Source organism: Salmonella sp. FC25216, from assembly GCF_057751355.1.
In genome coordinates, this window is the sequence record NZ_JBDGON010000002.1 from 456,321 (window position 1) to 571,663 (window position 115,343).

General features: G+C 49.1%; 101 protein-coding genes and 9 pseudogenes (2 of these 110 cut by a window edge). 55 read left to right on the plus strand and 55 right to left on the minus strand.

What is annotated here, in order from left to right:
• The 4 genes from AC3G3F_RS05585 to AC3G3F_RS05600 all read left to right on the plus strand — a co-directional run.
• Positions 1-1,036, plus strand: partial view of a YdbH family protein gene (locus AC3G3F_RS05585; RefSeq protein WP_488394607.1) — the final stretch only. Its footprint begins 1,601 nt before the window's first position; only the last 1,036 of its 2,637 coding nucleotides appear in the window; its start codon lies beyond the left edge, outside the window; the stop codon is at positions 1,034-1,036.
• Entirely contained in the window at positions 1,036-1,227 is a 192-nt protein-coding gene (locus AC3G3F_RS05590; RefSeq protein ID WP_000784063.1) for a YnbE family lipoprotein, read from the plus strand. The genes AC3G3F_RS05585 and AC3G3F_RS05590 overlap by 1 nt, the downstream gene beginning before the upstream one ends.
• 7 nt (positions 1,228-1,234) lie before the next feature.
• Positions 1,235-1,558, plus strand: coding sequence for a YdbL family probable chaperone protein (locus AC3G3F_RS05595; protein ID WP_079796369.1), 324 nt, complete (start codon positions 1,235-1,237; stop codon positions 1,556-1,558).
• Between the two features lie 263 nt (positions 1,559-1,821).
• Complete coding sequence (locus AC3G3F_RS05600; protein WP_088733942.1) at positions 1,822-2,271, plus strand: GFA family protein; 450 nt, start codon at positions 1,822-1,824, stop codon at positions 2,269-2,271.
• On the opposite strand, the gene azoR is transcribed toward AC3G3F_RS05600, so the two are convergent.
• Positions 2,268-2,873, minus strand: a complete 606-nt coding sequence (gene azoR / locus AC3G3F_RS05605; RefSeq protein WP_000048918.1) for an FMN-dependent NADH-azoreductase — start codon at positions 2,871-2,873, stop codon at positions 2,268-2,270. The two genes, AC3G3F_RS05600 and azoR, sit on opposite strands and share 4 nt — an antisense overlap.
• Positions 2,874-3,073: 200 nt before the next feature.
• Between azoR and hrpA the strand changes: the two genes are divergently transcribed.
• From hrpA to cybB, 3 genes are all read left to right on the plus strand, one after another.
• Positions 3,074-6,976 carry an ATP-dependent RNA helicase HrpA gene (hrpA, locus tag AC3G3F_RS05610; RefSeq protein ID WP_488394610.1) on the plus strand — a complete coding sequence of 1,301 codons (3,903 nt, stop codon included), beginning with the start codon at positions 3,074-3,076 and terminating at the stop codon, positions 6,974-6,976.
• Positions 6,977-7,051: 75 nt separating this feature from the next.
• Complete coding sequence (locus AC3G3F_RS05615) at positions 7,052-7,852, plus strand: YdcF family protein (RefSeq protein ID WP_023249455.1); 801 nt, start codon at positions 7,052-7,054, stop codon at positions 7,850-7,852.
• 118 nt (positions 7,853-7,970) lie between these two features.
• Positions 7,971-8,501: a cytochrome b561 gene (gene cybB / locus AC3G3F_RS05620; protein ID WP_023249454.1), complete on the plus strand. Its 531-nt coding sequence runs from the start codon at positions 7,971-7,973 to the stop codon at positions 8,499-8,501.
• Positions 8,502-8,787: 286 nt separating this feature from the next.
• Here cybB and AC3G3F_RS05625 read toward each other — a convergent pair whose 3' ends face one another.
• The 6 genes from AC3G3F_RS05625 to AC3G3F_RS05650 form a co-directional block, all read right to left on the minus strand.
• Positions 8,788-9,450 carry a class I SAM-dependent methyltransferase gene (locus AC3G3F_RS05625; RefSeq protein WP_053509767.1) on the minus strand — a complete coding sequence of 221 codons (663 nt, stop codon included), beginning with the start codon at positions 9,448-9,450 and terminating at the stop codon, positions 8,788-8,790.
• A gap of 496 nt (positions 9,451-9,946) precedes the next feature.
• Complete coding sequence (locus AC3G3F_RS05630) at positions 9,947-11,488, minus strand: glycosyltransferase family 39 protein (RefSeq protein WP_053509765.1); 1,542 nt, start codon at positions 11,486-11,488, stop codon at positions 9,947-9,949.
• Between the two features lie 138 nt (positions 11,489-11,626).
• Positions 11,627-12,307: an amino acid ABC transporter permease gene (locus AC3G3F_RS05635; protein ID WP_085347881.1), complete on the minus strand. Its 681-nt coding sequence runs from the start codon at positions 12,305-12,307 to the stop codon at positions 11,627-11,629.
• Positions 12,304-13,035, minus strand: a complete 732-nt coding sequence (locus AC3G3F_RS05640) for an amino acid ABC transporter ATP-binding protein (RefSeq protein ID WP_023249449.1) — start codon at positions 13,033-13,035, stop codon at positions 12,304-12,306. Before AC3G3F_RS05640 ends, AC3G3F_RS05635 begins: the two co-directional genes overlap by 4 nt.
• Before the next feature lie 26 nt (positions 13,036-13,061).
• Entirely contained in the window at positions 13,062-13,709 is a 648-nt protein-coding gene (locus tag AC3G3F_RS05645; RefSeq protein WP_079796371.1) for an amino acid ABC transporter permease, read from the minus strand.
• Between the two features lie 6 nt (positions 13,710-13,715).
• Positions 13,716-14,477 carry a transporter substrate-binding domain-containing protein gene (locus AC3G3F_RS05650; RefSeq protein WP_053509763.1) on the minus strand — a complete coding sequence of 254 codons (762 nt, stop codon included), beginning with the start codon at positions 14,475-14,477 and terminating at the stop codon, positions 13,716-13,718.
• A 901-nt stretch (positions 14,478-15,378) separates the two neighbouring features.
• Here AC3G3F_RS05650 and AC3G3F_RS05655 point away from each other — a divergent pair.
• Positions 15,379-15,723, plus strand: coding sequence for a DUF1294 domain-containing protein (locus AC3G3F_RS05655; protein WP_053529097.1), 345 nt, complete (start codon positions 15,379-15,381; stop codon positions 15,721-15,723).
• A 119-nt stretch (positions 15,724-15,842) separates the two neighbouring features.
• Here the strand turns inward: AC3G3F_RS05655 and AC3G3F_RS05660 are convergent, their stop codons facing one another.
• Positions 15,843-17,069 (minus strand): type III secretion system effector, encoded by a 1,227-nt coding sequence (locus AC3G3F_RS05660; protein ID WP_079796373.1) that lies wholly within the window; start codon positions 17,067-17,069, stop codon positions 15,843-15,845.
• Between the two features lie 515 nt (positions 17,070-17,584).
• Between AC3G3F_RS05660 and AC3G3F_RS05665 the strand changes: the two genes are divergently transcribed.
• Positions 17,585-18,301 (plus strand): hypothetical protein, encoded by a 717-nt coding sequence (locus AC3G3F_RS05665; RefSeq protein WP_070789014.1) that lies wholly within the window; start codon positions 17,585-17,587, stop codon positions 18,299-18,301.
• A 263-nt stretch (positions 18,302-18,564) separates the two neighbouring features.
• Here the strand turns inward: AC3G3F_RS05665 and AC3G3F_RS05670 are convergent.
• Positions 18,565-18,722: pseudogene (locus AC3G3F_RS05670) on the minus strand (integrase); the annotation flags it as partial.
• Between AC3G3F_RS05670 and AC3G3F_RS05675 the strand changes: the two are divergent.
• The 4 genes and pseudogenes from AC3G3F_RS05675 to AC3G3F_RS05690 all read left to right on the plus strand — a co-directional run.
• Positions 18,721-18,828, plus strand: a pseudogene (locus AC3G3F_RS05675) (transcriptional regulator); the annotation flags it as partial. The pseudogenes AC3G3F_RS05670 and AC3G3F_RS05675 sit on opposite strands and share 2 nt — an antisense overlap.
• A gap of 497 nt (positions 18,829-19,325) precedes the next feature.
• The gene (locus AC3G3F_RS05680) at positions 19,326-19,601 is read left to right on the plus strand and encodes a metal/formaldehyde-sensitive transcriptional repressor (RefSeq protein ID WP_001120770.1); all 276 of its coding nucleotides are present in this window, start codon (positions 19,326-19,328) and stop codon (positions 19,599-19,601) included.
• A gap of 31 nt (positions 19,602-19,632) precedes the next feature.
• Positions 19,633-20,751 (plus strand): S-(hydroxymethyl)glutathione dehydrogenase/class III alcohol dehydrogenase, encoded by a 1,119-nt coding sequence (locus AC3G3F_RS05685; protein ID WP_023249442.1) that lies wholly within the window; start codon positions 19,633-19,635, stop codon positions 20,749-20,751.
• Between the two features lie 169 nt (positions 20,752-20,920).
• A complete protein-coding gene (locus AC3G3F_RS05690; protein ID WP_079796374.1) occupies positions 20,921-22,546 on the plus strand; it encodes a methyl-accepting chemotaxis protein in 1,626 nt (541 codons plus the stop codon).
• 60 nt (positions 22,547-22,606) lie between these two features.
• Here the strand turns inward: AC3G3F_RS05690 and AC3G3F_RS05695 are convergent, their stop codons facing one another.
• Positions 22,607-23,530, minus strand: a complete 924-nt coding sequence (locus tag AC3G3F_RS05695; protein ID WP_023249440.1) for a LysR substrate-binding domain-containing protein — start codon at positions 23,528-23,530, stop codon at positions 22,607-22,609.
• Between the two features lie 292 nt (positions 23,531-23,822).
• Between AC3G3F_RS05695 and hglS the strand changes: the two genes are divergently transcribed.
• From hglS to AC3G3F_RS05720, 5 genes are all read left to right on the plus strand, one after another.
• Complete coding sequence (gene hglS, locus AC3G3F_RS05700) at positions 23,823-25,166, plus strand: 2-oxoadipate dioxygenase/decarboxylase HglS (RefSeq protein ID WP_053509750.1); 1,344 nt, start codon at positions 23,823-23,825, stop codon at positions 25,164-25,166.
• 49 nt (positions 25,167-25,215) lie between these two features.
• Positions 25,216-26,724, plus strand: coding sequence for a carboxylesterase/lipase family protein (locus AC3G3F_RS05705; protein WP_063390476.1), 1,509 nt, complete (start codon positions 25,216-25,218; stop codon positions 26,722-26,724).
• Between the two features lie 220 nt (positions 26,725-26,944).
• Positions 26,945-28,600 (plus strand): glucan biosynthesis protein D, encoded by a 1,656-nt coding sequence (locus AC3G3F_RS05710; RefSeq protein ID WP_023249436.1) that lies wholly within the window; start codon positions 26,945-26,947, stop codon positions 28,598-28,600.
• Between the two features lie 194 nt (positions 28,601-28,794).
• Complete coding sequence (locus AC3G3F_RS05715) at positions 28,795-29,370, plus strand: YceI family protein (RefSeq protein WP_072158735.1); 576 nt, start codon at positions 28,795-28,797, stop codon at positions 29,368-29,370.
• An 11-nt stretch (positions 29,371-29,381) separates the two neighbouring features.
• Positions 29,382-30,584, plus strand: a complete 1,203-nt coding sequence (locus tag AC3G3F_RS05720; protein WP_079796376.1) for a lactate oxidase — start codon at positions 29,382-29,384, stop codon at positions 30,582-30,584.
• 46 nt (positions 30,585-30,630) lie between these two features.
• On the opposite strand, the gene aac(6') is transcribed toward AC3G3F_RS05720, so the two are convergent.
• The 8 genes from aac(6') to AC3G3F_RS05760 all read right to left on the minus strand — a co-directional run bounded on the left by aac(6') (position 30,631) and on the right by AC3G3F_RS05760 (position 36,628).
• On the minus strand, positions 30,631-31,068 hold the full coding sequence (gene aac(6') / locus AC3G3F_RS05725; RefSeq protein WP_079796377.1) for a cryptic aminoglycoside N-acetyltransferase AAC(6')-Iy/Iaa: 438 nt from the start codon (positions 31,066-31,068) through the stop codon (positions 30,631-30,633).
• A complete protein-coding gene (locus tag AC3G3F_RS05730) occupies positions 31,068-31,859 on the minus strand; it encodes a DeoR/GlpR family DNA-binding transcription regulator (RefSeq protein WP_053529098.1) in 792 nt (263 codons plus the stop codon). The genes aac(6') and AC3G3F_RS05730 overlap by 1 nt, the downstream gene beginning before the upstream one ends.
• Positions 31,860-31,874: 15 nt before the next feature.
• Positions 31,875-32,507 (minus strand): ribulose-phosphate 3 epimerase family protein, encoded by a 633-nt coding sequence (locus tag AC3G3F_RS05735; RefSeq protein WP_053509742.1) that lies wholly within the window; start codon positions 32,505-32,507, stop codon positions 31,875-31,877.
• Positions 32,508-32,518: 11 nt separating this feature from the next.
• Positions 32,519-32,956: an SgcA family PTS sugar transporter subunit IIA gene (sgcA, locus tag AC3G3F_RS05740; RefSeq protein ID WP_053529049.1), complete on the minus strand. Its 438-nt coding sequence runs from the start codon at positions 32,954-32,956 to the stop codon at positions 32,519-32,521.
• Between the two features lie 131 nt (positions 32,957-33,087).
• Complete coding sequence (sgcQ, locus tag AC3G3F_RS05745) at positions 33,088-33,894, minus strand: BtpA family protein SgcQ (RefSeq protein WP_070789006.1); 807 nt, start codon at positions 33,892-33,894, stop codon at positions 33,088-33,090.
• 13 nt (positions 33,895-33,907) lie between these two features.
• A complete protein-coding gene (gene sgcC / locus AC3G3F_RS05750) occupies positions 33,908-35,221 on the minus strand; it encodes a PTS sugar transporter subunit IIC SgcC (protein WP_023249434.1) in 1,314 nt (437 codons plus the stop codon).
• Positions 35,222-35,231: 10 nt separating this feature from the next.
• Entirely contained in the window at positions 35,232-35,513 is a 282-nt protein-coding gene (gene sgcB / locus AC3G3F_RS05755) for a PTS sugar transporter subunit IIB SgcB (protein WP_000976132.1), read from the minus strand.
• Entirely contained in the window at positions 35,510-36,628 is a 1,119-nt protein-coding gene (locus AC3G3F_RS05760; RefSeq protein ID WP_488394617.1) for a M42 family metallopeptidase, read from the minus strand. Before AC3G3F_RS05760 ends, sgcB begins: the two co-directional genes overlap by 4 nt.
• A gap of 216 nt (positions 36,629-36,844) precedes the next feature.
• Between AC3G3F_RS05760 and rimL the strand changes: the two genes are divergently transcribed.
• Positions 36,845-37,384 (plus strand): 50S ribosomal protein L7/L12-serine acetyltransferase, encoded by a 540-nt coding sequence (gene rimL, locus AC3G3F_RS05765; RefSeq protein ID WP_053529053.1) that lies wholly within the window; start codon positions 36,845-36,847, stop codon positions 37,382-37,384.
• On the opposite strand, the gene ydcK is transcribed toward rimL, so the two are convergent.
• Positions 37,381-38,361: a YdcK family protein gene (gene ydcK / locus AC3G3F_RS05770; RefSeq protein ID WP_488394619.1), complete on the minus strand. Its 981-nt coding sequence runs from the start codon at positions 38,359-38,361 to the stop codon at positions 37,381-37,383. The two genes, rimL and ydcK, sit on opposite strands and share 4 nt — an antisense overlap.
• A gap of 106 nt (positions 38,362-38,467) precedes the next feature.
• Between ydcK and tehA the strand changes: the two genes are divergently transcribed.
• From tehA to AC3G3F_RS05785, 3 genes are all read left to right on the plus strand, one after another.
• A complete protein-coding gene (gene tehA / locus AC3G3F_RS05775; protein WP_023249431.1) occupies positions 38,468-39,481 on the plus strand; it encodes a dicarboxylate transporter/tellurite-resistance protein TehA in 1,014 nt (337 codons plus the stop codon).
• Positions 39,468-40,064, plus strand: coding sequence for a tellurite resistance methyltransferase TehB (gene tehB / locus AC3G3F_RS05780; protein ID WP_053529054.1), 597 nt, complete (start codon positions 39,468-39,470; stop codon positions 40,062-40,064). The genes tehA and tehB overlap by 14 nt, the downstream gene beginning before the upstream one ends.
• A 155-nt stretch (positions 40,065-40,219) precedes the next feature.
• Entirely contained in the window at positions 40,220-40,888 is a 669-nt protein-coding gene (locus AC3G3F_RS05785; protein WP_023249429.1) for a DUF3313 domain-containing protein, read from the plus strand.
• 53 nt (positions 40,889-40,941) lie between these two features.
• On the opposite strand, the gene AC3G3F_RS05790 is transcribed toward AC3G3F_RS05785, so the two are convergent.
• A complete protein-coding gene (locus AC3G3F_RS05790) occupies positions 40,942-42,120 on the minus strand; it encodes a benzoate/H(+) symporter BenE family transporter (RefSeq protein WP_488394622.1) in 1,179 nt (392 codons plus the stop codon).
• A gap of 90 nt (positions 42,121-42,210) precedes the next feature.
• On the opposite strand from AC3G3F_RS05790, the gene AC3G3F_RS05795 reads away from it, so the two are divergent.
• Entirely contained in the window at positions 42,211-42,747 is a 537-nt protein-coding gene (locus tag AC3G3F_RS05795) for a helix-turn-helix domain-containing protein (protein ID WP_079796379.1), read from the plus strand.
• 78 nt (positions 42,748-42,825) lie between these two features.
• The gene (locus AC3G3F_RS05800; protein ID WP_079796380.1) at positions 42,826-44,790 is read left to right on the plus strand and encodes a peptidase U32 family protein; all 1,965 of its coding nucleotides are present in this window, start codon (positions 42,826-42,828) and stop codon (positions 44,788-44,790) included.
• Here the strand turns inward: AC3G3F_RS05800 and AC3G3F_RS05805 are convergent, their stop codons facing one another.
• Complete coding sequence (locus AC3G3F_RS05805) at positions 44,791-45,021, minus strand: DUF2554 family protein (RefSeq protein ID WP_023249425.1); 231 nt, start codon at positions 45,019-45,021, stop codon at positions 44,791-44,793. It lies immediately after the preceding gene.
• A gap of 373 nt (positions 45,022-45,394) precedes the next feature.
• Between AC3G3F_RS05805 and AC3G3F_RS05810 the strand changes: the two are divergent.
• Positions 45,395-45,574: pseudogene (locus tag AC3G3F_RS05810) on the plus strand (recombinase family protein); the annotation flags it as partial.
• Between the two features lie 601 nt (positions 45,575-46,175).
• On the opposite strand, the gene pipB reads toward AC3G3F_RS05810, so the two are convergent.
• From pipB to AC3G3F_RS05830, 4 genes and pseudogenes are all read right to left on the minus strand, one after another.
• Positions 46,176-47,066 (minus strand): SPI-2 type III secretion system effector PipB, encoded by an 891-nt coding sequence (gene pipB, locus AC3G3F_RS05815; RefSeq protein WP_053529057.1) that lies wholly within the window; start codon positions 47,064-47,066, stop codon positions 46,176-46,178.
• A 441-nt stretch (positions 47,067-47,507) separates the two neighbouring features.
• Positions 47,508-47,926, minus strand: a pseudogene (locus AC3G3F_RS05820) (PipA/GogA/GtgA family type III secretion system effector); the annotation flags it as partial.
• A 423-nt stretch (positions 47,927-48,349) separates the two neighbouring features.
• Positions 48,350-49,084, minus strand: coding sequence for a non-specific acid phosphatase (locus AC3G3F_RS05825; RefSeq protein ID WP_079796381.1), 735 nt, complete (start codon positions 49,082-49,084; stop codon positions 48,350-48,352).
• A 335-nt stretch (positions 49,085-49,419) separates the two neighbouring features.
• The gene (locus AC3G3F_RS05830) at positions 49,420-49,614 is read right to left on the minus strand and encodes a PagK family vesicle-borne virulence factor (RefSeq protein WP_071790818.1); all 195 of its coding nucleotides are present in this window, start codon (positions 49,612-49,614) and stop codon (positions 49,420-49,422) included.
• A gap of 663 nt (positions 49,615-50,277) precedes the next feature.
• Here AC3G3F_RS05830 and AC3G3F_RS05835 point away from each other — a divergent pair.
• Entirely contained in the window at positions 50,278-50,415 is a 138-nt protein-coding gene (locus tag AC3G3F_RS05835) for a hypothetical protein (RefSeq protein WP_154707915.1), read from the plus strand.
• A 396-nt stretch (positions 50,416-50,811) separates the two neighbouring features.
• Here the strand turns inward: AC3G3F_RS05835 and AC3G3F_RS05840 are convergent.
• Positions 50,812-50,928: pseudogene (locus AC3G3F_RS05840) on the minus strand (transposase); the annotation flags it as partial.
• Positions 50,929-51,171: 243 nt separating this feature from the next.
• Here AC3G3F_RS05840 and AC3G3F_RS05845 point away from each other — a divergent pair.
• The 6 genes from AC3G3F_RS05845 (at position 51,172) to patD (ending at position 58,312) form a co-directional block, all read left to right on the plus strand.
• On the plus strand, positions 51,172-52,140 hold the full coding sequence (locus tag AC3G3F_RS05845) for a hypothetical protein (RefSeq protein WP_053509717.1): 969 nt from the start codon (positions 51,172-51,174) through the stop codon (positions 52,138-52,140).
• A 446-nt stretch (positions 52,141-52,586) separates the two neighbouring features.
• Positions 52,587-52,964 carry a hypothetical protein gene (locus AC3G3F_RS05850; protein WP_129382424.1) on the plus strand — a complete coding sequence of 126 codons (378 nt, stop codon included), beginning with the start codon at positions 52,587-52,589 and terminating at the stop codon, positions 52,962-52,964.
• A gap of 435 nt (positions 52,965-53,399) precedes the next feature.
• Positions 53,400-53,777, plus strand: coding sequence for a regulatory protein UgtL (gene ugtL / locus AC3G3F_RS05855; RefSeq protein ID WP_023249417.1), 378 nt, complete (start codon positions 53,400-53,402; stop codon positions 53,775-53,777).
• 644 nt (positions 53,778-54,421) lie between these two features.
• Entirely contained in the window at positions 54,422-55,183 is a 762-nt protein-coding gene (locus tag AC3G3F_RS05860; protein WP_023249416.1) for a M15 family metallopeptidase, read from the plus strand.
• Positions 55,184-55,327: 144 nt separating this feature from the next.
• Positions 55,328-56,737: a GntR family transcriptional regulator YdcR gene (gene ycdR / locus AC3G3F_RS05865; RefSeq protein ID WP_023249415.1), complete on the plus strand. Its 1,410-nt coding sequence runs from the start codon at positions 55,328-55,330 to the stop codon at positions 56,735-56,737.
• Between the two features lie 150 nt (positions 56,738-56,887).
• Positions 56,888-58,312 carry an aminobutyraldehyde dehydrogenase gene (gene patD / locus AC3G3F_RS05870; protein ID WP_053509715.1) on the plus strand — a complete coding sequence of 475 codons (1,425 nt, stop codon included), beginning with the start codon at positions 56,888-56,890 and terminating at the stop codon, positions 58,310-58,312.
• Between the two features lie 104 nt (positions 58,313-58,416).
• Here the strand turns inward: patD and yncL are convergent, their stop codons facing one another.
• The gene (gene yncL, locus AC3G3F_RS05875) at positions 58,417-58,512 is read right to left on the minus strand and encodes a stress response membrane protein YncL (protein WP_001103198.1); all 96 of its coding nucleotides are present in this window, start codon (positions 58,510-58,512) and stop codon (positions 58,417-58,419) included.
• 197 nt (positions 58,513-58,709) lie between these two features.
• Between yncL and AC3G3F_RS05880 the strand changes: the two genes are divergently transcribed.
• Positions 58,710-58,883 carry a GhoT/OrtT family toxin gene (locus tag AC3G3F_RS05880; RefSeq protein ID WP_002952378.1) on the plus strand — a complete coding sequence of 58 codons (174 nt, stop codon included), beginning with the start codon at positions 58,710-58,712 and terminating at the stop codon, positions 58,881-58,883.
• Positions 58,884-58,927: 44 nt separating this feature from the next.
• Here the strand turns inward: AC3G3F_RS05880 and srfC are convergent, their stop codons facing one another.
• From srfC to srfA, 3 genes are read right to left on the minus strand one after another with little or no spacing between them, the layout of a single operon-like run.
• On the minus strand, positions 58,928-61,072 hold the full coding sequence (gene srfC / locus AC3G3F_RS05885; RefSeq protein WP_488394626.1) for a virulence-associated effector SrfC: 2,145 nt from the start codon (positions 61,070-61,072) through the stop codon (positions 58,928-58,930).
• Entirely contained in the window at positions 61,069-64,050 is a 2,982-nt protein-coding gene (locus AC3G3F_RS05890) for a virulence factor SrfB (protein WP_088733955.1), read from the minus strand. Before AC3G3F_RS05890 ends, srfC begins: the two co-directional genes overlap by 4 nt.
• 4 nt (positions 64,051-64,054) lie before the next feature.
• Positions 64,055-65,380: a virulence-associated effector SrfA gene (gene srfA, locus AC3G3F_RS05895; RefSeq protein WP_053529065.1), complete on the minus strand. Its 1,326-nt coding sequence runs from the start codon at positions 65,378-65,380 to the stop codon at positions 64,055-64,057.
• Positions 65,381-65,603: 223 nt separating this feature from the next.
• Here srfA and AC3G3F_RS05900 point away from each other — a divergent pair, with 223 nt between their 5' ends.
• The gene (locus AC3G3F_RS05900; RefSeq protein ID WP_000018717.1) at positions 65,604-65,837 is read left to right on the plus strand and encodes a YdcY family protein; all 234 of its coding nucleotides are present in this window, start codon (positions 65,604-65,606) and stop codon (positions 65,835-65,837) included.
• 4 nt (positions 65,838-65,841) lie between these two features.
• Here the strand turns inward: AC3G3F_RS05900 and AC3G3F_RS05905 are convergent, their stop codons facing one another.
• The gene (locus tag AC3G3F_RS05905) at positions 65,842-66,291 is read right to left on the minus strand and encodes a DMT family transporter (protein WP_079796385.1); all 450 of its coding nucleotides are present in this window, start codon (positions 66,289-66,291) and stop codon (positions 65,842-65,844) included.
• On the minus strand, positions 66,288-66,806 hold the full coding sequence (gene mddA / locus AC3G3F_RS05910; RefSeq protein ID WP_063390464.1) for an L-methionine sulfoximine/L-methionine sulfone acetyltransferase: 519 nt from the start codon (positions 66,804-66,806) through the stop codon (positions 66,288-66,290). Before mddA ends, AC3G3F_RS05905 begins: the two co-directional genes overlap by 4 nt.
• A gap of 221 nt (positions 66,807-67,027) precedes the next feature.
• On the opposite strand from mddA, the gene AC3G3F_RS05915 reads away from it, so the two are divergent.
• Together AC3G3F_RS05915 and mcbR are read left to right on the plus strand one after the other, a co-directional pair.
• Entirely contained in the window at positions 67,028-68,065 is a 1,038-nt protein-coding gene (locus tag AC3G3F_RS05915; RefSeq protein WP_053529067.1) for an NADP-dependent oxidoreductase, read from the plus strand.
• A gap of 331 nt (positions 68,066-68,396) precedes the next feature.
• Entirely contained in the window at positions 68,397-69,062 is a 666-nt protein-coding gene (mcbR, locus tag AC3G3F_RS05920) for a colanic acid/biofilm transcriptional regulator McbR (RefSeq protein ID WP_070804396.1), read from the plus strand.
• Between the two features lie 45 nt (positions 69,063-69,107).
• On the opposite strand, the gene pqqU is transcribed toward mcbR, so the two are convergent.
• Positions 69,108-71,228, minus strand: coding sequence for a TonB-dependent receptor PqqU (gene pqqU / locus AC3G3F_RS05925; protein WP_070801239.1), 2,121 nt, complete (start codon positions 71,226-71,228; stop codon positions 69,108-69,110).
• 263 nt (positions 71,229-71,491) lie between these two features.
• Here pqqU and yncE point away from each other — a divergent pair, with 263 nt between their 5' ends.
• Both yncE and AC3G3F_RS05935 read left to right on the plus strand, forming a co-directional pair.
• On the plus strand, positions 71,492-72,553 hold the full coding sequence (gene yncE / locus AC3G3F_RS05930) for a 7-bladed beta-propeller protein YncE (RefSeq protein ID WP_023249405.1): 1,062 nt from the start codon (positions 71,492-71,494) through the stop codon (positions 72,551-72,553).
• Positions 72,554-72,697: 144 nt separating this feature from the next.
• On the plus strand, positions 72,698-72,919 hold the full coding sequence (locus tag AC3G3F_RS05935; protein ID WP_023249404.1) for a YgdI/YgdR family lipoprotein: 222 nt from the start codon (positions 72,698-72,700) through the stop codon (positions 72,917-72,919).
• A 76-nt stretch (positions 72,920-72,995) separates the two neighbouring features.
• On the opposite strand, the gene ansP is transcribed toward AC3G3F_RS05935, so the two are convergent.
• Complete coding sequence (ansP, locus tag AC3G3F_RS05940; RefSeq protein WP_023249403.1) at positions 72,996-74,489, minus strand: L-asparagine permease; 1,494 nt, start codon at positions 74,487-74,489, stop codon at positions 72,996-72,998.
• A 384-nt stretch (positions 74,490-74,873) separates the two neighbouring features.
• Here ansP and AC3G3F_RS05945 point away from each other — a divergent pair, with 384 nt between their 5' ends.
• The 3 genes from AC3G3F_RS05945 to nhoA all read left to right on the plus strand — a co-directional run bounded on the left by AC3G3F_RS05945 (position 74,874) and on the right by nhoA (position 77,152).
• Positions 74,874-75,833, plus strand: coding sequence for a hypothetical protein (locus AC3G3F_RS05945; protein ID WP_488394630.1), 960 nt, complete (start codon positions 74,874-74,876; stop codon positions 75,831-75,833).
• A 112-nt stretch (positions 75,834-75,945) separates the two neighbouring features.
• A complete protein-coding gene (pptA, locus tag AC3G3F_RS05950) occupies positions 75,946-76,179 on the plus strand; it encodes a tautomerase PptA (protein WP_023249401.1) in 234 nt (77 codons plus the stop codon).
• A gap of 127 nt (positions 76,180-76,306) precedes the next feature.
• A complete protein-coding gene (gene nhoA / locus AC3G3F_RS05955) occupies positions 76,307-77,152 on the plus strand; it encodes an N-hydroxyarylamine O-acetyltransferase (protein WP_488394632.1) in 846 nt (281 codons plus the stop codon).
• A 36-nt stretch (positions 77,153-77,188) separates the two neighbouring features.
• Here nhoA and AC3G3F_RS05960 read toward each other — a convergent pair whose 3' ends face one another.
• The 3 genes and pseudogenes from AC3G3F_RS05960 to AC3G3F_RS05970 all read right to left on the minus strand — a co-directional run bounded on the left by AC3G3F_RS05960 (position 77,189) and on the right by AC3G3F_RS05970 (position 79,209).
• Positions 77,189-78,082 (minus strand): PhzF family isomerase, encoded by an 894-nt coding sequence (locus AC3G3F_RS05960; RefSeq protein ID WP_023249399.1) that lies wholly within the window; start codon positions 78,080-78,082, stop codon positions 77,189-77,191.
• Positions 78,083-78,190: 108 nt separating this feature from the next.
• Positions 78,191-78,448: pseudogene (gene narI, locus AC3G3F_RS05965) on the minus strand (respiratory nitrate reductase subunit gamma); the annotation flags it as partial.
• A 182-nt stretch (positions 78,449-78,630) separates the two neighbouring features.
• Positions 78,631-79,209 (minus strand): TetR family transcriptional regulator, encoded by a 579-nt coding sequence (locus AC3G3F_RS05970; RefSeq protein ID WP_023249397.1) that lies wholly within the window; start codon positions 79,207-79,209, stop codon positions 78,631-78,633.
• Positions 79,210-79,326: 117 nt separating this feature from the next.
• Here AC3G3F_RS05970 and smvA point away from each other — a divergent pair, with 117 nt between their 5' ends.
• The gene (gene smvA / locus AC3G3F_RS05975; RefSeq protein ID WP_488394634.1) at positions 79,327-80,814 is read left to right on the plus strand and encodes a methyl viologen efflux MFS transporter SmvA; all 1,488 of its coding nucleotides are present in this window, start codon (positions 79,327-79,329) and stop codon (positions 80,812-80,814) included.
• 24 nt (positions 80,815-80,838) lie between these two features.
• Here the strand turns inward: smvA and AC3G3F_RS05980 are convergent, their stop codons facing one another.
• From AC3G3F_RS05980 to yddG, 3 genes are all read right to left on the minus strand, one after another.
• A complete protein-coding gene (locus tag AC3G3F_RS05980) occupies positions 80,839-81,219 on the minus strand; it encodes a GFA family protein (protein ID WP_077944564.1) in 381 nt (126 codons plus the stop codon).
• Positions 81,220-81,364: 145 nt separating this feature from the next.
• On the minus strand, positions 81,365-82,453 hold the full coding sequence (ompD, locus tag AC3G3F_RS05985) for a porin OmpD (protein WP_023249394.1): 1,089 nt from the start codon (positions 82,451-82,453) through the stop codon (positions 81,365-81,367).
• Between the two features lie 527 nt (positions 82,454-82,980).
• Positions 82,981-83,862 (minus strand): aromatic amino acid efflux DMT transporter YddG, encoded by an 882-nt coding sequence (gene yddG / locus AC3G3F_RS05990; protein ID WP_023249393.1) that lies wholly within the window; start codon positions 83,860-83,862, stop codon positions 82,981-82,983.
• A 277-nt stretch (positions 83,863-84,139) separates the two neighbouring features.
• Between yddG and fdnG the strand changes: the two genes are divergently transcribed.
• The 3 genes from fdnG to fdnI are packed head-to-tail and all read left to right on the plus strand — an operon-like array spanning position 84,140 to position 88,734.
• Positions 84,140-87,187, plus strand: a complete 3,048-nt coding sequence (fdnG, locus tag AC3G3F_RS05995; protein WP_488394636.1) for a formate dehydrogenase-N subunit alpha — start codon at positions 84,140-84,142, stop codon at positions 87,185-87,187.
• A gap of 13 nt (positions 87,188-87,200) precedes the next feature.
• Entirely contained in the window at positions 87,201-88,085 is an 885-nt protein-coding gene (gene fdxH / locus AC3G3F_RS06000; RefSeq protein ID WP_000061599.1) for a formate dehydrogenase subunit beta, read from the plus strand.
• The gene (gene fdnI, locus AC3G3F_RS06005; protein ID WP_023249391.1) at positions 88,078-88,734 is read left to right on the plus strand and encodes a formate dehydrogenase-N subunit gamma; all 657 of its coding nucleotides are present in this window, start codon (positions 88,078-88,080) and stop codon (positions 88,732-88,734) included. The genes fdxH and fdnI overlap by 8 nt, the downstream gene beginning before the upstream one ends.
• Positions 88,735-88,893: 159 nt before the next feature.
• Here the strand turns inward: fdnI and adhP are convergent, their stop codons facing one another.
• The 4 genes from adhP to bdm form a co-directional block, all read right to left on the minus strand.
• On the minus strand, positions 88,894-89,904 hold the full coding sequence (gene adhP / locus AC3G3F_RS06010; protein WP_053509701.1) for an alcohol dehydrogenase AdhP: 1,011 nt from the start codon (positions 89,902-89,904) through the stop codon (positions 88,894-88,896).
• Between the two features lie 283 nt (positions 89,905-90,187).
• Positions 90,188-91,885: an NAD-dependent malic enzyme gene (locus AC3G3F_RS06015; RefSeq protein ID WP_023249387.1), complete on the minus strand. Its 1,698-nt coding sequence runs from the start codon at positions 91,883-91,885 to the stop codon at positions 90,188-90,190.
• A 177-nt stretch (positions 91,886-92,062) separates the two neighbouring features.
• Positions 92,063-92,206, minus strand: coding sequence for a stationary-phase-induced ribosome-associated protein (gene sra, locus AC3G3F_RS06020; protein ID WP_000841559.1), 144 nt, complete (start codon positions 92,204-92,206; stop codon positions 92,063-92,065).
• A 94-nt stretch (positions 92,207-92,300) separates the two neighbouring features.
• The gene (gene bdm, locus AC3G3F_RS06025) at positions 92,301-92,516 is read right to left on the minus strand and encodes a biofilm-dependent modulation protein (RefSeq protein WP_000495700.1); all 216 of its coding nucleotides are present in this window, start codon (positions 92,514-92,516) and stop codon (positions 92,301-92,303) included.
• Between the two features lie 515 nt (positions 92,517-93,031).
• Between bdm and AC3G3F_RS06030 the strand changes: the two genes are divergently transcribed.
• The gene (locus tag AC3G3F_RS06030) at positions 93,032-93,463 is read left to right on the plus strand and encodes an OsmC family protein (protein WP_023249386.1); all 432 of its coding nucleotides are present in this window, start codon (positions 93,032-93,034) and stop codon (positions 93,461-93,463) included.
• Positions 93,464-93,581: 118 nt separating this feature from the next.
• Here the strand turns inward: AC3G3F_RS06030 and hlyE are convergent, their stop codons facing one another.
• Together hlyE and AC3G3F_RS06040 are read right to left on the minus strand one after the other, a co-directional pair.
• Positions 93,582-94,493, minus strand: a complete 912-nt coding sequence (hlyE, locus tag AC3G3F_RS06035; RefSeq protein ID WP_023249385.1) for a hemolysin HlyE — start codon at positions 94,491-94,493, stop codon at positions 93,582-93,584.
• Positions 94,494-94,627: 134 nt separating this feature from the next.
• The gene (locus AC3G3F_RS06040) at positions 94,628-95,263 is read right to left on the minus strand and encodes a hypothetical protein (RefSeq protein WP_024149762.1); all 636 of its coding nucleotides are present in this window, start codon (positions 95,261-95,263) and stop codon (positions 94,628-94,630) included.
• A 301-nt stretch (positions 95,264-95,564) separates the two neighbouring features.
• Between AC3G3F_RS06040 and AC3G3F_RS06045 the strand changes: the two are divergent.
• The 6 genes and pseudogenes from AC3G3F_RS06045 to glgX all read left to right on the plus strand — a co-directional run.
• Positions 95,565-95,753: pseudogene (locus AC3G3F_RS06045) on the plus strand (efflux RND transporter permease subunit); the annotation flags it as partial.
• Positions 95,754-96,041: 288 nt separating this feature from the next.
• On the plus strand, positions 96,042-96,371 hold the full coding sequence (gene hdeB / locus AC3G3F_RS06050; protein ID WP_001032161.1) for an acid-activated periplasmic chaperone HdeB: 330 nt from the start codon (positions 96,042-96,044) through the stop codon (positions 96,369-96,371).
• Between the two features lie 140 nt (positions 96,372-96,511).
• Positions 96,512-97,297 (plus strand): OBAP family protein, encoded by a 786-nt coding sequence (locus tag AC3G3F_RS06055; protein WP_267286462.1) that lies wholly within the window; start codon positions 96,512-96,514, stop codon positions 97,295-97,297.
• A 130-nt stretch (positions 97,298-97,427) separates the two neighbouring features.
• Positions 97,428-99,212, plus strand: coding sequence for a malto-oligosyltrehalose trehalohydrolase (treZ, locus tag AC3G3F_RS06060; protein WP_053529076.1), 1,785 nt, complete (start codon positions 97,428-97,430; stop codon positions 99,210-99,212).
• Positions 99,209-101,737, plus strand: a complete 2,529-nt coding sequence (treY, locus tag AC3G3F_RS06065; protein ID WP_488394638.1) for a malto-oligosyltrehalose synthase — start codon at positions 99,209-99,211, stop codon at positions 101,735-101,737. The genes treZ and treY overlap by 4 nt, the downstream gene beginning before the upstream one ends.
• 56 nt (positions 101,738-101,793) lie before the next feature.
• Positions 101,794-103,869, plus strand: a complete 2,076-nt coding sequence (gene glgX, locus AC3G3F_RS06070; protein WP_023249378.1) for a glycogen debranching protein GlgX — start codon at positions 101,794-101,796, stop codon at positions 103,867-103,869.
• Between the two features lie 112 nt (positions 103,870-103,981).
• On the opposite strand, the gene AC3G3F_RS06075 is transcribed toward glgX, so the two are convergent.
• The 3 genes from AC3G3F_RS06075 to AC3G3F_RS06085 all read right to left on the minus strand — a co-directional run bounded on the left by AC3G3F_RS06075 (position 103,982) and on the right by AC3G3F_RS06085 (position 107,799).
• The gene (locus AC3G3F_RS06075; RefSeq protein ID WP_053529078.1) at positions 103,982-105,184 is read right to left on the minus strand and encodes a MalY/PatB family protein; all 1,203 of its coding nucleotides are present in this window, start codon (positions 105,182-105,184) and stop codon (positions 103,982-103,984) included.
• Positions 105,185-105,196: 12 nt separating this feature from the next.
• Entirely contained in the window at positions 105,197-106,648 is a 1,452-nt protein-coding gene (gene nhaC / locus AC3G3F_RS06080) for a Na+/H+ antiporter NhaC (RefSeq protein WP_150362313.1), read from the minus strand.
• A gap of 143 nt (positions 106,649-106,791) precedes the next feature.
• Positions 106,792-107,799: a LacI family DNA-binding transcriptional regulator gene (locus AC3G3F_RS06085; RefSeq protein WP_053509686.1), complete on the minus strand. Its 1,008-nt coding sequence runs from the start codon at positions 107,797-107,799 to the stop codon at positions 106,792-106,794.
• A gap of 1,004 nt (positions 107,800-108,803) precedes the next feature.
• Between AC3G3F_RS06085 and AC3G3F_RS06090 the strand changes: the two are divergent.
• A pseudogene (locus AC3G3F_RS06090) lies at positions 108,804-109,058 on the plus strand (ISNCY family transposase); the annotation flags it as partial.
• Between the two features lie 77 nt (positions 109,059-109,135).
• Positions 109,136-109,372 (plus strand): hypothetical protein, encoded by a 237-nt coding sequence (locus tag AC3G3F_RS06095; protein WP_488394639.1) that lies wholly within the window; start codon positions 109,136-109,138, stop codon positions 109,370-109,372.
• Positions 109,373-109,923: 551 nt separating this feature from the next.
• On the opposite strand, the pseudogene AC3G3F_RS06100 reads toward AC3G3F_RS06095, so the two are convergent.
• Positions 109,924-110,020 (minus strand): annotated as a pseudogene (locus tag AC3G3F_RS06100) (hypothetical protein); the annotation flags it as partial.
• Positions 110,021-110,325: 305 nt separating this feature from the next.
• Between AC3G3F_RS06100 and AC3G3F_RS06105 the strand changes: the two are divergent.
• Positions 110,326-111,318, plus strand: a complete 993-nt coding sequence (locus AC3G3F_RS06105) for a LacI family DNA-binding transcriptional regulator (protein ID WP_053511076.1) — start codon at positions 110,326-110,328, stop codon at positions 111,316-111,318.
• 264 nt (positions 111,319-111,582) lie between these two features.
• Here the strand turns inward: AC3G3F_RS06105 and AC3G3F_RS06110 are convergent, their stop codons facing one another.
• From AC3G3F_RS06110 to AC3G3F_RS06130, 5 genes are all read right to left on the minus strand, one after another.
• Positions 111,583-112,926: a VasL domain-containing protein gene (locus AC3G3F_RS06110; protein WP_063390452.1), complete on the minus strand. Its 1,344-nt coding sequence runs from the start codon at positions 112,924-112,926 to the stop codon at positions 111,583-111,585.
• Between the two features lie 34 nt (positions 112,927-112,960).
• A complete protein-coding gene (gene tssE, locus AC3G3F_RS06115; RefSeq protein WP_053511080.1) occupies positions 112,961-113,410 on the minus strand; it encodes a type VI secretion system baseplate subunit TssE in 450 nt (149 codons plus the stop codon).
• A 20-nt stretch (positions 113,411-113,430) separates the two neighbouring features.
• Entirely contained in the window at positions 113,431-113,967 is a 537-nt protein-coding gene (locus tag AC3G3F_RS06120) for a hypothetical protein (RefSeq protein ID WP_053511082.1), read from the minus strand.
• A gap of 93 nt (positions 113,968-114,060) precedes the next feature.
• Positions 114,061-114,354, minus strand: coding sequence for a bacteriocin immunity protein (locus tag AC3G3F_RS06125; RefSeq protein WP_053511084.1), 294 nt, complete (start codon positions 114,352-114,354; stop codon positions 114,061-114,063).
• Positions 114,355-114,362: 8 nt separating this feature from the next.
• Positions 114,363-115,343: the 3' portion of an S-type pyocin domain-containing protein gene (locus AC3G3F_RS06130; protein ID WP_319792970.1), read on the minus strand. Its footprint extends 414 nt past the window's final position; only the last 981 of its 1,395 coding nucleotides appear in the window; the start codon falls outside the window, past its right edge; the stop codon is at positions 114,363-114,365.

Here is a 115,343-nt window from a genome sequence, read left to right on the forward strand (position 1 = left end):
TCGCGAGCCGACCCTGTTCCAGTTTAAAGGAGACCTTCGGGCGGGGGCGATAGGGCCGGTACGGCTGAATGGGCGTTGGGATGGTGAACGCCTTCGCGGACAGGCCTGGTGGCCGAAGCAGTCGCTTATCGTTTTTCAGCCGTTGCTCCCACCGGACTGGAAAATGACGCTGCGCGAAGGCTCACTGTATGTGCAGGTCGCTTTTTCCGCCGCACAGGGGCAGGGGTTTGAAGCGGGTGGACACGGGGTGTTAAAAGGCGGCAGCGCCTGGATGCCGGATAATAAAATCAACGGCGTCGATTTCATTCTGCCATTTCGCTTTCACAAGGGCGCCTGGCAATTGGGGACGCGTGGCCCCGTCTCGCTGCGTATTGCCGAGATAGTTAACCAGGTTACGGCGAAAAATATCACCGCCGATTTACAGGGCGGTTATCCCTGGAGCGAGTCGAATCCATTACTGCTAAGCGATGTCAGCGTAGATGTGCTGGGTGGTAAAATCATTATGAAACAGTTGCGGATGCCGCAGCACGATCCGGCGCTTTTACGGGTACAAAATATCTCATCCAGCGAATTGATTAGCGCCATAAATCCAAAGCAATTCGCCATGTCTGGTCCGATCAGCGGCGCGCTGCCGCTGTGGCTGAACAATGAAAAATGGATAATCAAAGATGGCTGGCTTACCAATCCTGGGCCAATGACGTTGCGTATCGATAAAGATACCGCGGATGCGGTGGTGAAGGATAATGTTACGGCAGGCTCGGCTATTAACTGGCTACGTTATATGGAGATTACGCATTCGTGGACGAAAATTAACGTGGATAACCTGGGCGTATTAACGATGCAGGCGGCCATTACCGGCAAAAGCTGGGTAGATGGTAAAACCGCGATCGTTAACTTGAACTATACCCATGAAGAAAATGTGTTTACGCTGTGGCGCAGTTTGCGTTTTGGCGACAATTTACAGGCATGGCTTGAACAAAATACAGCGTTGCCGCAACCGCCTTGCCGGAAAGACAAGGACTGTGAGGATAAATAATGAAAATGAGCATTGCCATGCTGTCAGCGCTTGCGTCATTTATAGTGGTGGGCTGCACGCCACGTATTGAAGTCGCCGCGCCTGAGCAGCCGATTACCATCAATATGAATGTAAAGATCGAGCATGAAATACATATCAAAGTCGATAAAGATGTTGAAGAACTCCTGAAATCACGCAGCGATCTATTCTGAGGCCATAATGAAAAAGTATTTAATGCTATGGGGGCTGATGTTGAGTTTGCTCACACCTTCTGTGTGGGCCTTAACCCTGGAGGAGGCGCGCACGCAGGGCCGGGTAGGGGAAACGCTGAATGGTTATCTGGTGGCCTTAAAGAATGATGCCGAAACCCAGAAACTGGTGCTTGAGATTAATCACGCCCGTCGCGCCAGTTATCAGCAGTTAGCGGATAGCAATCATCTTCCCGTGGACGAGGTGGCGAAGATGGCCGGGCAAAAACTGGTTGAGCGCGCCAGGCCGGGAGAATATGTACAGGGAATTAATGGTAAATGGATGCGTAAATAACCGCTGTCTGACACCTTTTTCACCGCATAATGCATTTTTATATTGATAATCTCTGAACTTAGTCGTTTGCGCCGGAATTAGGATAGCCGTGCGGCGTCATCTCTGATGGAGTGTCTCGCATTCATATCCCGAAAAAAGCAATTTATGGACAATCTCAGTTGAGCTTCAAAACAGACATACGGAGGGCGTACTTAGATTAGCTAAACCAGAAACGCTCTTTCTATACTGTTGTCGGGTATCACTATTCGCGGGAGTAACCGGGTATGACATCTGAAAACTTATCTGCTGCCTGCCACTGTGGCAGCGTCGTGTTTACCGTTCAGCTTAGCGATGGCTTTCATACTGCCAGGCGCTGCAACTGTTCGTTTTGCCGGATGCGCGGGGCGGTGACGGTTTCTGCGCCGCTATCGGGCATTAAGGTGGTAAAGGGGCAGGATAAGCTTACCGAATATCGATTCAATACGGGCAAGGCGGTGCATTTTTTCTGTTCGGTATGCGGAATATATACTTTTCATCAGCGCCGATCCAATCCCAATCAATATGGGGTCAATGTGGCATGTATTGAAAATGTGTCGCCTTTTGATTTCGCCTGTGTTGACGTCAATGATGGGCTAACACATCCCAGCGATGGCGACAGTAAGGGCGTGATAGGATATTTGCGCTACGAACCGAAGACGTCACCTCCCGTCGAAACGGGAGGTGAAAATGTTTAGGCGGCCACCACGCTGTCAATCGCGGCTTTCGCATCGGACTGGGCTTTAGCCGCCACTTCCGGCCCGTAGGCGATGCCTTCGGCAAAGACAAAATTCACGTCGGTGATACCGATAAAACCAAGGAACACTTTCAGGTAAGGCGCAATCAAATCCGTCGGGGTGTCTTTATGGATACCGCCGCGGCTGGAGAGAACCACCGCGCGTTTGCCGGTTACCAGACCTTCCGGGCCTTTTTCAGTATAGCGGAAGGTGATACCGGCGCGGGCAATCAGATCAAAGTAGTTTTTAAGCTGCGTCGGGATATTGAAATTGTACATCGGTGCCGCAATAACGATGACGTCGTGGGCTTTCAGTTCAGCAATGAGTTCATCAGACAGTGCCAGGGCGTCCTGTTGACGTGGCGTTAAAGGCGCATCGCCCGGACGCATCGCGCCCACCAGCTCGCCATCCAGCACCGGAACAGGATTGGCCGCCAGATCGCGGACAGTAATTTCATCTGCGACGTGTTTTTCGCGCCATTGTTCAATAAAATAGTCAGTCAACAGACCAGACTGAGAGTACCCTGCCAGAATACTGGATTTAAGAACTAATACCTTGCTCATGGGTGTTTCCTTTTATGTGTTTGAAGGGGCGCGCCCCGTTGCTTGTTGACACTTTATTCACAAATATGTCGCAGGGATAGCGCAATATATCGAACCCTTTGTTCGAAATTATTGAACAACGCACAACAAGCCCCAATGTGGTACTCTATACCTATCATTTAAAACGATTTTAAACAGGCAGAATGCTGCCCAAGATCCTTATGACAGAACAATCTACGTTGACGCTTCAGGCGTTACAGCAGCGGCTGGATTCACTGATGCTGCGCGACCGACAGCGCTTTGCGCGCCGCCTGCATGGCGTGAAGAAAGTGAAAAATCCTGATGCGCAACAGGCCATTTACCAGGCGATGGCGAAAGAAATTGAACAGGCTGCGGCGCAAGTCGTCCTGCGCGAAGCGGCCCGGCCCTCAATTACTTATCCGCAAAATCTGCCTGTCAGCCAGAAGAAACAGGACATTCTGGAAGCTGTCCGCGACCATCAGGTGGTGATCGTCGCAGGGGAAACCGGTTCCGGTAAAACCACCCAGTTGCCGAAAATTTGTATGGAACTGGGGCGCGGAATTAAAGGACTTATTGGTCATACTCAGCCGCGCCGCCTGGCGGCGCGCACCGTCGCTAACCGTATTGCCGAAGAGCTGCAAACGGAGCCGGGCGGCTGCATCGGCTATAAAGTGCGTTTCAGCGATCATGTGAGTAGCAATACCATGGTCAAACTGATGACGGACGGTATCCTGCTGGCGGAAATCCAGCAGGACAGGCTATTGATGCAGTATGACACCATCATTATTGATGAAGCGCACGAACGTAGTCTGAATATTGACTTCTTGCTCGGCTATCTGAAAGAGCTTCTGCCGCGTCGTCCCGATCTGAAAGTGATTATTACCTCGGCGACCATCGACCCGGAACGCTTCTCGCGCCACTTTAATAACGCGCCGATTATCGAAGTCTCTGGCCGAACATATCCCGTAGAAGTCCGTTATCGCCCCATCGTTGAAGAAGCCGACGACACTGAACGCGATCAGTTACAGGCGATTTTCGACGCCGTTGATGAACTGGGGCGTGAAAGTCCCGGCGATATCCTGATTTTTATGAGTGGAGAACGGGAAATTCGCGATACCGCCGACGCCCTGAACAAGCTGAACTTACGGCATACCGAAGTGTTACCGCTGTACGCACGCTTGTCGAACAGCGAACAGAACCGCGTTTTCCAGTCGCACAGCGGACGCCGTATCGTGCTGGCGACTAACGTGGCGGAAACCTCGCTGACGGTGCCGGGTATCAAATACGTGATCGATCCTGGCACTGCGCGTATCAGCCGCTACAGCTACCGCACTAAAGTGCAGCGCCTGCCGATTGAACCGATCTCACAGGCTTCCGCCAACCAGCGTAAAGGGCGGTGTGGGCGCGTATCGGAAGGGATCTGCATTCGTTTGTATTCGGAAGATGACTTTCTGTCACGTCCGGAATTTACCGACCCGGAGATTCTGCGTACTAACCTGGCGTCAGTCATTTTGCAGATGACCGCCCTGGGGCTGGGTGATATTGCCGCCTTCCCGTTTGTCGAAGCGCCGGATAAGCGCAATATTCAGGATGGCGTGCGTTTGTTGGAAGAGTTGGGGGCGATTACCGCCGACGAACAGCAGACGGTGTATAAACTGACGCCGCTGGGCCGACAATTATCCCAGTTGCCGGTCGACCCGCGACTGGCGCGTATGGTTCTGGAAGCGCAAAAACATGGCTGTGTGCGCGAAGCGATGATCATCACTTCCGCGCTCTCTATTCAGGACCCGCGCGAACGTCCTGCGGATAAGCAGCAGGTTTCCGATGAGAAACACCGGCGCTTCCATGATAAAGAGTCCGATTTCCTGGCGTTTGTCAATCTGTGGAATTACCTCGGCGAGCAACAAAAGGCACTGTCGTCGAATCAATTCCGCCGTCTGTGTCGCACCGACTATCTAAACTATTTACGCGTGCGTGAGTGGCAGGATATCTATACCCAACTGCGTCAGGTGGTAAAAGAACTGGGGATTCCGGTAAACAGCCAACCAGCAGAGTATCGGGAAATTCACGTCGCGTTGTTAACGGGGCTGTTGTCGCATATCGGGATGAAAGATGCCGATAAGCAAGAGTACACCGGCGCGCGTAACGCCCGATTTTCTATTTTCCCCGGCTCCGGTTTATTCAAAAAATCGCCGAAATGGACGATGGTCGCAGAACTGGTGGAGACCAGCCGTTTGTGGGGGCGCATCGCTGCCCGCATTGAGTCAGAATGGGTAGAGCCGGTAGCCCAGCACCTGATTAAGCGCTCATATAGCGAACCGCACTGGGAGCGGGCGCAAGGCGCGGTGATGGCGACGGAAAAGGTCACTGTCTACGGTCTGCCGATTGTCGCCGCGCGCAAAGTGAATTACAGCCAGATTGACCCAACGTTGTGTCGCGAGTTGTTTATCCGCCATGCGCTGGTGGAGGGGGACTGGCAAACCCGCCATGCCTTCTTCCGTGAGAATCTAAAACTGCGTGCGGAAGTCGAGGAACTTGAGCACAAATCGCGCCGCCGCGATATCCTGGTGGATGACGATACCCTGTTTGATTTTTATGACCAGCGTATTAGCCATGACGTTATTTCCGCCCGCCACTTTGATAGTTGGTGGAAAAAAATCAGCCGCGAGACGCCGGACCTGCTCAACTTTGAAAAAAGTATGCTGATTAAAGAAGGCGCGGAAAAAATCAGCAAACTGGATTACCCGAACTTCTGGCATCAGGGCAATCTCAAGCTGCGTTTGAGCTATCAGTTTGAACCGGGCGCGGATGCTGACGGCGTGACCGTCCATATTCCGTTGCCGCTACTTAACCAGGTTGACGAGAGCGGTTTTGAATGGCAGATCCCAGGATTACGCCGTGAATTAGTTATCGCGTTGATTAAATCGCTGCCAAAACCGGTACGTCGTAACTTTGTTCCGGCGCCAAACTATGCTGAAGCGTTTTTAGGTCGCGTAACGCCGCTGGAGCTACCGCTGCTGGATGCGCTGGAGCGAGAACTGCGCCGGATGACTGGCGTCACGGTCGACCGGGAAGACTGGCATTGGGATCAGGTGCCCGACCATCTGAAAATCACGTTTCGCGTCGTGAATGACAAAAACAAGAAACTGCAGGAAGGGCGTTCGCTCGCCGAACTTAAAAATGCGCTGAAAGGTAAAGTGCAGGAGACGCTCTCAGCGGTGGCGGATGACGGCATCGAGCAGAGCGGGCTGCATATCTGGAGTTTCGGCGTGCTGCCGGAAAGCTACGAACAGAAACGCGGTAATTATAAAGTGAAGGCGTGGCCAGCGTTAGTGGATGAGCGTGACAGTGTCGCTATCAAATTGTTCGATAATCCGCTGGAACAACAACAGGCGATGTGGGGCGGTTTACGCCGTCTGCTGTTGCTCAATATTCCCTCACCGATTAAGTACCTGCATGAGAAATTGCCGAATAAAGCCAAACTGGGGCTGTACTTTAACCCGTACGGCAAAGTACTGGAGTTGATTGATGACTGTATCGCCTGTGGGGTAGATAAACTGATAGATGCCAACGGCGGGCCGGTGTGGAGCGAAGCAGGTTTCACCGCACTACATGAAAAGGTGCGTGCCGAGCTGAATGATACTGTGGTGGATATCGCGAAGCAGGTTGAGCAGATCCTGACGACCGTATTCAATATCAATAAGCGTCTGAAAGGGCGAGTGGATATGAGCATGGCGTTGGGGCTTTCCGATATCAAGGCGCAGATGAGCGGTCTGGTATACCGTGGTTTTGTGACTGGCAACGGCTTTACACGTCTCGGCGATACGCTGCGTTATCTGCAGGCAATTGAAAAGCGACTGGAGAAACTGGCGATCGATCCGCACCGCGATCGGGCGCAAATGCTGAAAGTCGAAAGCGTCCAGCAGGCGTGGCAACAATGGATAAACAAACTGCCTCCAGCGCGTCGCGAGGATGATGATGTCAAACAAATCCGTTGGATGATTGAAGAGCTGCGCGTCAGTTACTTCGCCCAACAGCTCGGTACGCCTTATCCTATTTCCGATAAGCGTATTTTACAGGCCATGGATCAAATTACGGCCTAAAAAGCCAGGCGACGACGTCTTTCAAAGAGATCCGGTACGAGTTCGCTAGCCTGTCAGGAACAAAAAGGAGGAATAATGAATACAAAGCCATTTCCGGTACTCTCCGGGGCAACATTGCTGGCGGTGAATACCGTCGGACAGTGGCTGGCGCAAAATGATTTTTCCGGCGAACAACCTTATTCGTCAGATTGCGTCGTCCTGGCGGGCAATGCGGTGATCCCCACTATCGACGCGGCTTGTCGCATCGCCAAAGCGCAGGGTGTTCCTTTACTGATTAGCGGCGGCATTGGTCATTCAACGCCGTTTTTGTACGCCGCGATCGCCCGGCATCCGCGCTACCACACTATTTGTACAACCGGACGCGCCGAAGCCGCTATCCTCGCTGATATTGCGAACCAGTTCTGGCATATTCCGGCTGAGAGAATTTGGCTGGAAGATCAGTCGACTAATTGCGGCGAAAATGCGCGTTTCTCCTGCGCATTGCTCCGTCAGGCGAAAGAAAACATTAACACGGCTATCGTTGTGCAAGACCCCACCATGCAGCGGCGCACTATTGCGACCTTCCGGCGCGTGACAAACGACGACACCGATGCGCCGCGCTGGCTGAGTTTTCCTGGTTTTGTTCCGGTACTGCGCCATTTTAATGGCGGTACAGGATTTACCGATGCTGAAGAGGGCGTCTGGACGGTAGAGCGTTATCTGTCTCTGATTGCGGGCGAATTGCCACGTTTGCGCGACGATGAAACGGGATATGGACCGCGCGGTAAAGATTTTATTATTCACGTAGATATCCCACGCGATGTTGAAACCGCGTGGCAGGTATTGCAGGCAGATACTACACTGCGCAGTGCGTTAGATCAGCGAGCGTTGTGCTAAAAATCGCCCGTTTGTGAGGGGGAACGGGCAAGTGCGACACCACCACCTCATAAATTTGATGAATTATTTATAAAAGCTGGTTATGTTGTCGCTTTACGGTTTTCATTCAGGACGCGTTATGGGCAATAAGTATTCCGGCCTGCAAATTGGCATTCACTGGTTAGTCTTTTTTCTGGTTATTGTGGCTTATGCCGCGATGGAGCTACGCGGTTTTGCGCCGCGTAGTTACCGACCCTGGTTTAATATGACGCACGTTTCATGTGGTATCACTATTTTGCTTTTAATGGTGGCGCGCTTGTTTATTCGGCTGAAATATCCCACGCCGCCCATTATTCCCCGTCCAACACCGATGATGACCGGAATGGCGCATTTGGGGCATCTGGTGATTTACCTGCTATTTATAGCGCTGCCTGTTATTGGTCTGGTGATGATGTATAACCGCGGCAATCCCTGGGTCGCATTTGGTATTGTCATGCCCCATGCCGCCGAAGCTAACTTCGAACGTGTGGATATGCTGAAATCCTGGCACGTCACGCTGGCGAATCTGGGCTATTTTGTTATTGGACTTCATGCCGTTGCTGCTCTGATACATCACTATTTCTGGAAAGACAATACGTTGTTACGGATGATGCCGCGTAAGCGTTCCTGAACCTTCCCTTTTATGGCGTTTGTCGCCGGGTCTGGTATTTCGATTAATTGCCGCTTTAGGCGAGCAGGGCATGTATCAGTGGGGATGGCGTATTCAGTACAGAAAACGCCTGCGTCTAACCGAGACCCGTGACGCAGGCGAAGGAGAACGGGTCTACATCGGAAGCGGGTATTATACTTATTTGTATGACAAATAAAATAAACAATTACTATCCCGTGATCCAATGTTTAATCAATGGGTTAAACCCACAAGATCGCGCTGTCCGACCGGGCGGAAGTGCCTACTCTTACGATGAACGTGGCGTGGTGGCGGAAAATAGCGCGACGGCGCCATGTTGCTCCAATGTCACCTTAGCGAAATGTTCGACCAACACGCTGCGTAACGTATCGGCTGAGTCATTGGTATTACTGAATATTCCTTTCTTGTTATAAACAGCCATCAATTTCTTGCCAAAAGCATTGTGAGGAACCTCTTTGCCCAGAATCGTGGCACCAAAAAGCGTGCCGCCGGGTTTAAGCGCCATACCGGCATTTTTAATTGCTTTCGCTTTTGTTGTCATCTCACCGGGTAAGCAGTGCAGAAGATAGTACATAGAAACAGAATCGAAGCGTCCGTGCCAGTCCGCCGGGAACGTGTCGAAAACATCATGTTGTAGCGTGGCGCGGATTTTCGTATTACCCACCCGGCTGGCGGCTATTTTCAGGCTATCCGGATTTAAATCCATCAGCGAAATGGCATGAGTCGCAGGCGCATGTTTCAGGTAATAACCTGTGCCTACGCCAATATCCAGGTGAGTCTCGCCCATGTGATGCAGGAAGAAAGGAAGTAGTCGCGTATCAGTAGGACACTTCCAGGCATATTTGTTTGAGATATTTAGTACCCACCAGTCATATAAGCTAAGCGTGAAGGGGTTATAGACTTTTGCGCCTGATTGTTGTGTATGCTTCATTGTTCTCTCACTAAATAATTTCGCAGTGGGATTAAAGCAACGAAGTAATCGTTAGGCAAGCATTAATCAGATGGGTGAGTAATTTAATACTCAGCATGAAATCGAGATCGTGAATTAAGCTGTTATCTGATTTTAAAGAAGGTCGAGGATAATGATTGCTGATGAGGGATATCGATGAGTCATATTATTATAAACCGATGATTAATAATCACTATCATTCACATATTAATCCTTGCGACAGCGACAATCCAATTAAATACAGGAGGAAAGTATTTATTCGCACATATAAAACGATTATTGCACATGTGTTGATATTTTAAACGTTATGATAAGATAGACATACCTATCCTGAGTTAATAAGGCAGTTAAATATTTCCTACCCGGAGGAGATATGATTGAGGTTTTTGACGCGTTTGCCTGGAGTTTACTGTTTGGCGGCCTGGCAGTGACTGTACTGTATATCACCGCACTGGATAGAAAACAATAATCATCGAATTTAACGCGCTTGTTGACCCGGTATTACAAATAATTGTACCTGAAATCTACCACTTCTGAAGCTTGCGATATTTTTCCATTCTGGCGGCAAGGGGTAATCCCGGCAGAAGTTGCCGCCGCTTATCAACCAGACACGATGGTGACGTTTTGAAAGCGTTGTTAGATTATCAATATATGTTTGATCGGCTTGCGCATAGAACAGAGAGCCAAATCCATAGGCGTTTGGTCTGCCTGATGTTCCATCTGCGTTAGGCGGTGTATAAAGAAACGTACGATAATCTCGTCTGTTATAATACACATAGCTTAAATAATCGAACATTTTACTGACTATCACGGCATCATTAGGTTGGTAGCGGGTGTTGATATAGTTTACCAGTGGCTTAAACTCATCTTTACGCGTAGGATTATTATGATATAAACCATAACCGAATAATAAAGTAAATACGAGAAAACAGAATCCACAAAACGCTTTTTTTACGCGGGTGAGCAATGCCGCGAGCAGGGGAGGAATGCTTAGCGATGAGAAGAAGAAATAACGATCGATAAATAATGGCATCCACCAGGAAATGAGAAATACCAGCGTCACAGGGATGACCAAATTACAAAATAATATCAGCCGATATCTTTCATTTTCTCCGTTGCATAAAGATATTCGCCCCACAGTACCGATAAAACTTCCCGCCGCCAGCCACAGAATGATCGCCGGAAAATCCTGTCCGTTGTTTCCGGTAAAAAAATGCCAGTACATAGCAGGCAGATCACGCCATGTTATGGGTGCAATCCAACCGATATCATTACCGGCTCTCAACTGCGCCATATGAGTCAATAAATTAAACAATACGGGCAACCAGGGGAGATAAACTACAGCAATCGCCAGGTTAGCAAACCACCAGCCAGGAAGTTTAAGGTAGCAGGTCGTTTTATGGCTCTGGCAGGATAATATTGTTACTGCGATCCAGTGGGCAATAAGTACAAATATGGTGAAATAATGGGTATAAAAGCTGAATGTCATGAGCAAAGCATACGCTACAAGATAGCGATTATTTACGGGTGTTTTTACCCACATCATCAGTGCTAACGCGGCAGCGAGCGTTAGCATTCCTAATAACGCGTACATGCGCGTTTCCTGACTGTAATGTACTGCCATCGGCATCAAGGCCACGAACCATCCCGCCAATAACGCTGTACGTTCATTCGCCAGCCAGCGTGTAAGTGCGATAACCAACGCAACTGTCAGAATCCCAAAAAGTAGACTGAGAGAGCGTACCGCTGTAATGCTGTCACCCAATAATATCATCCAGTCATGTAGTAACAGATAATAAAGCGGAGGATGCACGTCAAAAGCGGCATGGAAGAGCAGGCTATCTACATTATGGCGACTAATAAGCACGCTGGACGCTTCGTCACACCAAAGGTAGCGGTCAGTTAAAAACAACAACCGTATAATGACGGAGAACATGACAATGAGACGAACATGATATTTATACTTTATTTTTCTTAACCCATTACCGGGCTCCCATATTGATAGTTGTGGTAGCGCCATGAATATCCTCAATGGAGTAAGACTCAGACCAGGATAGATACCTAACGCAATAATGTAGGGTAAAACCTTAACCAACAATAAATAAAAATAACTTTGCTAATAGTCAGAGATGAATTAATCAGAATAACACTGTTCAACTCAGTAATCCTGAGCGTAATGGCGAAGCAATCTACGTTCCAAAAATCGGGTTAAACTGACAATAAAGGTAACGCCTGTAAGATACACTACGGCAGCAAAAAGGTAAGCATGGAAGAATTTAAAATTAGTTGCAGCAACTTCCTGAATTCGCGCGAAAAATTCTGTATATTGGATAAGAAAAACGATGGTGCTGTCTTTAAGATTATTAATCACCTGATTAGTTAAGGCTGGAATGGAAGACAGCAGTACCTGAGGCAGTATAATCCACAAAAAGACCTGCCGTTTGTTAAAACCCTGAACGATTGCCGCCTCAGTTTCATATTTATTCAATGCGTTATAGGCAGTTGTCATATACGCGGCATTATATGCGCCGACATTTAGGGTAAACCCTGTTACTGCTACGGTAAAAGAGGACAGGTGAATGCCCAATTGAGGTAAACCATAATAGATAACAAACAAAATAAGAATGAGTGGCGTACCGATAAAGAAATCCATGTACATCAGAGTTATGGCTTTTACCGCTGGTCGATGGCTAAGGCTCAGAAAAAAAATGATAATTCCCCACAAAAATCCAGTGATGGAAACGATCAGCGCAAGTTTACAGGTTTCTTTAATACCGTCCACAACAAGTGGAAGCTGTTCAGCCAGGTCATTAAAGAAGAGAGACCAGCCAGCGATCATAGTTGTGCCTCGCTAAAAAAACAGTGAATATCCGGATCTGTTTCTCGTGAGGCAAGATCGGAAAAAGCGCCTTCAGCCCGAATTTTACCATGATTAAGAAACGTTACGTCATTGCTTAATAACCTGGCGAGACGAATATCATGGGTGACGCATAATATCGTGACGCCATTGTCATGAAGTTGTTTGATCAACATCCCGACCTCACGAGTCATGAGCGGATCAAGTGCAGACGTCGGCTCATCGAAAATAATGAGTTCGGGGTCGGTGACCATTGTGCGGACCAGGGCCACACGCTGTTGTTGTCCGCCTGATAACTGCGAAGGATATTTCGCGCTATGTGAGGCCATGTCAAGTTTTTGTAGCTCATGTAAGGCTTTCTCCCGGGCTAGCTGTCCGGGCATATCAAACACTTTGCATAGGGCAAGGGTAATATTATCTATGACATTAAGATGACGATATAAAGCGTAGTTCTGGAAGACACAACCGACTTTTTTTCTGAACTCAAGAATATTAAATTCTTTGTCATAAACATTCCTTCCGTGAAAGTAAATATTACCATAATCAGGATTTTCCAGTCGAACCAGACAGCGTAAAAGCGTGGTTTTTCCACATCCGGATGGCCCCATAATAACTTTCATTTCTCCAGGTTCAATTTTCAGGCTAACCGTATCAAGAACCTTTTTTCCTGAGTATTCTTTGCTTATTTTTTTTAGTTCTATTAAAGCCATGTATATCACCTCTATTTTTTTTTGCTTCAACTAATGCGATACTTTTTCGCAAAGAATCCAGCCAGAAGAACAAAAATTTTATAAACAATGAAATATAAGACCGCTGCAAGAGTATATATCTGTAACCCGTTCAGAGTGATGGCTGTCAAAGACATTGCCTGCTTCGTTATCTCAGAAATACCCACGGTATAAGCAAAGGGCGTCGCTTTTAATACAGAAGAAAATTCATTGATAATGCCAGGTACGGAAAAGCGCAGCATCTGTGGTAGTTCAATGTTTATTATAATCTGTAACCGACTCAATCCGGCTACTTTCGCTGCCGTAATTTCAAATGGCTCAACTAATTTAAGGGCCCCTCTAAACACCTCTGCAAGGTAACTCCCGCTGATTAAGCCGACGCTGAGATTCATAGCCAACAGGGGCGAAACATATATACCAATCGATGACAATCCAAAATAAACAAGAAAAACAGCAATAAGTATAGGAATTCCCCGAACAGTAAACACCAGTATGTCGAGTATCTTCTGTAATGGGAGGGGGGATAGTCGCCGTAATACGGCGACTGTAAGCCCGGTAAAAAACGCTGAGAAAAAACATGTGAATGTTACAAGCAGCGTATTACCAATTCCTTCCAGTAAGAAATAAAAGGTAGTCAATATGTTACTTGATGACATAGCTTACTATTTCATCCATTTGTCGACAATGCCAGATATTTTTTGTGGCCCCTGTTCTTTAAGCCATAAGTTAAAATCATCGCGTACTGGAGAACCTTTCTTAAAGGCAATGCCAAGTTGATCAACATTCTTGAAAACATAACGACTTTCTATCGGCATCTTTTGCTTGTTTTTGAGGGTAAAATAAACCGGCTCCTCTATGAATGCCAGATCAAGATTACCATTTTTTAAATCAGCCACCGTCTCATTATATGTTGGATACAATTTTACTTTACTTAACGAGTAGTATCCTTTGGGCTCCAGATCGTTTTTGATAATGTCGGAGTAAGCCATTCCGCGAGGGTATCCAATAGAATACTTATTTAATTCATGCAAGTTATTGAGGGTTATTTTATGATTGGCCATACTGACCAGATAAAAAGAGTTGATGTAATAAGGATCAGAAAAATCAATAACTTTCTTTCGTTTATCAGTGATTGAAATTCCCGAAAATGCTACATCTGCCTGACCACTTGCTACTGCGCCAAGCATTCCATCCCAGGCATATTCGGTGATGTTTAGCTTACAATGCCGTGACTGACAGTAAGACGAAAAAAGCTCCAGATCTATCCCCTGTAATTTGCCATCAGCGTTTTTAAATAACATGGGGGGAGAAGCCGGTGATACTGCGACGTTGAGTGTTTTCCCTTCAACGACGCTATCAGCAAAAGCTGAAGATGACATTATTCCTAACACTATCATTGATAAGATGAATTTTTTGTATAACATGCTATCTATTCTCCTGTAGTAAGGTAATACGTATTATAAATTAAGTATTAGGGAGCGAGCCTGACATTTGTAGGCGTAAAGTACACAACGTTATGTATTTCATTGCTTATGACTAAACTGATGATAACTAATTTAATCAGGAGGAATGATGGTAATAATCAAAGAGGAAGAGGTAAATATACTATGATATATCAATTGGATATAAACACAGAAAATCTGTGATAAAGATACCATCGACATTAGCACACTGGACATAGTTTATGCTCCATTTACGTATACATATTTACATGATAAGCCGATAAGTACTTTAGTGACGGTATCTTTAATGTCTCTAATTATCATCTTATCACTCTATCCCCGGCCAATATAAAGACTTATCCTTGCCTGTCAAATACATTTTTTGAGCTGGATTGATTTGCCCGCTATCTATATCTGTAAGAGTATAAATTATTTATCATATCAGCAAGCGAAACCAAAGTAAGATACCAGTCTATGTTGTTATGATTATCAAAGCGTTAATTTGTTTTAATCGATAATAATTTTCATTCAGAAACTTCTGAATATATACTGTTGTGGGTATAAAATTCTTAAATTAACATTGTATATCTTATGTAAACATACATGCGATTAATAAATCCAGAGTTGAAACCCCCTTCAGGATATAAATGGCAATATAGATGCTTTTTCATTAAGTTATCTTGCCAATGGTTAAGACAGTAACATTTTTGCTGGTTTCAACCATTTTAATCGCCTTCACAATCCATTAATCGTCTTATTATTATCATGGTAATTAAAATGAACCCTCAATGACTCATGGTCTGAGTGAAAAGAAAATTCTACATAGCATATGTATTGCGTATAATGGGTTTCGATACCCCTAATAATTGCCATGACCAATGATATGTATCTCAACCGCTTTTGTTATTTACTCCTGATCTCCGCCGTGGTCGGAAGCATTTTTACATCGCATCCCATCGTGATGTGGTTCCTGCTCGCCAACGTGATGACGCTGATGATCTACGGTATGGACAAAATGGCGGCACGTAAGGCCTGGCGCAGAGTGCCGGAATCCACTTTGCTGGTTTTTGGAGTTATCGGTGGGTGGCCTGGTGCTATTGTTGGCCAACAACTTTTCCGTCATAAAACGCAAAAGCAGCCATTCAAAACATATTTCATCGTCAGTGTGATAGTGAGTATTTCAGTTATAGCGGCGATTTATCAACTCTATCCATTTTTGTCTTACTGAACACAGGCTATTATGTGACCAATCGCCAGCAAAGATAACATCCTATTCTCGTGCTACTGGTGTTATGACATTGAACAACGTTTCACGCATGGCATACAGTAGCAGATGAAATATTTATTTTATTCGTTAGAATAATGATTAACTATAAAACTTTCTAGCATTATGGCAAAACAATGATGAACCTCCTGGGTTGGATGGACATAGTCATTAAAAACGTATTGCGGACATATATCTAGTCGGGGATCTTTAGTTCCAGGAATATGCACATAGCCATGGTGAGTAAAAGGATTTTCCGTATCATAACCAATACCATTAGCCACATCGGTTATCTGCTTAAATGCATCGGTGGTCTCAAAATAACATATCTTATGCTGTGGATATTTTTCTTTTAATTCTTCAATATAATTTTTTAGCAGGGCATTGTGAGCGATACTATCATCCTTAAGTTTTCTTTTGTCATCAGAATGTTTGCCATAAGGTGTCGAAGACAAATTTGGAATTCCCATAACCAGAACATTATTAACTCCGCCGGAAATTACTTTTTCAATATCATCAATTTGTTGCTCAACAATCTCTGCTACATTATCTTTGTGTAGTGTCATATAGTCGTTGGGGCCCAATAGAAATATGACCAGGTCCTGGTGGGAAGGGGTGTAAGATGCAACTTGCCTGTCCGTATTTGATACAAAGTCGCCTATGCAATTAAAGCATGAATAGCTTGCTGATGTACTTCCTCCTTCGGCAAAATTAATCATCTCCTTACTTAAAAATAGAGGAGATGATAAAAACTCAGGCCAGGTAAATCCATTAGTGAACCTTCCTTCATAGTATTGACCATAGGAAGGTAAGATATGATGTGTTTTTTCAAACATACGCCCCATCGAGTCAGATAAACTGTCCCCAAAAATCACAAATCTGGTAATATCGCCCAAAGAAATATTTTTTTCCTTCGGGTATAATTTATTGATTTCTTTGGCAAGACCAAAGGCTTCCGGATGACATTCAACCTCAATAGATAAAATAATTAAACCGTTATCATCCTTAATAATCAATTCATCGGCATGCTCCTGTGATTCTATAATAAACTGTTCCTTACATCCCTGAGAGGCTAATTCACGGAGCTTGATGTATGCTCCGCGAACCTGTACCGCTGTTAAATTAAGCTCCTGATAGTGGTAAAGTTGAAAGATACATTCGAGTGCCTCTGCATGGTATGTGGAGAAGAAATATGCTTTTATTTTTTCCCACAAATTCATTTCCGGAAGGCGTGAACTCTCTTTTATAGCGCCAAATTTTTCAGCGCTGATAGAAGATTTGAAATAACCCTGTCCAACACTGAATGGCATTGTGTCCTCCTTATTCTATACTAAGATTAGATAAAATACTTTAGCAAAAACATTAGTTAGCAAATATGAGTAAAAAAAGTAATCAGGTGAATGCTGTATATTGAATTGCTGAGAGCTCTATGTAGCCATAAATTTTACAAGATCTTAGCTCGACGCTTATTGCTTTCTTACTAATTGAGTTGGTCTGGCAGATGGTTACATTTAATAAAGAAAAATATATTCAGTGCGTATTATTTTTTATGAAAGTAAATATATCATCAACAACCTGATGTTAATGTCAGGTGCATATTATCTGATTGCTATCATTATCGAGTGTGAGCCTGGTTAAGGAAAATATTTAAAAAAGTATGCATTTTTGATTTTAGTGTGCTGGCGTGAGCACGAGCTGGCTTGATACTCAGGAATGGCGAGCCGTTTATAGGCTTAGCATTCGCCTGTTATTACTAACTTGTTGTTTTTTACATGATTTTTAAACTCTATTTTTATAGTCAATATTTTAAAGTGGGTTAACTATAATGAGTGATGATTCGATCATTAAAAACTCTTCGATGCTTTTGGCCTATTTAGGTGGTTTGGGGTGGGGAAGCGCCTATTTTTATGGGTGGGGAGTCTCCGCGTACTATGGTTTCCCATGGTGGTATGTAGGCGTTGGTCCCGACAACATTGCTCGAAGTTTATTCCACGCTATTAGCCTGATGGCTATATTTATAGTGGCATGGGGGATTGGTATTTTATTGTTTTTTGTAGTAAAGCGAAAAGCACACATTAATGATCTTAGCTTTCTACGTCTTTTTTTAGCTGCGGTTTTGTTCTTTATTCCAATTGTTATTGAGTTCTCTATCTTAAGAAAGTCATTTTTGTGGGAGCTTTTTTTTATCGTTTTACTGGTGGCCCTATGTTTATCGGTGGGTATGCGGTTTTACAGTAAACTGCTACCAGTAATTTGTTTTACTCAACTAAGTTGGGTGCGAAGACATTGTTTTACCATAATTATGGTGGGGTTTATTATATACTTTTGGATGTTTTCTTTTTTTGTTGGGCTTTATAAGCCGCAATTAAAGAAAGAATACGAAATGATATTATATGATGGCGGCTGGTACTACGTATTGGCCAGATATCATGATAGTTTTGTTTTGTCGAAGTCGTTTACTAAAAATAATAACAGATTTATTATCTTTAGGCCAGAAGATGGGCTCTCTTATGAAATTGCGTTGGTAAAAGTTAGACTTTAATAAAAGGATTGTCCGGGGGAGGGCATGAGCTGATTCCAGGGCTTCCTACAGAAGAGATTAGGGGAAGCACTGTGATCGAACGGCTGCTGCCGCCCGTGAGATCAATCTTTACGGATCTCAGCTCTATGCCTGACGCAGAACAGCAGCGTCAGACAACGCCCCCTGAGCGCGAAAGGCTGTTGTTATGACAAGGCGTGTGCGGAAAGCGTCTTCCACTCACTGAACATGACGGGTATCAGGTACTAACTTGCTGATTTTGATCATCATCTCATACTGTCCTGGTAGCTATGGGGCATCGATGGGGCAAAACCGGACAGCTTCTGATTTAACGTTGCGATCTGGTCAGAACTGCTGTCAGCCATCCACGCCCCGTACACGGCGCGTTTGCATGACCCATCTGGCTGGCAATAAAGCTCGGGTTTTCTGCGAAAAAATGGATAACGCGCACACCGGGATATCGTGAAGTAAAAGTGACCGATAGTGGTAGAGTTACATTTTTTCGACTGTTTGATCTGAAAGTAATCTGAGTCCAATCTTGTATGTATTCTGTTAGCACAAGCCACCAGAGTGGATTTATGCTTAATAACGTATTTTAAAAATATATCCTTAACGTCTTTCATAATATCACCTGTTAAATAGTGACCACGTCATCCTTACTGTTGCGGTATCCTTTATTACAGGTAATAACCGTCATTCATTGCCGACTGGTGCGTAAATAAAAAAATGTGTTGTCAAATCGAATTTCCCTTTCAAATCCTGATCGTATTCCCTTCTGGAAAACAGAGCTGATTTCACCCGGCATTAACTGTGTACGCCAGCCGGGCATCACATCATTAAAAAGAAACTTTGGCGTTTATTTTCTGCGGCCTGAAAAAGTTCCTCGCGTGCTGGATTGCGCTGAAGGTGAACTGATTTTTAAGATATTTGTCAATAAGTTATAACATATTGATTTTTATATTATCTTTTATTTTACAATTACATAAAAAAATTGATAGTATACCCCCCTATAGTATACGGAGGGCGTATGCCGCATTCACCTGAAGATAAAAAACGTATTCTTACCCGTGTTCGTCGTATTCGCGGGCAGGTCGAAGCGCTGGAGCGGGCGCTTGAGTCCGGCGAGCCTTGTCTGGCGATTTTGCAACAGATTGCCGCCGTGCGCGGCGCGTCTAATGGCCTGATGAGTGAAATGGTTGAAATCCACCTGAAAGATGAGCTGGTCAGCGGGGAAACCACGCCAGATCAGCGCGCTGTTCGGATGGCGGAAATCGGCCATCTCCTTCGCGCTTATCTAAAATAACAATTTCCCTCACCGTAACAGGAAGAGACATATGAAATCACGTGCAGCAGTTGCTTTTGGTCCCGGTCAGCCACTAAAAATTGTCGAGATTGACGTTGCGCCGCCGAAAAAAGGTGAAGTTCTGGTCAAAATCACCCATACAGGCGTTTGCCATACCGATGCATTTACCCTTTCTGGCGATGATCCGGAAGGCGTATTCCCGGCAGTCCTGGGTCACGAAGGCGGCGGCGTGGTAGTCGGGGTCGGCGAGGGGGTAACCAGTCTGAAACCTGGCGACCATGTTATTCCACTGTATACGGCGGAATGCGGCGAGTGTAAGTTCTGTAAATCCGGTAAAACCAACCTTTGCCAGGCCGTACGCGCCACTCAGGGAAAAGGACTAATGCCGGATGGCACCACCCGTTTTTCTTATAACGGCGAACCGGTTTATCATTATATGGGAACCAGTACGTTCAGCGAATATACCGTTTGCGCGGAAATTTCTCTGGCGAAAGTGAACCCGCAGGCGCCGCTGGATAAAGTGTGTCTGCTGGGCTGCGGCGTGACGACCGGTATTGGCGCCGTACATAACACCGCTAAAGTGAAAGCCGGCGATACCGTTGCCGTTTTTGGTTTAGGCGGTATTGGGTTGGCGGTCATTCAGGGCGCGGTTCAGGCTAAAGCAGGGCGTATTTTAGCTGTTGATACGAATCCGGACAAATTTACGCTGGCGGGCGAAATGGGGGCGACAGACTTTATTAACCCGAATGATCATGATAAACCGATCCAGGACGTTATTGTTGAACTTACTGATGGCGGCGTGGACTTCAGTTTTGAATGTATCGGCAACGTTAACGTGATGCGAGCAGCGCTGGAATGTTGTCATAAAGGCTGGGGGGAAAGCATTATTATTGGCGTAGCGGGCGCAGGACAGGAAATTAAAACCCGTCCCTTCCAGCTAGTGACAGGTCGCGTCTGGCGTGGCTCCGCCTTTGGCGGCGTGAAAGGGCGCACGCAGCTGCCAGGGATGGTAGAAGATGCGATGAACGGTAAAATCCGTTTAGATCCTTTTATTACTCACCGTCTGCCGCTGGAGCAGATTAACAATGCCTTTGAACTGATGCATCAGGGCAAATCTATCCGTACCGTTATCCACTTTGGTGATAACTGATTCATCCGCCAGCGGAAAATCCGCTGGCGCTTATCTGAATTTTCTGGAATGAATGTTGTGAAAATGTGACGAAGGCGATGCTTTTCGCGATAAGCAAACGTCATGAAGTGCCGATGACTATCTAACGGGCGTGTTTTTACGCATTAAACCTACAAGAGAGTCAACGGTCATGGGCAACACATTCTCGATGCAAGCCTCGCATAAACTGGGCTTCCTGCATCACATTCGGCTGGTTCCGCTGTTTTCCTCCATTCTCGGTGGCATCCTTCTTCTTTTTGCTTTGAGTGCCGGGCTGGCTGGCTATTTTCTGTTACAGGCCGATCGCGATCAGCGTGATGTCACGGACGAGATTCAGGTACGGATGGGATTATCCAACAGCGCTAACCACTTACGTACCGCACGTATCAATATGATCCACGCTGGCGCGGCGAGCCGGATTGCCGAAATGGATGAAATGAAAGCCAATATTGCCGCCGCGGAAACTCGGATCGCGCAGTCTCAGGACGGTTTTAACGCTTATATGTCCAGAGCGGTGAAAACACCAGCCGATGAAGCGTTGGATAATGAGTTAAACACCCGCTACAACGCCTATATCAACGGTCTACAACCGATGCTGAAATTTGCCAAAAATGGCATGTTCGAAGCGATCATTAATCATGAAAACGAGCAGGCAAAACAACTGGATGCGGCATATAACCATGTCCTGTTGAAAGCTATTGAACTGCGCACCGAGCGGGCGAGGCTGCTTAGCGAGCAGGCTTACCAACGTAGCCGGCTTGGTATGATGTTTATGATTGGCGCGTTTACGTTGGCGCTGGTATTGACGTTAATGACCTTTAGGGTGCTGAGTCGTACGGTAATACGGCCGTTACAGCAGGCCGCGTCACGTATCGAACGCATTGCGGCGGGCGATCTGACCATGGCCGACGAGCCCGCAGGACGCAGTGAAATTGGTCGCCTGAGTTGTCATCTTCAGCAGATGCAGCATGCGTTGCAGCAAACGGTAGGGACGGTGCGTCAGGGGGCGGAGGAAATTTATCGCGGCACCAGCGAAATTACCGCCGGTAACACGGATTTATCTTCTCGCACTGAACAGCAGGCTGCCGCCATTGAACAGACCGCGGCCAGTATGGAACAGTTGACGGCAACCGTTAAACAGAATGCGGATAATGCGCATCACGCCAGCAAACTGGCGGAAGACGCCTCCGGTAAAGCCAGTCGTGGAGGCCAGATGGTTTCCGGGGTCGTGCAAACGATGGGAAATATCTCCACCAGCTCGAAAAAAATCTCGGAAATTACCGCCGTCATTAACAGTATCGCCTTCCAGACTAACATTCTGGCGCTGAACGCGGCGGTCGAGGCCGCGCGTGCCGGAGAACAAGGACGCGGGTTTGCGGTGGTCGCCAGTGAAGTTCGTACCCTCGCCAGTCGCAGCGCGCAGGCGGCAAAAGAGATTGAAGGCTTGATCGGCGAATCGGTTAGTCTGATTGAACTAGGTTCTGAAGAGGTTGTCGCTGCGGGGAGCACCATGAATGAGATTGTGGATGCCGTAAAACGCGTCACTGATATCATGCTTGATATCGCTGCAGCTTCTGATGAACAAAGTCGCGGCATTGTCCAGGTCAGTCAGGCGATTTCTGAGATGGACAAGGTCACGCAGCAAAACGCGTCGCTGGTAGAAGAGGCGTCAGCGGCGGCGGCTTCGCTTGAAGAACAGGCCGCCCGCTTGACGCAAGCCGTTGATGCGTTTCGTTTACAGGATACTGGCGCGACAATGCGTTCATCCATCCTTTAATAAGCGTCGCGCCATCGGGCTATTTTAGCCGCGGGCGCGTTTATTATCCGGCGGCCGCCATCACAGCGGCATCGATTTACGGATCGCCGCAATCAGCGTTTGCGCCCCGGTTGAAAGCGGGATATCAACTCGTGTAAGAATACCTATGGGCTCGCCTGCGCTCTGGGTCGGCACGGGTAATGAGACCAGCGTCGCCTGGCGAAGATCTTCTTTAACCGCGCCAGAGGGGACGAACCAGACGTAATCGTAATCTACGGTCAGTTGTCGTGATAACGATGCGGATAGCGTTTCGATACACCCTGCAGGCATTTTACACCCCTGGCTTTGCAACAGGGCTTCCGCATTCTGGCGCGGCACCGTGCCTTTTGGCGAGACGACTACCGGCCATTCCATAACCCGGCTGAGCGTGATCGTCTCCTGTAACAGGGGATGGCCGGGGCGTACCACTAATTTAAGCGATTCTAAAAACAGCAGTTCGTAATTTAAGCCGCTCATTAATTCCGGGTCTGACATGCGGCCAATACCCAGATCGATCTCGCCTGACTTGAGACCAGCAAGCAACATCGTATTGTTCATGGTGGCGACCTGTAACGAGGTCGATTTTTGCTGTTGATGGAACCGCCCAATTACCGCCGGGAGAATACCCAGCGCAGCGGTGGGGAGCGCGCCAATACGCACCACATCGGCGCTGGCATCCTCTTTGCGATTCAGCGCCTGCCCGGCAGTATTCAACGCATCTAATACTTTTACCGCATGGGTTAAAAATTGTTCGCCAGGAACCGTTAATTGCGCGCCCAGTCGCCCGCGTTCAAACAGACGGGTTCCGGTGAGTTGCTCCAGTTCGTTCAGCGTCTTAGAAAGGGCTGGCTGGCTCAGGTTAAGGGTTTCAGCCGCGCGCCCCAGAGTTCCCTGTTGCGCAACGGCGACAAACGTATGAAGGTGGCGCAACCGAATGCGCTGACTAAACAGACCATTTTTTTCCATAAGCGATGTTAAAAACAGAGCCATGCGGGTGACAAGTAAAGTTGTTTGTTTTTGATAACTTGATAGCAAAATATTATTAACATTTTACCATTTAAAGTTACAACTGTTTTATTTTGCTGATGATTCAACTGCCGTTAAGCGTGCTAAGCCGCGCTCTGATCGGGGATACGCCAGCGTGTGTCAATCCGTTCCACACAATGAATTCAGGCGGGATCACAGTTTGTAAATTCTTCTCCCCGGAATGGATGAGGTTTTCTACACTCCAGGTAACATTCACTGGAGGCATGACATTATGGCGAACACCATCACGGCAGATGAGATTCGGGAACACTTTTCGCAGGCAATGTCGGCAATGTACCAGCAGGAAGTTCCGCAGTACGGTACGTTACTGGAACTTGTCGCTGACGTGAATCTGGCGGTGCTGGAAAATAATCCCAAATTGCATGAGCAGTTGGCTAATGCCGATGAACTGGCGCGGTTGAACGTGGAACGACATGGCGCTATTCGTGTTGGCACCGCAGAAGAACTTTCTACCTTGCGTCGGATATTCGCTATCATGGGGATGTACCCGGTGAGCTATTACGATCTCTCTCAGGCGGGCGTGCCGGTGCACTCCACGGCATTTCGTCCCATTGACGACGCTTCGCTTTCGCGTAATCCCTTCCGCGTGTTCACTTCGCTATTACGCCTGGAACTCATTGAAGATGCGGCATTACGCCAGCGGGCGGCGGAAATCTTATCGCAGCGGGATATTTTTACGTCGCGCTGCCGACAATTGCTGGATGAGTACGACGAGCAGGGCGGTTTCAGTACTGCCCAGGCCGAAGAATTCGTCCGTGAAACGCTGGAGACTTTTCGCTGGCATCGTCAGGCTACTGTTGATGAAGAAACGTACCGCGCCCTGCATCGTGAACATCGGTTAATTGCCGACGTGGTCTGTTTTCCAGGATGTCACATTAACCATCTGACGCCACGTACTCTGGATATCGACCGGGTACAGGCAATGATGCCGGAGTGCGGCATTACGCCTAAAATTCTTATCGAAGGTCCGCCTCGCCGCGAAGTGCCCATTCTGTTGCGGCAAACCAGTTTCAAAGCACTGGAAGAGCAGGTGCTCTTCGTTGGTGAAAAACAGGGTACACACACGGCGCGCTTCGGCGAAATTGAGCAACGCGGCGTCGCTCTGACGCCAAAAGGTCGTCGGTTATATGACGAATTGTTGCAAAAGGCAGAAACGGGTAAGGATAACTTCACGCATCAACTCCATTTACAGGAGGTCTTTAACGCCTTTCCGGATAGCGAATTTCTGCTCCGTCAGCAGGGGCTTGCCTGGTTCCGCTATCGCTTAACGCCTTCCGGTGAGGCGCATCGTCAGGCGATTCATCCTGGTGACGATCCGCAGCCGCATATCGAGCGTGGTTGGGTGATCGCGCAGCCGATTACCTATGAAGATTTTCTCCCGGTCAGCGCTGCCGGCATTTTCCAGTCGAATCTGGGAAATGAAACGCAGGCCAGAAGCCACGGTAATGCCAGCCAGGATGCCTTTGAACAGGCGCTGGGATGTTCGGTACTGGATGAGTTTTCGTTATATCAGGAAGCGGAAGAACGCAGTAAACGCCGTTGCGGTCTGCTTTAAAAACGGTAAGCTTCACAGGCTGTGAGGATGCTGTAAAAAGGAAGGCGTTATGTTGAATCCCTCCATCCCGTTGGTGCAAACGCGTCACGGTAAAATCGTGGGCGTCGTACAGGAAGAAATCCATATCTGGCGCGGTATACCCTATGCCGCGCCGCCAATAGGGGAGCTACGCTGGCGTGCGCCGCAGCCTGTTACGTCCTGGCAGGATGTGCGCCAGGCGGATTGTTTCTCCTGCGCCAGTTGGCAGGACATTACCTGGTGTCGCGAACTTGGCGGCGGCGATCCGGGAAATTTTTCTGAAGATTGTCTCTATCTGAATGTCTGGGCTCCCGCCGTACGTCATAAACTGTTGCCGGTCATGGTCTGGCTACACGGCGGCGGTTACACCATTGGCGCGGGTAGTCTGCCGCCCTATGACGGTCATGCGCTGGCGAAGCGCGGCGCGATCGTGGTGACGGTCAATTATCGGCTTGGCCATCTGGGCTTTTTCGCGCATCCGGCGCTGGAAGGCGAAGAGGCGGAGTGTATTCATAATTTCGCTTTACTCGATCAAATCGCCGCGCTGCGTTGGGTGCAGGACAATATTGCCGCGTTTGGCGGCGATACGCAGAATGTGACGCTATTTGGCGAGTCCGCTGGCGCCCGCAGCGTGCTGTCGTTGATGGCTTCGCCGTTGGCTAAGGGGCTTTTTCATAAAGCGATTATTCAGAGTGGTTATACGCTGCCGGATACGCCCCGCGAGGTGGCGCTTAAAAAGGGTGTTGCGCTGGCGGAACATGTTGGCTTAGCCAATGCCACAGCTGAACAGCTACGCGCTTTACCAGCAGAGACGTTTTGGCCGCTGGACGCGCCCTTTAAAATTGCGCCGACGCCGATTTCCGGCGACGTCGTATTGCCGCAGCCGATGCTGGAAACCTTCTTTGCGGCTAAACAGCATCCGATACCGGTGATGATCGGCTCGAACAGCGATGAAGCCAGCGTATTGGCGGTTTTTGGCGTTGATATTGCCGGTCAAATTCAAAAAATGCGCCGTGAGCGGCGTGTTGGACTGGGGTTAATCCGGCTGCTTTATCCTGGTGTGAAAGGCGACGAAGCGCTAGGGCGGCAGGTCTGTCGGGATATGGTATTTACCACGTTGGGTTATGTCGTCATGCAAGCGCAGCAGCGGATCGGCGAACCGTGCTGGCGTTACTGGTTTGATTATGTCGCCGAAGCGGAGCATAACACCTATGCTAATGGCGCCTGTCATGGCAATGAAATACCGTATGTGTTCGATACGTTAACGCGGGCTGAGCCCACATGCCATTATGTGAATGAGAATGACCTGGCCTTTGCCTCGCAGGTGGCGGATTACTGGGTGAATTTCGCTCGTCATGCCAGCCGCACGCGTGATGTGCTGCACGGCCCGGTTCGCTGGCCCGCCAGCATTCGGGGGCGAGATCGTTTGTTGCGGATTGGACTGAACAAGCTTGCCGGTTTTAAAGTGGAAAACCGCTTTATGCGTGCGCGTCTGGCGCTGTTTAAGCGTGTCATGAAACATCATGTTAGTCTGGAGTAAACTTTTCATAACCTGAAGAATGCCGCGTGAGGTTTACATCCGATTCGGTCGGTTCTTATCGACATAAAATATTTACGCTTTTGCGCAGTTTCCAGGCGACCAACAATTGGATTATTAATGAATTTTGTCTAGAGTGAGCGGTCAGAAACGGGCACGCTCTTGCTGCTGAAAAAAACCAGCGCGGGACCATTCACAAGACCAGAAGGACTCATTTTCAGGTATGAATCGTAGACGATTTATTAAAGGTTCAATGGCAATGGCCGCCGTGTGCGGTTCCAGCGGTATTGCTTCACTCTTTTCTCAGGCGGCGTTTGCCGCGGAATCCGATATTGCGGATGGTAAAACTGTCCGTTTTGATTTTGCTGGTCTGCAAACAATGGCCCAGGCGTTAGCGAAGAAACCCTGGGATGGTGCGCCGAGACCGTTGCCGGATACGCTCGCCAATCTGACGCCGCAGGCCTATAACAGTATCCAGTATGACGCGGCGCATTCGCTCTGGAACAATGTTGCCAATCGGCAGCTCGATATTCAGTTTTTCCACGTAGGGATGGGGTTTCGTCGTCGCGTGCGCATGTTTTCCGTTGATACGACAACTCATCTTGCTCGTGAGATTCATTTTCGCCCGGAACTGTTTAAATACAACGATGCCGGCGTTGACACGACACAACTGGAAGGGCAGAGCGATCTCGGTTTCGCCGGTTTCCGTGTCTTTAAAGCGCCGGAACTGGCGCGGCGCGATATTGTCTCCTTTCTGGGCGCCAGTTATTTCCGGGCGGTAGATGATACTTATCAGTATGGCCTGTCGGCTCGCGGGCTGGCGATAGATACCTATACTGACGGTCAGGAAGAGTTCCCCGACTTCACCGCATTCTGGTTTGACACCGCGAAGCCGGGTGATACCACGTTTACTGTTTACGCTCTGCTGGATAGTGCCAGTGTGACGGGCGCGTATAAGTTTGTCATCCATTGTGAAAAGTCGCAGGTGATCATGGACGTAGAAAACCATCTCTACGTCCGTAAAGACATTAAGCAACTCGGCATTGCGCCGATGACCAGTATGTTTAGTTGCGGGAATAATGAACGCCGGGTATGCGACACCATTCATCCGCAAATTCACGATTCCGATCGGCTGGCGATGTGGCGGGGTAACGGCGAGTGGATTTGCCGCCCACTGAATAATCCGCAGAAATTGCAGTTCAATGCATATATGGACGACAACCCGAAAGGGTTCGGCTTGCTGCAACTCGATCGCGATTTCTCGCATTATCAGGATGTCATGGGATGGTACAACAAACGTCCGAGCCTGTGGGTGGAGCCGCGCAGTAAGTGGGGGAAAGGCGCGGTTAGCCTGATGGAGATCCCAACTACTGGCGAAACTCTGGATAATGTGGTCTGTTTCTGGCAGCCGGAAAAAGCGATCAAAGCCGGGGATACGCTGGCGTTCAATTATCGTTTGTACTGGAGCGCGCAGCCGCCGGTGCAATCGCCGCTTGCGCGGGTTATGGCGACCCGTACAGGGATGGGCGGTTTTCCCGAAGGCTGGGCGCCGGGCGAACATTACCCGGATAAATGGGCGCGCCGTTTTGCTATTGATTTTGTCGGCGGCGATCTGAAAGCGGCCGCGCCAAAAGGCATTGAGCCGGTGATTACGCTCTCCAGCGGTGAGGCGAAGCAGATTGAGATCCTCTACGTTGAGCCTTTCGACGGTTATCGTATCCAGTTTGACTGGTATCCGACCTCGGATTCTACGGCACCAGTGGATATGCGTATGTTCCTGCGTTGCCAGGGGGAGGCTATCAGCGAAACCTGGCTGTATCAGTATTTCCCGCCCGCGCCGGATAAGCGTCGTTATGTCGACGATCGTATCATGCGTTAGTCAGTTTGCCTTCTGTACCGCCACAAAGGCGGTACAGGTTCTGGATATAGCTCTGACATAAACTCACTCGTGATCCGCTGTTTTTGTGACATGCCTTTCCATCGTTCTATTTTTGCAACAGTCCTTCCTGTTTATCCCTCTCGATCCTGCGGACAGGGAACATTAAGATAGCTTCACCTTATTTAAGATATAAAGTGAATATAATGAAAAAGAGTCTTCTTGGTGCTGTCCTGTCTCTGGGTTTATTAAGTGCTGCTCATGCAGATGTATATAAATTTGATAATACGCATACCAATGCGGTATTTAATATCGATCATTTTCAGACCTCAACCAATCACGGCGGATTTTATGCCATTAGCGGCGAACTGAAATATCAGCCGGAAAAGCAAGTCGCAGAGATGCGCGTGACGATTCCTGTGAGCGCCTTAAATACCGGGGTGGATGCGTTTGATAAACATATCCGCAGTAGCGATATTCTGGATGCGGAAAAATATCCAGTAATGGTATTTGAATCGACAAAATGGCATTTTGCAGATAATAAACCGGTTTCTATTGACGGTTTGTTAACAATGAAGGGGGTAACTAAGCCCGTCACCTTAACCACCACGAAGTTTGGCTGTTATATGAGCCCGATATTCAAGGCGCAGGTTTGCGGTGGTGATTTTGTCACGCAAATAGATCGCACCCAGTGGGGTGTAGATTATCTGGTCGATATGGGGATGACGAAAGTTGTCGATATAAAAATCCAGGCAGAAGCGGTTAAGCAATAAAGGGAATTATGATGAAAACTCATCACCTCATTCGGGTAGTGGCCTCGCTGGCAATGTTGGCAACATCAGGCCTGGCTTATGCTGAAGAGTACAAAGCCAGCACGGACGAAAAAGCAATAAAAATGACGAACGTCGCCTCACTGGAAGCGCGCGTTCAGGCCAGAATGGAGAAAGGGGCATTTGGTTATATTCGCGGTGGAGCCGAAGATGAGAATAACCTTCGCAGCAACACCGAAAGCTTTGACAAAAAATATATTATGCCGCGCGTATTACAGGGCATTGAGTTAAAAGAGATCGATTTATCAACGCAGCTACTGGGTATTCCGCTTAAAACGCCTATAATCCAGGCACCGATGGCGGCGCAGGGTCTGGCCCACGCCTCCGGAGAGTTGGCGACGGCGAAAGGCATGGCGCAGGTCGGCTCGATTTTCTCGTTGAGCACCTATGGTAACAAGACCATCGAAGAGGTGGCTAACGTTTCCGGGAAAAACCCGTTCTTCTTCCAGCTTTATATGAGTAAGAATAATCAATTTAACGAATTTATTCTTGCACAAGCGGTAAAACATGGCGCTAAAGCAATTATTCTGACCGTAGATTCGCCTGTCGGTGGTTATCGGGAAGAAGATATTAAAAATAACTTCCAGTTCCCGCTGGGTTTTGCAAACCTGGAAATGTTCGCCAGAAAAAATGACGATGGTTCAAAAACCGGCAAAGGGGCAGGGATAAGTGAAATTTACGCGCAGGCTAAACAAGCCTTTACGCCGGAGGATATTGCCTATGTACATCGTGTTTCCGGTCTTCCGGTTATTGTAAAAGGCATTCAGTCGCCGGAGGATGCTGAAATTGCTATCCAGTCCGGGGCCGCAGGAATATGGGTTTCTAATCATGGTGGGCGTCAATTAGACAGCGGGCCATCCTCATTCGATATGCTTCCTGCGATTGCAAAAGTCGTCAACAAGCGAGTGCCTATTATTTTTGACAGTGGAGTACGCCGTGGTTCGCACGTATTCAAAGCGTTAGCCAGCGGGGCGGATATTGTGGCGGTTGGCCGCCCTATATTATACGGTCTCAATCTGGGCGGCGCTCAGGGTGTGGCATCGGTGATTGAACAGCTCAACAAAGAGCTGACGATAAACATGATGCTGGGTGGCGCCAGGAATATTGAACAAGTGAAAACGACACGCTTGTTAACTGAAAAAGAGCTGCCACAGTAATATAAAGGTCGGGTACTATCCCCGACCTTTTCCTGTGTGATTTTCCTCAACAACGCTTCCGGTAGAAAATGACGCGCTCTGTTTCCTCAAATCCTAACGCCTGGTGAACTTTCTGGGAAATTGTATTTTCCGGCGTGGTATCAGAGGCCATTTCCCGACACCCTTTATTCGTTCCCCATCGTTGCACCGCTGCAATCAATTGTTTCGCTACGCCGCGTTGACGGAATGAGGGGAGAACAAAAATACCTTCAAGGAAAGCCACGGGCGAACTGTCACAGCCATTGACATAATCGTGGCGGATTGAGGCATCCGCAAAGCCAATCGCCACCCCGTCTGCCATCGCAATAAATGACGCCAGATGATCGGCTTGCAGCATTTCTTCGCCATCCGCCAGATGGCCGTCATCCGGGTGACCAGGCCAGAGCTGTTTTCGCAATCCGCGCCAGTGCTCCAGATGGGTTTTGTTCATTTGCCTGATGTCCATTAACGCGCTCCTGATGAGGGGTCTGACATGATGAGACGGCATCCCGCTTGCTGATAACGTCGGGCGATAGCAGACGGGAGCGCACTGTCGCTAAGAATGGTGGTAATACAGGACAGCGTCGCAACCGCATGGGGTTCCACAGTGTCAAACTTTGAGTGATCGGCCATCAATATGACCTCGCGTGAGCGCTGAATAATGCGCGTTTTTACGCCCACTTCAAACATGGTAGCGTTGGTGATGCCCGTTTCTAACGACAGCGCATCGCAGGAGATAAAAGCGCGTTCAACGGCAAAGGCGTTAATCATCTCCAGCGCCAGACTCTCGCCAACCGAAAAGTAACCGGGGCGAATCAGCCCGCCAATAATGTAGCTCTCTACGTGTGGGAAGCCACCTAGCTCATTAGCGATTTTGATGTCATTGCAAATGACTTTTACTTTGGCGTCGACCAGACATTTTGCCAGTTCCAGACAGGTGGAGCCGGAGTCGAGAAAAAAGCAGTCTCCATCCTTGATGAACGTGCGGGCGAGGGCGGCGATTTCGCGTTTCGCCTCGCTTTGTAACGTTCGCTTAACGTCGAAAACATATTCTTTATCTTCCGTACTGTCGTCGAAGTCAATACAACCATGGCCGCGAACCATACCGGGATAACGGCTGGCAATATAGTGAAAATCCCGGCGCACGGTTGCCTCAGCATAGCCAAAAAGCTCAATAGCTTGCTGTGTTGAGAGGTGCCGGTGTTGCCAAAGATAATGCAACATCTGTTTGATACGGTCGGGGCGCTGTTGGCTCATCAACATATGACTCCTTTATAGCGCGGTGAATTGTGACAACGTCACGTTTTGATTCGCCGTCGTGAACAACGCCCGGCCAATCACCAGATGCTGTGCACCTGCGGCGGCAAGTAGCCGTGCGGCGCGAAGCGTAATTCCGCCGTCCGCCCAGCATTCCGCAGCAGGGAAATGCTCTCTGCTCTGGCTAACTTTTTCACACATCGTGGCGATAAATTGTTGCCCGCGCCCGTCGGGTTCGCTGGTCATGATCATCAGCGCATCCAGTTGCAATGCCAGATAACGATAGGGCAATAGCGGCGTTGCCGGGTTAAGCGCCAGTCCTGCTTTCGCCCCGATAGCGCGAATATCCGCCAGAATCTCCGAGGGGTTTTGCACGCTTTCGGCATGAATGAAAATCCAGCCGGGGCGGATAGCTGCAAGCCAGGGTAGCCAGCGTTGCGGTGATGAGACCATCAGGTGAAATGAGAGCGGATGGCGAGTGTATTGTGCGACTGCCTGAATGGTTTTCATACCGAAGGTAATATTGTTGATGAAACTGGTATCTTCGATATCCAGATGCAGCGAGCCGAGGGGCGCATCGTGTAAAGCGGTCAACGCCTCGGCATAGCGCAGCGGATCGGCGGAGGCCAGCGAAGGGTGCAGGATCATCGGAACCTCCATCAGCGCAATGCGGTTAATTGCGCGAAAAGCGCTGCATCATTTGGCGCATCTTGCAGCAACGCGACGCTTCCCGGCGAGTCGAGCCACTGGCTGATGCGTTGAATGGTGCGAATATGTGCTTCAGCGTCCGTGGCGCTGGCGCAAAGCAACAGCCAGATGGGATCGCAATCCGTATTGCCGAAAGCGACCGGCGTTGATAGCGTAGTGACGCTCATTTGATTATGGTTGGCGCCTTGCTCCGGTCTGGCATGGGGCAGCGCAATCCCCGGCGCGATAAGATAATATGGCCCCCATTTAAGGGTGTTCTCAATAATACCGTCCAGGTAGCAGGGGGCCGCCGCGCCGAAGGTAATCAGCGGACGCACGGCGATATCCAGCGCGTGTCGCCAGTCGTTGGCATGGCGTTGCGCCTGAACCCACTTAACATCATTAATCATCGATCGTTGACTCCTTGCTGGTTCGGGTTACTCTGAAACCGATCCCCGGCGTGTCTTTTGGCGAAGGCGACGGAGATCGGCAGGAGGGTTATCGCTCTCTGCAGGGGATAAGCATTTTGCTTATCCCCATTTTATTGTCGGATATGGCGTACTTTCTCCATAAACTTCGCCACGCGCGCCTGGTCGACAAAGTTGGCGAAGACGCCGTCTTTTTTAAACGTGGTTGCCGTTACGCATCCGTCGGCAATGCTGAGCTGCTCCTCGACGTTTTCCAGACAAACTCCGGTATTCGCCAGCACTACCGTGTCAGGGACGGTCTCTTTTACCCGCTTCAGTATGGCGCTATCGGTACGTGCGCCTGCCGTCAGGCCAGAGACGCACAGGGCATCGGGGTTATTATTAAATACGGTCGATTTCGCAATTGAACAGACATCCCGGTTTCCCAGATACACCGCCGCTTCCGGAACGATGTTAAACAGCGTTTTCACATGGCCTGCGCCGATGCGATGCTGATGACGAATGGTTTCGCCGACATTAGTATCCCAGACGCCAAAATCGCTGGCGTAAGCGCCGGTGAAAATTTCACGAATAAATTTTGCGTTGGTCGCCATCGCCAAATCAAAAGAGGCCACAGGGTCCCACAACACGTTTACCCCAAACGGTACGCGAATTTCACTCATTAACTGACCGATAATTCTTGCCATAGCGGCAGTCGTTTCCGGTCTGACTTTCGTTAAATAAGGCAAACTAAATTCGTTGGAGAACATCACCGCATCCACACCGCCGTTTTGTAGCGCCATTAAATCGTCATGGGCGCGGTCAATCACCCAGTTCATGCCTTTCTTTGTATCGAACCCGGGATCGCCCGGTAGTGCCCGTAAATGGCACATGGCGATAACGGCTTTTTCCGTTCCTATTACCTCTTTTAGCCAACTCATTCTGGGTTGCTCCTTATTCCGGTAGTTCACGTTTACGTAAGATAAGTACGATGCTGGCGACGATGCCGACCACAATAACCACGCCAATAATGCCCAGCGACATCAGTTCAGATATTGACCAGCCAAACATATTCCCTACCGACAGCGCGGTAATTTGCGCGTTTTCAGCGGCGAAACTAAAGCCGCCTTTGAGCGCCATATCGGTAAAGTACGGCGCGAACTGGGTGGCGATCAGCAAAACGGTAATCATGACAATGATGCCGCTGAGCAAAGTACGAATCAGATCGCCGCGATGAATAACCGTGGCCATGCAGATAAAAAACGGCGCGACCGGTAAATCAGCCAGCGGCAGGACTTTATTGCCCGGCAGAATGCTTGCCAGAATTAACATGATGGGAATTAACAGCAGTCCAACCGCGATAGTGGTCGGGTGGCCTAACGTCACTGCGGTATCCAGACCGATAAAGACTTCGCGCCCTTTAAAGTGTTTCTGGAAGAATTTACGCGCGCCGTCGGAGATAGGCATTAATCCCTCAACGATAAGGCGGATCATGCGCGGAAACAGCACCATAATCGCCGCCACGGTAATCATTAAGGTTGCGCACCCTTTAAAGCCTTCACCTGCGGCAAGTCCGAAGATCAGCCCGAGAACAACGCCAATGATCACCGGGTCGCCGACCATCCCATACCGTTTTTGGATCTCCTGAGCGTCAATATTGCGTCCTTTCATAAACGGGATTTTTTCGTATATCGCATCCAGCAATACGAACAACGGCACGGAGCTGGAGCCATACCCTTGCGGGATTGAGATCCCTTCCAGACCGACGATGCTCTGTACCCGTTTCGCCGTCCAGTCGGCCATTTTCAACGACAAGGCGGCATGGCAAATCGCGCCCAGTACGCCATAAATCAGACTGCCGGTCATCAACTGGACGACCGTTCCGGTAATGGCGTAGTGCCAGTAGTTATAAATATCAACGTTCATGGTTTTGGTCAGGCGAGTCACCAGCATACCGACGTTGAGCAGAAAGATAACGGGAATGATCATCGCGCCGATGGCCGTCGCATAGCCGACGCCGGATGCGGGTCCGGCGCCGACGTCAAAGACATGCAGCGTCAGGCCAAAACGCTCAATCATCACTTTTATCGGCGGACTGAGACTGTCGATCGCCATGACAATCACCAGCCCCATACCGACAAAACCGATGCCGACCGTCACCCCGGCTTTCACCGCCTGCAGCCAGGGAATACGAAAGATTAAGCCGATGATAATCATAATGATGGGCACAAATACGGTGCCGCCGAGAGACAGGATGTAATCAAACATAATGCCCCCTTTATTGTGTTAACAGCGCCTTGATTTCTTGTTTTAATGCGTCGTCGTTGATGCCTGTCAGCAGGGCGGCACCGTTGAGCGTCGGGATGCCATAGTCACTGTGCGTACGCATGGACGTTACGATGAGGTCCATACCGTTACAGTTCAACGGGATCTCATTCAGACAACATTGCGCCGTGGTTGCCGCAATGCCTTGCTCCGCGAGAAAGTCCTGCAGTTTTTGTGCAATCATGGTTGATGTCGACATGCCGGTACCACATGCCACAAGGATCTTTTTCATCATGGTCGTGCCTCTTGTGTAGCGCCTGTTTCAGGCTCAATGGGAAACTGTTCTGGCGACATTTTGGCCAGCGCAGTCAGTAAACGGATACAATCAGCCAGGTCGCGCAGGCTGGCGACTTCGGCTGGCGAGTGGGTATAGCGGCAGGGAATAGAAAGGCTGGCGCAGGGAATGCCGTCCAGTTCAACCTGTATGTAGCCGGTTTCGGTGATGACGCCTGGCGCGACTTCTCGCTGTACGGGAATATTATTTTCGTGCGCGGTTGTCTCCAGCATCCGCAGCAAACGCGGCGGCGTAATTAGTCCCGCCAGCGTACCGCGTCCGTGATAGTTCAGACAGGTGATGCCGACGCCGTGGTTAACCCGCACATCCGAGTAATCCTGCAGGTCAGGCGTGTCGCAGGATGGGGTGATATCAATACCAATCGCCAGGTCGGGGCGCACGCGTCGTAAAACGGGAACAATACCGCGAATATTAAACTCTTCCTGTACCGAAGCGACCAGGAACACCGCGATATCGAGCGACGTGGAGGCGAGAGCCTCGGCGACGCCCAGTAGCGTCGTACACCCCAGCCTGTCGTCCAGCGCCTTACTGCATACCAGATCGTTGCCCAGACAGTGCGGCGGGTTGTAAAGGGTTACTGGCGTCCCCACCTGAATACCCATTCGTTCGGCATCCGCTTTATCTTTCGCGCCGATATCAATCCAGAGTTTATCGAGCGCGGGAGGCTGGGTGCGCTCGTCACCCTTCGCGAAGTGATACGCTTTAATACCGATACAGCCCATGATATCGCCTGAACGTCCGGCAAGCGTCACGACCGAACCGGGCATGGTAATTTGCGCCGGGCCGCCCACGCGTTCAAAACGTAAAAAACCGGAGGGTTCGATCTTGCGTACCATAAAACCCACTTCATCCATATGCGCAAAAATCATCAGGCGAAGAGCGTCGGATTTGTCGCTGCCATAACGGGCGACAACATTGCCTAAGCGATCCCGCCAGACGTCTTTGGCCTGCTGTTCAAACGCATGCTGCATAACGTTTGCAATACTGCTTTCATGTCCTGAAATCCCGTTTAGCCGCAGTAAAGAAAAAAGCGTTTCCTGCACAGAAAAGGTCATTGGCGTCTCCGTGGTGATAAAACAATCAGTCGTTGAGCGTTTTATAGGAGGAGAATGGTTGGATAAGTGTGAAATGTGTCACGCGAAAACGCGCTAAATATGAGCAATAAAAAATAATGTGATGGCGATACAATAAAAGCGCTCATATCACCTGCGGGGTATCGGTAAACCAGGCTATTTATGTGATCACGACCAACAACGAAGAAGGGCAACGCGATGGTGGAAATTATTCCTGTTAGCACGACGCTGGAACTGCGAGCGGCAGATGAAAGTCATGTTCCGGCGTTGCACCAACTGGTACTCAAAAATAAAGCGTGGCTACAACAGTCGCTCGACTGGCCGCAATATGTCACGTCGCAGGATGAAACGCGTAAGCATGTACAGGGTAATATACTGTTGCACCAGCGTGGTTACGCCAAAATGTATCTGATTTTCTGCCAGAATGAGATGGCGGGCGTACTCTCATTTAATGTCATCGAGCCGATAAACAAAGCCGCGTATATCGGTTACTGGCTGGATGAGTCCCTCCAGGGACAAGGGGTAATGTCGCAATCATTACAGGCGCTGATGGCACATTATGTCCGACGCGGCGATATTCGGCGCTTTGTCATTAAATGCCGGGTTGATAATCAGGCCAGTAATGCGGTCGCACGGCGCAACCATTTTACGCTGGAAGGCTGTATGAAACAGGCGGAGTATCTTAACGGCGATTATCACGACGTTAATATGTATGCCCGCATTATTGATACGGTTTAAAGGGAACCGACTAAGGGGGTACGAGTAATACGATCCTCGCCATTGATCACTTTTGGGCCGCGCAGGTGGATAGTATTGCCGTCAAACGCTATCACCGCCGCCCGTCCGCTAATCTCTACCTGGTGCTCAATCAGGATTTCGCCCTGTATACAGGCGTGGCCTTCAATCAGCACGCGGTCGTCCAGTAAAATCGGGCCTCCGCGTACCTCAGCATGTCCGCCTACCAGCACATGATGTTTTAACACACAGTTGCCTTCGATTAACGCATGTTCCGCTACCTGCGAGCTGTAGCGAAGGGTAGGGATCGCATCTTCCTCTGTGCCGGCGATAACCCGCGCATGGCCATAGACTTTGGCGCAGTCACAGATCCAGACATTATTGTCTTTGTTGCCTTCAATGGACGCGAAATCAAAGACCTCCGCCCGGTGTTCAATAAAAGCGTGTGTGATAGTGGCGTCGCCATAAAGCTGTACCTGATGAACAATCCGCGAATGGCGCAGGGTGGCGCGATCGTAAATTTGTAAAATCTGCGCATGTTCACGCGTTAGTCCCTGAATGGCGAGAATTTCTGACTGGTTTAACACGCGGGCATCGCCATAAATCGCACACGCTCCGCGCACGGTAGATGACTGAATTGTGACGTTGTCACTTATGCGCGCGCCATCGCTGATATCAGCGCGATCAATCCAGACATTATCGCCTATTCGCACATTATTGTAGAGCGTGCACGGCTGCGTGATACGCGCGTTACCCGTAATTTCCGTGCCAGCAAAGGCCATCGCATTTTGATCATAAATCCAGCAATCCCCCTGTTGTGACAGCACATTATCGGCATCAACCCAGCCACCGGAGGTTCCGGCTTTAACATCGTTAAAATCCGTTACGGCAATAAGTTGTCGTAATAAGACGCTTTTCTTCTCACCGTCTACCTGATAAGTAAAAGCACGGGGTTCTTCACTCAGTCGATATTTGGTCATAGGGAAATTCCGTGTGAACGATTAAGATAACCGTAGCAAAGGTACTGGCGAAACAACCAGAAATTCCATAAAATGCATTTCAAATATACTTTATAAATTAAACAAAATGCGTAATCACAAGCAGAGCGATCGCGTGCTCAATCTGCCTGCGGGCTATTTTGGGATCGTCCTTGGCACTATCGGTATGGGATTCGCCTGGCGTTACGCCAGCCAGATATGGGCAATAAGCCACTGGCCCGGCGACATCATGGTGATCCTGGCGATGATTATTTGGGGACTATTGACCCTGGCGTTTCTTAGCCGTCTGGTGCGCTTTCCCCATAGTGTGTTGGCTGAAGTGCGACATCCGGTAATGAGCAGTTTTGTCAGCCTGTTTCCCGCGACCACAATGCTGGTTGCGATCGGCTTCGTTCCCTGGTATCGACCATTGGCCGTTGCGCTATTCAGCGTGGGGGCAGTCATACAACTGGCGTACGCCGCCTGGCAGACGGCGGGACTTTGGCGTGGAGCGCATCCGGAAGAAGCGACGACCCCAGGGCTTTATCTGCCAACGGTAGCGAATAATTTCATCAGCGCTATGGCCTGTGGGTCACTCGGCTACAATGATGCCGGACTGGTGTTTTTAGGCGCAGGCGTCTTTTCGTGGTTAAGTCTGGAACCGGTTATTTTGCAGCGACTGCGTAGCTGCGGCGAGTTACCGGCGGTGCTGCGTACTTCACTGGGTATCCAACTGGCGCCCGCGCTGGTTGCCTGTAGCGCCTGGCTGAGCGTCAATGGCGGTGAGGGCGACACGTTGGCGAAAATGCTATTCGGCTACGGTCTGTTACAGCTTTTATTTATGCTGCGATTAATGCCCTGGTATTTATCTCAACCGTTTAATGCTTCCTTCTGGAGTTTTTCGTTCGGCGTTTCTGCGCTGGCGACCACGGGGTTACATCTTGGTCACGGTAGTGAATCAGGGCTTTTCCATATTCTGGCCGTCCCGCTGTTTATTTTCACTAACGCTATTATCGCTTTACTGCTGGTCCGTACATTTCTATTGCTGGTGCAGGGGAAGTTGCTTATTCGCACTGAGCGCGCTGCACTGTTGAAAACGGAGGAAAAAAATGACCATTCGTGACGAAAATTACTTTACTGAGAAATACGGTTTAACCCGCACGCATTCGGATGTGCTGGCGGCGGCAAAGGTTATCGCACCGGGTCGAACGCTGGATTTGGGATGTGGTAATGGCCGCAATAGTCTGTATTTGGCCGCGAACGGTTATGACGTTACCGCGTGGGATAAAAATCCGGCCAGTATGGCTAATCTTGAGCGTATTAAAGCGGCAGAAGGGCTGGATAATCTGCAAACCGAAATCGTCGATCTGAATACATTGACCTTTGACGGCGAGTACGATTTTATTCTCTCGACAGTGGTTATGATGTTTCTTGAGACGCAAACCATTCCCGGTTTAATCGCCAATATGCAACGCTGCACAAAACCCGGCGGATATAATTTGATCGTCGCGGCAATGGATACGCCGGATTTCCCCTGTACGGTGGGATTCCCGTTCGCTTTTAAAGCAGGCGAATTACGCCGCTATTACGAAGGATGGGACATGCTGAAATACAACGAAGATGTCGGCGAGCTTCACCGCACGGACGAAAACGGCAACCGTATCAAACTGCGCTTTGCTACGATGCTGGCGAGAAAAACGGCCTGAGCGATGCAAGTTCTGTAAGTCTCGCTGCGTTCGGCATTTTTTTGTCGGGCGCCGCGTTCAAATTGTGCTGTCGTTACCATTTTTAGTGCATCCAGAATGATTTCGTTTTGCTATTATTTCCTTTGCATCATTGCGAAGACTAAAGGGATCGTTTCATGCGTACTCATACTTTATTTAAAGTTGCAGTGCTTACTGGCTTGCTGGCGTTATCCGGCTGTGCGTCCAAAGTCACACAGCCGGATAAGTATTCTGGATTCTTAAAAAATTATTCGGACCTGCAGGAAACTACCTCCGCCACGGGAAAACCGGTGTTGCGCTGGGTAGATCCACATTTCAATGACTCTAACTATGACAGTATTGTTTACAATCCAATAACGTATTATCCCGTCCCCAAACCTACGACCCAGGTCGGACAGCAAGTTCTTGATAAACTGCTGGCTTATACGAACACTAAAGTAAAATCAGCGATTGAACAGCGTAAACCGCTGGTCACGACGCCAGGGCCGCGCAGTTTGATTTTCCGCGGGGCGATTACGGGCGTGGATACCAGCAAAGAAGGGCTGCAATTCTATGAGGTGATCCCCGTGGCGCTGATTGTGGCGGGCACGCAAATGGCGACGGGCCACCGGACAATGGATACCCATCTCTATTTTGAGGGTGAGCTGATAGATGCCGCTACCAACAAGCCGGTCGTCAAGGTAGTGCGCCAGGGCGAAGGTAAAGACTTGAGTAACTCCAGCACGCCAATGGCGTTTGAGACGTTGAAACAGGTCGTGGATGATATGGCGACGGATACCTCTATGTTTGACATTAACAAAAAATAATTCTGCGGCGCCATCGCAAGATGGCGCAAACCCCGTCAGGTTAACGATCGCCATCAGCCAGACAACGTTGGGCGGCGCGTTTTCGTTAACACTGCGTAGCCTATCCCGCCAGCGATCAACCCCCAGAATGCCGATCCGATGCCCATCAGCGTTAGTCCGCTTGCGGTGACGAGAAATGCGATAACTGCCGCGTCACGCTCGCTTTCGTGAGTAAGCGCCTGGTACAGGCTACCGCTAATTGTACTTAACAGTGCCAGACCAGCAAGCATTTGCACCCAGCTAACCGGCAGGGCGACCATCAGATCGGTTATCGAACTGCCAAACCACCCGGCAAGTAGATAAAAAATTCCTGCGGCGGCGGCCGCTAACCAGCGACGCGTTGGATCGGGGTGCGCGTCCGGGCTTTGACAAATGGCGGCGGTAATGGCGGCAATACAGATAGAATAAACGCCAAATGGCGAAAGCAGCAGCGCCAGCAACCCGGTAAAAATCATTAACGGAGAGACAGGAAGCTGATAGCCAGACGCCTTCATTGTGGCAACGCCGGGGGCGTTTTGCGATGCCATCGTCACCAGAAAGAGCGGTACCGCGACGCTCAGGCTTTGAGCGAATGAAAAGTGGGGGGGAATGAAGACGGGCCACACAGTCGCGAAATGGATACCGCTCATCGCCATCTTACCCTGCATGAGCGTCACCGTTATTCCCGTCACCATGGCGGCAATAACGGCATAGCGGGGCGCGAATACTTTAAAGAGTAGCCACGCCAACAACATACCGCCGCACATCACAAACTCTCCGTTGAGCGTCCCGAACGCCTGCAGGCCGAAGCGTAGCAGTATTCCCGCCAGCATTGCGGCGGCAAGAGAATGGGGGATTATCCGCATCAAACGCGCAAACAATCCCGTGACGCCGCACAACACAATCAGGGCATTGGCGACAATGAATATGCCCACGGCGTCTGGCAACGATAATCCCTGAAGCCCTGTCACCAACAGAGCGGCGCCAGGCGTAGACCAGGCAGTTAAAACCGGCGCACGATACCACAAGGTTAGCGCCAGTGTGCTTATGCCCATCGCTATACCGAGGGCGGTCATCCAGCCGGCGATCTCTGCGGGAGTTGCACCAGCAGCAAGCGCCGCCTGCCAGATAATGGCCGCAGAACTTGCATAGCCGACCAGAACGGCGACCAGACCAGATAATACAGTAGGTAACGGCAGTGATAACAGACGCATGATCGCCTCTTGTGCGTTATAACGGTCAAGTAATGTAGCATTGTGCGTTATAGCGCACAAGTGATACGCTATGGTCTTACAGGGGGAAAAATGGATAACCTGACACATTATCTGGCGACCACGTTAAGAACGTTACGCCATCAACGAGGCTGGAGTTTATCGCGTCTGGCGGAGATCTCCGGCGTATCAAAAGCCATGTTGGGGCAGATAGAGCGTAATGAGTCCAGTCCGACAGTCGCAACGCTGTGGAAAATAGCGACGGGCCTGAATGTTCCATTCTCAATGTTTATTTCGTCTCCGCAGGCTGAATGTCCTCCGACCTTCGATCCCCAGCAACAAGCGATGGTCATCGCACCACTGTTTCCGTGGGACCCTGAACTCGGTTTTGACTATTTTTCCCTATTACTGGCACCTGGCGCGGTCAGCGAATCAACGCCGCATAAAGCCGGCGTTATCGAACATGTGGTGGTGATTCAGGGACGGCTGGACATGTGTACTGGTGGGGTATGGCAAACAATAGACGCCGGTAAAGGTTTACGTTTTGCCGGCGATACGGCGCATACCTATCGCAACAGCAGTGATCAGACGGTTCATTTTCACTCGCTGATCCATTACCCGCGCGATTAAGCAGGAAAACTATTTCGTTAGTTTGCGCTTCTGACTACAATAGCCGCCATTTCGCTGCTCTTGGATAAGAAAGACCGTATGCGCCAACAACTTCACTATCTCGAATTGTTAAGTCCGGCCCGTGACGCCGCAATTGCTCGCGAAGCGATTTTGCATGGCGCGGATGCCGTCTACATCGGTGGACCTGGTTTTGGCGCGCGTCATAATGCCAGTAACAGTCTGCGCGATATCGCCGATCTGGTCCCGTTTGCCCACCGTTACGGTGCCAGGATTTTTGTCACGCTGAACACTATCCTGCATGATGATGAGCTGGAGCCCGCACAACGGTTAATCACCGATTTGTACGACACCGGCGTGGATGCGCTGATTGTGCAGGATATGGGAATTCTGGAACTCGATATCCCGCCGATTGAGCTTCACGCCAGTACACAGTGTGATATTCGCAGCGTGGAAAAAGCGAAGTTTCTTGCCGATGTCGGTTTTTCACAGATTGTACTGGCGCGCGAACTTAATTTGACTCAGATAGCGGATATTCATCAGGCTACTGACGCCACAATTGAGTTCTTCATTCATGGCGCGCTGTGTGTCGCTTATTCTGGACAGTGTTATATCTCTCATGCGCAAACCGGGCGCAGCGCCAATCGGGGAGACTGCTCGCAAGCCTGTCGCTTACCGTATACGTTAAAAGACGATCAGGGGCGGGTGGTATCTTACGAAAAGCATCTGCTATCGATGAAAGATAACGATCAAACGGCTAACCTCGGCGCGTTGATTGATGCAGGCGTACGTTCCTTCAAGATTGAAGGGCGCTACAAAGACATGAGTTATGTCAAAAACATCACCGCGCATTATCGTCAGATGCTGGACGCGATTATTGAGCAACGTGGCGATCTGGCGCGTGCGTCGGCTGGTCGGACCGAGCACTTTTTTGTTCCTTCCACGGAGAAAACCTTCCATCGCGGCAGCACCGACTATTTTGTTAACGCGCGTAAAGGCGATATTGGCGCATTTGATTCACCAAAATTTATTGGCTTACCGGTAGGCGAGGTCCTGAATGTGGCGAAGGACTATCTCGATGTGGAGGCTACGGAGCCGTTGGCGAATGGCGATGGTCTGAACGTGTTGATTAAGCGTGAAGTGGTGGGTTTCCGCGCCAATACCGTGGAAAAAACCGGTCATAACCGCTACCGCGTTTGGCCAAATGATATGCCTGCCGATCTGCATAAAGTCCGTCCGCATCATCCGTTGAATCGTAATCTGGATCATCACTGGCAGCAAGCGCTGACAAAAACCTCCAGTGAGCGTCGTGTGGCGGTTGATATCATGCTGGGCGGCTGGCAGGAACAGCTTATTCTGACGCTGACCAGTGAAGAAGGCATCTGCATTACGCATACACTTGACGGGCTGTTTGAGGAAGCCAATAACCCTGAAAAAGCGTTAAATAACCTAAAAGTCGGACTGGCGAAGCTGGGACAAACGCTCTACTACGCTCGTGATATGCAGGTGACATTACCGGCGGCGTTATTCGTGCCAGGCAGTCTGCTCAATCAGTTCCGTCGGGAGGCGATTGATATGCTTGATGCAGCGCGTCTGGCCCATTATCAACGAGGTCGCCGGAAACCCGTGGCGCAGCCTGCGCCCGTTTATCCGCAAACGCATCTCAGTTTTCTCGCTAATGTCTACAACCACAAAGCACGGGAATTTTATCACCGTTACGGCGTACAATTGATCGATGCGGCCTATGAGGCGCATCAGGAGAAGGGCGAGATACCGGTCATGATCACCAGGCACTGCCTGCGTTTTGCGTTCAACCTTTGTCCAAAACAGGCGAAAGGAAATATTAAGAGCTGGAAAGCCACACCGATGCAGTTGGTGCATGGCGATGAGGTGCTGACACTAAAATTCGACTGCCGCCCTTGCGAAATGCATGTAATTGGTAAAATTAAAAACCACATTTTGAAGATGCCCCAGCCCGGCAGCGTTGTCGCTTCAGTGAGCCCTGAAGCGCTGATGAAAACGCTGCCGAAGCGCAGGGGCGTTTAATTAACGGAAATAGCTCTCTGGTTTGCGCGATTTCTGCCAGTTGTGGTGCTCGCGCAAGCCTTCCGCTGATTCTTCCGCTGCCGCCCGTAATTCATCGCTGTCGGCTTCATGTTTGAGCTGGTGTCCTCCCGTCACAAACCATACAAACTCATGGCCTTGCTGTTTCGCCAGTAACTGACCTGAAAACAGCGCACAGGTCAGTAAAACTACTGATAACGCTTTTGTGAACATCATGCCACCTTCCAGTTATGTCGTGGGGTTATGATGCCAATAATTTATTTGAGTTATTATTCAACACTTCAAATTAGCGAAAACGGTTTGTCAATAATTGCGATAAGTTGTATGAGAACACGTAGCCGGGTACATGATTAGATAGCATTAACATTCCCAGCCTCGCCATAATGCGAAAAGACCAGAACCCCATCGTGGAGTTAGGACGATCTTCTTTCGGGAATTGGGGTTTGGGGAATAACGGAACAGTACACGTCGTTAAGTAGCCATTTTAAATAGCCAAAAATTAATCAGCCAAATACATCGCATATTGTTATTTTTAGCTACCTCTTTTACGTTAGCCAACCTAACTATATCATTTTGGCTACCGTAAATGAAAATTGCTCGCATCTATGAAAGGGGCAGTACATCAGAGCAGGATTTGGCCCGCCAAGCTGACATCGAAAAAACGGCCATCGCCAGTGGTTTTTATATTGCCGGTATTTATCGGGAAAAAGCATCGGGTGCCAGGGCTGACAGACCTGAGCTTCTCCGCATGATCGCTGACCTTCAGGTTCCATTGATAATGGATTTGGAATCATATCGTTTGGCGGAAGTGGCGAGGGTAAACACTAAAGTGAATGCCACATCACTTGTGCAGGCCATAGGCCGCCTTCAGACAATACGTAACCTGGGAGTGACATTACCAGCAATTACGCCCGTTTCGGATACCCGTATTGCTGTCTTTTTTCATAACAGTTTTTCTACTGTCGTGGGGTCAGTCCCTTAAGATGGCTTAAAGAGAGGAGCCCATGAGCGGTAAGCGTTATCCCGAAGAGTTTAAAGTTGAAGCAGTCAAACAGATTGTTAATCGCGGTCAAGTGAAGCCAGTATCGTGACGCCGAACAGGCTCCAGCGGCAGTTTAATCCGAACGCACCCAATGAGCGTTGGGCCACGGATATAATGTACATCCGGACCCGCGAAGGCTGGAGGTTTCACCTTATATCAGTAATGTAAAAATATGCTGAAAATGTTATTTTTATAATGAAATTAAGATGTCGGTAATTTTTTTAATAAAAAACAAGGAGTATTCTCTTAGTTGAATACTCCTTGCTATAAAATCCTTTACAAGGGATATTTTTATTAATATGGCGTGATCCAGAAGTCACGGCTATCACAACCAATCTGAAATTGGCAAAAGAGAGGGAGGCGTTTCATTAGTGTTATCCTGGGTGTCAAGACGATGTTGAACATCTGGCAGGCCGGCTTCGGGTAATCGGTTTCCTGAAACTGCCTTTGCATCCTTTAGATTAACACCAGTTAGCTTTGCGTTGCATAGAACAGCATCAGTTAAGTCTGCACAGAATATGTTAGCGTTGGTCATGTCTGCATTAGTCAGATTTGCACCAGACATGTCTGTGTTTGCCATGTTTGCGCTAACTAGACTTGTGTAAGCCATTGTTGCGCCGTGTAGATTTGCGCCAGAAAAATTTACGCCAGAAAGATTTGAACCATAGAAATCTGTAGAGGATGCATCTATATTTTCAAAATTTTCATTCCGCAAATCTTTATAAGCCAGGTATACTCCACGTAGGTTAAGCTTACCTTCCTCGGTTAAAAGTGAATCCTCCTGTTGTATATTATATTTACGAATCAGTTTTAACATTTGACAGACATTCCAAAATGTATCACCATCAACTTCACTTGCTATCGTTTTTCCATCTTTACTCACTTCTATAGTGACCATGGGGGCTTTATTTTCATATTCAGGGACTGTGACACATGACAGGCATGTAGTACACCCGTTGATATCCTCCATAAATATTTTGGTACCTCTATAAAAAGCATCTTTATTTACATGTGATAACGCTGAAGTCAGCTTTTCCACTACCTCCTGAAAGCATCTTTCGTTGCTTCTCCTTACTCCACCACAGGTAAAAAAATTGACAAGCCATTCCAGTATACCGCGTGGTGAAGTTGAATTTTTCATCGCTTCTTTCGTACCAGTACCGGCCGCATGTAAATATTTTAATATATTTTCTGGAGACGTGTTAGTTATTGGCATTTTTATTCCTTATAGATCGGTGTGAGTCAAGCCACATTATGTAAGGAATATCAAAAAAAGATATAGGGTGATTTTTGTATTCAGAGTTTTGGTTGGGTTTGTGTGGGGGAGGGTAATGACTTGATTTTTAGATTTATTAAAGTGGAAAGTATAAAAACCATGAACGTGAGTAGTTATTCCTGAAAGTCCTGCTGTAAGTATCCCGCATAATCGAGCTTTAAGCGTGACAGGCTCGCGGCTATCCGCCTGGATAAGAGTCCCGGAATTTATCTCGCTGATACTGTACTGAATTTGGGCCAGGGGCAATTTTTCCGGGTTCTCAAAAAATGCTTGAAACTAAAATGGGTCTATTTACACAACCATCAGCTAAAATATTGAAGTACGTACAGTCAAGTCCGCTACTAAACGGGTTTTTTAGCGGTTTTTCGTTTCCGGATGTGTCTATTTATTGAAGATGTAGGCCATTCCTGGAGGTGAAGAATGCCCCATCTCTTTCAGAATAATGTTAGTATATTCGACAACAGGGCCCCTTGGATGATTTTCTTCTTTATCCTGAAGATAGGTCAGCGCATGACAACTTCATGGATAAATGAACGTTTTGCGTCAAAAGGTTGTGGACCTTCGTTACTTTCATAATACTCAGGATATGAATCCTCATCAGTATCGTCCAGATTAAGACATATGACTCTCCTGCCTTCTGAAAGGTTGAAATCTTTCGGACTCACGGTAGTTTCAAAGGATTCACCAGCCCCCAGTAACCAGCGCTGCTCCACATCATGTAGTTCTTTTTCATAGGCGTAATTCATCAGTCTGCGGAATGTTTCGCTTTGGGTGTACGCATTTTGAAGTACGGAGGATAGGGCTGACAGGGTGCTGATGATTGAGCAGAACATGAAGAACAGGTTTAACCGGGAGAAGACAAGAGAGTAAATGGTTAAAATCCGGCCTGGATGCCGGGGTGGATATCTCTTTGATAGTGAGTTAGGCCTGATATTCTTTTGATTTTAGTGATTGAGCATGGCGTGCACAGTCCGGGCAGAGTTCCATCGAAGTCATATGCTATGCTGTATAATAAATTAACTGTCTGAAAACTATCCAAAAGGGCGTTGTTATTTCACTGGTACTCGCTGTTATCTGAGGAAAAAGGTGACTGGCAACCCTTGGCTTGGGATAGCTGGTATCCACGCTATAAGCTGGAGTACCAGCATCTGATTACTGTTAAATATTTCCGGGAGTACGACCAGACAATAAAATAATCTGTTCATTAACTCAGTAATTGCCGATTATTCATCTTTACTCAATAAATTATTTTTATTATTCAGCTCCTGACGAACTTTTGCTAATGATTTCTGAAATGCCGGAATTGTTTGCAATCTCGCAAATTCTACGGCTCCCACATAACGGCCAGCATCAACATCACTTTGCCAGTGAGCGCCACATATCACTCTACTTTGTCCGAATTCCCATCCCCGTCTGGCAAGTTCCTGGGCTCGTTCTGGTTTGGCTTGTGATAGAACTAAGGCTAAAAGTGTGCCATAAGCTGTATGCCCGGAAGGGTAAGAGCCATTTTTTCGTAAAGCATCCTCATCTTGGGGGCGACAGGTGGAGTGTTTAAATAAGACAAAAGGTCGTGTGCGCATGTAATATTTTTTTGCCGAAGCAGTGGCATAATAGCCACCCATGGTCAGAAGATTTTGTAACATTTTCCATGTCTCCGGGGTGTCATGTTTATTAATTTTAACCCCAATGACTGGTGAAAATATTCTGGCTATATTCTCCACGCTCACATCTGCATCTATAGCCGCTTGTTTCCAGCGGGGAGAGTCCTTCATGGCATAACCTCTGAAATACGCATCTTTGTCGTATCGGAAAGCGGGATCATCATTTCCTGGAGGGGGAGGTAAATAAAACTGACTGTTCACTGACTCTTCAGGTTCATGAAATGGTTCTACTGTGTTAGCTGTTGAATATTTCACTATAAGTAATGGCAGGAAAAAGACTAAGTAATAGCTTTTCATAAATCACTCCATGTTAAAAAATAATGAATGTTCTTGCCTGCGTGATTTTATATTTGGATGTCTCAATGGTTACTCAACATAAGGCTGAAAGAAACGTTACTGGCTATAGAGGTGAGATACAGAGTTCGTTGATTCCCGAATGGTTCATAAACTAGCTATCTTGTCCTGACTGGCGGGGATTCCTGTAAGAAGTGATATCAAATTATGAAAAATCAGGCTGGCATCAATAAAATACACCAGCCTGAAGTAATATTAAGCTCAGGAAGAACTGATGAAACATAATAATCAGATACACCATCAGTATTGATGTGGTTGTAACAGACTTTTGTAAAAAATTAGCAACCACAAATCTGATACCACTCCGGTGGTTTCCCTATATCTGGTGGCCAGTTTTCACACCAGGGGGCGAATGGATGGGGCGGGTATTTATTATCCGGTGGGGATTTTATATCACTGGCAGCTATCGCTGATGCCGAAAAGGCTATCGCCAACGGCAACAGAAATAATGGTAAAAATATACGATTTATCATAATCTTACCTGTAAATTAAAAGCGTCTTCACCGCTTGAGTGCATATATCAAAACAGAGTGTTTTTGTTCGTAATGTAACCAGACTCCACCACAGTACCAGCAGATGGTATTTTTATAATCAATATCGGTAGTACTTTTTGGTTTGTCCTTCAACCATCGAGCCAGTGTTTATGATATATTAATATCAGCATATGAGGTAATCACTGCTTCAAGGAGGACATCGTCATCGGTATGCCGTCTCCCGTCAGCCCAACTGTGATTGATTTTATAATATCCAGGCATTTTTGTTCTCCCACTGGCAATGTATTGTGAGTTTTCACTTGCTGCTTATAAAAAAATCCCGCTCAAGAGAAATAAGCGGGCAGTAAATACTGAAGGTAAAGGGACCTCGACACAGATAAATCAGTTCACCAGAAGAAACCAGAGCGAAACTGACTGATGGCATCTGTATAACACCACACAATTTATACGTCTTTATTGTCTGGGATGAGCAGATAATTCTTAAAATAGTAAACATGGTAAACTACCATGTTATGGTAATAGCGTTGCGGTGAATCCTCCTGCACATCCGATACAATCGCGGGTTACGGCGGGTCAGGCAAAGATTTACCGGGAGGCTCCCGGCCACGCAACAGTTAACTGTTACCATGAATGGAGGCAAGGATGAAATGGTATATCTGGTTATTTCTACTGACGTGTTTTCTGGGGGGATTGACGATGTATTACGTGGGAATTGATCGTCTGGAGCAGGAGTTGATTTTTATTGGGGGGATCAGGATTGATCTTGTCTGGCCATTCTGAACATAAAACAGCCTTGTATAATTTTATCTGCTTAATGTAAATTTTCCTGGCGTGATAAAACTCTCTATTGCGTCATTACAGTATGCGCGAGGGTTTAATAAAACGACCGTAGCGGTAGCAAACAAGAGCGTGAGAATAATCTGGTCGATGCTTAAAAATGATACAGAGTATCAGGCTACCGGAAGTTAATACTCTGCCAGAAAAGTTGCAGTGTACTGATAGATGGTGACAGGTTGCACCTGTACAATCGGAACCTGATTTTTCAAGACCGTCCAGTTGTTGAGGTGATTGTGTGCCGATTACCCATTTGGACACAGGTTTTTCTGATGCCGGATAGATATAAGCAATGACCCAAGACCAGAACCAGTGCTTGCAAAACGGAGGTAGTCCATAGATATAAAAAGTGGCCTCAGAAATGCCCGTCTTTCTGCAGACGTCCCCGACGCGGGTGCCGGTTTCGGCCTGTTTCAGTGCAAACGCGATCTGTTCTTCGGTATAACGAGTCTTTTTCATGGCAATGCGCCTCTCTGTGAGGTGAAAGGAAGACCGGATACTTCAGTTTAGACTGATACTGTTTTCAGGGAGAAGCTCATTCTACTGTCATGGTCTTCCCCAAAACTCCGCCAAAAATTGCTCATGATTATTTTTTACATAGTAGACTAACAACCAGGCTTGGTGCATTATTTGAAAGTTTACACACACAAGTACAGCTATTATTAATATGTAAAGAAAGCTCATTAATAGTGGAGTATATATATGCCGATCACATCAGTTGGAACTTATGCCCGAGCGTTTAAAGCAGAAAGCAATCTTCATCACGCCGCAGGAAATTATGAGAATACATTGGCAACAAAGTTTGCAAAAGGAATTGTGGGCGTATTTACGCTGGGAATTGGCTATGGAATTTTTCGATTAATTGAAGATTGTCGTAACGTTAGACCTAAAGTGGCTGAGTTTTGTGCTAATGCAGAGAAAATTTATGCCGCACTTGCTATACGGGTCGCCTTACAAAGTGTCGATAAAACTGTAGAAGTCTGGCTTAATGATGGTCGTCTTTTAACGTTAGAAGAATTTACCGCCTGGCCAAGCGACGAAAGACATGTCAGAATATCCGATGGCGAACACACGGAAGAATTTGTCGGTACCTTCCATGATATTTGTGCAAAACTGGAAAAAGACTTTGAAATGATGCCGGGGCTTTATGGTCTTAGCGAGCATCACAGAACGCTTGCCTCATTGTCAGAGATGAGTGCCAGCAAAATAGCCCCTGTTATTAACTTTTCTGAGTCCGACGTTCGTCCCAAAAGTATATATACCAGTAATATGCGTATTATTCATCAGCGCCTGAGTCAAGCCGTTGCCGAAGGCAATACAAATGTGATAGTTCCGTTGCATGAGGGGCTGAACGATGTAGGAGAGGTTGAATTTATAGAGGCGCTAAGTCGAAATAGTGTACTGGTTAAAAACAGAGAAGCTACTAAATTTGTTGAAGGGGGGCTGCGCGATCTTTGTCAGGAGTTTGAAACCATATTTCATACTCTTGACCCAAACGATGACTTTAAATCCGTTGATGACTGGATTAAGCAGTTAACGGACCCCTGCGAAATAGTCGATGATGTAAACTTAACGGGGGCTATTTCTCCGAGTGAAATCATAGAGGACTATTTTTCTGACGAATCAGCGCCGCGGCTGAAATTCGTTGATGACCATTACAGAAAAGTGTGAATACGCAGCATGATAATTAATTAACAGATAACCCTCTATTTTATCGAGTCATTTCGTATCTTTAAGTGCTCATATCCATAGAGGATTATCATTACCATGAGGAAATGAATCATTCATTTTCATGTCCCACAGCTATTCTAACTTTTTTATCCATCACAGGCAGAAATTTCACCATATACTGCTAATAATTCCACGACTTATTGTTTTTATTGCAAGTAAATTTATTGTTAACAATAATCTTAAAGATAGCACAGGTTTTCAATGATATATTATAAACGTTTACGCTATCTGTTTTTTTATCATCTTGTACAGGAGAAGTGACATTATGATTACGTATCAAGACATCAAAGCGAAACAGCAGTTAGCAACAGAATGTACGCAAGCATGCCTGAATAAAGTCTGTTATATGGCAAAAAAGTTAATTGATATATGTCAGGTCACTCAAATTGTCTTCTGGTAATTGGTGTGATGCTGTTGGCGATAAACATCCCTACGTTTACATAACGAATGGAAATGCGCGTTGTAGTCCTGCAGAAATCGTAACAGGGCCAGACAATATTACTTATTTCGATTTATACACAATAACAGATGACGATCCTCATCATCCAAAAGCCGAAAAAATCCGTATTTTAATGAATGTTACCGACTATGACACATTTGATGTAACAGTTGCTGGTTATCGCGTTGAAACTTTTCGAGCGGTAGATACAGATGAAAAAATTGCTGAGATTTCTGAATTTATTAAAAATGATATCATAATGTCATTGAATAACTCATCACTTGTTGGTTACAAAATAAAAGATCCTATCTATCTGTGGGATTGAGTACATCATTGATGCCAGGAATAGCGAAACGTATCGATATTTTCAGGATTCCACTCAACGGCTTGGTTTATATGTTTTTTCTGACAAGTATTAACAGCGTTATTGTTTGTTACAGCCCCCCCCCAAACATTTATTTATAACTTCTACACACATTAATTCTCCTCGATACTATTTCTCCTAAAAGTAAACTTTTACTAAACCAATATGTATATCGCCCTGCGAAAAATAATGCTGAATGTATTATTAGATTAACAAGGATATCATGTAGGTAAGGGATGCAGGTGCCATGCCAATTCCGGAGGGGATGGTGATATGAATTTAAAAACAACTTTATAATTTAGCTATGAATTTTGATAGTTTTAATGGTAAGTATTAGCTGACTGTATTTAATCAGCTAACTGATGATAAATATTAAAACCGATGAGGTGTCTAATTATGAGGAAGTCAGACAACTATACGCATAGAAAAACGCCACTTTGGTATGTACTGGAATCAGATTTGATAAATAATCCTTTGCGGTTTTTATTGCTGCTATTGTGCCGTTTCGCGATCGGATGGCTGCTTTTTCAGTTGGTTGCGATTATTGTTTTGGGAATCTTATTGCTGGGCGTTTTGCTCTTCAACCCTACGGCTTTCATACAGGCTATTGCAACCACCGAGAAGTTAAACCATGTCTCGATTGTATTATGGAATACGCTTAAGTTATGTACATGGCATTACGGTGTTATAGCTGGTTTTGTTTTTATGTTAGGATGTACTGTAAACAAAGGGATAAGACAGGCTCATCGCCTAACAAGAAGGTATGGCTCATAACAACTTAAACGTATCAACGCGTAGGTGAGACTCCTACACAATATTGCAAAAGGATTTTATGGTGGTGATGAATATCAACACGCTATCAATGATGTGCTGATCTTTTTATCAAAACTGAGTATTTCTTATATGCTTTATACGGGAGTATGGTATCCGGTAATGAAAATGACCTTTTAAATTTGCTGGAGGCTCGATGAAACGAGTGAAATCTATCGTTCTGGCATCTGTTTTAATATTGTTCGCTACAGTTTTTTCAACACCAGCGATGGCGTGGATTTGTACAGAACAAGGGCATCCACCAGATTTCTGTATGGAGGTATGCAGTGGGCAGACCTGGATACCACTTGCCTATAGCTTTTGCCTTTAATTAGTTATTGTAGCCAGTCGAGCCAGGCGTAAACACCGTTCTGGCCGACTGGCGATAATCATCAGCAAAACGTGGCGCTTTTTTATGGCTATTTTATCAGTCCGTTAATATTATGCAGGAAAAGTATTGATGCATTTATCCTGTAACTACCGATACGAACTCATATTATTACGTAATGAAAAAGATGCTTATTTTAACCATCTGTTTAAGCGCTGTCCGCTAATGTTTCCCTGCTCAAATACATAATCACCCCTGTGATTTCCGCGAGGTGTAGTATATGGTAAAATGCGTATCTCCTTTCCTCCTGTTCAGCCTGTTGTCTCTTCAGGCAATGCCAGCTGAAAGCCATATTGATTCCCACCGACCAAAAGATGTTGTCGATATTACTACGGTCGCCCCCGACGTACAGGTAGACATGCGATACTTCACTTCCCATAACTTTATTGGTCGCCCGATTAAAGGTTATAAAGCGCCTGTTTGCCTGTTAACACGGCCAGCCGCGAACGCGGTAAAGCAGGTCGCCGATCGTCTATATCCCTTCGGACTTACCTTAAAAATATATGATTGCTACCGTCCGCAAACTGCAGTGAACGACTTTATCGCCTGGGCCAAAGATCCTTCTCAAAACCAAATGAAAAACGAATTTTATCCGCAGGTAGAGAAAAGTCGCCTGTTTGAGGAAGGTTATATTGCCGCCAAATCCAGCCACAGTCGGGGAAGCACGCTTGATCTAACGATCGTTCCACTCGACAGTAAGATACCGATATACCATCCAGGCCGACCACTGGTGAATTGTACTGCGCCAGCGGCGCAACGTTCGCCTGATAATAGTCTCGATTTTGGTACCGGCTTTGACTGTTTTAGTCCGTTATCCCACCCCGATAATATTATGCTTACCGCTCAGCAACGCGCAAATCGGTTGTTATTACAAACATTGATGCGTGATGCCGGCTTTACGTCACTGGATACCGAATGGTGGCATTTCTCTCTTACTAATGAGCCATACCCGGAGACTTGGTTTGATTTTCTCGTTCAGTAGAGACCCTGAAACGACGTTTTGTTGCGAAATCTGATCATTACGCCTGTTGGAAAACACCATAACAGTTAGCAAATCGTTGTTAATTTTAATAACTGATATACACTGCAGTTGCCACCTGCAAGTAGCGCTCAATGAGAACGAATAATGAAAAAATATCAACGTCTGGCGGAGCAAATTAGAGAACAAATCGCTTCTGGCGTTTGGCAACCCGGCGATCGACTGCCCTCTCTGAGGGAGCAGGTCGCCAGTAGCGGTATGAGTTTTATGACTGTCGGTCATGCGTACCAGTTGCTGGAAAGTCAGGGACGGATTATCGCCCGTCCGCAATCCGGTTATTATGTCGCGCCGCATCCGGTTTGTCGGTCAGTCGCGACTCCGGCGCACGTTATTCGGGATGAAGCAGTAGATATCAATACCTATATTTTTGAGATGCTCCAGGCCAGCCGCGATGCCTCAGTCGTACCCTTTGCTTCAGCGTTTCCCGATCCGCGCCTGTTCCCCTTGCCGCAACTGAATCGCTCTCTGGCACAGGTCAGTAAAACTGCGACGGCAATGAGCGTAATCGAAAACTTGCCGCCGGGTAATGCAGAATTGCGCTATGCGATAGCACGCCGTTACGCACAGCAGGGAATTACCGTTTCTCCTGACGAGATTGTCATTACCGCCGGCGCGCTGGAAGCGTTGAACCTCAGTTTACAGGCAGTGACGTCGCCGGGAGACTGGGTAGTGGTGGAGAACCCCTGTTTCTACGGTGCGCTACAGGCCCTGGAGCGATTGCGCCTGAAAGCGTTGTCGATACCCACCGATGTCAAAGAAGGAATCGATCTTGTGGCGCTGGAACAGGCGTTACAGGAGTATCCGGTGAAAGCATGCTGGTTAATGACCAACAGCCAGAACCCGTTAGGGTTTACGCTGAGCGCTGAGAAAAAAGCGCGGCTGGTTGCGTTACTCACGCACTATAACGTGATGCTAATTGAAGATGATGTCTATAGCGAACTCTACTTTGGCCGTGAGAAACCGCTGCCCGCCAAAGCATGGGATCGCGACGATAGCGTGTTGCATTGTTCGTCTTTTTCCAAATGTCTGGTTCCCGGTTTTCGCATTGGCTGGGTGGCGGGAGGAAGCCATGCCAGACAAATTCAGCGTTTGCAGTTAATGAGCACATTATCCACCAGTTCCCCCATGCAATTGGCGTTAGTGGATTATCTCTCGACACGTCGATATGACGCGCATCTGCGCCGATTGCGAAGGCAGCTTGCCGAACGTAAACAGCAAGCCTGGCAAACCCTTTTGCGCCATCTCCCGGCGGAAGTAAAAATTCACCATAACGATAGCGGTTATTTTCTTTGGCTGGAGCTGCCTGAACAGCTTGATGCCGGCGAACTTAGCGCTAAAGCGCTTGAACACCATATCAGTATCGCGCCGGGGAAAATGTTTTCAACGTCCGGTGCCTGGACGCGTTTCTTTCGTTTTAACACCGCATGGCACTGGGGAGAACGAGAAGAACAGGCCGTAAAACAGCTTGGCTGTCTGATTCGCGAGATGCTGCGCTAAATACCTTGCCGTAAGGTGGAATGCGTGCCAGCTCACAACCTGGCTAAATTTCCCGAGCGTGCCGGGTGAGCATCTGGCGCGCCGTCTATTTTTAGGAAAGCGGCGGCCTGTTCGCCGGAAAATCGATTAACGACGATATGGGAAAATGCTATGCAATATCAATTACTGATTAATGGCGTACTGGTGGACGGCGAGGGAGAAAGGCAGTCCGTTTATAACCCGGCGACAGGCGAGGTAATACTTGAGATTGCGGAAGCGTCGCCCGCGCAGGTTGACGACGCGGTGCTGGCCGCCGATAGCGCGTTTACCGCATGGGGGCAGACCACGCCCAAAGTACGGGCGGAATGTCTGTTAAAACTGGCGGACAGCATCGAGCAAAACGCTCTTGTGCTCGCCAGGCTGGAATCGCAAAACTGTGGTAAGCCTTTGCACTGCGTAATCAATGATGAAATTCCGGCAATCATAGATGTCTTTCGCTTTTTTGCTGGCGCGGCCCGTTGTTTGAATGGGCTGGCGGCGGGCGAATATCTGGAGGGACATACGTCGATGATCCGCCGGGACCCGATTGGTGTAGTTGCCTCTATCGCGCCGTGGAATTATCCGCTCATGATGGCGGCCTGGAAGCTGGCGCCCGCGCTGGCGGCAGGTAACTGCGTGGTGATTAAGCCTTCTGAAATCACGCCGCTGACGGCGCTTAAACTTGCCGCGCTGGCGAAGGATATCTTTCCGCCGGGGGTGATCAATGTCCTGTTCGGACGAGGGCAAACTGTTGGCGATGTATTGACCGGACATGCAAAAGTACGCATGGTCTCTTTAACTGGCGCTATCGCGACCGGGGAGCATATTCTGCGTCATACTGCGTCAGCGATAAAACGCACGCATATGGAACTCGGCGGTAAAGCCCCGGTGATTGTTTTTGATGATGCCGATCTGGATGCGGTGGCGCAGGGCATCCGGACCTTCGGTTTCTATAATGCCGGACAAGATTGTACTGCGGCGTGCCGTATATACGCACAACGCGGTATCTATGATGCGCTGATCGAAAAGCTAGGAGATGCGGTGAGCAGCCTGAAAATGGGCGCGCCGGAGGATGAATCAACAGAGCTGGGGCCGTTAAGTTCGCTGGCGCATTTGACGCGCGTCACAGCGGCTGTCGAGGAGGCGAAGGCGCTCGGCCATATCCGCGTAATTGCCGGCGGAAATCAAATGGAAGGTAAAGGTTACTATTTCGCTCCGACGTTGCTGGCAGACGCAAAACAGGAGGATGCCATCGTTCAACGCGAGGTCTTCGGCCCGGTGGTCAGTATGACCGTCTTTGATGATGAAGATCAGGTTCTGAGGTGGGCCAACGATTCTCGCTATGGTCTGGCATCCTCCGTCTGGACTCAGGACGTTGGGCGGGCGCATCGGGTTAGCGCCAGATTGCAGTACGGCTGTACCTGGGTTAATACCCATTTCATGTTGGTTAGCGAGATGCCGCATGGAGGGCAAAAACAGTCGGGATACGGCAAAGATATGTCATTGTATGGTCTGGAAGACTACACGATTGTCCGCCACATCATGGTTAAGCATTAAGGATCATTTACTCTTCAGAAAAGTCATGAAAAAATAGGCGGGTGTCGGCGGAGAGGGGAACCTCCCCGCCAACATGCGCAGCAAGTACTCAAAGGGTGAACACATCAAGCAAACCAGCCGAATCTCAACGAGATCAGACCCAAAAGTCCTGCAGCAGCAAAGACATTAATCAGCACTACGGTTTTACTGGAAACATTCATTTTTGCCACCTTTCATCATAACCCATATGGGTATAGTACGGGTTGGCGAGATCCGCAATAATACTTAAACAGGACATTCTGTGAGCGGAGCAGTGCATTGAGAACATTTTGCTGTTAAGGCGGATAAACCTTGATGTGTGTCAAAAAAAAGAGCATATTGCGCGCGTTTTTTCCTCTGGCTGGCGCGGATGCCTGATATGTCCCTCTATCAAAAGATGTTAGTTTTTTACGCCGTCATGGCGGTAATATCATTTCTGATCACCTGGTTTTTGACTCATGACAAAAAACGAATTCGTTTCCTGAGCGCCTTTTTGGTTGGCGCGACATGGCCGATAAGTTTCCCCGTGGCATTGCTGTTTTCGCTTTTCTGACCTCAAGCCCGATAAACGTTACCGGGCATGGTTTTTCCGCCAGATCAGGTTATCAGGGCAATTAATTGCTCTCTGTCTACGTCGGTAATGTCCTGCGGATGCCGATATCCTGCGTTCTCATTGGCCAGGGTATACAGCGCAACAAGCCAGTCATAGACATAGCGGCTGGCGGCGTGAACGGGCTGTTCGTCAAGCTTTGTTAAACGCAACATTGTCGAACGCTGCGTTGCGGCGAAAATGGCTGCGCCTTTCTGAACGCGGCTGGCCGGGCGTTGGGCCTCCTCGATATTTGTGTATCCAAGCCAGGCGATGAAGTTACCGATGATGGCATGGAGCTGAGCACCGCTCACCTCCTCACGCTGCATGGTTTTCTGTAACTGCAGAGGTAAGCCGAGACGATAGCTGGCGGTAATTAAAATATCCGCCACGGCGTTGAGCATCTGCGGTTCCAGTCCCAGACGCTGCGCATTATCCTGGCAGCGGGCCCACTGGCGCAGATGATTGATCCACATTTTGTGCGCCTGATAGCCCGTTTCGTGACCTTCTGACGCTGAAGCGCGCGTTGGTTCGTCGGCAAAGAGATCGATCGCGTCATTAAATAAACCGCTGACCTGTTCTTCTCGCGACTGTCGGGTGCGCAGCAACGCGTCGAAATTCTGTATCGGTGGTAACAGCCCGGCCAGCAGGTCACCATGTCTGGCGGCCTGGGCCTGAAGACGCCGGATCACGGTTTCAACCGGTAGTCGCGCGTCATCAAACACCGGTAACAGATCGCGCACGCGGTCTCTCAGTTGTTCGCGTAACGCCTGTAAGCGCGCCTGTCGCTGTGGTGCCGATGTCGCCTGCGATAGCCATTCTACCAAACGCTGCATACTGTGTTTATCCAGTGCCTGCAACGTTCCCCAATGCACGCCAGGTTTACCCATCAATTGCTGGACGGCTTCATCCAGATTTTGCTGGGTGGCAAAACGGGCATCCTGTGGAGTAATTGCCCAGACGACGCCAGGTAACGCTGATTCACGCTGCGGCTGAGTGGCGTTAACCCACTCCAGTAAGTGACGGGCGGCGGTGGACGTTTGTGAGCGGGATGCCAGAGCATTGCAGATCACCAGAACATCGGGCTGTACCTGCTGACGGTAATGGGCCAGCATCCAGCCTAATTTCGCCCGCCATAACGGATGAGGATGAATGCCTGGCGCGACCGGAATATCCAGTAAATCAACGTTATCCAGTACGCTATTTTCAACGGTTAGCACCAGTTCGCGGGTAAGCAGCGCCAGAGAATCAAGCGAAAGGCTGACCGCATTGAGCAATCGGCCCTCCTTAACCGGATGCACCACCACATCGCTTTGCGTATCGCTGGCGGTTAGCGCCATTTGCGTCAGGAAGTTTTCCGCCGGTAAGCCAAAATGATCGACCAACAGGCTGAGCGGCGCCGCCAGTTCCTCCGCATGACCTGTTTGTTGCAACATATGCGCCAGCGCCAGCCATTGCTGGGTGATCTCCGGCTGTTCTCCCCACAGTAATGCCCAGGCGTGCGCCCGTGTCGTGAGATCCACCGCAGGCAAGAGCGAGGCAAAGTGTTGCCATGTCGCATCATCAATATGTTGTCTGGCGGACGGGAGGCAAGAGCGCCAGAAACGCGCGATGGCGGCTACCTCTTCAGCGGTAACGCCGGGGACGGGCTGAGGTTGGCGAAGCGATTGCCATTTCTCCAGGCGTGAGGTGATAATGGATTTATCGACCTGGCGACAAACGGAGGACGAGCTGGTCCAGGCAATAAAAAGCTGCACCAGTTCGGCTTCACTGATCAAGCGCAGGCGCAACGGCCAGCCACTCTCGTTTGAACAAACGTCGCGCGTAAAGCGAATAGCCATATTCGCTGGCGCATGACCCGGATTGATGTGGCTGAAATAATCATAGTTACGGTCCGGCGTGGTAATTTCCAGCTTGCCATTCTCGTTACCGCATAGCGTCGTTAACAGATGTGCTTTTGCGGATTGCGAATACCCATACAGACCGACGCAGCCATGTGATGCGCAGGCGGCGTTGAGCGCTGACTCATCCGCTGCGGCGAGCGTAAGTTGCGCCAGCAGAGCGTCGGCTTCGTCATCCAGTCGCGTTGCGTAACGGCGCGTGTTGTTAACCCACTCGATAACAGCCTGGGTGGCGTTTAACGATTTTGTCATTTCAGGTATACACTCCCGCTATCTATCCAGTAGTGGCTACCGCTGTGGCGGCGGTCAGCCAGCGTATTCAGTTTTAATGTCAGCGCATCGGCGGCGATCGGCGTCCCGTCCTGGAGCCAGGCATCACTTAATGTGAACGATTCCGGGGCGCTATCTTTGCTACTGCCGTGTAATTTCAGTCGGACATTCAGTACACCGTCGCCAGCGATGGTTTTCGCCAGTTCGGCGGAATTAATGTTCAGGCAATAGAGTGGGGTCGCAGGCCAGCGACTATTAGCCAACTGACGAAAACCCAACGTCACATTGCCGCGTAGCGGAAAATGCAGGCGAGCGTCCAGCGTTGCGCCGGGTTTATCCAAATCGATCTCGTGATACCAGATGTTTTCATCGCGAAGCGTATTAACGGTATTATCCAGTACGCCGAGATAACGCACGGTCGAATACGCGCCGATATCAGCGGCTTTAAAATTGAAACGCGGCAGACGTAAATCCAGCGCCAGGCTACACAACATCGCGCCCACTGCGGCAGTGGATTTTGGATTACCAATACGCCCTTGTTGACTGAAGGGATACCATTCATGTACCTGATACTTATCCATCCAGACAATGCGATTAACCGGCACCGGTTGTAAGTGCCGGATGAGCGCCTGCACGCCGGGTAAACAGGTCGGTCTCCCCGTCACCAGCAAGATATCGCAGTGGTAGTGGGAGATCGCTTCGCAGACCGCATGAAGCGGCGTTGTCAGCGTAAACTGACCGGCCAGCAGCGCCTCCTGAAGCTGGCTAAACTGGATTTGCAACGGCACATTGAATACATCAAATGCCAGCGAACCAGACGGTAAGGCATGGTCGATCGCCTGCTGGATATAGTTCATCACGTTACTCGTTGGGCGGCGGGTTAGCAGATCGCCAAATGTCGCATGTAAACCGGCAAACGGATCGCTAATGTCGCTTTGCTCCCAGGCGGAAAGTACCGCGTGGCCCAGCGGCATAAATAATTGCAGCGCCGTTTGCTGGCGCAAAATGGCCTGAGTATCAATTCGTCCCGAATCGCCAAATAAGGTCGCCAGCAGGGCGGCGGCATCCGTAACGCCTGCCCGTTGCAACGCCGTTTGCAGGGAAGGGAGTACGCAGCGCTGAATGATATCCAATAGCAGATCGTCCCCGGCGACTTTAAAACCTTCGCGGAACAGGAGATGAGGCGTAATTTTTACATTGGCCCCCACGCCGTCATCTAACTGATAGTGAACGATCGCCATATCCGTCGTGCCGCCGCCGATATCAATCGATGCCACGCGCAGCGCGCGTCCGGGTTCTACGCCGGGTTCAGGCTGGCGATCCGGTCTGGCCAGCGCGTTAAAAAAGGATTCGGTACGCCCGGCGTAATGCGAAATAGCTTCGTTATAAAGCCATACCAGTTGGCCACAACTTGCTTCGTCCCATTCCATCTGTATTTCTGGTACCGGAATCACGCTTTTTTCACGCTGCTTAGGCGTGGTGAAATCCTCATCCTGCGGATGCCAGCCCATGGCTTTCCAGACCAGCGCCAGCGCTTCAAACATTCTCTGGCGGAAAATTTCTCGCTCCTGTTTCGGCATGGCGGAAGGCAGCGTTAAAATTAGGGTACGTAGTTGGCGCGGCGAGGCGGGAAAGCCGAGTCGCAGCCGGGTGGCGACGCTGTTAATTTGCCCCAGTGCCTGAGCCAGAATTTCGCACAACATATGCGTCATCAAGGTGCTACGGCTGTATTGCGGCGAAAAAACCGGTAGTCTTTCTTCATGCGGCAGGCTGAATAACGGCTGTCCGTCGTCGTTCATCAGATTCATCAGCGGAAACGCGGTGGCAAGTGGTTCGCGCTGCGTTTTACCGTGCATCTGGCTAAAACGCCAGTCTTGCAAGGCGGGGGTTTCATCCCACAGGTAGCGGCGCGGGCTGGAGATGCCGCTACTGCCTTCGGTACCCAGACGTTGCATAGCAAGGGCGCGGGCCTCATCGCCCACACGCACAATGGAAGGCCAGACAAAGGCGTCGTCTCGTCCGCTTTCGACAGAAAAGTGTTGTTTGCCAAAGCGCGCTTCTGAGAACTCCACCCGGCTGGTAAATAAAGGATCGTTCAGATACTGCGGCTCGCTTAAAGAACGTACCTGAAGCTCTGCCGTCTGACGTAACCCGTCATTCGCATCGCCATGATCCTCGATCAATACGCCGCAGGTATGCGTATTGCCGACATCCAGAATCAGATCGACCGGGATTGCGGGCGTGCTTAACGTATGTGTCACAAACTTCACTTCCGGCACCGTAAGCTGTTCGCCTAACAGCGTCAGTAAATTCAACCAGTGCGCCTGATACTCAAAGCTACGCAGCGCTTGTTGAATGGCCTGTTCCGAACGGTTTTCTACCTGTGAGGCATACTGAAGAAACGACTCGCGCAACCAGCCGTCAATCCATGTCTGGTCAAGAAAATCGGCAACTTCTTCATCGCGCCAGGCGAGCGCAAAACGTGTGCCATTGAGCAGATCGTTTTCGCAAGGCGCCAACGCCGGAGGCATATTTTTTGCCAGTTGACTGTCGAAGGCGAGGGTGATCCGGTGTGTGTTTCCGGCGCTATCTGGCTCGCTGAGTTTACGTACCTGAATGCGCGCCCAGTTATCCGGCCCGTCAATAAAGGTACGCGGCGGATTAAAACGCAGAAATGGTAGGGGAAGCCAGATCCCATCGAGTACGTCCAGAGAATAGTGCAGCGTCTGAGTACTTTCCGGTTTCACGACTTCGGGTTGACCGCCAGCACGTCCTGGCAATGTGTAGCGCCCGCTGGTCAGATCAAAATCGAGGCGCAGTAGCGGACCGTTTGCCGTTTTGCGCACAAAACGTCCGTAGTGGGCCGACTCTTGCGGCGTTAAGCCAAAATCAAGAAACTGGACGCCGCTGTTTGCAATGAGCGTGACGCTCTGTTTGTAATCACACAGATTGACCAACATAAAATCAGGTACCTATCTTTTTAAACGTCAACGGAATTGCCGTGTGGTCGCCATAACGGGCGGTACAGGTTGCGACGTCATTGACGCCCGCTTTACAGGTAATTTCCGGCATCGGATAACGTGAGCCGTCGGTGCAGCGCGCATTGCCGCGGCTTTTAATCATCAGCTCGCCCGTTTGATGCAGACCAGAGAAAATCTCCGCCCGACAAACCACGTTATCGCCATGTACTACGCGCGCGATACCTTTGTTATTTTGGATCTGGTAACGCAGAGAGGGCGGCTTGCCGGTAATCGGATCTTTGACATCCACACTGACCCGCCAGTTACCGTTTAAAAAGCGCGTGGTTCCAAGCTTCATCTGCGTATTGTCCATCACCAGTGCGTCTTTGGGGATAGCGGCAATGATAACAGGCGCTTCCGGCAGCGGCGCCGCTTTGGGGGCGGGCGTCACATCAGCACGATGCAGCGGCAAATGAGTGGTTAATTCAGGCAATGGGGTAACGTTAGTTTTCGCGATAGCGACAGGCGCGACGCGAGCAGGAGAGGAACCGTCAACGGATGAGGATTGCCAGAAAAAGGGCGTGGCGACGATGGCGATCACCACGGCAGCTATAGGTAAGCTCCACAGCGGTAGACGGCGAGATCTTTTCGCCTCAGCGACCGGGATGGAAGTGGCCGGCTTCGGTTCGCTGGCGATAACTTGCGGCGCAACAGGTTCTTCCGGCATTTTCGGCGGCTCAATGACAGACGTTAACAAAGGTTCATCCGCCTGACTAAATGCCGCCTCTACAAGCGGTTTTTCTTCAGGTTCCGGTTCCGGCTCGACCAGAGGGATGTCAGGGATCGCCTCGGTTATCCGCAGGCAGTCCAGTACATCATCGCGTGTATTTTCGTTGAGATTAACGAATCCCCAGAAGGTGATAACCGGTTTGCCGTTAACCAGGAAAACATGATTTTCGCCGGGAAATTGCGTCGTTTTTTCAAGTAGCGACCCAAATAGCTGAAGCGCGGTTTTACCGGATTGCAGGCTTTTTCGACTGAGAGCAGCCGCGCTTTCAAAAGTGCTGGCTAAATAACGTAATGCCCGAAAACGTGTCTCTTCGTCAGCCGCTTTCCACGCTATCGCCTGACCTTCAATCGGCGAATACCAGTCAACCCGATCGCCATTATCGTTAAGTTGCGGAATCGCCAGACAGTCAACCATCGCCTGCTGTTTACGCAGACGAAGCGTTTCACGAATTTGCAATGCTGATTCAAATACGGCCTGACCACCGCCGCCCACGGCCTGATAGTCATCCAGATTGCCGCTGCGCAAGAGAGTTTTTGCCACGTTGTTATCCCTTAGACTTCTTCACGCATCTACTTTACGGGGTCTATACGCAAGCAAACGGTGGAAGAAAGGCAAAAAGGAGCGAATTCTCGGTCTATTAAGCCCCGTGTTTTCACTTGACGTAAGTTAAATCAGGCTGGCGGCGGCGAATTACCGCATCGGGCGACAATAACGCGTATAATAGGCGAATCATGCTGTTACAGAATAAAGAGTAGGAGAGCTTATGTCGCACCTGGAGGAAGTGAGCGCCCGCGTGGATGCCGCCATCGCAGAGAGCGTTATTGCCCATATGAATGAATTGCTGATTGCCCTGAGCGATGACGCTGAATTACGTCGCGAAGATCGTTATGCGCAGCAGCAGCGTTTACGCACGGCTATCGCGCATCATGGCAGGCAATATAAAGAAGATCGGGACGCGCGCCGCGAACAGCTCACCAAAGGCGGCACGATCCTGTAACCTATTAAAACTGGCGTTTCGCAATCAGCCATGCGCCAATGACCAGCAACAGTGCGCCAAACGCTGGCCCGACCATTGCGCGTAACGTGACGCCGTGGCTACGCGCGATATCCAGCGCCAGTCCGCCGATTAACTGGCTGGCGACCAGTACTGCGATTGTCGTCGCGGCACCGACGTTCTGATACCCGCTAATGCTGGCAAATACAAAAAATGACCCCAGCAGACCGGGGATCAATGTCCACCAGCGAACGCTGGCGAGTAGCTCGCCGAAGCCCGCAGCGCCTTGCTTAAACCACAATATCGTAACAAATAAAACGATCCCTACCAGCGAGTTCAACAGCATAGCGATCAGAGTCGTCGATGATGTCTGCGTAATACGCACCATAATACTGTTTTGTACCACCAGCCCGACGCCGGCGGCGATCAAAAAGATCAGCGTCAGAGACTGGTTCATTCGCAGGCGTCCGGCGCGGCGCGTTCATCAAGCTGGAGCTGCATAAACGTGAGATCTAACCAACGGCCAAATTTTACGCCGACCTGCGGCATTTGCGCGGTGACGGTAAACCCCAGCGAATGATGCAGGCGTATTGAGGCCGCATTCTGCGACTCAATGCCGGCCACCATCACATGCTTGCCGCAGCGTCGGGCTTCGTCGATCAGTCTGCTGAGCAGTTTTCGCCCCAGTCCTTTCCCCTGGTGCGCCGGATGAACATAAACCGAGTGCTCGACGGTATAGCGAAAACCGTCGAAACTGCGCCAGTCGCCAAACGATGCATAGCCAGTCACCACGCCATTTTCTTCGCTTACCAGCACCGGATAGCCCAGTAATTGACGGGCCTCATACCAGGCAAGGCGATTATCCGTATCGACCGTCCGATCGTTCCAGATGGCCGCAGTATGTAATACCGCATGGTTATAGATTTCGGTAATCGCGGCGCAGTCTGCTTTATCGGCAAAGCGTATCGTCATAGGAACTCCAGGGAATGTTCACGATAGTGTTAGAAATACTATTGAAGGCGGCATAAATCAACGGATTAGCGCAAGAATTCACGTTGGGCGAGGGGCTGAGGCAGTCGTTCATAAAAGCGCACAGCGGCGAAAGGCGCCTGATATCTGAGAGTGTTTAACTCCCTCAGATAGCGAATGTTCGACTATTATTGATGGATTATGCCAGGCATGAGGAGAATAGAATGAAGCAACACACCAACCGAAATCGTCGTTGGGTTTTGGCCTCGCGTCCCCACGGCGCGCCGCAGATGGATAACTTCCGCCTCGAAGAAGATGACGTCGCGACACCCGGTGAAGGGCAGGTGCTATTGCGTACCGTTTTTTTATCACTCGACCCTTATATGCGTGGCCGCATGAGCGATGAAGCCTCTTATGCGCCGCCTGTTGAACCTGGCTGCGTTATGGTTGGCGGTACGGTCAGTCGCGTTGTCGCGTCAAACCATCCTGATTACCGACCAGACGAATGGGTGTTGAGTTACAATGGCTGGCAGGATTATGACATTTCAGATGGCGAAGGGTTGGTAAAGCTGGGTGATAATCCGCACCATCCTTCCTGGTCGCTGGGTATTTTAGGCATGCCGGGGTTTACCGCCTATATGGGGTTACTGGATATCGGCCAGCCGAAAGAGGGCGAAACGCTGGTTGTCGCCGCCGCCACCGGCCCCGTAGGCGCAACGGTTGGGCAAATTGGCAAGCTGAAGGGCTGCCGGGTCGTGGGTATTGCCGGCGGCGCGGAAAAATGCCGTCATGCGACGGAACTTTTGGGGTTTGATCTGTGCCTTGATCATCACGCTGATGATTTCCCGCAACAGCTTGCGCAGGCCTGCCCGCAGGGAATCGATATCTATTATGAGAATGTTGGTGGTAAAGTCTTTGACGCCGTCTTACCACTACTGAATACTTCGGCGCGGATTCCACTCTGCGGTCTGGTTAGCGGTTACAATGCGACAGCGTTGCCGGACGGTCCAGACAGACTGCCTCTGCTGATGGCGACGTTACTCAAAAAGCGTATCCGCCTACAAGGATTTATCATCAACCAGGATTATGGTCACCGGATACATGAGTTTCAGCAAGAAATGGGACGTTGGATCAAAGAAGGAAAAATGCATTATCGGGAGCAGATTACCGATGGGCTGGAGAAGGCGCCAGAAGCGTTTATGGGGCTGCTGGCGGGGAAGAACTTTGGCAAAGTTGTGATACGCTTAGCGGACGATACGTAAAGAAAAAATGGCGGCATTATGTCGCCATAAAAATGTGCAAATTTTAAAATTCCGGCTTTACTTATATATTCATCATACAGGTCGCGGTGAGGCAGTTTATCTCCTTCAGCAGCCTGAATCGGTCAAAAATCTCGATACGAGAGGGAATGACGAAGCTAAAGCGATTGCCATAAAGGAACCTGTATTGTTGTAAAAGATGAGAATATCACGCAAGTAAATTATCACTTTTATTTGGCCGTTCAGGTCTGGATTATCTTTTTTACAATTAAGTTCCGAAACTTCTTTGGGACTCAATTGCGATGTTGTTCTGCCAAGAGGTGAAGGAAGGAAAATGCCGGGTACGGAAAAAACACAACATATAAGCCTGACCACACAGGTTGAAAATGGGTTAAAGCATCAATTGTCTATTGGCGCATTAAAGCCAGGCGCAAGGCTTATCACTAAAAATATCGCTCAAGAGTTAGGTGTAAGTATTACGCCAGTGCGTGAGGCCCTGTTAAGGTTGGTCTCTTCCAGTGCTTTGGCCGTGGCGCCAGCACAGGCGTTTATGGTGCCGGAGATCTCGCTGGAACGTTTGCTGGAAATTAATACGATTCGTACTGCCCTGGAGGAGATGGCGGTGGTAGCTGCTGCGGGTAAGATTACCCCAGATCGCGAGCAGACTCTGAATGCGTTATTAGAGGAATTTCAACAGGCGCTGGAAAGTGGGGCTATGGAGGAAATTCTTTTGACCAACCGCGCATTCCGCTTTGAGATCTATCACTACGCAGATATGCCAACACTGTATGCCATGATCGAGCAATTATGGGTATGTCTGGGGCCAAGCCTGCATTTTTTATATGATAATTTTAAACTTGATGATTATCAAAATGGCGTTAATCTGTACAGGAAATTGCTTAATGCATTAGTGGCCGGTGATAAAGAAGCCAGCCGCTACTGTTTACAGGACGTTTTGCAACAAAACATAGCGACGATTAAAAATCAGTACGTCATGTAACTATGACTTATCAATAGCGGGGGCTCCCCCGCTATTGCCGGATGTTTATTCAAATCGCCATGCCAGATTAATCCCCACGCCATAGTTACGCCCTGGCGCTGGCTCATAATATCGGCCATTCGATTCATTAACGATCACCGAACCGATATATTCTTTATCAAATAGATTATCTATCCGCCCAAAAATATCGACGGTAAGCTGACTGTAATTAAATTTATACCCTGTATTCAGTCCAACAACGGTATAAGAAGGGGCTTTTGCGGTATTTTCATCATCGACCATGATATCGCCCATATACCGAACGTCAGTTCCGGCGTACCAACCCTCATCCGGGATAAAGCCTAATGAGGCGAATCCCATATTACGGGCGATGCCAGGCATCCTGTTTCCATCACAGTTTTGCCCCTGACAAACGTTACTGCGATAGGTCGCGTCCAGCCAGGTCCACGATGCTTTCACCCGCCAGTCGCCGGCGAAGCGCTGGTCCAACGCGAGTTCTGCGCCCTGGCGGCGAGTTTTACCCGCGTTTTTGTAGGTAGTGCGTCCCCCCATACTGCTGGCGACGACAATTTCATCATCGGTATCGGTTTGAAATAACGCAGCGGTCAACAAGCCATTACCAATCCGCGTTTTACTGCCGACTTCCACCGTATCATTTGTCGACGGTTTGAGGTCAAAGTTGAACCCGCTTTGGCCGTCAGCGCGATAAGAAAGCTCATTGATAGTGGGGGTTTCAAATCCGCGACCGGCAGCAAGATAGAGATTCCAGGCATCGGTTAACGCATATTTTAGCGATCCGGCGGGTAACCATTGATGATAGCTGGCGTCGCCGCTGTCATCGCCATTGCCGGGCGCGATATAGTGATCGTTAGAATCGAACCACACGGAACTGTAGCGCACGCCAGCATCCAGCGAGAGTTTTTGCGTAAGCTGCCACTGGGTTTGCAGATAAGGATCGACATTCCACATCAGGTTACGCTCATCCCGCCGTAAATCGCCTTTATGCCCAAACTCAGGGGTGCCGTTGTTGAGGCGGAAGTTATTGTAACCCTTTCGGTTTTCGCTCATGTTTTCATAATTTAATCCGCCAGTGAAGGTGACCGGTACACCTAATTCTCCACGATGGGTCCAGCGGGAATCAATGCCCTGATAGTGGCGTTGCAGTGTAATCACGCCGCCAGCCTGGGCCGGTTTTAGCTGTGCCACCAGAGGAATAGACTGGTATTGCGTGGTTTCCCGCTCTCCGGCGTAGGCCATCACGCTGATATCATCCTGCGCGCTGAGCTGACGTTCATAACGCAATCCAGCCTGAGTTTGTTTGATAGTTTTACGCGTATTGTACTGTTCAGCGCGCGGCGCCTGTTGCGGATCGGCTTTCCATTCAGATTCGGTGAGTCCGCCGGGATCGTCCGCCTTAATGTCCACACTATTAAAAATCAGCGAGAGTTTACTGGCATCGTCAAGCCGCACGCCCAGTTTGGCATTAGCCAGATTTTTTCGCGCGCCGCTGTGATCGCGGTAGCCGTGGGTGGTGAAACGGGTAGTCGATACCGTGTAATCCACGTCGCCAGGCTGTGTGCCGTCGCCCATCGCGCCCGTGGCTTTTAGCCCATAGCGCCAGCTTCCATAACTGCCGTAGTAGCTGCTGGCCTCAAGGGTGGGCGGCTGTCTCCCGGTTTCAGTGGTTACATTTATCACGCCGCCGGAAGCATTGCCGTATAACGCTGAGAAGGGGCCGCGTAACACTTCAACGTCTTGTATGCTGTTAATATCAATATTCGAAATCTGGCCTTGTCCATCCGGCATGGTGGCGGGGATGCCATCAACATACAGACGAATGCCGCGCACGCCAAAGGCGGAACGCGAGCCAAATCCACGGATAGAGATTTGAAGATCCTGCGCGTAGTTTTGCCGGTTTTGCATCTGCAATCCCGGGACGCTGGTTAAAGACTCAGATAAATTGACGCGCGGCCTCGCCAGACGCATATCTTCCCCCTCAATGACGCTAACGGCGGCGGGTGTATCCAGTTCGGATACGGTTTGCGGCGTTGCGGTGACTATCATGGTTTGTTCATTGGGTGCGCTGGCGGCCTGAAGGACCGGGGAAAAGGTCAGGGGAAATAAGAGGGCGGGATAAAGTCGCTGTCTAACGGAAATAATTTTCATGAAAATGCCGGGTAAATGTAAGCGTATCAACGGAAAACGTGACATTAAGGGTAGTCAACATGTAAAGTTTTGAAATTTTAATCGCACATTAAGTTAAGAAAATGTGCGGTATTTAAGGGCTAAAACGCTCGCAGGCGAGGAAAAGCTCCACTTTCTGATGAATAATGATTATTATTCTCAACTTATAATAAGTGCGGAACGAAGATTCCGTACAGTGAAGTAGTGTGAAGCAGCTATATAAGTTTTTATCAAAGGGAGTCGTCATGCACTTACGTCATCTTTTTTCGCCGCGTCTGCGTGGTTCTTTATTGTTAGGTTCGCTCCTCGTCGCCTCCTCATTTAGCACGCTGGCGGCGGAAGATATGCTGCGTAAAGCGGTAGGCAAAGGCGCTTATGAGATGGCCTGGAGTCAGCAAGAAAACGCGCTCTGGCTGGCTACATCGCAAAGCCGTAAACTGGATAAAGGCGGCGTGGTTTATCGTCTCGACCCGGTGACGCTGGAAATCACGCAAGCGATTCATAACGATCTCAAGCCGTTCGGCGCCACAATCAATACCGCGACCCAAACACTGTGGTTTGGCAATACCATTAACAGCGCTGTTACCGCGATTGACGCCAAAACTGGCGATGTAAAAGGCCGTCTGGTACTTGATGCGCGCAAACGTACCGAAGAGGTTCGTCCGTTACAGCCCCGTGAACTGGTTGCCGATGCGTCTACCAACACGGTCTACATTAGCGGTGTTGGTAAAGAGAGCGCCATCTGGGTTGTGGATGGCGAAACCATCAAACTGAAAACGGCGATTGAAAATACCGGCAAAATGAGTACGGGTCTGGCGATCGACAGTAAAGCGCAACGCCTGTACACCACCAATGCGGATGGCGAATTCATCACCATCGATACCGTCAGCAATAAAATTCTCAGCCGCAAGAAGTTGCTGGATGACGGCAAAGAACACTTCTTTATTAACCTGAGTCTCGATACCGCAGGTCATCGCGCGTTTATCACCGACTCGAAGGCGGCTGAAATCCTGGTTGTCGATACCCGTAATGGCAATATTCTGGCCAAGATAGCGGCGCCTGCCTCTTTGGCCGTCCTGTTTAACCCGATGCGTAACGAGGCCTATGTGACGCATCGTCAGGCAGGGCAGGTCAGTGTGATCGATGCGAAGACCTATAAAGTTATTAAAACGTTCGATACGCCGACATACCCGAATAGCCTGGCGCTATCGGCAGACGGTAAAACGCTCTACGTCAGCGTGAAGCAGAAATCGACGCGTGAACAGGAAGCGACGCAGCCGGATGATGTTATCCGCATTGCTCTGTAAATAGATATGGAGGGGGGGGAACCCCTCCAGTCATCTCTTTAAACGCACCGATACGCCTCGTTACACCCCGCCGATAGCCTGATGATTCTGTGAGAATTACACTGCCTTTTGCTGTAGTTAACTCATTACATTCACGAGAGAAATATGAAAAAATTATTTATATGCTCAGGTTTGGGCATGATGTTTTTTATGCTTGCGGGTTGCACAACCAACTATGTGATGACGACGAAGAATGGGCAAACGATCGTAACTCAGGGTAAGCCGCAATTAGATAAAGAGACGGGAATGACTCGTTATACCGATCAGGAGGGTAACCAGCGGGAAATTAACAGCAATGATGTGGCGCAGTTGATTAAGGCTGACTAACCATTGGGCGCGATGCGGTGTTGGTGGCAACGAGCATTAACCCCGGCAGGTCTGGCGCTGCCGGGGAAGGGTAATGTTATGTCGCGGCCTCTTCTTTCAATACGACACTCACTGTCGAATCCGCAGTCACTGGCGCAGTGCGATGGATCTCCGCCACGCGACGGCGCACGCCAAACCAGCCGGCGACCAGCAGAATGGCGATCAGCGGCAACGAGGCGATAGTGTAAGTTCCATTCGGGTAGTCAAACGCCATGAGTACCAGCACGCTTAACAAAAACAGCAGCGTTAGCCAGGAGGTAAAAGGCGCGCCGGGCAGTTTAAAACTGACGTCTGCGGCTTTACCTTCTTTTATCGCCTGGCGTAAACGCATCTGGCACACCATGATAAACGCCCACGACGCGATAATGCCGAGCGAGGCAAAATTAAGAACGATCTCGAACACGCGGGAGGGGACGAGGTAATTCAGGAACACGCCGACCACGTAAACTACCAGAGTCGCCAGAATACCTGCATAGGGTACATGCTGACGGCTCATTTTCGCCATGAATTTCGGTGCGGAACCCCCCATCGACATTGAGCGTAAAATTCGCCCCGTACAGTAAAGGCCGGAGTTCAGGCTGGAAAGCGCGGCGGTTAACACCACGATATTCATAATGCTGCCAATATAAGGCACGCCAAGTTTAGAAAAGAAGGTGACAAACGGACTTTGTCCCGCCTGATAGGCGTTCCACGGTAGCAGTAAAACCAGCAGTACGACCGATCCCACATAGAACAGACCGATACGCCAGATCACGCTATTGATGGCTTTCGGCACCATCGTCTGTGGATCTTTGCACTCGCCGGCGGCAGTACCGACCAGCTCAATCGAAGCAAAGGCAAACACCACGCCCTGAATCAGTACCAGCGCGGGCAACAGGCCGTGCGGGAACAATCCGCCATTATCTGTAATCAGGTAGAAACCGGTGGCATTGCCATCAAGCGGTTGACCGGTGCCGAGAAAAATCGTGCCCACCACCAGGAAGATAACAATCGCGAGTACTTTTATCAGCGCGAACCAGAACTCCATTTCGGCAAACCATTTTACGCCGATCATATTCATGGTACCGACAATGGCTAACGCGCCGAGCGCGAACACCCATTGCGGAACGTCGCCAAATGCGCCCCAGTAGTGCATATATAACGCCACGGCGGTGATATCGACGATCCCGGTCATCGCCCAGTTAATAAAGTACATCCAACCTGCGACGTAGGCCGCTTTTTCACCCAAAAACTCACGGGCGTAGGAGACGAAGCTTCCGCTGGAAGGGCGATGCAATACCAGTTCGCCCAGCGCGCGTAAAATGAAAAAAGAAAAAATACCGCACACCAGATAGACCAGCGCCAGTGCCGGTCCGGCCATTTGCAATCGGGCGCCTGCGCCTAAAAATAATCCGGTGCCAATCGCGCCGCCGATAGCAATCATCTGAACCTGGCGATTTCCCATCGCTTTGTGATACCCCTCTTCATGGGCGTTCAGCCAGCGTCGTTTCGCCGCATGTTGCTCTGCGGCGTGCGTAGTCTGTGTTTTCATTACGTTACCTGTTATGGCCTGTCTGACAGAAAAATCCCTTATGCCGCGACGGGTGCTAACCAATCGATTACCTGCAATGGCGAATACGGTTTTTCCCTTATTCTGTTAAAACCGCCGGCGGTGCATCCTACCTGCAATTGTTAAATGACGCAAAATATACGAAAAGGACAAAATGAGGATGTCGAGTCTATTTGTGTGGTCAGAGGTGGTGTAAAGCGGTCACGATTCAGCCAGCAGAGACGACATTATAAACTTATGGCTGGCGTGTCGCGCCCTAAATAACCCCTGTTAAACCTTGCACACGACCTGGGCATTATTTGAAAGTTTCCACCATCGTCTAAAGGTCACTATGGCATAAACATGAACTGACAACGGAGTATTACGATGCCATTAACATCAGCTGGAACCTACGCGCGGGCATTTAAAGCAGAAACGAATCTTCCTCAGGCTGCGGGAAACTATGAAAATAAGCTGGCGACTAAATTCGCCAAGGGAATGGTGGGCGTATTCACGCTGGGAATTGGCTATGGAATTTTTCGCTTGATTGAGCATTATTGTAATGTTCGACCTAAAGTTGCCGAGTTCTGTGCTAATGCAGAGGGTATACACGCTAATCTCATGGCCGCGTCTGCGTTACAAAAAAAGACGGTGGAATGTAGCCTTAAAAGCGGCGGCCAGTTGCGACTGGAAGAAATTTCTGTCGGCCCCAATGGCGAGTCGGTAGTAAGAATATCCGACGACAACCACACGGATGAGGTTCCCGGTACGTTCAAAGAGATCTGCGTAAAGCTGGAACAGGAATTTGAAACAGCGCCAGGATTATATGCTCTTAGCGAAAGATATAAGACTCTGGCGGCATTTTCAGAAATGAACGCCTTCAAAATAGCGCCAATTATAAACGGTCCGGAGCCGCAGTTCTATGGTGAGAACTTATATGTCAGAAGTATGTATAACATACATAGGCAATTAAGCCAGGCTGCGGCTGAAGGTAAAACCACTGTGAGAATGACCGTATGCGAAGAGGCAGGCGAACAGTACCCTCTTGAGTTTATAGAATTTCCGGACCCGGTAACGGAGCAGATAAAGGTAATACTTACAAACGAGGCCACCCAAGAGGACATTACCATTGAGGGCAATTTTGTCCAGTTTTCTGAGGAGCTTGAGAGAATATTTACTGCCCTTGACTCAACAAATGAGACGTTTAAACCGCTGGAAGAGAGAATCATTGACGTTGCCAGAAGCGCTATTGCAACAGGGGTAAGACCTGCTGACGATGCCAGTTCCATCATGTCGACGATTCCACTGCTGAGGGAGGAGGACTCGTCTCGTCTAGATCCTGGTTAACTCATTGGCACGCCTCGTCTTTTACGGGGTGTGCTGTAATTCCCCCTGCCTTCTATACACCCATCAACGGGTAAGGTAATGTTAACGTCCTATTGTTCACAGGAACATCATTATGCCCCACGTTGATATCAAATGTTTTCCCCGCGATCTGACCGACGAAGCAAAATTGGCGCTGGCCGCCGACATTACCGATGTCATCATCCGCCATTTGCAAAGCAAAGAGAGTTCCATTAGCGTAGCGCTTAACCACGTACCGCCCGAAGAGTGGCAGGCGGTATGGGATACCGAAATCGCCCCGCAGATGGAAACGCTAATTAAAAAACCCGGTTACACGATGTCGAAATAGTCTATCTCGTCGCGCTGTTTTAGCGGTGTGTTAGCAGAACCTAATTGCCGTTTGTACGCCGCAATGCCATGAGTCCCCAGCGCTGAGATGGGGGACTCAACGTGGAATACCTTAATGGAAGCCTCAGATGACCTCTTTTTTACATGCTTATTTTACGCGGTTAAATTGTCAGCCGTTGACCGTTCCTACGGTTGAAACGCTTAGAACGCTTCACTTAGCGCACAACTGCGCCATTCCTTTTGAAAATCTGGATGTACTACTACCTCGTGAAATACAGCTTGATGAGACAGCATTAGAAGAGAAACTGCTTCATGCCCGACGCGGTGGATACTGTTTTGAACAGAATGGCCTGCTTGAACGCGCACTACGCGACATTGGTTTTAACGTCCGAAGCTTATTGGGGCGGGTAATTCTGTCTAATCCTGCCACCTTACCGCCGCGCACGCACCGTTTGCTGCTGGTTGATGTTGAGGGCGAGCAGTGGATCGCTGACGTGGGTTTTGGCGGCCAAACGCTAACCGCGCCGCTTCGTCTACAGGCAGAAATTGCCCAGCAGACACCGCATGGCGAATACCGCCTGCTGCAGGAGGGGGGCACATGGATTTTACAATTCCGCCACTATGAGCACTGGCAGTCGATGTACTGTTTTGATCTGGGGAGACAGCAGCAGAGCGATCATGTGATGGGCAATTTCTGGTCGGCTCACTGGCCGCAATCCCATTTTCGCCATCATTTGTTGATGTGCCGCCATTTACCTGAGGGCAGCAAGCTGACATTAACGAATTTCCACTTCACGCGTTACCACCTGGGACATGCCGTTGAACAGGTTAATTTACCGGATGTGCCGTCGTTGTATCAGTTACTTCAGCAGCAGTTTGGTCTCTGCGTAAATGATGCAAAGCACGGTTTTACCGAGGCGGAGCTGACTGCGGTAATGGCTGGATTTGATACCCATCCGGAGGCAGGAAAATAATTTTTTGCCGCCGAGGGTTATCTGGCCTGACAAAGATTAAAAATTAATGGCCCATTCGGCATGAAACAGAATGACCGCCTGGCCGGAGATGGTGACGTTTTCCGGCTGGTTATCGCGAATGGCGATAGTAACATCAACCGTTCCCTCTCTGCCTAAAGCGCGTCCCTGATGACCTTTAATCTGCAGCGTTTTACCGTCATGCGCCATCAGACCATGATGGATGAGCCATGCTCCCATCGGACCATTGGCATTTCCCGTTACCGGATCTTCCACAATCCCCATCGCCGGGGAAAACATCCGCCCATCGGTTTCGTTTTTTCCCGGACGAATCTGGAAAGGAAAAAAGCCGTTACAGCCAATTTGCTGGCCAATTGCCATCAGGGCTGCCAGATCCGGAGAAAGGGCATTAATATCAACGTCTGGTTTGAGCAGAATCATCACTTTTGCATGTCCGGTTGAAGCCACCTGAATCGGCGCTCCCGGCACGATATCATCTTCAGTAAGGTTCAGCGCGGCGATGATGGCAGCCCGAATCTCTCCGACAAACGGTAGTTCAAAAGAAGGCTTACCTTGCTCCAGCGTGATGCGATAGTCGTTGTATTCGGCATGAATTTCAACGCGATGACGACCCGCTAACGAGGTTTGCCAGACGGTGGTGTTTCCCAACCCCAGTACCGTTGCCCGAACATAATGCGCGGCCACGGTGGCATGACCACAGATGGGGACTTCTACTGTCGGTGTAAAGTAGCGTATGCGTACATCGCTCTCTTCGCTTTTTAGCAAAAAGGCGGTTTCCGAGTGACGAAGTTCACGGGCAATTAGTTGCATCTGCGCGTCGCTTAGTGTATCCGCATGTAAGACAACGCCGGCAGAGTTGCCGCGAAAGGGTTCGCTGGTGAAGGCGTCAACATGATAAATCTGCGGTTTCATTGATGTTCTCCTTTGACTGAAGAGTCATCATAGCCTGTGCGTTGCCGAATGACGACGCACAGGCGTTTTTCTTTGCCCGGTAAGCGTGCGCCCTCCGGGCAAAGAGAATTAGCGGCGGGTACGAACAATCGGGTAGCGGCGGGTGAAATACTCAAACGACGCGCTCCAGACATGGACCAGACGGGTGAACGGGAAGAGCAGAAAAATAGCCATTCCTGGTACCAGATGGACGCGGAAAACAAACGCCACACCGCTCAGCATTTCCGAAGACCCACCACGGAAGGTAACAATACTTTGCGCCCAGCTCACCAGCTTCATCATTTCGCTGCCATCCGGATATTGCGCCGAAAACGGAATGGTGTTCAGGCAGTAAAACACAAAAAAAGAGACAGAGCGTTACGCGCTCTTTTGAGAACTTATTGAAGTTTTTTTAGAATGTTGAGTGAAAGAATAGATAAAAAAATAGGCCAGCGCGAAGAAGAGATATGGTGTTTCTTAATTGTTACCACTTGTAGATTAAAAGTTAATTTATTAAACTTTTTGTAAGTTTACGCAAAGAGTTCAAGCGTAATCATACGATCCAGATGATATTCAAACGCGGGATCGGCCATCTCCGGAATACCCAGCACATACATACCGTCCAGCCCGCACACCAGTGCGATAAGCCGCCAGGCGATATCCGTGGCGTTAGACGTAAAGGTAAATTCACCTGCCTGTTTGCCCTGCTTGATAATAGTGACCGTTTCCTCATGCCACATCTGCATCGTAAGGAGATAAGCATCCCTGATATACGGATCCCGGTCAGCCAGAATTTGCGCCTCTCGCCACAATTTAATGTAAGGCTCAAAGCCGCCGTCTTCGCTACCCAGCATGGCATGAAGCCGTTCACGCCAGGTGGCGGGCGGCGGAACTTGTCCGGCATCAAGTAGGGTACGGATCAAATGGACAAAGGCCAGCGCTTTAAGCTCGCCCGCCGAGCTGAAGTGGTGATGCACTTGTCCGGCGGCGACATCGGCTTCTGACGCGATCCGTCGCACCGTCATGGCGGCAAAACCCTCTGCCAGCGCCACGCGCATCGCCGCTTGCAGGATCACTTCGCGGCGTTCATCCCGGTTAAGGTAACTCATATTTTCCCCACATTAGCCAATGCGCGCAGTGTAACAAAAAGCTGGACATTCGTTCAACTTACCGTACGATCCTGAAACTGGACAGGCGTCCAAATTTGATTTTTTGAAGGGAGATTTATGTTTCGTCAGTGGTTAACGTTAGTCATTATTGTACTGGTCTATATTCCTGTCGCCATTGATGCCACGGTCCTGCATGTCGCCGCGCCGACATTAAGTATGACGCTGGGCGCCAGCGGCAACGAGCTACTGTGGATCATTGATATTTATTCTTTGGTCATGGCAGGCATGGTGCTACCGATGGGCGCGCTTGGCGATCGTATCGGTTTTAAACGTCTGCTGATGCTGGGCGGAACGCTCTTTGGCCTGGCGTCATTGGCGGCGGCGTTTTCGCATACCGCCAGTTGGCTTATTGCCACCAGGGTATTACTGGCTATCGGCGCGGCAATGATTGTACCGGCGACGCTGGCCGGGATACGCGCCACCTTTTCCGAAGAGAAGCATCGCAACATGGCGCTGGGCGTCTGGGCAGCGGTAGGTTCGGGCGGAGCGGCGTTTGGGCCGCTCATCGGCGGCATATTACTGGAGCATTTTTACTGGGGATCGGTTTTCCTGATCAACGTGCCGATTGTGCTGGTCGTCATGGGCTTAACCGCCCGCTATGTTCCTCGTCAGGCGGGCCGTCGCGATCAACCGCTCAATCTTGGCCATGCGGTGATGCTGATTATTGCCATTTTGCTGTTGGTCTATAGCGCTAAAACTGCGCTGAAAGGGCATTTATCGCTGGGGGTAATCTCGCTGACCTTACTTATCGGCGCGTTGCTACTGGGACTCTTTATCCGCACACAGCTTGCGACATCGCGTCCGATGATTGATATGCGACTGTTTACCCATCGCATTATCCTGAGCGGCGTCGTGATGGCAATGACCGCGATGATCACTCTGGTGGGCTTTGAGCTACTGATGGCGCAAGAGTTACAGTTTGTCCACGGGCTATCGCCCTATGAGGCCGGGGTATTTATGCTGCCGGTGATGGTCGCCAGCGGATTCAGCGGGCCGATTGCGGGCGCGCTGGTCTCGCGTCTGGGACTACGGCTGGTCGCGACGGGCGGAATGGCGTTAAGCGCGCTGAGTTTTTATGGCCTGGCGATGACGGATTTCAGCACCCAACAATGGCAGGCCCGGGGGCTGATGGCGCTGCTGGGATTTAGCGCCGCCAGCGCATTACTGGCTTCCACATCGGCAATTATGGCCGCTGCGCCGGCAGAAAAAGCGGCGGCGGCCGGCGCTATAGAAACGATGGCTTATGAACTGGGCGCGGGACTGGGCATCGCTATTTTCGGTCTGCTACTAAGCCGTAGCTTCTCCGCCTCTATCCGTCTGCCTGCCGGGCTTGAGGCGCAAGAGATTATCAGAGCGTCATCTTCAATGGGGGAAGCGGTGCAGTTGGCGAATAGCCTGCCGCCGACACTGGGGCAGGCAATACTGGACGCCGCCAGACAAGCCTTTATCTGGTCGCATAGCGTGGCGTTAAGCAGCGCCGGAAGTATGCTTCTTTTACTGGCGGTAGGGATGTGGTTCAGCCTGGCAAAGGCCCAACGCCGATAACATAAAGCCTGGTGAGATAAGTGCTTAATGCGCTAACTGGCAGGGGTAGTCCATTTCCTCAACTTCTTTACCGCTGAGGCGTGCGTATTGCCCCGTCAGTCGCCAGAAGGCAGGTTGGGTTTCGGTATAAATTTCCGCAGCCAGAATCAGCCGACGACGATCAACTTCGTTCAGTTCCAGTAAGGTCCAGGGAATAAAATAGCGATCGGTATCGGTAAGCCGAAACCACAACGGACACCCGCAGCCGGAACAGAAGTAGCGTTTGCCGCGCGAAGAGGATGAAAAGTGTGGTGGTTCCGGGGAAAGGGGGGCTAGCTGTGGTTGCCCGCAGGCTTCCAGATACATGGCTATTCCGCCCGACCATTTTTGACACAGCGTGCAGTGGCAGGCATAGACATCGAGTATTTCGACGTTAACGGTAAAATGGCTCCGCCCGCAAAGGCAACGTCCTGTGAACGTTTGCACGGCATACTCCTTATGACCGGTTCAACATCATGAGAAAAAGCCAGCCCATCATGGGCTGGCCTGGACTTCATTACATCATGCAGGATTAGAACTGGTAGTTCAGACCAACAGCAACGATGTTGTCGGTAGACACTTTAGCCGCTTTGGTGAAATCGCTGTCGTCCAGCAGGTTGATTTTGTAATCAACGAAGGTGGACATGTTTTTGTTGAAGTAGTAGGTTGCGCCGACATCGATGTACTCAACCAGATCCTGGTCGCCGTAAGTACCCAGGTTTTTACCTTTGGATTTCAGGTACGCGATGGACGGACGCAGACCGAAGTCGAACTGATACTGAGCAACCGCTTCAAAGTTCTGGGTTTTGTTCGCGATAAACGCGTCACCAGCTAAATCTTCACCGAAGGTGGTCATGTTCAGCGTTTCGGAGTAAGTGGTCGCCAGATAGATGTTGTTCGCATCATATTTCAGACCGGCTGCCCAGACTTCAGCATTTTTACCCGCGGCATTGAGGTTGCTCGCAGCCTTAACCTGGGTGTTAGTACGGTCAGACTTCGCATAGGTCGCACCTACGCCAAAACCTTCGTACTCATACGTTGCGGACAGACCAAAACCGTCGCCGTTAGCTTCATACGCGCCGTCACGGTCATTTTTGCCCTGGTACTGCGCGGCGAAGTTCAGACCTTCAACCAGGCCGAAGAAGTCAGTGTTACGGTAGGTTGCAACACCAGTAGTACGGCCAGTCATGAAGACGTCAGTTTGTGTCCAGGTGTCGCCGCCGAATTCTGGCAGAACGTCGGTCCATGCGCCGATGTCGTAAGCAACGCCATAGTTACGACCATAGTCGAAAGAACCGTAGTCAGCGAATTTCAGACCAGCAAACGCCAGACGGGTTTTGTCTTTGTCAGCGCCCTGGCTTTCAGTACGGTTGCCTTTGAATTCATATTCCCACTGACCAAAACCGGTTAACTGATCGTTGATCTGCGTTTCGCCTTTAAAGCCCAGACGCGCGTAAGTTTTGTCACCATCACTCGCATTATCATCAGAGAAATAATGCTGAGCATGAACTTTACCGTACAGATCCAGTTTATTACCGTCTTTGTTATATACCTCGGCTGCGTTTACTACGCCTGCTGCCAACAGGGAAGTCACTGCCACTGCCACTAACTTAAGTTTCATTTTAATAGTCCTTATAATTTTCTTAGCGAGTTTCCTCAACCATTGTTAAACGAGGCGTTTGTCAATGGCAGACTATTTTTAAATGACGGAGTGGTATAAGTTCAATAATAAGTTTCATAAGATTACAAATTATTTTAATTTGTGTGATCCAGATCGCCTTAATACATCTGAGAGAATTAATTTAAATAGGGACTGTCTTGTAAAATATATTTTCGGGCGGGATTATTGGTCTGTTTATGGTTTTATTTTTGGTAGTAACAACTGATTATTATATGCACTAATACCGTTGTTAATCAGCGCTAACTATATATTTTATCATATCGATATCATTATATTAACATGTTTAACCATTTTGTAAAATTTGTATTTTTTGCCAGCGCAATCCTGGTACGGCGCAAGGTTAGCACTTAAAAAATAGCAAAACCGTCAAATGAAACAGGCAATATAGATAAAAGCGTAGTTGTGTTATGAAGGGTGTCAAGTTGCAGCGGGTCGATTTTATATCAACATCGGCCCGCCTGTCGCTATCAGCCCCGGCGCGTTGCCAGCCAACAAAGTAGCGAGCCTACGCATACCATGACTGCGCCTTGCCAGAAAGAGAATGACAGCGGTGAGCTGAGTAACAGCGCAGCCAGAGCAGAGGACATGACTGGCGTAAAATAAGACCCTACGGCCATGATAGTGACATTGCCATGAAGTATACCCACATTCCATGCCGCGTAGGCAAATCCTAACGTTAATGCCGCGGTAAAAAGTTTAGCAATCACTGGCAGGCTAAATATCATGGCAGGTTGCGGCGTAAGAAAATAGTGGAACCACAGCGCCACGGCGGTGAGTAACACAAAGACGGTGATACCGTTAAAACCACGCGCATATTTATTTGTGACTGTGCAGTACGTCGCCCATATAAACGCACCAAGAAATGCCAGTAAATAACTTAGCGGACTGCTGGCGACATTGCTGACAATTTCTCCTGGATTAAGACCATTCTCACCTCCAAGAACCCAGCAAACGCCAGCAAGTGCGATAAGTAATCCTGGAACAATAAGCCAGTTAGTTTTTTGTCCATTAAAAAGAATGGCAAACAGAATAGTCAGGCTGGGCCATAAATAGTTAACCATGCCTACTTCGATAGCCTGATGGCGAGTGGCGGCATAACCGAGAGAAAGCGCCAGGCATATTTCGTAACTGACAAACAATACGCTGCCTGCGATGAGGTATCGACCCGGGAAACGACGGATATCAGGTAATCCGACAGTAAAAATCAGCAGCAGGCCGCTTAACGAATAGATCATGGCCGCGCCGCCTACCGGCCCGAGACCTTCGCTGACGCCGCGAATTAACCCAACCATCGTGCTCCACAGAACGATGGCGACAAGCCCTATTAGCGTTGCTTTTTGTGATGTCATGCTTTGTTACTGTCCTGAATACCGCGCTAAATAAGCTGCCACTTATAGCACTTTTCCCGAGGGTGATACCATGCCGCGTCATTTTTTAGTACCTCCCTGGAGTTATTGCGCTTTAAAAATAGGGCTATTTAGTAGCGGAACCGTTTCAATATTGATTTGACGCAAAAAAGTTATCGATTTTACTGTTAGTTTCCTCGCGAAGTTATACGCGCATCCTGGATTGAGGTCTTGATGCAGTTCGATGGATGTGTGCATCCCTGGAAAAAAGAGGAAAACAATGGACGTCAGCCGCAGACAATTTTTTAAAATCTGCGCGGGCGGTATGGCGGGAACAACGGTGGCCGCGCTGGGTTTTACACCTAAAATGGCCCTGGCTCAGGCGCGAAACTATAAGCTGTTGCGCGCGAAAGAGATTCGTAACTCCTGCACATACTGTTCCGTAGGTTGTGGGCTATTAATGTATAGCCTGGGCGATGGGGCAAAAAACGCGAAAGAAGCGATTTACCATATTGAAGGCGATCCGGACCATCCGGTAAGCCGTGGTGCACTGTGTCCGAAAGGGGCCGGTTTGCTCGACTATGTTCACAGTGAAGATCGTCTACGCTATCCGGAATACCGCGCGCCGGGGTCCGACAAGTGGCAACGCATTAGCTGGGATGACGCTTTCACGCGGATTGCCAAATTAATGAAAGCCGACCGTGATGCCAATTTTATTGAAAAGAATGAGCAGGGCATCACGGTTAACCGCTGGCTCTCCACCGGGATGCTGTGCGCCTCAGCGGCCAGCAATGAAACGGGTATGCTGACGCAGAAGTTTGTGCGTTCTCTCGGCATGCTGGCGGTAGACAACCAGGCGCGCGTCTGACACGGACCAACGGTAGCAAGTCTTGCTCCAACATTTGGTCGCGGTGCGATGACCAACCACTGGGTGGATATTAAAAACGCTAACGTCGTGATGGTGATGGGCGGCAATGCCGCAGAAGCGCATCCGGTGGGTTTCCGCTGGGCGATGGAAGCGAAAAATAATAACGATGCGACACTGATTGTCGTTGATCCACGCTTTACGCGTACGGCGTCGGTGGCGGATATCTATGCGCCAATACGTTCCGGTACGGACATTACCTTCCTGTCCGGCGTTTTGCTGTACCTGATCGAAAATAACAAAATCAACGCTGAATACGTTAAGCATTACACCAACGCCAGCCTGCTGGTGCGGGATGATTTTGCCTTTGATGACGGCCTTTTCAGCGGCTATGACGCCCAAAAGCGTCAGTACGATAAATCCTCCTGGAACTACCAGTTCGATGAAAACGGCTATGCCAAACGTGATGAAACGTTGACGCACCCACGTTGTGTGTGGAATCTGCTGAAACAGCACGTTTCGCGCTATACGCCGGAAGTCGTGGAAAACATCTGCGGTACGCCGAAAGCGGACTTCCTGAAAGTGTGTGAGGTGTTGGCTTCTACCAGTGCTCCGGATCGCACTACCACTTTCCTGTATGCGCTGGGCTGGACGCAACATACCGTCGGGGCGCAAAACATCCGTACCATGGCGATGATCCAATTGTTGCTCGGCAATATGGGGATGGCTGGCGGCGGTGTGAACGCCTTGCGCGGCCACTCTAATATTCAGGGCTTAACGGATTTAGGGTTGCTCTCCACCAGCCTGCCTGGTTATCTGACGCTGCCGTCGGAAAAACAGACCGATCTGCGAACTTATCTGGCAGCGAATACCCCTAAAGCGACGCTGGCCGATCAGGTCAACTACTGGGGTAATTATCCTAAGTTCTTCGTCAGCCTGATGAAATCTTTCTATGGCGATGCGGCGCAGAAAGAGAATGAGTGGGGCTTTGCCTGGCTGCCTAAGTGGGATCAGTCCTATGACGTGATCAAATATTTCAACATGATGGATAGCGGGAAAGTCACCGGCTATTTCTGTCAGGGCTTTAATCCCGTAGCGTCCTTCCCGGACAAAAACAAAGTGGTGCAAAGCTTAAGCAAACTGAAGTATCTGGTTGTTATCGATCCGCTGGTGACTGAAACCTCAACGTTCTGGCAGAACCACGGCGAATCTAATGATGTCGATCCGACAACGATTCAGACCGAAGTCTTCCGTCTGCCGTCTACCTGTTTTGCGGAAGAGGATGGCTCTATCGCTAACTCTGGTCGCTGGCTACAGTGGCACTGGAAAGGTCAGGATGCGCCGGGCGAAGCGCGTAACGACGGCGAGATTCTGGCCGGTATTTACCATCGTCTGCGTGAAATGTATCGCGCAGAAGGTGGTAAAGGCGCCGAACCACTACTGAAGATGAGCTGGAACTACAAGCAGCCGGATGAACCGCATTCGGAAGAAGTGGCGAAAGAGAACAACGGCTATGCGCTGGAAGACCTCTATGACGCCAACGGTACTCTGCTTGCCAGGAAAGGCCAGTTGTTGGATAGCTTTGCCCTACTGCGCGATGACGGTACAACATCCTCCTCCTGCTGGATTTATACCGGTAGCTGGACGGAGCAGGGTAACCAGATGTCCAGGCGTGATAACGCCGACCCGTCAGGACTTGGCAATACGCTGGGCTGGGCGTGGGCGTGGCCGCTAAACCGTCGCGTATTGTATAACCGCGCCTCGGCGGACCCGCAGGGCAAACCGTGGGATACGAAACGGATGCTGATCCAGTGGAACGGCGCGAAGTGGACGGGGAACGATATTCCGGACTTTAACAACGCGGCGCCGGGTAGCGGGACCAATCCGTTTATCATGCAACCGGAAGGGCTGGGACGTCTGTTTGCTATTGATAAGATGGCGGAAGGACCGTTCCCGGAACACTACGAGCCAATGGAAACGCCGCTGGGCACTAACCCACTGCACCCGAATGTGGTCTCGAACCCGGCTGCGCGTCTGTATGAAGAAGATGCGCTGCGCATGGGTAAGAAGGAACAGTTTCCGTACGTGGGTACGACTTACCGACTCACTGAGCATTTCCATACCTGGACCAAACATGCGCTACTTAACGCTATCGCTCAGCCAGAACAGTTTGTGGAGATCAGTGAGACGCTGGCGGCAGCGAAAGGTATTGCTAACGGTGACTATGTGAAGGTGAGCAGTAAACGCGGGTTTATTCGCGCGGTCGCGGTGGTAACTCGTCGAATTCGCACGCTGCATGTCAACGGTCAGCAGGTTGAAACGGTGGGTATCCCGATTCACTGGGGCTTTGAGGGGGTCGCGCGCAAAGGCTATATCGCCAATACACTGACGCCAAATGTCGGTGATGCAAACTCGCAAACGCCGGAATATAAAGCGTTTTTAGTTAACATCGAGAAGGCGTAGGGGAGGCGAACATATGTCTATGGAAACGCAGGACATTATTAAACGGTCTGCAACAAACGCCATCACGCCGCCTCCGCAGGCGCGTGATTACAAAGCCGAAGTCGCGAAACTGATCGACGTCTCCTCCTGTGTCGGCTGTAAGGCCTGCCAGGTGGCCTGTTCTGAATGGAATGACATTCGTGATAACGTCGGCCATTGCGTCGGGGTGTACGATAACCCTGCCGATCTCAGCGCCAAGTCCTGGACGGTGATGCGCTTTACCGAAACCGAGCAGAACGGCAAGCTGGAGTGGCTGATTCGTAAAGATGGTTGTATGCACTGTGAAGATCCGGGCTGCCTTAAAGCCTGTCCATCTGCCGGGGCTATCATCCAGTACGCAAACGGGATTGTTGATTTTCAATCTGAACACTGTATCGGCTGTGGTTACTGTATCGCCGGGTGTCCGTTTAATATTCCGCGCCTCAACAAAGAGGATAACCGCGTTTATAAATGTACGCTCTGCGTCGATCGCGTCAGTGTGGGCCAGGAACCGGCCTGCGTCAAAACCTGCCCGACCGGAGCTATTCACTTCGGCACCAAAAAAGAGATGCTGGAACTGGGCGAGCAACGCGTGGAGAAGTTAAAAGCGCGCGGCTTTGAACATGCCGGTATCTACAACCCGCAGGGCGTCGGCGGTACGCACGTGATGTATGTGCTGCACCATGCCAATCAGCCGGAGTTGTACCACGGCTTGCCGAAAGATCCGCAGATCGATACTTCAATCAATCTGTGGAAAGGGGCGCTAAAACCGCTGGCCGCAGCGGGCTTTATCGCCACTTTCGCCGGTCTGATTTACCACTACATCGGTATTGGCCCGAATAAAGAAACGGACGACGATGAGGAGGATCATCATGAGTAAGTCGAAAATGATTGTGCGCACGAAATTTGTCGACCGCGCCTGTCACTGGACGGTGGTGATCTGCTTCTTCCTGGTGGCGCTATCGGGGATTTCGTTTTTCTTCCCGACGCTACAATGGCTGACGCAAACCTTCGGCACGCCGCAGATGGGACGTATTTTGCACCCGTTCTTCGGTATTGCCATCTTCATCGCGCTGATGTTTATGTTCGTGCGTTTCGTCCACCACAACATCCCGGATAAAAAAGATATTCCGTGGCTGAAAAATATTGTCGAAGTATTGAAAGGCAATGAGCATAAGGTGGCGGATGTCGGCAAATACAATGCCGGACAGAAGATGATGTTCTGGTCAATTATGAGCATGATTTTTGTGCTGCTGGTGACTGGCGTGATTATCTGGCGTCCGTATTTCGCACAGTATTTCCCAATGCAGGTGGTGCGTTATAGCCTGTTAATTCATGCGGCGGCGGGCATTATTTTAATGCACGCGATCCTCATCCATATGTATATGGCATTTTGGGTGAAAGGCTCGATTAAAGGCATGATCGAAGGGAAGGTCAGCCGTCGCTGGGCGAAGAAACATCATCCACGCTGGTATCGTGAAATCGAGAAGGCGGAAGCGAAAAAAGAGAGCGAAGAAGGCATTCGATAATGCTTTCACGCTCTGATAAACAAGGCGCTATCCCGGTAGCGCCTTGTTTTCATCTGCCTGATGGCGCTGGGCGCTTATCAGGCCTACTGGCGATTACAGATGCCTGGTACGCCATATTTAACCACTCTTCAGGACAGCCAGACGCTACTGGCAAATCGTTTAACGACGGAAATCGATGACCATACGACCACGAATTTGTCCCTGTTCCATCTCTTTAAAAATAACGTTGATATCTTCAAGCGGACGTAAAGCGACTTTTGGCACGACTTTTCCTTCCGCCGCGAACTGGAAGGCTTCGGTCAGATCCTGACGTGTTCCCACCAACGAACCGACAACCTGAATGCCATCCAGCACCAGGCGAGGGATATCAAGGTTCATGGCTTCTGGCGGCAGACCGACTGCCACCACGCGGCCTCCGGCGCGAACGGCATCTACCGCGGAATTAAACGCCGCCTTAGCGACCGCGGTAACCACCGCTGCGTGCGCGCCGCCGGTTTTTTCCTGTACAATTTTAGCCGCATCTTCCGTGCGTGAATTAATGGTCAGATCTGCGCCCATTTCCTCGGCCAGTTTCAGTTGTCCATCATTGACATCAATGGCGATCACTTTCGCATTGAAGACGTTTTTCGCGTACTGCAATGCCAGATTACCCAGACCGCCCAGACCGTAGAGGGCAATCCACTGGCCGGGTTTAATATGAGAAATCTTCACCGCTTTATAGGTGGTAACACCCGCGCAGGTAATACTACTTGCCGCCGCAGAGTCCAGACCTTCCGGTACTTTCACCGCATAATCCGCGACGACAATACACTCTTCGGCCATGCCGCCATCTACCGTGTAACCGGCATTTTTCACGTTGCGGCATAAGGTTTCATTGCCCGTATTGCAATACTCACAGTGTCCGCATCCTTCAAAAAACCACGCGACACTCGCGCGATCGCCGGGTTTCAGGGAGGTGACGCCGGGACCGACTTCCTCCACGACGCCAATGCCTTCGTGTCCCAGAATAACGCCGGTTTTATCACCGAAATCTCCGTTTTTCACGTGTAGATCGGTATGGCATACGCCGCAGCACTCCATTTTCAGCAAAGCTTCACCGTGGCGAAGGGGACGCAGCGTTTTCTCAGTAACATCAACCTGATGATCTTGTGTGACAACAGCAGCTTTCATAACCTTCTCCTTATCATAATAGTGAACTGCATAGCAGGTAAGGTGCTATTACCTCTTTAGGATTAATATTTCTGATGAGTTATGCAAGGTGGTAGAAATACAATGTAATAGTTTAGCCAGGATTTTCCTAATAAATCCCCGTTCAATACATAAAGGTAGCTAATGTTAGTGGCTTGACAAATAAGCAGGGTAAGGAATTCAGCGCGGATAAGCGGCGTGTCGGCAGACTCGCTAAAACTAAGGAAGAAAGTGATATCCGGCGGCATTCACCGCCGGGTGCGCATTAAATGGAAGTGCGACGGTAGTCGCGGTATTCCGCTTTCCAGAAGTTATCGTCAATCGCCTGTTGCAGTGCTTCTGCAGAGGTTTTCACCGCTACACCTTGTTGCTGCGCCATTTTGCCTACGGCAAAAGCAATAGCGCGCGACACGACCTGGATGTCCTTAAGCGCTGGCAACACTAATCCTTCGCCGTTATTCACCAGCGGAGAATGTTTCGCCAGCGTCTCACTGGCTGACATCAACATTTCGTCGGTAATGCGCGACGCACCGGAAGCGATTACCCCCAGGCCAATGCCGGGGAAAATATAGGCGTTATTACATTGTGCGATCGGATAAACCTTATCTTTCCAGATGACCGGCGAGAATGGGCTTCCGGTTGCCACCAGCGCGTTGCCTTCCGTCCAGGCGATAATGTCCTGTGGCGTGGCCTCCACACGAGAGGTGGGATTAGAGAGCGGCATGACGATCGGGCGAGGGCAATGCTTATGCATCTCGCGGATGATCTCTTCAGTAAAGAGCCCGGTTTGGCCGGAAACCCCGATCAGGATATCCGGCTTCACGTTACGCACCACATCCAGTAGCGACAGTACGTCATTCTCGGTATCCCAGTACTGGAGATTGTCGCATTTCTGCACCAGTTTTGTCTGGAACGGCAATAAATTAGGCATTCGGTCCGTCAACAGGCCGAAGCGATCGACCATAAAAACTTTCTGCCGGGCGGCATCTTCGCTTAAACCTTCACGCTGAGTCTGCGCGATGATCTGTTCGGCAATTCCACATCCGGCGGAACCCGCGCCGAGAAACACGATTTTTTGCTCGCTAAGCTGACTGCCGGCAGCGCGGCTGGCGGCGATCAACGTGCCGACGGTCACGGCTGCGGTGCCCTGAATATCATCGTTAAAGGAGCAAATATCATCACGATAGCGCGCCAGTAGCGGCATTGCGTTTTTCTGCGCGAAATCCTCAAACTGAAGCAGGATATCTGGCCAGCGCTGTTTAACAGCCTGAATAAACTCATCGACAAACGCATAATACTCATCGTCGATAATGCGCGGATGACGCCAGCCCATATAAAGCGGATCGTTGAGTAACTGCTGATTGTTGGTGCCGACATCCAGCACAACGGGAAGGGTATAAGCCGGACTAATGCCGCCGCAGGCGGTGTATAATGACAGCTTACCGATAGGGATACCCATCCCGCCGATGCCCTGATCGCCAAGCCCCAGAATCCGCTCGCCATCTGTCACCACAATGACTTTAATATTGTGGTTAGGCACGTTCTGCAAAATATCATCCATATTGTGACGATTCTGATAAGAGATAAATACGCCGCGCGCCCGACGATAAATCTCAGAGAAGCGCTCACAGGCCGCACCTACTGTTGGGGTATAGATAACCGGCATCATCTCTTCAAGATGGTTCTGCACCAGTCGATAAAAGAGCGTTTCGTTGGTATCCTGGATGTTACGCAGGTAAATATGCTTATCGATTTCCGTTTTAAACCCCTGATACTGGAGCCAGGCGCGCTCGGCCTGTTCTTCAATCGACTCGACGACCTCTGGTAGCAGTCCTAACAAATTGAAGTTGCGGCGCTCTTCTACGCTAAAAGCACTACCTTTGTTTAACAGGGGAAATTCCAGCAATACAGGGCCAGCGTAAGGGATATAAAGGGAACGCGCTTTCTTGGTTGTAGTTTCCATGTCACTCACTCTTTTTCGAATAACTGTCCCTGGCACCGTCGTTTATCATCATATATTGCCTTTCCACCAGGGAGTCGGCCCTGAGTATAAAGCATTGTGAGACGTTAAGGTCATTCCTATAAACAAAAACACCATTGCAGATGCAATGGTGTTTAACGTCATTTCAGGACTGTACGATTACTTTTGGCTATCGGCGCGGCGCTTTCTGCCGGTTGGATTATTCACCACGCTGCTGGTGTCGCCTTCAGTAACAACCTTACGCTGGTTGGATATTCTGTAATCCAGCCCAAGTATATGACGAGCCTGACGGTTCGATTTCATGTTAACTCCTCAATCCTGTTGCTAGTTTTAAGGACAAATTCGCTTACGCGAAAGAAACGTAACCCCTAAGGTTGCCGTTACAGCATAGCAGGTTTTACAGAGTCGGGTGCTGCCCGCTCACCACATAGTTGATGGTCTGCTGATAGATGTCACTGAGAATGTCATTGTCGGAAGCCTCAACCCATTTGGTCAGCTCCATTAAAATATCATCTTCGGTGACAACGCCTAACTCCGCGCGTAATCCTTGTTCAATTGCGTTGACCAGGGCCGGTTGTGCTGCTGAGGTATTTGCTGAGTGATAAGTAAACATATAATGCCTCCGTGAAGATGTATTTATTTAGTACGGCTCGCAGAAAATTAATTCGTATTCAGCATGGCAAATATTGTTGCGACTGTGGTTAAGATTAGTCCTGGAATTATTTTTACGCAAGGCAGTTCTGTTAATTATTTACCGCGACAGGAAATGTAATGCGCTTGTTAAAGTGAGTTTTTAATTACATACCCTCATGCAAATAGCAGCTATTGTATATATATTTAAAATGCCACTTTTAATATTTTTACCTTTAATTACAAAGAGATGCGGCAGGCGTTAATGTGAATGAAAATATACAAAAAGAAATATTCTTCGAGGAAAACAAGTAAGGGTAAAAGAGGGAATATATTCTTTAAAGAAGAGTGAAGCTGTTGGTATAATATACATAAACAAAAAGCATAACGTCATTTTCTATATCTGAAATGCGGGTGCTTGACAACATCCATCAGCAGATCAACTCAGATTATCAGGATGGTCTATACTTTCCTTTTTGAGCCAACAGGAGAGCAGAAATGACAATCCATAAGAAAGGTCAGGCACACTGGGAAGGCGACATTAAACGAGGTAAGGGGACAGTATCAACAGAAAGCGGCGCCCTTAACCAACAACCGTATGGCTTTAATACACGTTTTGAAGGCGCGCAGGGTACCAACCCGGAAGAGTTAATTGGTGCCGCGCACGCGGCCTGTTTCTCTATGGCGCTGTCGTTAATGCTGGGCGAGGCAGGGTTTACGCCGACATCGATTGACACTACCGCTAACGTATCGCTGGACAAAGTGGAGGCGGGTTTTGCCATCAGCAAAATTGCGCTACAAAGCAATGTCGCCGTACCGGATATTGATGACGCCACGTTCGAGCAAATTATCCAGAAAGCGAAAGCCGGATGCCCGGTTTCGCAGGTACTGAACGCCGAAATTACCCTCAACTACCAGCTTAACGCCTGATAACTCCATCAGCCCGGTAACGAATCTCGTTTATCGGGCTGTGGAATATCGCTTTTTCTCCCTCTCATTTTCTTCACGCTATCGGGCGTTAAGAGTACACAGAGCGGATGAAAATGTATCAGACGTCAGGAACCTCGAGAAGCGTCTTCTTACCGTGTCTTTGTTGGTATTCATTACAGGTGTTAATCATTTTCTTTGCAGCTCCTTTTAGTAAAGAAAGCATTAAATCATCATAATCAACGTAGAATCTGGTTGTTTCGGTTTCCGTTTTTATCTCCCCAATTGCTGCTATTTCGGTGGCTAATTTCAATTTTGCCGCATCGATATCTTTATTCGCTTGTTTCACTGTAGCCGATAAGGTAGTAAAGAAACTTTGCACTGCTTTTAGCCTGTTATTCAATTCTGGAATCAGTTTCCCTTCAATCACGCCAGCAGCAATAGAATAGGAAATAATTAATCCAAACGGACCGGCGACTATGCCGGCTGCAGCACCGGCATAAGCTTCCTTACGAATTTTATCCACCTGTGACTGGAAATAACTGCTTTTTTCCGAGAAATCATTGGTTAACTGGCTATCTAATGCCAGCAGTTTTCCGGAAGCGGTGTTGAAACTTTGTGAACTTACCAGGAGAGATTTTTGCGCTTCATTCAGTTTCTTGACGCCATCATCTAATATTCTAATGAGAATATCTTTCTGGGCTGATGCTTTCTTCTCATTATATTCATCAAATAGTAAAATATACGCTGTGAGTAATTGCGTCGCGACACCACACCATTCATAAACAGTTTGTGTCGCTTCAAAATACTTATCCTGGCTGTCCATAAGCAAAACTTTAATATCACCGACTAAAACAGAAGCTGCCTGTGAATACTCATGTTTAAAACGGCTTAACTCTTTTATGGTTTCATCAAAGGTCTTCCAGGGGATGACCTGGTCGAGGTACTTGTTATAAAGATCTAATGCCCCATCTGCGGTTTCGATCGCGCTTTTAACTACCTCTACAGTTTGATTTGCAAATATTTCAGTCATAATCATTTGCCTCTTTAAATATATAAATTGTAATTAAGCTCCTGTTTTATAACTTATTCTTACCTATTACCTCCAGACAGCTTTTGTAGCTTAAGTTAACATTCCAGAAGCTGGAAATACTGGCAGCTTCCTACTTATCTACGCAGGGCGCGATTACTCTGCTGCATTTTCTCCAGAATACGACCAAAAGAAACTGTTTTGCTTCCTACTTTCACCATCCCATCTTCCGGCAAGTAGCTAAATTTGACGTACAGCATATTGTTGCTGGTTTTATCTTTTTGCTTCATAGCCAAAATGGCTTGCTGTAATGCTTTTAGGTCGGAGGGGATCCCCGCCGCATCGGTGATATCGGAACCGGGCACAAATTTCGATACCTGATCAACAGTTTGAGTCAATATATCCTGTAGCGGAAATAAGCCGGTAAAACGTTGTTTGGGCTTATATTTTGTCACTCCCATATAAATATCAGGTAGATCTTTAATGTGGTTTTCAATGCCGCGAGTTTTATTTTGCAACATAAATTCGCTAATCTCTACCGGAGAGCCGATCAATACCAGCGGTTTCACTCCTGCACCTTTTTCGGAAAAGAGATAGTTGTTATTGCTGCTTTTTACTGCTTTCTGCAACTCGCCACGATCCACGATTAAACTGTAATATTTACCCTCTTTCACAACAGGTTTGGGTTCACGCCACATATTGATATCGCTAGCTTGTGCCATACTGGATACCATCATGTAACCGAAAAACGCCAATGTTACGGATAGTTTCATTAACTTTACCTTTTTAATTAGCCAAAAAAAATAGCACTCATAAAAAGTATAAAGACGTGGTTGCAACAAAACGTAAACGTCGCTCACTTCACCGATAATCATTTATTTATCTTAATTATGTAAATTCCCCTCCCAATAATACCTGAATTATTATCTTTTGGATTCAACTGCTTGCAGTTATAGTGCTAAATAACAATAAATCTACTGGAAGTATACCGTTTGTGTACGAAAGGTGTTTTTTATGCTTACGGAAACCTGAAATTGTCCGACTATCTGTAAATGCTATGAAATTGTATTGTAGATCCGATTGCGCCCGATGCTGATGACTACCGGGGCAATAGTGTTTGGTTTAGCCCTGCTACTGTTCGCCAGCGGCGTAGACGCCGCAAGCCGTTTTGGCCTGGGGCTGGTGATTGCTTCCGGGATGCTGACAGGCACTCTGTTTACGATGTTTGTTCTGCCCACCGTTTATGTCTGGCTGGCGCGCGATTGCGCCGTTGCGACGGCATGTCAGAGCGAAGTTCCCTTTCATCAGCTCAACGCAGTGCATACCACGTCATTTGCTGTTGTCGTGGTATACTTTTTCGTCCTAAGATCTGCTCGCCATGTTGCTTTATTCATCAAACATCAAAATCAGTCAACGTAAATATCAATAATAGCCATATCACGCGTCGTAGTCTTTATTCCTGGGAGTGGAGGGGTATTATTTCTTCGTTCTACATTAACGGGTTAACGCGCAGATGTAGAGGTTATTTATATAATTACTGGAGTAACAACAATGAATAAATTCTCCCTTGCTACAGCAGGTATTATCGTGGCAGCGCTGGTAACCAGTGTTAGCGTGAATGCGGCAACAGATACCACTAAAACAAATGTTACGCCTAAAGGGATGAGCTGCCAGGAGTTTGTAGACCTCAATCCGCAAACTATGGCGCCAGTCGCTTTCTGGGTGCTGAATGAAGATGAAGATTTTAAAGGTGGGGACTACGTTGATTTCCAGGAAACCGAAACGACAGCGGTGCCATTAGCCGTTGAACTTTGTAAGAAAAACCCACAGAGTGAATTAAGCAAAATAAAAGACGAAATCAAGAAAGAACTCTCAAAATAAGAGTAAACTGATATTAAAACCCGGCAAGTGTGTCGGGTTTTGACGTTTGTGACGCTGTCACAAATAACATCTTCCATTTCTTCTACCAATTGCGCGGTATTGCACTATTTTCATTAGAGCCCTTTCAATATGGAGATCTAATGAAAACCTTACCGCTGGCACTCTTTATCATTCCTTTTCTGACCGGATGCGGCGCCAATAATACGCCGCCTAAAACGCCTGTCCCGGGTGAAAAAACCTCTACCAAATTACGTACCCTGGAAACAGGCGCGGCGGCTATTCAATCCCGACCTCCTGTCGATGCCATCAGTACCTACCTTGACGGGTTCCATTTTTATAGCGGTGATAAAAACGGACAGATGGAGGCCCACCATTACGTTACCGTCCTGAATGAAGATGTAATGCAGGCGGTAATTTACGACGGCAATACTAAAAACGCGCGCCTGATGGGGGTGGAGTACATTATCAGCGAACGTTTATTTAAAACGCTTCCACCCGAGGAGAAAAAACTGTGGCACAGCCACCAGTACGAGGTGAAATCCGGCAGCCTGGTGGCACCTGGCTTACCGCAGGTCGCTGATAAGGCGTTAATGAGTAAGATTGTTAATACCTACGGTAAAACCTGGCACACCTGGCATACTGACCGGGATAAAACCCTGCCGATGGGTATCCCTGCGCTGATGATGGGCTTTACTGGCGAAGGGCAGCTTGATCCGGCACTGTTGGCCGATCGCGATCGCCGTCTGGGGATTGATACCCAGGCCATTAAGCACGCGCGGCAGGATCTGCCAGCGCACCCCGTCATTAAGGGCGCTAACGCCTGGGAGCAGGGGGAAATTATCCAGCTACAACGTGTTCAGGGTTCTGGCGAACACGGGCGAGGTGATACCGCGCATTTCGGCACATCTGAGCAATCCCGACAATAATTCCACGGTTTACTACAGGCGGATACGAAAAAGACCAACCATTAAGTGACAGTGTCACGTAAAAATTAACCCCATAGTCTATGCTTGTTTTTCGGATGCTGTAGAGGTTATGGGTTAAACGGAGCGACAAATGAGTTCAAAAATTTTTTGCAAAAGCTGGGGGGCTGAATATATCGCCGCTGATGTTGTCCGCTTTCGTCTTTGGGCCACCGGTCAGCAAAAGGTTATGCTCCGGCTTGCTGGTAAAGACCAGGAAATGCGGGCGAGCGGTGACGGCTGGTTTACGCTGGACGTCTCCGGGGTGACGCCAGGTACGGAGTATAACTTTGTACTCAGCGATGGCATGGTAGTCCCCGATCCGGCTTCCCGCGCCCAAAAAACTGACGTCAACGGTCCGTCATATGTGGTTGATCCAGGCAGCTACGCGTGGCGCAACACCGGGTGGAAAGGTAGCCGTTGGGAGCAGGCCGTGGTGTACGAGATGCATACAGGCACGTTCACTCCGGAAGGCACCTTCCGCGCCGCAATAGCGAAGCTGCCTTATCTCGCTGAACTCGGCGTTACCGTTATTGAAGTGATGCCCGTTGCGCAATTTGGCGGCGAGCGCGGCTGGGGCTATGACGGCGTACTGCTTTATGCGCCGCATTCTGCCTATGGGACGCCGGATGATTTCAAGGCGTTTATTGACGCGGCGCATGGGTATGGTCTTTCCGTCGTCCTGGATATTGTGCTGAACCATTTCGGCCCGGAGGGAAATTATTTACCGCTATTGGCGCCGGCGTTTTTCCACAAAGAGCGCATGACGCCGTGGGGAAATGGTATCGCCTATGATGTCGACGCCGTGCGGCGCTATATCATCGAGGCGCCATTATACTGGCTGACAGAATACCATCTCGACGGTTTACGCTTTGACGCTATCGATCAGATTGAAGACAGTAGCGCCAAGCATGTGCTGGTTGAAATCGCACAACGTATTCGGGAAGACATTACCGACAGACCCATTCATCTGACCACCGAAGATAGCCGCAATATTATTTCCCTGCATCCCCGTGATCAGGATGGCAATGCGCCGCTGTTTACCGCCGAATGGAATGACGATTTTCATAATGCCGTCCACGTTTTTGCGACCGGAGAGACCCATGCCTACTACAATGATTTTGCTGATGCTCCGGAAAAACACCTCGCAAGAGCGCTGGCCGAAGGATTCGCTTATCAGGGAGAAATTTCACCACAAACCGGCGAACCTCGCGGCGTAAAAAGTACCGGACAACCCCCAGTCGCCTTTGTGGATTTTATTCAGAATCATGATCAGATTGGTAACCGCGCCCAGGGCGACAGACTGATAACCCTGGCAGGCGCTGAACGAACAAAAGTATTGCTCGCCACGTTGCTGCTTTCACCGCATATTCCGCTACTTTTCATGGGCGAAGAGTATGGCGAGAGCCGTCCTTTTCTTTTTTTTACCGATTTCCATGGGGATTTAGCCCGCGCCGTTCGCGAAGGTCGCGCAAAAGAGTTTGCCGATCATGCGGGTGAGAATGTTCCGGACCCGAATGCACCAGAGACCTTTCAACGCTCAAAACTTAACTGGAAGCAACAGCACAGTGAAGAGGGTAAAGCGTGGCTGGCGTTTACCCGCGAGCTACTGCTTTTGCGCCAGAAGCATATCGTGCCGCTTTTGTTCGCTGCCCGTGAGAGTTCAGGAACCGTATTGCAAACCGCGCCCGGGTTTATTGCCGTCAGTTGGCATTTTCCGGGAGGAACGCTGTCGCTGGCGCTGAACATTAGCGCCACGACGGTATTGCTGCCCGATTTACCGGGTAAGACCCTCTTCGCCTGGCCTAATGAATCCACCGGGTCGCTTTCCCAACATTCTCTTATTGTCCGCTTAGCCCAGGGAGAGTCCGCATCATGATCCCAACTGCAACGTATCGCCTTCAGTTTCGCAATGGCATGACCTTCGATCGCGCTGCGGCGCTGGTGCCTTACCTTAAAAATCTGGGTATCAGCCATCTTTATGCCTCACCAATCTTTACCGCCACCAAAGCGTCAACGCATGGTTATGATGTTACCAATACGAATGAGATTGAGCCTTCTATTGGCGGGCGCGAAGGATTTGAACGACTGGTGGCCGAGCTTAAAGCGCAAGGTCTGGGATTGATCATTGATATTGTGCCTAATCACATGGCCAGCTCGCTGGAAAACGCCTGGTGGCGCGACGTGCTTGAATATGGCAAGGAGAGTCGTTACGCGCGCCATTTCGATATTGACTGGTCGCGCCGACTGACGCTGCCTTTTTTAGGTGACACGTTTGACGCCGTACTGGAAAACGAAGAAATTACGATCAAGCCCGACCCCGCTACGGGTAAACCCGCGTTCGCCTATTATGAAAATTATTACCCGCTTGCTCCGGCGACGTGGCAGGGGCGTGAGGCTGAAATACTGGCACTTACCGATAAGGCCGCCATTGCTGATTTGCATGAGCGCCAGCCGTGGAAATTAATGTCCTGGCGCGATGCCGCTCACTCGCTCTCGTATCGGCGTTTCTTTGAGGTAACAGGGCTGGTGGGAATGCGGGTGGAAGATAAAACCGTCTTCGACGATGCACATCGGCTGATTCTGGAGCTGGTCAGAACGGGAGCGGTCGACGGTTTACGTATCGACCATATCGACGGCCTTGCCGATCCGAAAGCCTATCTTGCGCGTTTACGTCAGGCAGTGGGGCCGACGTGCTATATCACCGTGGAAAAAATTCTCGCTAAAGGCGAGCAACTTCCTGATGACTGGCCGGTTTCCGGCACCACAGGCTATGAATTTATCGCCTCGCTGGCGGAGGTGCTGGTTGACGATGAGCAGATCAACAATCTGCGCCAGGCTTACGAGACCGTAAAAGGCACGCCAGTGGATATGCGGGCGGAATTACGGGCGGCTAAACTGCTGATGGTCGATCGCAATTTCGAGGGGGAATTTACCCGGCTGCTCGTGCTTGCGCTGTCGATTGCCAGAGAGCTACAGATTGCACAGGAAGAGAGCGTCGTTCGGCAGGCATTACGCGAGTTATTAATTGCCTTTCCCGTATATCGCACTTACGGCACGGCAGAAGGACTACCGCCGACCGATATTTGCCTGTTACACCGTATTGTGGAGCGGGTAAAGACGCTTGAAAACCCTCCGCAGCCAGATGCGCTTACACTTCTGAGCCGTCTTCTTACCGGCGATGTTCCCACCTCCAGCCAGGAGGAGGCGACACAGTTTCGCGTTCGGTTCCAACAACTCACCGGTCCGCTGATGGCGAAATCGGTAGAGGATACGCTTTTCTTTCGTCAAAACATGGGGCTGGCGTTAAATGAAGTCGGTGCCGAGCCCGTCGCGCATCACTTTTCCATCGAACGTTTTCACCATGAGATGAAAACCCGACAGGCGCGACAGCCTGATGCGTTATCCGGTACCTCGACCCACGATACCAAGCGCGGCGAAGATGCGCGAGCACGCCTGTATACGCTTACCGAAGCGCCGGAGCAGTGGAGCGAATGCCTTGCCCGCTGGCGGCAGATGAACCAGACCCATGTCAAATTTTTGAATGATGGCACTGCGCCAAAATCGGCGGATACGTGGATGTTATATCAGGCGCTGACCGGCGTCTGGCCCCCGATGCTAAACCCCCAGGACGAAACAGGTTTAAACGCGCTGAGAACACGCTTTGAAGCCTTTGTGGAGAAAGCGTTACGTGAAGCGAAGCTGCGTACCGATTGGGTGGACAGTAATGAGGCTTACGAAACGGCAATGCTTGATTACGCCCGTTATTTACTGGCGCCGGATAATCAGACATTTTTGCAGGACTTTTATCGTTCCTTGCAACCCTTCATCCGCGCAGGACTGGTTAACAGCCTGACGCAGACCGTTATCAAATTAACCGCGCCGGGAGTACCTGATATCTATCAGGGGAGCGAGGCGTTGAATTTTAGCCTTGTCGATCCCGACAACCGCCGCGAACCGGATTTCGCCACGCTGGCGCAGCAGTTAGACCAACTGGCGCCGAGTGTTTTCTCGCGTGAAGAAAGCTGGCTGAACGGACAGGTGAATCAGTATGTCACCGCCGCATTACTGCGTCTGCGTCAGCAGAATCATGATCTATTCCGTTTTGGCGAATATGTGCCGTTGCGGGCTGTTGGTCAGCGCGCCGACAAGGTCATCGCTTACGCCAGAGTCAATCATAATGACGCGCTGATTGTCGTTGCGCCCCGGCTGGTGTTCGCCGAATGTGACGGCTTATTGTCGCAATCACACGTCGGTTTTTGGGCAGGAACCGACATTATTATACCCGGACAACTTAATCAGCGTCGTTATCGCAATGCGCTTACCCAAGAGAGGTTAACGCTTGATGAACACCTGTCGTTGGCCTCACACCAGGGCGGCGTACTGGTTTTAATGAGCGACTGAGTTTATGTGTTGATGTGCCGTTACAGGACAACTTTTACCGTGGGTGGAGAAAGAGAATGACAACAAACAGGACTTTTGAAATCAGATCAGGGTACAGCCATACGCTTGGCGCGAATTATGACGGCGAAGGCGTGAATTTCGCTATTTTTTCCGCCCATGCGGAACGCGTCGAGCTTTGTCTTTACGATCCGAGCGGGGAACATGAAATCGCTCGTCTGGAGTTACCGGAATATACCGACGAAATATGGCACGGCTATGTCCCGAATTTGCAGCCCGGCACGCTGTATGGGTACCGCGTTTACGGTCCTTATGACCCGGAAAATGGTCATCGTTTTAACCCCAATAAGCTGCTTATTGACCCTTATGCCCGTGAGCTGGTGGGCGATATTCACTGGAACGATGCGCATTTCGCGTATCAATTACTCCATGACGATAAAGATTTGACCTTTGATGACCAGGATAGCGCGCCATTTACGCCTAAATGCCGGGTGATTGATCCGGCTGAGGCTAACTGGGAGGACAGCCAACGGCCTTCCATACCGTGGTCGAACGCCATTATTTATGAAACGCATGTAAAAGGCTTTACCCAGCTTAATTCCGCGATCCCTGAGCCTCTACGCGGTACGTTTGAGGGTATGGGGCATAAAGCCAGCGTGGATTACATTAAAAGCTTGGGTATTACCTCCGTCGAGCTTTTACCCGTTCACTGGTTCCCGGACGATCAGCATCTGCTCGATAAAGGTTTGAAAAATTTCTGGGGATACAACTCGCTTGGCTTTTTTGCGCCGGCGACGCGCTACTATGGTCCAAAAGGTATTCAGGGATTCCGCGATATGGTGCGCGCTTTCCATGATGCCGGTGTCGAAGTGATACTGGACGTGGTCTATAACCATACGGCAGAAGGGAATGAGCTTGGCCCCACGCTGTCATTTAAAGGTATCGATAACTTTTCTTACTATCGCACTATGCCCGATCAGCATCGCTATTACATTAACGATACAGGGACAGGTAATACCGTCAATACCTCTCATCCGCGGGTACTGCAAATGGTGATGGATTCCCTTCGCTATTGGACGGAGTCAATGCATGTCGACGGTTTTCGTTTTGATTTGGGCACCATTCTTGGACGTGAGCCGGAAGGCTTTGATCAGCGAGGCGGCTTTTTTGATGCGGTAACGCAAGACCCGGTGCTGGCAAAACTGAAACTGATTGGCGAACCCTGGGATATCGGACCGGGCGGCTATCAGGTTGGCGGTTTTCCACCGGGGTGGGGCGAATGGAATGATAAATACCGGGATACGGTACGCGAATACTGGAAAGGTGACAATGTCACAAATGATTTTGCCGCACGCCTGCTGGGGTCCGGCGATCTCTACGATTTGCGCGGCCGTCGCCCCTGGTCAAGCGTAAACTTTATCACCGCCCATGATGGCTTCACTCTGAACGATCTGGTGTCTTATAACGACAAACATAATGAAGCCAATGGCGAAGATAATAATGACGGGCATAATGATAACCGCTCCTGTAACTATGGCGCAGAAGGGCCAACCGACGATGAAGGCATCAATGCGATACGCGAGCGACAGAAACGCAATTTCCTGACCACCTTGCTTTTCTCGCACGGCACGCCGATGTTATTAGCGGGCGATGAGTTTGGTCGCAGTCAGATGGGCAATAACAATGGCTACTGTCAGGATAGTGAAATATCGTGGGTCCACTGGGATAATTTGCCGGAAACCGCCAATGCGCTACGGGAGTTTACCCGTCATCTGATTCAACTGCGCGCCACGCAGCCGTTGCTGCGTCGGGAGAGCTGGCGTGACGGTCTGGAGATCCGCTGGTTTAACGCCGGGGGAGGACCGCAGCAATCCGAACAATGGGATGAGGGATCGACGATAGGCGTATGCATTAGTCGTCCCGATCTCCAGCCGGAAGCGGGGATCTGGCATGACGCCTTACTGCTTTTCAATCCGTTTGAAGGCAGCGTACCGTTCCGTATTCCGATGTGGGGAGAGGGCGGCTGGGTGCTTGAGCTGACGACTGACGATGACGCGCAGCAGGGAATGCGGATTACCGAAGAGATAGATTTCGATCTGGCCGGGCGCAGCATCGTGTTATTCAGACGCCCCTGATACTGAAACTGCGCTCCAGACCCAACCGGCCTTTATGGCCGGTTTTTTTACTGCCACTCAGGCGATATCATGTCGCAGAAATAACACCGTTCTCCGTTTACCGTCCAAAATTTCATCCGCCTGTTGGTGCTCCTTTGATTGACTTCACCGAGATTCGCTTCAGGCCGTCTATTGCCATTTCAAGGTAGGTACGGGGACATCCCAGATTTAAACGGATAAATCCGCTGCCCGCCGGGCCAAAGCCGCTGCCCATTGAAGGGGCGATACCCGCGACATCCGCCATCACCCATTTTAGCTGTTCGTCATCCAGTCCCAGTTTTTTACAATCCATCCATAATAAATAGGTTCCCTGCGCCGGGACAATTCTTGCCCAGGGAAGATGCTCTGCCGCCTGTTCAACAAACCAGCGGCGATTTTCCGCCAGGTAATCCAGTAGTGAATCCAGCCATTGTCTGCTTTCATTCCATGCAGTAGTCGCCGCCTGAACGGAGAGGGCATTAAAGACGTCCAGCCCATGAGCGTCCAGACGAGATAAGAATCGCTGGCGAAGCGTAGGATCGGGAATGAGAAAGTTAGAAATTCGCAGCGACGATAAGCCAAACGTTTTGCTGGCCGCAGTGGCGGAGATGACCCGTTTATGCCAACGCTCCCCTAAATGCAGTACCGAGGTAAAGGTTTCTCCGGGCAACAATAGATCGGCCCATATCTCATCCGAGATGAGGGTGACATCATAAGTCTCACATAATAAAAGCAGTTGCTCCAGTTCGTTGGCCGACCAGCAACGCCCGGTTGGATTATGTGGATTACACAAAATCATCAGCGGAGGGCGTTCATGGCGAAACAGCCTTTCCAGTTGGCAAAAATCCATCTGGTAGCCTTCGTCCGGCGACTCGCTAAGGGGATTCTCCAGCAGTTTTCTACCATTAAGCGTGATTATTTTGGCGAAGGAGCCATAGTATGGCCCCTGTACCACTACGCCGTCACCTGGATGCGTTAACATTTGCACTAAGAGTGCCAACCCTGGTACGACGCCTTCCACGCTGCATACCCATTCCTGTTTTAGCGTGAGCTGGTGGCGTGACAAAAACCAGTGAAGCAGGGCGTTAAAGTATGCCTCATCACGTTCGCTATAGCCAAATACGCCGTGCTCGATTCGCTGATGCAATGCCGTCTGAACCTCAGGCGGGCAGGCAAAATCGAAATCAGAAACCCACATCGGTAGCAGTTTGCCGGCGCCGTCGCCAAAGTGACGCTCAATAAAATCCCACTTTACCGAACCAGTATTGTTGCGATTGATAATCTGGTTAAAATCCATCTTGTTTCCTTATTATTCCGTCACTGACGATTGCGGCGACTTTTCTGAGGCGGTGGCGGTTCTGGCGATACCAATTCCGCTAAAACCATAAATTAATGCGAAGAAGATCGCTGCATAGCACTGGATAGCCCAGGGCAGAAGATCCAGCGTGCTAACGCCCAATGTAGTCGCCATGTAGACGCCAGCCGAGGTCCACGGCAGGAGAGGTTCGATAACGGTACCGGCATCTTCTATCGTACGTGAAAGGTTTTTAGTATCCAGCCCCATGCGACGATAGGCATCTTTAAACAATTCGGCGGGAACTAACAATGCCAATTTACCGTCGCTGGTCGCCCCGGTGACCAAAATTGTGGTGCCGATAGTGGCGGCAATTAGCTGACCAACGCTATGAATAATGGTCAACAGCCGGTTAATGATGATCGTTAACGCGCCGGTTAACGTTAGCGCTCCGGCAAACGAAAAAGCGCAGAAAACCAACAGTATCGTTCCCATCATCGAGAACATTCCCCCCCGGTTTAACAGGCGTGGAACATCGGCCACGACACCTTCAGCGCCTTGTGGGAACATGGCGATATCAAATCCATCAATGAAGGCGTCCAGCCCCTGTTTGATGCTTAGTCCCTGCATGATGACGCCGAGGAACAAGGCAAGTACGCAGGCGCTTAACATTAATGGGATGACAGGCTTCTTGCGGATTGCGCCCCACAGTACGATCACCGGTGGCAAAATAAGAACAATATTAAAATGATATAGCGACTCCAGCGAGTGGATGATGTCCGTGACCCGCTGCGGCGTAGCCACTTCGCCCAGCATATTACTGTGTCCGGCGATAAGATAAACCACGGCGGCTAGCAGGAAACTTGGCAGGGTCGTCCAAAGTAAATGCTGAATATGTTCAAACAGGGTGGTGTCTGCGACAATGGCGGCAAAGTTAGTCGAGTCGGACAACGGTGAGATTTTGTCGCCGAAATAAGCGCCAGAAACGACGGCGCCGGCCGCCGCCGCAAGCGACACGTCCAGCCCGGCGGCAACCCCCATTAACGCAACGCCAACCGTCCCGGCGGACCCCCACGATGTACCGGTACAAACGGAGACCACGCTGGTTAAAAAGAAGGCCGCAATCAAAATATATTCCGGGCTTATCAGTTTTAGCCCCCAGTACACCATGTAGGGAATGGTGCCGCTAAACATCCAGGTGCCAATCAAACCGCCCACGCAGATCAGGATCATGATAACCGGCATTGCTTTAGCCAGTTTATCCACCACTGAGTTGATGATGTCTTCCCAGCAGTATCCTTGCCACCACGCAATGCCTGCCGCTACTGCCGCAGAGCACAGAAGGAGCGGTTCGATACGTAGCCCCATGATGCCGTAACCGATTATCAACAATAACAACATGGAAATGACAGGGATTAGCGCTAAACCCAATGACAGCGTTTTCTTCTTGTTTTGTGATGCACTCATAATGGAGCTCCGGTCAGTAAGGTAGCTCAAGGGTAGGGGAATACGCTTCTCACTACTGTGATCCATTACTTTCGTCCATGTAACCGATTACATGAGAAGGGTTAATTTGATAGTCATCACAGTTTTTACCGTTGACGACGCATTCAACGTGAAAAATAGGGCGCGACAGAATCTCGGATCACCAGTTCAGCATTGAAACGGTTACTGCTGGGCGGCGGCGTAATGCCCTGGTATAACTGTATCGCCAGTTGCGCGGCACAACGCGCCATTTGTTCGACCGGATAATGCATTGTTGTTAACGCCGGATAAAGATACCGGGCCAGCACCACATCATCAAAGCCGACAATAGAGAGCTGTTGCGGAAGGTGAACGCCGCGTTGATGAAGAATACGCATAATGCCAGCGGCCATAACATCGTTAAACGTGACCGCCGCCGTAAGGGGAAGCCCGCTATTAATAAGCTGATGTGCGGCCCGCTCGCCGCCTTCTTCGTTAAACGGAACGCTAATCACCCAGCAGGGATCTGGCGAAATACCATATTCTTCCAGCGCCTGACGATAACCATCAAGACGTTCCTGACGATCGATAATGGGCAAGTCAGATGTCACACAGGCAATGCGCCGATGCCCGTTCGCTAAAAGATACCGGGTCGCTTCCCTGGCGGCGCTGCGATTTTCCAGCCAGATACAGCGGTTGGCCATACCAGCGATATAACGATTAACAACAACCAGCGCCGGAAAGTGGGCTGCGTAGCGCAGCAGCTCTTTATCCGCTAATCGACTGGCGTGTACTACGATAGCCTCACAGCCTTGATTAACCAGGAAATCCAGTCCCGCTTTTTCCATGTCTTCATCGTGGCCGCCGCTACATACCATCAGGCGATACTGCTGTTTACGAGAAACATCTTCTACGCCGCGAGCAAGGCGGGCAAAAAAAGGATCGGCCAGATTGCCGGTTAACAATCCGAGCATATCGCCGCTGCGTTTCGCCAGTGCGATAGCGGCGGCGTTTCGGCGATAATTGAGATCGCGCATGGCTTTCTCTACACGTTCGCGCGTGACGGGTTCAACCCACGCAGTCTGGTTAATGACGCGTGATACAGTCGCGGTTGATACACCGGCCAGGGATGCAACATCCTTTATTGTCGCCATGTTAAGCTCATATTTGTACGTTTAAAGGGTATCAAAGCCAATGATTATCACGTTACGTAGAAATCAGTGCAATAACTGCGGCGCAGTCTGAATTTATAAACATTGTTAAAATCATCCTGAATCCCGGTAACTGCAAACCGCGCCCCTTATCGTGGCGACAAGTATTTAAAAACCTGCGTGCGCAGGCGTGGTGGTCTTATCGCGACCGTGGACGAAGGTATAAAGCCGAAAGACGGGATGATTGCCTTCAGTAACAGAATAGAAACCCGCTATGAAATGGATCAAGGTTAGGGCTATGATTTCGGGTAGAGTTTTTAGGGCGATGGAGTAAAGCGCCTTATACAGACCGCCTTCGCAAGACTATCTTTAATTTAACTATTCTGGGTTTTGGGGATGTACATAATCAAAAACATCATTATAAAACATATAATCATCTGTATTTAAAGTAATAGGAGAGTTAGATTTTATGAAAATTAAATATATTTTGTTTATTTTGTTTACTTCATATTCTGCGGCAAGTGTTGCCGCATTTTCTGAGGAAGAAAATAGCCAACTAGAGAGTATTAATCAGAAATTTACACATAGCCTCATTGTGAGAACTAAATCTCGTAGTTACACCAGATTCGAGACAAGTCAGAATGTTTTCCTGTGTCCCCAGATGCTTCTTGCTCAGCTCATTCATTCCATAAATTGTGACGAACATGACGGGCAGGGTAGTCACGTCATCAACCATGAGATGAGTTCTCTGGTTGTTCCTAGATAAATGTAAGATGGAATATGTCATGAACTTAACGATATCCCCATAATTGTTGCGTTATGAAGTTATCGTAAAGCCACAACTGAACTTTAGCAAACGACTGATTCGCCGGTAAGTTCCTGAAAGAGAGGTTCTCATGAACTTAACTACAAACCCAGCATATTTAACATAATATACATTATGCGCACTAACGTTGTAGAGGCTCAATAGTAATGTCCGCCTGTAGCTCAGCGCCGCAAGGATCCCTCAGCCACGTTACCGGCGTCCGTGTACGGGCGAACTGATACAAATCGATGGCTGCGATCATGACTGGTTTGAAGGCCGAGGACCAGCCTGTACCGCACTGGTCTACGTTGATGATGCAACCAGTAAAATCATGGAGCTTTTGTTCGTCAAATCTGAGTCCACGTTTTCTTACTTCGAAGCCACATGCCATTATATTGATAAGCATGGCAAGCCGCTGGCGCTGTACAGTGATAAAGCCGGTGTTTTTCGCGTGAACAATAGTTACGCCTGAATGGTGAGACACTTCCCTACTCTACCTATGACCGGCTGTCAGAAGTCGACCAGGGCGAAATTGTGGATAATAAACGACTTGGCCGTGCTCTGGAATTTATCAGTCTGGTGCAGAGCAAACGGGATAACACGCGCTCTCAGTCCGTTCCTTCTGGTGATGGCCTTTCCCGACGACGGCCCGGACAGGCAGGGAAAAAATCCCAGCGTTCACTGAATAACGACGACATGCTCGAAGCGCTTAAGCAGCTCCAGTCGCAGTCAGAGGAGATTTTTGGCAAAAGAGCCAGAACCGGACGATAACTTTTTACTAAGAGTCACTGCGTGAGATACATCCCCGCAGTGACCCTTTCAGATTTGTGTGCTTACGAACATCTGAATTTTACCTGATGCTACTCACAACCAAGAGCATTGTCCTTATCACAGGCCAGTTTTGCCGACAAATCACTAAGGCGATCAATGCCAACGGACTTACAATCGTAAACAGATTCCTTCTTGCTATTCAGGTTCGTAACACTAACCCCACGGCTTTCACTCTCATCCTCATAATTACTAAATATCGTGTATTTATACCCTGTATTTACAAACGACACGTTGAAGTAATCAGTTTGAAATCGTGAGTAATGATTGTATTTAAATCCTGAATAATCATTACCTTTTGACTCATAGTTAAATTCAGTTTTGCGGTCTTTCGATAAGGTGTACCGAATTACACCGTTGTTTTCATCTAGTTTGATTGTTCCTTTTGCAGTGTCGCACACAAAATATACATCACTCGCAAACGATGAACCACACAGAAACATTGCCGCTAACGCAAGTAATTTATAATAGTACCCAGCCACTCAGCAGGTACACAAACCGTTTACCAGAGTCATAAACACGCCCTGAGCCCAGTGGTATTTCCTGCTCCAGGAAAAGAGAACCGGAGATATTGAAAAAATCAAATGCGCAACTTTATACCTGAGCCTTGCATGCGAACATCATACGTATGATGTTATTTATTTAAAGAGATCTATATCACATTAGTAATACGTATGACTCATGGTCAATGTTCCGCATGAGAGGTTCTGCTCCAGTTCCATCGGATGGGGCGCTGGCAATTCACTCTTTTTTATACGTTTTTCTTTTACACCGTTGCTGGGTGTTTTCCGTTAATATTATCTTTCCGTAATGATAAACAATCACTTAAACTCAATTCTTTTCTCTGATAGACTCCGGATGGCTCAGGCGATATTAATTAATTTTTCGGAGGTTTAATGTCTCTTTCATCAGCCAACAGCAAAGATGTTGCGAGACTGGCTAATGTTTCACAGTCCACTGTCTCGTTAGTATTCAACGGAAAAACTAAAGGGCGCGTTTCAGAAGATACAAGGGCGCGGGTTCTGGCTGTTGCGAAGACTCTGGGTTATCAGCCAAACGTAAGCGCTCAAATATTACGGAATGGTTCGCCAAAAAATATTGCGTTCGTCGTCCCAGATCTCCAGCAACCCTATTTTGGAAAACTGGTTTATGCGGCTGAGCTGACTGCTGCTGAAAAGGGACATTCTGTCATTCTTCTTGACAGCATATCCAGTGAGCAATGGTGTGATCGGCTTATCACTCTTTTTCAGAGTAAAGTTATATATGGATGTATTATTTACTCATGCGATGAAATTGTTTCAAATAAACTTCAAAGCTATCGCAATCAGATTATTTATATCGAACCAGATGATGAAGCAGTTTATGATATAGATCTAAATTTCAGAACTGCAACCGAAGATATTTATAACTATTTGGTCAAAACGGGTAAACGTAGAGTTGGTTATTTTCGGTCGGATCTTCCAAGAAAACATTTCATTCGCAGGCATCGGGCTTTCGAGAGCAAGCTCAACTTACTACCCTACCCGGATAAAGCATTTTTCGTTGAATATTCCTCATTCTCCCTAGAAAATGCTTCATTAATTGCTGAAAAGTTGCTGAGTAACCAACTGGATGTCATTATTTGTGACGATGACCTTCTTGCCGGGGCCGTTTATCGGGCTGCAAAAAAAATGAATATATCCATACCCGCGGACACAGCTGTTATTGGTTTTAACGATACCGTTCTTTGCCAGTATTTAGATCCTGAGTTATCCACCATCAGGATACCAGCTGACATGATTGGGAATCTTGCGGTAAGCATGTTGATCAATAAAACACAAGATTCGCCATCCGTGGTTAACAGTTTTCTTATTGATCTTATGTACATCGAGCGTGAATCAACAATTTAGATTACTGCTGCATATGTCTGTGGCTGGTAATGTCCCTGTATTCAGGCATTATCTCCAGGAGAATTTCATCTAAATCATGCTCTCCTTCAGTTCCTGATAATTATTTTTCAGTAATCTTTACTTCCCTGTCGGTGATCCCTTCGTAATATCGCCTTCCGAAATATCACAACCGTGCTCCATCGCTGGCAGCAGGCGGCGGTTCGGATGGCGTCCACGTCGTGCCAGAAATGTTCCTCATCTAATTAGCATGACACGACTCACTTATTACTTGCTCTCTGATATTACCAACATATAGGAGTTGTTCAACTGGTTGAGCTGTAGGTCTGCGCGGTTTAGTAAGTCCCGGGACAGAGGTTGGTTTTGGGGAGATGTCTTCAATTGTCGAATCAGCTCCTCAACAGGAACGCTGTCATTCAATGACTGTGATATCGAGAATACCGCCGTTTTAAGCTCGCTCACCGTCATGTATTTCCCCTTCTTTTTATCGAGCTGATTAAGTCGGTTCTGAAGTCTCTTTAGCTCAGTGATCCCCTGGTTCCATCCGTTTATGTTTGCATCAGGTAAAGAGTTAGCTTGCAGCTTTGACAGCCAACCTGCAGACAAATTCTCTGCCAGTTCGGAGTTGGGATAGAGATGACGGGTTTGCTCCACCAACTGAGTTCCGTATTGCAACGGCCAGTATGGAGGAAGCATGCTTAATTCGTTCAAACGAGAATTTACTTTTTTCACGTAGGTATCGCTGGATTCGAGCCACGACGGGGCATCCTGACGCAGTTGATCGACGACCGGGAGAGGCATAATGGTCGGTAAAGCTGCGAGAGAGTTGTTCAACACATCTTCTCCGGGGTGACTGAATAACGTCGGCATGTAATTAAAGGCGGCTATGCTCAGTACGGCAGCGCTTAAAACGCCGCCGAAGTAAGCCACTAATGGAGTGATTCTGGTGGCTGATTTTCTGATTACTTTAACGTCTACCGTTGGTTCAGAATTAACCACGTATACCCAGCGCTGACTATTCTGCTTGTCGGCCCTCGCAGGCAGCACTACGTCTGTTAGAACGGTCTCTTTATGGCTTGAGGGAGCATCACTATTTTCCAGCCTAACGGTGGCGTTATGCAGCATTTGACGGAGAGTATCAATCCCGCTTGCATTGTGAAGCTCAAGCCGCTGCAAGGCCTCCCCCGTTGAGCTCAAAAGCCTTATGCCCTGATTCAGTCCTGGTAAATCCGACCTCTGTAGTGAAAGGGTCCGGAATAGCTGCTGAAGTCGTTTACTCAGGCTGCTGAGTATTTCAATTCGGGCATGTGCAGAAGCGGGCCACATTGCTGACCATTGATAGCGTATCAGAGCATCCAGAATCGCCATACCTTCATTGAAACCCTGTATTCCCTCCAGTTGTGCCCTTGCCAGGGTATACCATGCCGCAGTCTGAAGCTCAACACCATGGGTATCGAAAAGATTTAGCGCCAGTTTTTCAACATGCCCCCAGTTCACATCCGGACGGGCAGGATGGGACAGTTTTGCGAATTCATCTCGCAATGCTGAGTAATCGGGCAATGTACGGGGATCGTTCCCGGTCTTAAGGTGACGTTCAGTTGTGTGGGGCATTGTGAAATCCGTATCGAATGAGGATATGAGTGAATTAGATAACCTGGTGGTTTTCCAGATACTGTTGCTGTTTCAAATGCCTGATTAGCACCTTACCTTCAGGCATAAACTCGGTGCCATACCGTACAAGTCCGATACCTCTCAGTTCCGCATCGATGGCGTAGCGTAACTCTCCAGGCACTTGCTGTTCGAGTAAAGTTACGTTGAGAGACTGCAAACGGGGTTCATACTTGAGCAGGACACCGGCCAGCGTCTCGATCAGCTCGTGGGCGGTACCCGGCATACCTTGCAGAATTTTGGTCATATCCGGCAAACCATAATCTGGTAAATGGGATATGGTCCCTGCCCGGGCGTTCAAAATACGCTGGATGTTATCCAATACAGATAAAATGACCTGGTCTTCTTCGTTAACAACTTCAAGGGGAAGATCCCCTGTAAAGTTGCCAGTAAGAATTTCATACAATGAAGGTGTTTTTCGGTCCATAATTGATTTTTTCCCACACTCTATGCTGGTAATGGATAAGGCAAATCAATTTCTGGTGCGTCTGGTAACCAACGGCCTGATTTTTTCATTAAATACCCCAAAATCTCATCATAAGTTAAATTGACGTCAGACATTGAATCATTTTTAAACCAGTATTCAGGATAGTAGAATAGATCTGAGACACATGGCTCTGAGAAATTTAACTCTATCAGGCTAAGAGCATAACCTTGTAAGGCCTCATTACCTTCAGCTGTACTTATAAATTCTATTATTTGTTTCGCCTCATGGAAAGACAAGTCCGCTTGATATTTAGCTTGATAAAGGGCCGTCTTAACAAAGTTTTCTGTAGAAATCCATGAGTGGTAGTCACGAAAATCGCTAAATTCAAACCTAGTAACAGCAAAGATATTCCATTTCTCTATTAATGCATACACTTTGCTAGATGTTTCGTCGGACCCAGTATCTATGAGATTCGTTAATTCTTCTGCAATTGATGTCATAGATTGCATTTTATCATGATGAATTTCAGTGGGGGTTAATCTAACTGGCAATGGCATAATAACCTCATGTACATTACTATCATGCTAATTTATAGCTTAAGGCTGCTGTGCGGCAGCCATATTGTTGTTCTATTCATCAATATGTTTGACCTATGAGTCTTTAAATAAAGCAAGTCCTTGAGACTTCCTCCATTCTTTGACGATTTCAATTACCCTATGAGGTTCCCCGTCTTCGTCTTTTTCAGGGTAAACAATTAAGTCGCTGCCTTTAGGGTGTGCTGTCACTTGAATAAAGTTATCCATTAATTTATCAAGATAATCATCCAGCTTACTTCCCTTTAAATCTTTAGCCTGCCTTGTGCTTTTCCTAAATTCTTTAAGAATGGCTAAAAATTCTTGCTCTGTATACTCTTCAATTTTGTTCTTTAAAACTATTGAGCTCATAATTTCACCTAACGTCTGTAATGTATCTCGTCATGTAATTTAGGAGTAACTATACGTAAATTATCCATGTCATAAACTCCTCCCCCATCTTTTATGGGTACAACATGATGTATTGCAAATTTCTTGACAATAGAGTTGGGGCCTATGTACTGGCCTTCTTTAGGTACCCATGGAGCAAGTCCATCTTCAATTCGATCTTTGTTCACTGTTGTAAAATCTTTTGTTAACTCAGGATGTCTTCCTATTTCGTTCCAAATTGTTTCACGGAAATCATCAAATGAGTTGAATTTTTGACCTCGAAGTTTGTCTGCAATCTGAGAAGGTATAGGAGCTCCTTCACCTGAGTTTGTTACAGACATATCAAGCCAAGGTTTATCTCCTGATAGTTTTACACCATTCCCAGTTGCTTCTCCAGGTACGTTGCGAGCATCATCTTTCAAATAAACATAAATCGGCTTAATCCCTGAATCCGCAGGGAAGACCAGAATGTAATCGTTAAGATCGCGTTCTTCCGGCACCGGGAAAGGTGGGGTCGTGTATTCATCTTTGCCGTCAGGAATTGGCGTGACGAGTATTGTAGCCTGGTCTATTGGCCTGATGTCACTGCCGGTATGTGAGGGAAGGTCACTGCCTTCTGGTCTCTCAGGTGTCCAGGTAATCAGTGGGCCATCGGCACCGTGAGCAGGAGTGAATTCATAGCGATTATTTTCACTATTCCACACCATGTTTGCCGTACGGACACCTTCATACGGCGTTCCCTCCCCCGTATGGACGCCATAGACCCGCATGTTGCCCTGCTCATCCTGACGCCAGAAGAACCTTACCCGGGTTGTCGCTTTTGCCCCGGTGAGGGCTTTCTGCCGCAGCTCTTCCTCGTACCAGAACTCATCCCGGCCAGGAACCCTATCACTCCCCTCGCCCGCAGATGGAACGTAAAGCGCGGACATCATCGCTCCTACATACGGAATTCCCCGGGCCGCGCCCAATAC

Coding starts and splice junctions, on each gene's coding strand:
- AC3G3F_RS05590 (WP_000784063.1), top strand. CDS start 1,036: ATGAAAATGAGCATTGCCATGCTGTCAGCGCTTGCGTCATTTATAGTG.
- AC3G3F_RS05595 (WP_079796369.1), top strand. CDS start 1,235: ATGAAAAAGTATTTAATGCTATGGGGGCTGATGTTGAGTTTGCTCACA.
- AC3G3F_RS05600 (WP_088733942.1), top strand. CDS start 1,822: ATGACATCTGAAAACTTATCTGCTGCCTGCCACTGTGGCAGCGTCGTG.
- azoR (WP_000048918.1), bottom strand. CDS start 2,873: ATGAGCAAGGTATTAGTTCTTAAATCCAGTATTCTGGCAGGGTACTCT.
- hrpA (WP_488394610.1), top strand. CDS start 3,074: ATGACAGAACAATCTACGTTGACGCTTCAGGCGTTACAGCAGCGGCTG.
- AC3G3F_RS05615 (WP_023249455.1), top strand. CDS start 7,052: ATGAATACAAAGCCATTTCCGGTACTCTCCGGGGCAACATTGCTGGCG.
- cybB (WP_023249454.1), top strand. CDS start 7,971: ATGGGCAATAAGTATTCCGGCCTGCAAATTGGCATTCACTGGTTAGTC.
- AC3G3F_RS05625 (WP_053509767.1), bottom strand. CDS start 9,450: ATGAAGCATACACAACAATCAGGCGCAAAAGTCTATAACCCCTTCACG.
- AC3G3F_RS05630 (WP_053509765.1), bottom strand. CDS start 11,488: ATGGCGCTACCACAACTATCAATATGGGAGCCCGGTAATGGGTTAAGA.
- AC3G3F_RS05635 (WP_085347881.1), bottom strand. CDS start 12,307: ATGATCGCTGGCTGGTCTCTCTTCTTTAATGACCTGGCTGAACAGCTT.
- AC3G3F_RS05640 (WP_023249449.1), bottom strand. CDS start 13,035: ATGGCTTTAATAGAACTAAAAAAAATAAGCAAAGAATACTCAGGAAAA.
- AC3G3F_RS05645 (WP_079796371.1), bottom strand. CDS start 13,709: ATGTCATCAAGTAACATATTGACTACCTTTTATTTCTTACTGGAAGGA.
- AC3G3F_RS05650 (WP_053509763.1), bottom strand. CDS start 14,477: ATGTTATACAAAAAATTCATCTTATCAATGATAGTGTTAGGAATAATG.
- AC3G3F_RS05655 (WP_053529097.1), top strand. CDS start 15,379: ATGTATCTCAACCGCTTTTGTTATTTACTCCTGATCTCCGCCGTGGTC.
- AC3G3F_RS05660 (WP_079796373.1), bottom strand. CDS start 17,069: ATGCCATTCAGTGTTGGACAGGGTTATTTCAAATCTTCTATCAGCGCT.
- AC3G3F_RS05665 (WP_070789014.1), top strand. CDS start 17,585: ATGAGTGATGATTCGATCATTAAAAACTCTTCGATGCTTTTGGCCTAT.
- AC3G3F_RS05680 (WP_001120770.1), top strand. CDS start 19,326: ATGCCGCATTCACCTGAAGATAAAAAACGTATTCTTACCCGTGTTCGT.
- AC3G3F_RS05685 (WP_023249442.1), top strand. CDS start 19,633: ATGAAATCACGTGCAGCAGTTGCTTTTGGTCCCGGTCAGCCACTAAAA.
- AC3G3F_RS05690 (WP_079796374.1), top strand. CDS start 20,921: ATGGGCAACACATTCTCGATGCAAGCCTCGCATAAACTGGGCTTCCTG.
- AC3G3F_RS05695 (WP_023249440.1), bottom strand. CDS start 23,530: ATGGAAAAAAATGGTCTGTTTAGTCAGCGCATTCGGTTGCGCCACCTT.
- hglS (WP_053509750.1), top strand. CDS start 23,823: ATGGCGAACACCATCACGGCAGATGAGATTCGGGAACACTTTTCGCAG.
- AC3G3F_RS05705 (WP_063390476.1), top strand. CDS start 25,216: ATGTTGAATCCCTCCATCCCGTTGGTGCAAACGCGTCACGGTAAAATC.
- AC3G3F_RS05710 (WP_023249436.1), top strand. CDS start 26,945: ATGAATCGTAGACGATTTATTAAAGGTTCAATGGCAATGGCCGCCGTG.
- AC3G3F_RS05720 (WP_079796376.1), top strand. CDS start 29,382: ATGAAAACTCATCACCTCATTCGGGTAGTGGCCTCGCTGGCAATGTTG.
- AC3G3F_RS05730 (WP_053529098.1), bottom strand. CDS start 31,859: ATGAGCCAACAGCGCCCCGACCGTATCAAACAGATGTTGCATTATCTT.
- AC3G3F_RS05735 (WP_053509742.1), bottom strand. CDS start 32,507: ATGATCCTGCACCCTTCGCTGGCCTCCGCCGATCCGCTGCGCTATGCC.
- sgcA (WP_053529049.1), bottom strand. CDS start 32,956: ATGATTAATGATGTTAAGTGGGTTCAGGCGCAACGCCATGCCAACGAC.
- sgcQ (WP_070789006.1), bottom strand. CDS start 33,894: ATGAGTTGGCTAAAAGAGGTAATAGGAACGGAAAAAGCCGTTATCGCC.
- sgcC (WP_023249434.1), bottom strand. CDS start 35,221: ATGTTTGATTACATCCTGTCTCTCGGCGGCACCGTATTTGTGCCCATC.
- sgcB (WP_000976132.1), bottom strand. CDS start 35,513: ATGATGAAAAAGATCCTTGTGGCATGTGGTACCGGCATGTCGACATCA.
- AC3G3F_RS05760 (WP_488394617.1), bottom strand. CDS start 36,628: ATGACCTTTTCTGTGCAGGAAACGCTTTTTTCTTTACTGCGGCTAAAC.
- rimL (WP_053529053.1), top strand. CDS start 36,845: ATGGTGGAAATTATTCCTGTTAGCACGACGCTGGAACTGCGAGCGGCA.
- ydcK (WP_488394619.1), bottom strand. CDS start 38,361: ATGACCAAATATCGACTGAGTGAAGAACCCCGTGCTTTTACTTATCAG.
- tehA (WP_023249431.1), top strand. CDS start 38,468: ATGCGTAATCACAAGCAGAGCGATCGCGTGCTCAATCTGCCTGCGGGC.
- tehB (WP_053529054.1), top strand. CDS start 39,468: ATGACCATTCGTGACGAAAATTACTTTACTGAGAAATACGGTTTAACC.
- AC3G3F_RS05785 (WP_023249429.1), top strand. CDS start 40,220: ATGCGTACTCATACTTTATTTAAAGTTGCAGTGCTTACTGGCTTGCTG.
- AC3G3F_RS05790 (WP_488394622.1), bottom strand. CDS start 42,120: ATGCGTCTGTTATCACTGCCGTTACCTACTGTATTATCTGGTCTGGTC.
- AC3G3F_RS05795 (WP_079796379.1), top strand. CDS start 42,211: ATGGATAACCTGACACATTATCTGGCGACCACGTTAAGAACGTTACGC.
- AC3G3F_RS05800 (WP_079796380.1), top strand. CDS start 42,826: ATGCGCCAACAACTTCACTATCTCGAATTGTTAAGTCCGGCCCGTGAC.
- AC3G3F_RS05805 (WP_023249425.1), bottom strand. CDS start 45,021: ATGTTCACAAAAGCGTTATCAGTAGTTTTACTGACCTGTGCGCTGTTT.
- pipB (WP_053529057.1), bottom strand. CDS start 47,066: ATGCCAATAACTAACACGTCTCCAGAAAATATATTAAAATATTTACAT.
- AC3G3F_RS05825 (WP_079796381.1), bottom strand. CDS start 49,084: ATGAAAAGCTATTACTTAGTCTTTTTCCTGCCATTACTTATAGTGAAA.
- AC3G3F_RS05830 (WP_071790818.1), bottom strand. CDS start 49,614: ATGATAAATCGTATATTTTTACCATTATTTCTGTTGCCGTTGGCGATA.
- AC3G3F_RS05835 (WP_154707915.1), top strand. CDS start 50,278: ATGAAATGGTATATCTGGTTATTTCTACTGACGTGTTTTCTGGGGGGA.
- AC3G3F_RS05845 (WP_053509717.1), top strand. CDS start 51,172: ATGCCGATCACATCAGTTGGAACTTATGCCCGAGCGTTTAAAGCAGAA.
- ugtL (WP_023249417.1), top strand. CDS start 53,400: ATGAGGAAGTCAGACAACTATACGCATAGAAAAACGCCACTTTGGTAT.
- AC3G3F_RS05860 (WP_023249416.1), top strand. CDS start 54,422: ATGGTAAAATGCGTATCTCCTTTCCTCCTGTTCAGCCTGTTGTCTCTT.
- ycdR (WP_023249415.1), top strand. CDS start 55,328: ATGAAAAAATATCAACGTCTGGCGGAGCAAATTAGAGAACAAATCGCT.
- patD (WP_053509715.1), top strand. CDS start 56,888: ATGCAATATCAATTACTGATTAATGGCGTACTGGTGGACGGCGAGGGA.
- yncL (WP_001103198.1), bottom strand. CDS start 58,512: ATGAATGTTTCCAGTAAAACCGTAGTGCTGATTAATGTCTTTGCTGCT.
- AC3G3F_RS05880 (WP_002952378.1), top strand. CDS start 58,710: ATGTCCCTCTATCAAAAGATGTTAGTTTTTTACGCCGTCATGGCGGTA.
- srfC (WP_488394626.1), bottom strand. CDS start 61,072: ATGACAAAATCGTTAAACGCCACCCAGGCTGTTATCGAGTGGGTTAAC.
- AC3G3F_RS05890 (WP_088733955.1), bottom strand. CDS start 64,050: ATGTTGGTCAATCTGTGTGATTACAAACAGAGCGTCACGCTCATTGCA.
- AC3G3F_RS05900 (WP_000018717.1), top strand. CDS start 65,604: ATGTCGCACCTGGAGGAAGTGAGCGCCCGCGTGGATGCCGCCATCGCA.
- AC3G3F_RS05905 (WP_079796385.1), bottom strand. CDS start 66,291: ATGAACCAGTCTCTGACGCTGATCTTTTTGATCGCCGCCGGCGTCGGG.
- mddA (WP_063390464.1), bottom strand. CDS start 66,806: ATGACGATACGCTTTGCCGATAAAGCAGACTGCGCCGCGATTACCGAA.
- AC3G3F_RS05915 (WP_053529067.1), top strand. CDS start 67,028: ATGAAGCAACACACCAACCGAAATCGTCGTTGGGTTTTGGCCTCGCGT.
- mcbR (WP_070804396.1), top strand. CDS start 68,397: ATGCCGGGTACGGAAAAAACACAACATATAAGCCTGACCACACAGGTT.
- pqqU (WP_070801239.1), bottom strand. CDS start 71,228: ATGAAAATTATTTCCGTTAGACAGCGACTTTATCCCGCCCTCTTATTT.
- yncE (WP_023249405.1), top strand. CDS start 71,492: ATGCACTTACGTCATCTTTTTTCGCCGCGTCTGCGTGGTTCTTTATTG.
- AC3G3F_RS05935 (WP_023249404.1), top strand. CDS start 72,698: ATGAAAAAATTATTTATATGCTCAGGTTTGGGCATGATGTTTTTTATG.
- ansP (WP_023249403.1), bottom strand. CDS start 74,489: ATGAAAACACAGACTACGCACGCCGCAGAGCAACATGCGGCGAAACGA.
- AC3G3F_RS05945 (WP_488394630.1), top strand. CDS start 74,874: ATGCCATTAACATCAGCTGGAACCTACGCGCGGGCATTTAAAGCAGAA.
- pptA (WP_023249401.1), top strand. CDS start 75,946: ATGCCCCACGTTGATATCAAATGTTTTCCCCGCGATCTGACCGACGAA.
- nhoA (WP_488394632.1), top strand. CDS start 76,307: ATGACCTCTTTTTTACATGCTTATTTTACGCGGTTAAATTGTCAGCCG.
- AC3G3F_RS05960 (WP_023249399.1), bottom strand. CDS start 78,082: ATGAAACCGCAGATTTATCATGTTGACGCCTTCACCAGCGAACCCTTT.
- AC3G3F_RS05970 (WP_023249397.1), bottom strand. CDS start 79,209: ATGAGTTACCTTAACCGGGATGAACGCCGCGAAGTGATCCTGCAAGCG.
- smvA (WP_488394634.1), top strand. CDS start 79,327: ATGTTTCGTCAGTGGTTAACGTTAGTCATTATTGTACTGGTCTATATT.
- ompD (WP_023249394.1), bottom strand. CDS start 82,453: ATGAAACTTAAGTTAGTGGCAGTGGCAGTGACTTCCCTGTTGGCAGCA.
- yddG (WP_023249393.1), bottom strand. CDS start 83,862: ATGACATCACAAAAAGCAACGCTAATAGGGCTTGTCGCCATCGTTCTG.
- fdxH (WP_000061599.1), top strand. CDS start 87,201: ATGTCTATGGAAACGCAGGACATTATTAAACGGTCTGCAACAAACGCC.
- fdnI (WP_023249391.1), top strand. CDS start 88,078: ATGAGTAAGTCGAAAATGATTGTGCGCACGAAATTTGTCGACCGCGCC.
- adhP (WP_053509701.1), bottom strand. CDS start 89,904: ATGAAAGCTGCTGTTGTCACACAAGATCATCAGGTTGATGTTACTGAG.
- AC3G3F_RS06015 (WP_023249387.1), bottom strand. CDS start 91,885: ATGGAAACTACAACCAAGAAAGCGCGTTCCCTTTATATCCCTTACGCT.
- sra (WP_000841559.1), bottom strand. CDS start 92,206: ATGAAATCGAACCGTCAGGCTCGTCATATACTTGGGCTGGATTACAGA.
- bdm (WP_000495700.1), bottom strand. CDS start 92,516: ATGTTTACTTATCACTCAGCAAATACCTCAGCAGCACAACCGGCCCTG.
- AC3G3F_RS06030 (WP_023249386.1), top strand. CDS start 93,032: ATGACAATCCATAAGAAAGGTCAGGCACACTGGGAAGGCGACATTAAA.
- hlyE (WP_023249385.1), bottom strand. CDS start 94,493: ATGACTGAAATATTTGCAAATCAAACTGTAGAGGTAGTTAAAAGCGCG.
- AC3G3F_RS06040 (WP_024149762.1), bottom strand. CDS start 95,263: ATGAAACTATCCGTAACATTGGCGTTTTTCGGTTACATGATGGTATCC.
- hdeB (WP_001032161.1), top strand. CDS start 96,042: ATGAATAAATTCTCCCTTGCTACAGCAGGTATTATCGTGGCAGCGCTG.
- AC3G3F_RS06055 (WP_267286462.1), top strand. CDS start 96,512: ATGAAAACCTTACCGCTGGCACTCTTTATCATTCCTTTTCTGACCGGA.
- treZ (WP_053529076.1), top strand. CDS start 97,428: ATGAGTTCAAAAATTTTTTGCAAAAGCTGGGGGGCTGAATATATCGCC.
- treY (WP_488394638.1), top strand. CDS start 99,209: ATGATCCCAACTGCAACGTATCGCCTTCAGTTTCGCAATGGCATGACC.
- glgX (WP_023249378.1), top strand. CDS start 101,794: ATGACAACAAACAGGACTTTTGAAATCAGATCAGGGTACAGCCATACG.
- AC3G3F_RS06075 (WP_053529078.1), bottom strand. CDS start 105,184: ATGGATTTTAACCAGATTATCAATCGCAACAATACTGGTTCGGTAAAG.
- nhaC (WP_150362313.1), bottom strand. CDS start 106,648: ATGAGTGCATCACAAAACAAGAAGAAAACGCTGTCATTGGGTTTAGCG.
- AC3G3F_RS06085 (WP_053509686.1), bottom strand. CDS start 107,799: ATGGCGACAATAAAGGATGTTGCATCCCTGGCCGGTGTATCAACCGCG.
- AC3G3F_RS06105 (WP_053511076.1), top strand. CDS start 110,326: ATGTCTCTTTCATCAGCCAACAGCAAAGATGTTGCGAGACTGGCTAAT.
- AC3G3F_RS06110 (WP_063390452.1), bottom strand. CDS start 112,926: ATGCCCCACACAACTGAACGTCACCTTAAGACCGGGAACGATCCCCGT.
- tssE (WP_053511080.1), bottom strand. CDS start 113,410: ATGGACCGAAAAACACCTTCATTGTATGAAATTCTTACTGGCAACTTT.
- AC3G3F_RS06120 (WP_053511082.1), bottom strand. CDS start 113,967: ATGCCATTGCCAGTTAGATTAACCCCCACTGAAATTCATCATGATAAA.
- AC3G3F_RS06125 (WP_053511084.1), bottom strand. CDS start 114,354: ATGAGCTCAATAGTTTTAAAGAACAAAATTGAAGAGTATACAGAGCAA.